The sequence below is a fragment of the Nonomuraea sp. NPDC052116 genome (assembly GCF_040680035.1).
In the GTDB taxonomy this organism is placed as follows: Bacteria; Actinomycetota; Actinomycetes; order Streptosporangiales; family Streptosporangiaceae; genus Nonomuraea; species Nonomuraea angiospora_A.
In genome coordinates this window covers 57,268-158,517 of record NZ_JBFAWA010000032.1, presented here as the reverse complement: position 1 = coordinate 158,517, position 101,250 = coordinate 57,268, and the positions used below count along the sequence as shown (strand labels likewise).

Genomic DNA, 101,250 nt, shown 5'->3' with positions numbered 1-101,250 from the left:
GCGAGGCGTCAGGGTCACGGACTGGCTCTGGCCCGCCTACAACTACACGATCCGCTACGACCGGCGCGGCGCCCAAGTGCACCTCGAGGGCAAGGTGCTGATTGGGACCGCCGGATACGTCGCCGAGCTGGGCTGCTATCGATTCACCGCCGTGGGCTTCCAGCCTGACCACATGCTGAGCGAACGGCGATGGCCGACGCTGGCGGACGCGGCCGCCGGAGCCGCCCACGCACACGCGAGGCACGACACCATGGAGCTGTCGACGATGATCGCCGTCATGTAGGCGGCCGTGTGACGCAGGGCTTTTCTCCTGCCCGCTACAGAGGGTGAAAGTTCCGGGTGTCATGTCGATCTCCGGTCTGTGATCAGGCCGGTGTGTGCCAGGAAGGCGTCTAAGAGCCTGCTGACTAACGATTTTGGTCGCAAGGGCTGAGGCTGGGGATGCCCTGGTCGAGGCCATCTTCGAGCGATGTGCCGCAAACAGGAGCGGGCTCCTGATAGCTGAGGTGTTGTCTACGCAACTCGGCAACCAGGAGCCCGTGGTTGTCTGTCTACACGCCCGCGCCCCCAGGCGCCAGCGATTGCGCTTCACCGGGGTGCCGATGTCGCGGCCGGAAACCGGCGTATCCGTCGGACCTGACCGACGCCGAATGGGCGGTGCTCGAAGGCGAGGCGCGGGCGGTGATGGCCGAACTGGTCGCAACCACCGGCAGGCCGATGGTCCATGACCTGCGTGCGACCCTCGACGCGATCAGCTACGTCACCCGGTACGGGATCGAGTGGCGAGCCCTGCCGGTGGACTTGCCTCCGCATCAGGCGGTGTACGCCTTCTTCCTGCGCTGGTCCCGGCGTGGTCTGCCCGAACAGCTGGCCGGCCGGCTGCGCGGCCGTCTGCGGGTATTGGCCGGACGCTGCGAGCTGCCGACGGCCGGGTGCATCGACTCCCAGACCGTCAGGGCCGCTAAGATCCGTCCAGGACCGGGACGGCGCCCACCCGTTGCTGGCCCTGCTCCGGGAGAAGTTCTCCACCATCGCGCTGGTGTGGGCCGACGGTGGCTACACCGGACGCATGGTGACCTGGGCCAAGCAGGTACTCGGCCTGGCTGTCACGATCGTCAAGTGTTCCGACGACCTGCGCGGTTTCCTCGTGCTGCCCCGTAGATGGGTGGCGGAGAGAACCTTCGCCTGGCTGACCCGCTACCGGCGGCTGGTGCGGATCTACAAACGCAAGCCCGAACACCACGAGCCATGATCTGGTGGGCCACCGTGCACCAGATGACCCGCCGCCTGACCCGCGAACTGGCAGGCCAGCCACCTCAAAGCCGCTGGACCGGCCCGCCCCCACTGCCAGCCCTCACCAGTCCCGACCGGCGCGGCAGGGTCCTGCAACTGCTGGCCACCCAGCCCTGGCGGGCTTGGAGAGGAAAGGAACTGGCCGCCATCCTCGGCATCGAGAACGTCAACAGCTTCCGCGTCCAGCTGTCCCAATGGTCCCACCAGGGCTACATCAACAAGATCGGACCAGCCCTCTACGGACCCATGCCCACGAGCACTTAAGCCTTTGCCAGCAGGCTCTTAGGTGAGCGGGACCCACCTGCGGAGGGCCTTGCCATCGGATGGCCATGGAGCAGTGAATATGCGCGACATGATCAAGAGGGGATTCGAAGCACACCAAAGCCTGCGAGGATCTCGCCGTGCCGATCTTCCGTTTACTCCTGGTCGCACTCGCGGCGCTGACCGCGACCGTCATCGCCTTCCCCCGATCCGTGCCGAATGGGATCGGTCACCTCGGCAGCCTGGCCGAGACGTTCCTACCGTGGCTCGCGCTGGCCGTCCCGGTGCTGCTCGGCCTGGCCTGGTGGCGGCGCTCCATGGTGGGCGCGCTGGCCGCGCTGGTGCCGACCGCCGCCTGGCTTGCCCAGTTCGGCGGGCACCTGTTGCCCCGCGGGGACCAGCCACATCACCTGGTCGCGGTACAGCACAACGTCAGTGACGAGAACGCCGACCCCGCCGGCACCGCGCGCAAGCTGATCGCGGCCCGGCCGGACGTCATCGGCCTGGAGGAGCTCGTGCCGGCGGCGCGCCCGACCTGGGACGCCGCGTTGGGCGTCGAGTACCCGTATCGGACAGTGCACGGCACGGTCGGACTCTGGTCCCGCTACCCCCTCGCCGAGGCGGCTCTGGTGGACATTCGTCCGCACGGCGTCGGCCCAGACTGGAACCGCGGCCTGCGCGCGGTAGCCCGCACCCCGCAGGGTGACATCGCGATCTACGTCGCTCACCTGCCGTCGGTGCGAATCGGTCTGGAGGGCTTCGATTCCGTACGCCGGGACGAGAGCGCCTCCCGGCTCGGCGCCGTGCTGGCAGCCGAGCCGGTCGATCGCATCCTTCTGCTCGGCGACCTCAACAGCACCGTGGACGACCGGGGGTTGCGCCCGGTCGCCTCGCTGATGGCAGCTCCACCCCGCGATTTCGCCTTCAGCTGGCCGGCGCGCGTCCCGCTGGCGCGCATCGACCAAATCCTGACCCGCGGAATGACCGTGACCAAGATCCGATCGCTGCCCAGGACGGGCAGCGATCACCTACCGATCGCCGCCGACATCCGCCTCTGATCCAGGACGCGGCGCGTTACCCAAAGAACGGGTGGCACGCGCGGCTACTGATACGGAACTCAGGAGGAAGGCGGAAACAGTTCGTCGCACTTTGCAGCGAAAACAGGGTTGATCTTTGACCGACGGGTGGGTTGGGCGTGTCCGGTTTCGTGTGCGACGCCACCGTGAGCATGAGATCCCGGGTGAAGGCTGCGGGTCGGTGACGGTAGGGGGTACCGGTAGGTCTGACCTGCATGGATAGATCTTGGCTCGCCGTCCGGTGATCGTGTTTCCCAAGAAGTCTCAGCAGGTCGGCAGCAACCTCGTTGGTTTTGCCCCACCAGTCCAGGACCCCAGATCGTGAACGCCGTCGACGCCCTCACGCCCGAGATGATCGCTGCGCGGCTGTGAAACTCACATGGAAGGGTTGGCCGCGACCGGGCAATCACTGGTGTCAGACATTCCCGGCGAGAGAGACCATGCATGACCACGTTCCTCGACGGAGAGGTCGCCGATCCCGAGCGATTCTCCGTCCTCTTCGATACCCACTACGAGGAGATTCGCCGCTACATCGGCCGCCGCCTCGAGCTTGACGTCGCCGAGGACCTCGCCGCCGAGACCTTCCTGATCGCCTTCCGCCGGCGCGACAGCTTGGACGCCGCCCAAGGCGGCATCAGACCTTGGCTGTACGGCGTCGCCACCAAACTCATCGGCCGGCACCGACGTGCCGAGCTGCGGCGATACCGGGCACTGGCCAGGTCGGGGCCGCCTGCCGACGAGGACGGCCACGATCAGCGGGTGGTGGATCGGGTCGCGGCGCGGGTGACCGTACAGCAACTCTCGGCCGCGCTGGCCGGGCTGTCGCGCGGTGAACGCGACGTGGTGCTGCTCATCGCCTACGGCGAGTTGACCTACGACGAGGTGGCGGCGGCGCTCGGCATCGCCTACGGCACCGTCGCCTCCCGGCTCAGCCGGGCCAGAACCAAGCTTCGTGACGCGTTGGGAGTTGAGGTGTGATGAAGGAATTCCAGCTCATCGACGAGGTGATGCCGCAGGTGCCGCCCGCCGACCATGCCACGGTGACGGCCGCCCGCGCCCGGATGCCGGGCGCCTCCCGGAGGCGGCGCCTGCCGGTCTGGCCCAAGGTGATGCTCGCGGCGGTGGCGGTCAGCGCGGTGATGGCCGGGGGCTTCGTGGCGGTGCCACTCCTGGGCGGGACGGACGTCCAGACGGTCGCGGCGCCGGACGCGGACGCGGTGCTCGCCGCAGCGGCCGACCGGCTGGCCGCCCAGCCCCCGGGAACCGGGGCGTGGTGGCGGCGGGAGATGGTGCAGGTGGCGCGACGGAGAACCGCGACCTTCACCGTCGAGCAGCGGGTCAGGGACGTGCTGTGGGCGAGCCGGGAACGCGGGTATCGGACACAGCGCGGACGCGTCTCCGCCAAACCGCTCACGCCCGCTGACGAACAGGCGTGGAAGGAGGCGGGCTCGCCTGACCTGTGTGACGGCTGCCTGTCGGGAAAGACCTACTTCACCCCGCTGAAGATGACGACCAAGCCCGTGACGGAACTGCCCACCGAACCTGAGGCGCTCAAGGCCGAGATGCTGCGGGCCAACGACAAGGAGGCCCCAGAGGCGTGGCTGTGGGGGGCGAGCAAGTGGCTCCTTCTCGACGTCGAGAGCACCCCCGCCACCAGGGCCGCGCTCTACCGCGTGCTCGCCGGCCTGCCGGGTGTGCGGGTTGAGAACGACGTCACCGACATCGACGGCCGAACCGGGGTCGCGCTGACCTACGGCGAAGCGCCCACCCGTCAGCAGATCATCATCGATCGGGACAGCGGGCAACTGCTCGCGATCCAGGAGGGTGACGGGTCCTCGGGGTATGTGATCAAGCGGCTGGGCTGGACCGACGACCCAGCGCCGAAGGAGTCGACCCTCTCATGACGCGTCGGGGTCCCGGTAGTGATGGCGGCAAACCGACGAGGTCGATGAGTGTGGTCGGACTTCCCAGGCGGGCCGTTGGAGCTGATCGTTGTACACGATGATGTCGGCGTGGTCGGTCGGGCGGGCTGAGGCGAAGTAGAGCTGTTGGGCGGGGATATAGCGGTTGCGCCAGGACCGTTCGATTTCGGCGGTGTCGGCGGTGGATCCGGCCGGCGCTGTGCTTCGGTCCCGGGCGCGATCTACCGTCTGCTCGAATGGGACGGACACGAAGATGCGCAGGTCCCACCGGTCGATGAGTTCTGGGCGCAGGAGGAAGACGCCGTCGAAGAGCAGTACGGCGTCTGCGGGGGCGGTCGTGGCCGGTGGGGACGATGGGGTGTCGGCGTCTCTGTCGTAGACCGCGTGCTGGAACCTTCGGTCTCCGCCTGGGCCCAGCGGGTCGAGCAGGACCCGGCACAGCGCGGCGTGGTCGTGGGCGTCGAAGTAGCAGCCTTCGGCCGAGTACTGGCCGCGTCGGTAGCGCTGTGCGCGGGGGAAGAGGAAGTCGTCGATGGTCGCGCGGATGACGTCGCGGTCCTGCGCGCGCAGGACGACGGCGAGCTCGTCGGCCAGCGTGGTCTTGCCGGCGGCGGGCGGCCCGTCGATGGCGACCCGCAGCGGGTGCGCGGTCGTGACGGACCTGATCGCCTCGGCCAGCCGACTGATGAGCTCGCCGCGGGTGCCTTGGTCCATTGCCGCCTCTCTCACGGTGTCCCTGTTCAGCACTGCACGTCAGGCTGCGGTGGCCGTCGGTGGTGCCTGACTCGCAGCGGCGCCAGGCGCACGAGAGTTCTCCGAAGACGGCCGTTTGCGCCCCCGCCGGGAGGCATCAGTCGGTGAACCACCCAGACGGGCAACGGGCGGGTGGGCCCCGGCCCACCTACTGGGTTCGGGTCGGAGGGCGGACGGAGTTGCGGACGACGATGTGGGTGCCGAGGACCACGTGCTGGCGTTCCTCGCGGTTCAGCGCGAGCCGGACCGCCGTCCGTCCCAGCTCCTCCGTCGGGATGTGCACTGTCGTCAGCCCCGGCTCCAGGTCGGCGGCGAACGGGATGTCGTCGTACCCGACGAGCGACACGTCGTCGGGCACCCGCAGCCCCGCCTCCCGCAGCGCCGCCAGCACCCCGATGGCCACCATGTCGGTGGCCGCGAACACCGCGGTGAACCGCGTCCCGAGCGCGATCAGCCGGCGCGTGCCCTCGTAGCCGTCGGCCCGGCCGAACCCCGCCGGGATGACCAGGTCAGGGTCGTACGGCACCCCGAAGGACTCGTGCGCCCGCACGAACCCGCGTTCCCGGTCGACCTTCGTGGTGCTGCGGTCGGCGGGGGACGAGGCGCCGAGCAGGGCGATGTGCCGGTGGCCCTGCGACAGCAGGTGGCTGGTCATGGCGTAGGCGCCGCCCTCGTTGTCGTACTCGACGACGGTCGTGGGCACGTCGTCCCCGAGCGGCGGCCGCCCGCACAGCACCAGCCGGGAGCCCGCCTTGTCGAGGGCGTGGGCGAAGTGGGACATGCGCTCGCGGTACGTGTCGTCCAGCGAGCCGCCCCCCACCAGGATCACCGCGTCGGCCCGCTGCTCGCGCATCGCCTCCACGACGGCCAGCTCCCTGGCCGGGTCGCCGTGGGTGGTGCACACCATGCACAGCCGCCCCTCGGCGGTGGCCTGCTGCTCGACGCCCTTGGCCACGTACGCGAAGGACGGCCCCGTGACGTCGTCCAGCACGAACGCCACCGTCTTCGTGCTCGCCCCCGACAGGGCGCGGGCGTGCACGTTGAGCACGTAGTCGAGGTCGCGCATCGCCCGCAGCACCCGCGTCCTGGTGGCCTGGGCGACCGGGTAGTCACCCTTGATCACCCTGGAGACCGTGGTGGCCGACACGCCTGCCCGGGCGGCCACGTCGCGGATCGTGACACGCTCGTCGTCGGTGAGCACGCCTTTTGTGCTTACTTTTCGCGACAAGGTCGGCCCTTCACGGTTTTCGGCAGACGGAGCAGTGCGGGTGGATCATGGGAGATTACGCCATCTCACCGAAGTCTATGGCCAGGGAGATCCGCGGGCGCAAGACGCGCGATCTCCACGACCGGCGTCACCCGGCCTGGCAGGGCGGACTGTACGGGAGCCCGGGCACGTACTGGGCCCACTCGCTCCGGGTGATGATCATTCCGGACACCTCGCAGACGTGCTGCCGCGCCTGCTCCACGTCCATGCTCCAGAGCTGCGCCGTCCCGTTGCCCGACGCGCTGGCCAGCACGTTCCCGTCCGGCGTGAACGCCACTCCGTTGACCCAGTTGGACCCGGCGAGCACCGCCCACGTGACCGGCCGGGCCCGGTCGGCGAGGTTCCAGATCCGGATGGTGCCGTCACGCGCCCCCGTGGCCAGCCTGCGCCCGTCGGCGGTGAAGGCCACGCTGTCCACCGCGCCCGTGTGCCCCAGCAGGACCGCGACCTGCGCCGGCCGCTCGGGGTGGGTGAGGTCCCAGAGCCGGGCCGTCCCGTCGGAGCCCACCGACGCCAGCGTCCTGCCGTCCCGGCTGTACGTGAGCCCGAGCACGCTGTTGGTGTGCGCGGGGTAGTTGGCCAGCAGCCGCGGAGTGGCGGGCCTGGACACGTCCCAGAGCCGGATGGCCCCGGTCCCCGAGCCGATCGCGAGCATGCGGCCGTCGGGGCTGAACATGGCGGCGTTCAGCCAGTTGTCGGCGTCGCCGGGCGAGGAGACCAGCTTGGGGGCCCGGGGATCGGTCAGGTCCCACAGGTAGGTGCGGCCGTCCCGCGACGTCGTCACCACCGTCCGCCCGTCCGGGCTGAACGCGCCGGATTCCACGACGTTCACGTGCTTCCTGATCGTCGCCAGCAGCTTCGGGGTGGCCGGCCGGGAGACGTCCCACAGCTTGGCCGTCTGGTCGGAGGAGCCGCTGACGAGCATGCGGCCGTCCGCGCTGAAACGGACCGTCTGGACGATGTCCGTGTGACCGGACAGCGTGGACAGCGACCTGGCCAGGCCCGGGTCGGAGACGTCCCAGAGCTTGACGGTCTTGTCGCCGGAGGCGGTGGCCATGATCCGGCCGTCCGGAGAGATCGAGAGCGCGTTGACGGGGCCGGTGTGCTCGCCGAGGCCGGCGCGGTAGGAGACGCGGGCGGGGTCGGAGACGTTCCACAGCCTGGCCATGCTGTCCGCCGACGACGTGGCGAGCGTCCGGCCGTCCGGGCTGAACGCGGCGGCGGTCACCGTGTTCGCGAACCCGGTCAGGGCGGTCGTGCGCCGCGGCTCCGCCGGGTTCGAGACGTCCCACAGGGTGACGGAGGCGTTGGTGTCGGTGCTGGCCAGCAGCTTGCCGTCGGGGCTGAACGTGATGTCGTACACGAAGGAGCCCCGGCCCCGCGCGCTGCCGACGCGCTTGGCCGCGGTGACGTCCCAGAGGTACAGCGTGCCGGTGGTGGAGGCGGTGGCGAGCCGGCGGCCGGCGGGGTCGAAGGTCACGCTCCAGGTGCTGCCGCCGTCCGGCGCGCTCAGCACCGTCGGGTCGCCGGGCCGCGCCGGGTCCAGCACGTCCCAGATCGTGGTGCTCCCGTCGCCCGCCGCGGTCGCCAGCAGCCGCCCGTCGGGGCTGAAGGCGACGTCGTTGAGCACGTACTTCTGCCGCAGGAGGGCGATCTGGGCGGGTCGGGCGGGGTCGGTGATGTTCCACAGCCGGGTCGTGCCGTCGAAGGAGACGGTGGCCAGGACGCCTCCTTTGGGGCTGAACGCGACCGAGCTCACCTTGTTCGTGTGGCCCGTGAGCGTGGCGAGGACCCGTGGCCTGGCCGGGTCGGAGACGTCCCAGAGCCGGGCGGTCCGGTCCACGGACGCGGTCGCGAGCACCCGCCCGTCCGGGCTGAACACCGCTCGCACCACGCTCGCGGCGTGGCCCTTGAGCTCGCTCACTGCCTTGGGGCGGGCGAGGTCGGAGACGTTCCAGAGCCGGGCGGTGGCGTCGCTGGAGGCGGTGGCGATCATGCGGCCGTCGGGGCGGTAGGACACCCACTCGACCGGGCCCCGGTGCCCGATCAGGCGGGCGCCGACCGGGTGCGCGAGCGTGCCGAGCAGCGCGCCCCGGGCTTCCGGGGTGTCGGCGATGCGGTAGGAGACCAGGGAGAGCTGGGCGCCGAGCGAGGCGTCGGCGGCGCTGTTGGCGGAGTCGGCGACCTGCGTGGAGACGGCCTGGTCGCGTTGCCTGGTCACCTCGGCGGTCTGCCGCAGGGCCAGGACGCCAGCGGTCACGGCGGCGAGGAGGAGGACCGTGAGGGCGGCGATCACCTGGCGGACGATCCAGGTCCGCCGCCTGCGCCGCCGCAGCGCCGCGTCGAGGAACGCCTGCTCGGTCGCCGATCGCGCGCCCTGCGCAACAGCCTGTGCCGCCGCCAGGCGGCTGTCCGCGTACAGGTACGCCGGGTCCCGGCCCTGCCGCTGCCACGTCTCCGCGTCCTCGGCCAGGCGCTGGCGGACGAGCAGGTCGACCCGGTTGGTCTCGATCCAGTTCCGGAGCCTGGGCCAGGCGCGGATGAGGGCCTCGTGGGCGATCTCCGCCTCGTCCTCGTTCACCGTGAGGAGCCGCGTGCGCACGAACTCGTCCAGGACCCGCCGCGGGACGCCCGCGGGAGCCAGGTCGGCCAGGGCCACCCGCTTCCTCGTGTCGTCGGTCTGCTCGTCGAGGTGCACCAGCCGTACGAGCAGGTCTCGTGCGATCGGCTCCACGTCCGCGCCGAGGTGCCGCAGCGTCTCCTCGGCGCTCGTGGCCAGCGCCCGCGCGATGCCGCCCGAGGCCCGGTACGCGGCCATCGTCAGCGTTCGCTCCGTACGGCGCTGCCAGGTGGCCAGCAGCGCGTGGGACAGCAGCGGCAGCACGCCGCCCGAGTGCTCCACGTCACCGGCTCCGACGTCTTCGAGCAGCAGGTCGGTGAGCCCCGGCTCCAGCGAGAGCCCCGCCCGCGCCGCCGGGCCCTCGATCGCGGCGCGCAGCTGCGTCACGGTCATGGGCCCGACGATCGCGGGCCGCTGCATCGCCTCCAGCAGCCCCGGGTACGACGCGCAGTGCCCGAAGAAGTCGGCCCGGACGGAGGCCACCACGGCCGCCGAGCTGGAGAGCGCGACCAGCTCCTCGACGAAGCGCCGCCTGGCCCGCTCGTCCGCGCAGGCGGTGAAGACCTCCTCGAACTGGTCCACCACCAGCAGTAACCGCCGGCCGCCCGGGGGCAGCCTGCGGGCCAGCTCCGCCGACGGATCGGCGCCCGGGGCCAGCACGACGCACGACAGCTCCTCCGCCATCTGGTGCCGCAGCGCCGGGATCAGCCCGGCCCGCAGCACCGACGACTTCCCCGCCCCCGAAGGACCCGTCACGATCAGCGGGCGTCCGCTCCCGAACACCTCCCGCACCCGCGCCACCAGCGACCTGGTCAGCTCCTGCCGCCCGAAGAACACCTCCGCGTCCTCGGGCCCGTACACGGCCAGTCCCCGGTACGGGCCGGCCTCGTCGCCGGGCTCCGCGACCGGCGGGACCGGCCGGGAGCGCGGGGCCACGTAGGCCGGGTTGACCGCGAACGCGCGGCGATCGCCCAGGTCGGTGGCCTGGCGGCGGGGCCGGGGGAAACCGGCGTCGGGGAGCCTGCGGGCGAGGCTGTGGTAGACGTGGTCCAGGGTGAACGCCGAGGGCCCCGCCGGGTCACCCGCGTTCAGCAGCCGCAGCAGCGCGCCGCTGAAGGCCGTGTGCCGGACGCCGGGCAGCGCCCAGGAGTTCTCGTCCCTGCTCGACGACGTGAGCAGGTACGCCCCCTGCCACATCGAGTCGAACACCCGCTCCACCGCCTGCGACGACGCCCCGCGCGCGCGGCCGGCGAAGCAGCAGTCCAGGACCACGACGACGAGCTCGGCCCGCGACGCGGAGAGGATCTGGCGCACGACCCCGTACGGCAGCGCCTGGTATCCGGGCGCGCCCCGGCCGAGGTCCACGGTGGCGCGGGTGGCCAGGTGCAGCTCGTTGTCCGGGCCGATGAGGCCGTGGCCGACGTAGTAGAACATCAGGACGGACGTCGCCTCCTGGGCCAGCCGGTCCAGCGCCTGCCCCAGGTCGGCGGGGGTCGCCGGGTCCAGCCGTACGGTCAGGTGGGCCGGCACCAGCCCACCGCGCTCGACCAGGCAGCGCCCGACGTCCGCGACCGTCGCCGGCACGGCGGGCACGGCCGGCAGCGGCGACTCGGGCCGATGCGTCCCCGTGCCCGCCACCAGGACGCGGGCGCCACCGGACGACAGCAGGAGGGGTGGACCGTTCCAGCGCGGTCGGGGCCTCTCGACGGTCGCGAATTCGTCGTCGGTCATCCGGCGCTCCACGGCGAGGAAGGTCGGCGGGCGGCACGAACTAGGAGGCGCCACTCCGAGCGCGCCTCGTGATCCCCCGACAACTCCCGGTTGCCAGAGTACGCACCTTTCCGACCTTCCGTCGAGAACCCGGGGCCGGGGATCACCAGTTGGCGGGCAGCCCCGGCGTCGTGGCGGGCAGCGCGTGGCCGGGCGGGTGGATGATGTACGTCACGCCGCCGCTGCTGGAGCTCCGCAGCCACACGTTCTCGAAGGCCGCCCGGGGATAGACGTGCCGCACGGCGGCGTTGCCGGACGACGCCGGGTCGTTGGCGATCACGTCGCCCGACGAGGTGAAGCCCACGATCGCCATGAGGTGCCCGTTGGTGCCGTAGCCGGCGCCGGGCAGCTCGCCCTTCTTGAACGACTGCGACGTGATGACCGGGATGCCCGCCTTGATCAGCTGCTCCAGCTCGGTCAGCGACCGCAGCCGCGTGACGAACCCGTCCATCCCGTAGCGTCCGGCGTAGGCGGTGTTGAACGGCCAGTTGCCGGCGCCCTGGTAGGCGTGGTCGTAGGTGTAGCGGGCGGCGTAGTCGACCTCGGGGTTCGGGTCGGAGGGGTCGACCCAGGAGGTGTCCTGCGCGCTCGGCCACCTGTCCCAGTAGCCGAGGACCATGGTGGTCGAGGTCGGGCTGCACCAGGCCTCGCCGCCGCCGTCCCATTCGGGGTAGTGGCCCTGGTGCACGTTCTGGGAGCGGCGCGGCACGGCGAGCTCCGTCCCCCACGCGCCCCCGCCCGGGCTGACCGGCACGGTCTTGCGCTCGGGCACGTTGGAGGCCATGACGCCGGAGGTGCGCACGCGTGGCGTGACCGCGGAGCCGGGCGCGCGGTAGAGGGTGAGGCGCAGCTGGTAGGCGGTGATGGGCTTGCCCGCCGCCGCGACCAGCGTGTCCACCGAGACGTTCGCGTCGGCGTCGCCCTGTCCCGAAACGGAGGTGCGGCGGATGTCGCCCTCCGCGTACGACCAGCGGCCGAGCGAGAACCACTTGGTCAGCCCCTCGGCGTTCCTGGCCCGGGCCTCGACCTGCATCCAGCTGCCCGGGGGCACGTCCGCGGTCCAGGAGGCGATCAGCTCGGTGGCGTCGAACCCGATCGTCCGCTCGGGGCCGGTCCAGCGGGCGTACTCCCAGCTCTTGGTGCCGAGCGCGTCGGTGTAGGAGACGGTGCCGGCGGCCGTGCCGAACGACAGGCCGTCGCCGGCCGTGGTGCCCTCGTACGTGCCGGTGGCGAAGTCGGCCCGCTGGAAGACGACCTCGGACGTCAGGGCGAGCGGTTTCGCCCCGGCGGGGGCGGAGAGCGTCGTGGCAAGGAGCAGGCTGGACAGGAACACGGTCAGCGCGCGCATGAACCCACCTTCCGGCACAACCGCTGTGTGAAGCATCCGGAAATCTACGTATCAACTCACGCTGCGCAAGTTTCACAAGTGTCGAAATATTTCGGCGAGAGTTTCCCCAAGTAATGGCAGATTATTACGGTTGGCACCGGCCTCCAGGGCCGATAGCTTTCTACGATTCATTGACATATTTCGGAAATTTCCGCAAACTGGCAGTTCACCCCCTCGGTGATGGACGTGTGTGGTGTGGTGTGCTCCGGGTGCCGCCACACCGCACACCTTCCCGACCATGATCCCGCCGGGTCGGTTGTGGGAACGTGGGGCATATGCGGAAATACGTGATCCTCGGCGTCCAGGGCAGCGGCAAGGGCACCCAGAGCGCCATGCTCGCCGGCGACCTCGACCTCGTGCACATCAGCGTCGGCGACATCTTCCGCTGGCACGTCAAGAGCCACACCAAGCTGGGCGCCCAGGTCCGCCGCCTGGTCGCGGCCGGCGAACTGGTGGGGGACGACCTGGTGGAGGCCGTGGTCAGGGACCGGCTCCAGCAGCACGACTGGAACTACGGCTTCATCATCGACGGCTTCCCCCGCAACCGCCGCCAGGCGGAGTTCTTCCTGGAGAGCTACGACATCGACGGGGTGATCCACCTGGACCTGCCGGACGAGGAGGTGCGCCGCCGCGTCCTGGCCCGCCGCCTGTGCTCGCGCTGCGGCATGGACTACAACCTGATCGCCCACCGGCCGGCGGAGGAGGGCCGCTGCGACGTGTGCGGCGGCGAGCTGGTCTCCCGCGCCGACGACACCCCGGACGCCCTGGCCAGACGCCTGCGCGAGTACCACAGCAAGATCGACCCCGTGGTGGAGCTGTTCAGGGGCAAGGAGTACGTGATGACCGTCGACGCCCGGTCGGACAAGGCGACGGTCCAGCGGACCATCCGGACCCGCTTCAACCTCCCGCCCTACACGCCGCCTCAGTGAGTGATCAGCATGGTGAACCGGTAGAGGTCGACGGCGAGGAGGAGGGAGAAGACGACGAACGCCGACGTGCTCCGCCACACGAAGGCCATCGCCAGCAGGGTCAGGAGGACGGCGGAACCCGACGCCGCGGTCGCCAGCGTCATCATGTCCGGATCGCTGTAATCCGGCATCTCCGGGTCCCAGTCGTAGCTGGTCGGCATGAAGCTCGCGAGCATCGCGAACGTTCCGAGGGTGCCGGTGAAGGCGCTCATGCTGATCCGAGCGGTCCTGGACGCCCTGTGCGCCGCCAACTGAGCCGCGGTCTCCGGATTTCTCACGACAATGCCCCCGTTTCCCGTAATTCCTTGACGCACTTTATGACGAGGAACACGGGGAAGCGGGCCGCTTCCGGTCGATTCGCCGCCCATTCGGGAGCCGGCTCGGGCTCGGCGAGCTCGTCCACCCACAGGCCGTGGCGGCGGAAGGTGTTGACGTACGTCGAGAGCGTACGGTGGTTGGCGCCCACCTGGCGGCGCAGCGCGGAAAGCTCCCCGTCGGCGCGCCACCAGCCCTCGGCGTGGTAGCGCGCGTCCCCCGGCCAGGAGCCGGACACCCCCGGGCCGCCGGGAAAGCACGGGTGCAGGATCGAGCAGACGAAGACCCCTCCGGGCCGCAACGCGCCGGCGGCGGTCGCGACGGCGCCTTCGAGGTCGTCGATGTCGGAGAGGCCGAAGTTGCAGACCACCGCGTCGAACGGGCCCGGCAGGCCGGGCCGGGAGGCGTCCGCGTGGAGGAAGCGGATGCCCAGCGGCGCGTCGCGCTCGGCGGCCCTCGCCTTCGCGATCAGGGCCTGTGAGACGTCCACGCCCACGACGGCGGCGCCCCGGCGGGCCAGCTCGCGGCTGACCCGGCCGTGGCCGCAGGCGATCTCCAGCACCCGCGTGCCCGCGACCGGCCCCAGCAGGTCGAGCAGGCGCGCGGAGGCCGGGTCGTCGATGACGTCGGTCCAGCCGGAGGCGTAGAAGTCGGCGATCTCGTCGTAGCGGGCGACATCGGGCATGACCCCGACGGTACGCGTCCTTGATCCCTGGCGGGCGGCTGTTCGTCGAGCGCGGAACGCCTGCCGGGCGGGCAAAGGGTTCGCCATGGCGGCGCATGGTTCCGGTCGGGCCGCCCCGTGGGCGGGGCGGGTGAGAGGAGGATCGTCCCCGGTCGAGCGGCACGGCGTGGTCAGGCGGGGGGACGACATGGGCATGCCCGGGATCGCGGCGGTCATCGCGCTCCTCGCCGTAGGCGGGTGGACCGGAGTGTACGGCTCCGCCCCGCCGCCGCTGTCCGGCGCGGTTCCGGCCGCGTTCCACGCGCCCGGGAGCCCGGACCTGCGGATCATCGGGACCGTCAGCCCGGAGCCGATGGTCATCGGCGGGGAGTCGGTCTACTCGGTCACCGTCACGAACGCGGGGGACCGGGCCGCTGAGAACGTGACGGTCATCGACACGCTGGACCGCAACGCGATCCCGGGCCCGATCCCCGACGACTGCGCCCTCATCAGGCACGGCGGCGCCGTCGCCTGCGGCGGGCCCGGGCTGACGCTCCCCGCGGGGCAGAGCGTGAGCTACGAGATCCCGGTCACGATCGACCCGGGAGTCCCGGAGGGCGCGCACGTCCTCAACCGCGCCGAGGTCACGGCCTGGGGGATGGGCAGCGGGACGACGCGGATGGTCAGCCCGACCCGGGCGCGGCTCGGGGGCCGTCCGGAGGCCGCGGGCCCGGACGGCGCCGTCGACGACTGCGCCCTCGGCAACACGGGCGGTTCCGAGGACGCGCCGGTGGAGGGCCCCGCCGGGGGCGGCGGCTGCGCGTCCGCCGTACCCGACCCGGCCCCGGCTCCGCGGCCGACGCCGAGCCCCGACACCCCCAAGGAACCGGACCCCGTGCCCACGGCCGATCCGGTGCCGTCCGCCACGGCGGAGCCGGGCCCCGTTCCGGGTCCCACTTCGGGCGACGACGCCGGGCCTGCGCAGCCCGTCCCCGGTGAGGGTTACGTTCCGCCCCTGCCCGGCCAGGATCCGCTCCAGCCCGTCCCCGGTCAGGGGCCGGTCCAGCCGGGTCCCGGTCAGCCGGGCCCCGGCGAGAAGGCCGGGCCTGGCCAGGTGCCGTACCCGGAAGGTCTCCATGAGGGTGGATATCAGGTGGGGGTCGGCGGGGGACCCGCCCATCGCGGCTCCCGGCCGGAGTCCGGCGGCGAGGAACCGGAGACGGAGGCCGACGACCTTCCCCTGGCCGGCGTGTCGGGCTGGGGGCTCGGCCTGGGCTTCGCCGTCCTCCTGGCGATCAGCCTGCTCGTCTGGCACTTCTCCCGCCGCGAGCAGGCCCGAGACCGTACCCGCGACCGCACTCCCGCCGGAGCGGGCAAGAAGCGGTGAGGCTCAGCGGGCGCGAGAGGACAGCGCGTCGCGGGTCCACGAGCCGAGCACCAGCAGCGTCTTGGTCCCGGTCACGTCCCCGGCCCGCCGCAGCCGGTCGATGACCTGCTGCAGGTGCCCGAGGTCGCGTACCCGCACATGGATCAGGGCGTCCGGATCGCCCGCGATCGTGAACACCGCCTGCACCTCGGGCACGTCCGTGGCGGTGCGGACGATCTCGCTCACGGGAGTCGTGCCCGGATAACGTAGCTCCGTGAACGCCTCGATCCCCCACCCCAGCTTGCCGTAGTCGATCTGCACCGTGAACCCCGTGATCACGCCGAGATCCCTGAGCCGGTCGACCCGCCGCTTCACCGCCGCGACCGACAGCCCCACCAGCTCCGCCATCTCCGAGAACGTCCTGCGCCCGTCCTCCCGCAGCAGCCGGAGGATGCGGTGGTCGACGTCGTCCACATCAGGCATGCGAGAACCCCTTCGTCCGGCGCAAAGAACCTCAGCCGCCAAGCCCAAGTGTTCACATAGTTTGCGTCTTCCGGGCACTTTCTCATCTAATACTTGCGCATATCATCCCGCATTGCTGTGCTTGGCACACAAGTACGAGGCCAGGAGGTTCGAGCGTGAGCGAGCCAACAGTGTCGCTCGACGACAAGTACACGGCACATGACGGCCGGGTGCTCATCTCCGGCATCCAGGCCCTGGTGCGCCTGACGCTGGAGCAGCGCCGGCTGGACGAGGAACACGGGCTGGACACGCGCGTGTTCGTCACCGGTTACCAGGGTTCGCCGCTGGGAGGCGTGGACCTGGAGATGAAGCGGGCGGCACGGTTCCTGGACCCTGCCGGCGTGGTCTTCCAGGCGGGCCTGAACGAGGAGCTGGCCGCCACGGCGGTGGCCGGCACCCAGCTGCTCGACCAGGTGCCGGGCCGCAGGCACGACGGCGTCACCGGCTTCTGGTACGGCAAGAACCCCGGCCTCGACCGCGCCGCCGACGCCATCCGGCACGCCAACACGGCCGGCACGGCGCCCCTGGGCGGTGCGGTGGCCTGGATCGGCGACGACCCCGGCTGCAAGTCCTCCACGCTGCCCAGCACGTGCGAGCCCATGTGCCAGAGCCTGTCCATGCCGCTGCTCGCGCCCGGCTCGATCGCGGAGATCGTCGAGTTCGGGCTGCACGCGGTGGCCCTGTCGCGCGCCACCGGCCTCTGGGCCGGGCTGAAGATCGTCGCGGACATCGCCGACGCGTCCGCCACGGTGGACCTCGGCCGGCTCCGCGCCGGCATCCCGATGCCCGACAAGAGGGATCGCGGCGCGGCCCCCCTCCTGCTCGGCGCCGCCGCGCTGGACGCCGAGCACGACATGCTCACCCGCCGCCTCGACCTGGCCCGCGAGTACGCCCGCGAGCACGGCCTCAACCGGGTGACGGCGGGAGCGGGCAACACCGCCCTGGGCATCCTGGCCTCCGGCACCACGTACGCGGTGGTCCTGCGCGCCCTGGCCGACCTCGGCCTGGACGAGGCGGCGCTGGACGAGCGCGGGATCCGGCTGATCAAGCTCGGGATGCCGTTCCCGCTCGCCTACGACGACCTGGCCGCCATGACCGCCGACCTGGACAAGGTGCTGGTGGTCGAGGACAAGGTGCCGTTCCTGGAGGGGCAGCTCAAGCAGGCCCTGTACGGGCGGGAGCGCATGCCGGCGGTCGTGGGCCGGGACCTGCTGACCGCCCGCGGCACCCTGGGCGCAGAGGACGTGGCCAAGGCCGTCGCCACCTGCCTGGGCATCGACCTGGCCCCGCGCGCGAAGGTCCGGCCGAGGCGCATGCTGCCCCTGGTGGCCGCGCGCACCCCGTACTTCTGCTCCGGCTGCCCCCACAACACCTCCACCCGCACCTCCGACGGCACGCTGGTCGGCGTCGGCATCGGCTGCCACGCCATGATCGCCCTGGACGGCCACGGCCGCGGCACCCAGGTGGGCCTCACGCAGATGGGCGGCGAGGGCGCGCAGTGGTTCGGGCTGGCGCCGTTCACCGAGGACCGGCACTTCGTGCAGAACCTCGGCGACGGCACCTTCCACCACTCCGGCTCCCTGGCGATCAGGGCCGCCGTCGCCGCCGGGGTGACGATGACGTACAAACTGCTCTACAACGACGCCGTGGCCATGACCGGCGGCCAGCGCGCCGAGGGCCGGCTGGACGTGCCGGCGCTGACGCACGAGCTGGCCATCGAGGGTGTGCGCCGGATCGTGGTCACCTCGCCGGAGCCGGAGACGTACCGGGGGGTGCGGCTGGCGGGGATCGCGTCGGTGCGGCACCGCGACGACCTGCCCGAGGTGGAGAAGGAGCTGGCCGCCCTGGACGGCGTGACCGTGCTCATCCACGACGACCGGTGCGCGGCGGAGGAGCGGCGGCTGCGCAAGCGCGGCAAGCTGCCCACGCCCACGGAGAAGGTCGTGATCAACGAGCGGGTCTGCGAGGGCTGCGGCGACTGCGGCGAGGTGTCGACCTGCCTGTCCGTGCAGCCGGTCGAGACCGAGTACGGCCGCAAGACCCGCATCCACCAGGCCTCCTGCAACTCCGACCTGAGCTGCCTCAAGGGCGACTGCCCGTCGTTCCTGCTGGTGGAGCCGGGCACCGTACGCCGTCGCCAGGCCCCGCCGCCGCCCGCCGAGGTGCCGGAGCCCGCGAGCCGGCCCGTCGAGGCCCTGATCCGGATGCCCGGCATCGGCGGCACCGGCGTCGTCACCGTCTCGCAGATCCTGCAGATGGCGGCCCACCTCGACGGCCTGTACGCCTCCGGGCTCGACCAGACCGGGCTGGCGCAGAAGGGCGGGCCCGTGGTCAGCGACGTGCGGATCTCGGCGCGGCCCCTGGAGGGCTCCGTGCGGGCCACGCCGGGGACCGCGGACGTGCTGATCGGGTTCGACCTGCTGGGCGCGGCGGCGGAGTCGAACCTGGCCACGGCCTCGCCCGAACGCACCGTCGCCATCCTGAACACCGCCGTCGTCCCGACCGCCGCCATGGTGACCGGGCGCGCGGTCGTGCCGGGGCACGCGGACGCTGTCGCCCGCGTCGAGTCCGCCGCCAGGCGCGTCGAGTGCCTGGACGCCCAGGGGCTGTCGGAGCGCCTGTTCGGCGACCACATGCCGGTGAACCTGCTCCTCCTCGGCGCCGCCTACCAGCACGGCTGCCTGCCGGTCTCCGCCGCCGCCGTCGAGCGGGCCATCACGCTCAACGGGGCCGCCGTCGAGCAGAACCTCGCCGCCTTCCGCTGGGGCCGCGCCACCGTGGTCGCTGCGGAGCCCGCTCCGTCGCCGGCCGCCGAGGGGCTGGACGAGGTGGTGGCCACCCGCGTCGCCGACCTGACCGGCTACCAGAACGCCGCCTACGCCCGTTCGTACGAGGAGGACGTGCGGCAGGTGGCGGTCACCGCGGTCAAGCTGGCGGGCGAGGAGGCGGGCGCCCGGATCGGGCTCGCGTACGCCCGGGCCCTGCACAAGCTCATGGCCTACAAGGACGAGTACGAGGTCGCCCGCCTGCACCTCGACCCCGTGGAGAAGGAGCGGAGGGAGCGCGAGTACGGCCCGGACGCGGTCGTGTCGGTGCTGCTGCACCCGCCGCTGCTGCGGGCGATGGGGCTCAAGCGTAAGATCAAGGTACGCCGTTCCGCCGGGGTCCTGTTCCGCGGGCTGCGGGCGGCCAGGGTGCTGCGCGGCACGACGTTCGACGTCTTCGGCCACGCCCGCGTACGGCGCGTCGAACGCGAGCTGGTCGTCGAATACCGCGACCTGATGCGGACCGCGCTGGACAAGCTCACGCCCGGCAGCGCCGAGACGGTCGCGGAGATCGCGGGCCTGCCCGACCTGATCCGGGGGTACGAGGACATCAAGCTCGCCCGGGTCGCCGAGTTCCGCGACCGCGCCAAGGCCGCGCTCGCGCGGCTGGACGAGCCCGTTACGAGCCAGGAGAGATCGTGACCGTTGACCGGCTGCTGCCCGACCAGGACGCCAGGGATCTCATCGAGCTGACCCGCGAGATCGCCGACAAGGAGCTCGCGCGCCGGGTCGACGAGCACGAGCGCGCCGAGACGTACCCGGAAGGGCTGTTCGCCACGTTGGGCGCGGCGGGGCTGCTCGGGCTGCCGTACCCGGAGGAGCTCGGCGGCGGCGGGCAGCCGTACGAGGTCTACCTGCAGGTGATCGAGGAGCTGGCGATGCGGTGGGCGGCCGTCGCGGTCGCCACCAGCGTGCACACCCTGGCCTGCTTCCCCGTCTCCGCCTTCGGCACCCCCGAACAGCGCGAGCGGTGGCTGCCCGACATGCTGGCCGGGCGCCTGATCGGCGGCTACAGCCTGTCGGAGCCCCAGGCCGGCTCCGACGCCGGGGCGCTGACCTGCAAGGCGGAGCGGGTGGAGACCGGCTACCGGATCACCGGCAACAAGGCGTGGATCACCCACGGCGGCCTCGCCGACTTCTACGCGCTGTTCGTCCGGACCGGGGAGGGGTCGCGGGGCATCTCCTGCTTCCTCGCGCCGGGCGCCGCCGACGGGCTGACGTTCGGGCGGCCCGAGGAGAAGATGGGGCTGCACGCCGTGCCGACCACCAGCGCCCACTGGGACGGGGCGATCCTGGAGGAGGAGCGGCTGATCGGCGAGGAGGGCCAGGGGCTGCAGATCGCCTTCAGCGCGCTCGACTCGGGACGCCTCGGCATCGCCGCCTGCGCCACCGGCCTCGCACAGGCCGCGCTCGACGAGGCCGTGGCCTACGCCAAGGAACGCCAGACGTTCGGCAAGCGGATCATCGACCACCAGGGGCTCGGGTTCCTGCTGGCGGACATGGCGGCGGGAGTGGAGAGCGCGCGGGCCACCTACCTCGACGCGGCCCGGCGGCGCGATGCCGGCCTGCCGTACAGCAAGCAGGCGAGCATCGCCAAGCTGGTGGCGACGGACGCGGCGATGAAGGTCACGACGGATGCGGTGCAGGTGTTCGGCGGGTACGGGTATACGCGCGAGTTCCGCGTCGAGCGTTACATGCGCGAGGCCAAGATCATGCAGATCTTCGAGGGCACCAACCAGATCCAGCGCCTGGTCATCAGCCGCCACCTGGCCAAGTAGCCTCTGACGTGCGGAAACCCCGCTTCCCTGTGCCGGGAGGCGGGGTTCTTTGTCTTGGGATCGGGTCCTAGATGATCACTGTTCCGTCCCTGTTCCGTGAGACGCGGCACAGAGACCAGCCTGTTCCTGAACAGAGTCCTGGTTGGGCTCTCGAGACCAGCCGACTTGTGTCGTCCTCGGCAGATAAGGTGCAGGCCTTTGCTGGCTGGAGATTCTGGAGGGGCGGGATGGGCGCGAAGACAGCATTGCTGGCGTTCGCTGAGGGCGACATCCGACCCGCGCTGCTGGGCGCGACGCGCTCGGAGCGGGCTGAGACCGAGGCATTGGTCCGTCAGGTTCACCCAGGTTATGCGGTCGCATCCGCCGAGGACGGCACGTTGTGGGACTGTGTCTACCCGCCTGACGACGTCACCTACGCCACCGCACTGGCCGGGGCCGAGCTGTTCTGTGATCGCAGGCTCGTGCTCGATCGTCCGTCTGAGTTGCCTGAGCATCTGCTCAAGGCCGGTGCGGGCAGGCGGATCATCATGCATGCGATGCACTCGGTGGTGGACTGGCTTGCTTTCGCGGTCTGGGAGGACGGGGCGCTGGTCCGCTCGCTGAGCCTGTCGCCCGATGGCGGTATCCAGGAGAACATCGGCGAGCCGTACGACTTTGAGCTGCCGTACTGGGCGGGCGAGCATCCTGTCGGGCGCGTGCCGGGCTGGCCAAATCAGGATCCCTACCCACTGCCGTTCCATCCCCTTGAGCTGGGCGAGGATGCGTTGCATGCGTTGTTTGGCTTCGTGATAGAGGGAGCTCCCGACCCCGGCCACATCGATACGGCCGGTCTTCACCTGCACGGGTTCCGAGTGACCGACCCGTCGGGCAGGGAACAGGCCGAACGGGCAGCCATGTACGCCGAGGCGCGGCGGACCATGGGTCCACCGCGGATATTCCGGATGGGACCGGACGGGACGATGCAAGAGGTTAGCTTCGACAGCCTCTGACCATCTGTGCCTGACCGGCACTCTGCTCTCTTCAGCAGGACAACACGCCGCAGGTGAACGCCCACACACATACAAACGCGACCCCTGCCTGGTTGATCGGCAATGGGGTCGCGTTTCTGTGATCAAGGCCGCACGCGCCCCCGTCTTGGCGCGCGTCGCCTTGGTTGCTAAGCCTGGGGCGAGGTTCGCTGTCTTGTGCGTAGGGCTTAAGTGATCACTGTTCCGTCCCCGTTCCGTGAGAGACCTCGCGTGGACGGAACAACCGGTCGTCGATCGCCTTGCGGGCGCGGTCGTGAGAGCCGGGCATCATGTGGGCGTAGACGCGGAGGGTGAAGCCGGGGTCGGCGTGGCCGAGGTACTCGGCGAGTTCCCTGACCGAGACACCGCCGGCCAGCATGACGCTGGCGTAGTAGTGCCGGAGCTGGTGCAGCCCCTCCTTGCGGGAGGTGGTGTAGCGCCTTCGCTGGCGGGAGTCCTTCCCCGGTGCCGGGATCACGCTGGCTTGGACGAGTGCGGGCTTCCAGACAGTCTCGCTGTATGTCCGGGATCTGATGTAGCGGTCATCCGTCCAGCGGAAAAGCAGGTTGTGCGTGCGTGGCTTGCCGTCCAGCTTCTCCCAGGGCAGCGAGCAGATCAGCGGAGAATAGGCCGAGACGTGCCGCTTGATGGCCTCGGCCGCCCAGTCGGGGAGCGGGACGACCCGTTCCCGGTCGTTCTTCGGCAAGGCGTAGGCGTGATCGCTGCCCAGCTTCTTGATCTGACGGCGTACGCGGAGCACATGCTCCTCGAAGTCGATGTCCTCCAGGGCGAGTCCGAACAGCTCACCTTGCCGCAGACCGCAGGCGGCTCCAATCATCGGGAGCAGTCGGAACAGGGGCGGGTGGGCGTCGATCACGGCGCTTACCCTTTCGTCCGACCAGGCGATGATCTCCTCGGCAGCTCTCTTGGGCACCTGGACGACGGGTGACTTGGCGGGACTGCGCTTGATCACCTCGTCAGCGGCGGCGAGGTTGAAGATGCCCTGGAGTACCAGGAAGGCCGTCTGCACGGTCGAGGTGCCGAAGCGGCTGCTCAGGTCACTGATCCATGCCTGGACGTGTGATGGCTTGATGCTCTTCACCTGGCGCTTGGCGAAGGCCGGCGCGACGTGCAGACGATGGATGTACTCGTAACGGATCTTCGTCGCTGGGTCGACGATGCGCGAGGCCAGCCAGCGCTCGGCCAACTCGCCGAACAGCACCTTGCCCGCATTAGGGTCGATATAGTCGCCGCGAGCGATGTCGGCGCCCATGGTGGCGATCTTTCGCTCGGCATCAGCCTTGCGATCGTAGGCGGTCGAGCGCTCGTTGCCATCGGGGTCCACCCAGACGGCGAGCCAGCGCTTGCCCTTGCCGTACCGTGTGGCCCTGACCTTCCGCGTCTTGCCGTCCGAGTCGCGGACTGTCCTGGTCCACAAATCCTTGACGAAGGCCATGGCTACTCCTGTTCCTGCAGCCAGGACATGACGTCCTCGGGCATGTAGCGCAGATGCCGGCCGATCTTGTGGCCTTTCGGACCCGTGCGGTGGTACCGCCACTGGTAGAGGGTCGCGATGGGGACGCCGAGGAACTCCGCAACGTCCTCCACGGTCCAGAGCTTCGCAAGGGTGTTCATCGGCACCCTCCGGTGATCGCTGCGGCGAGGAGTTGGTCCCCGATGGAGTGGCCCTTGCCTGCGTACTCCCATTCGCTGATCACCAGGACGGTGTCGTCGTCGAAGAATGGGAGGCGGCCGGTGGTGATCTCATTGTCGCGGGCGTGTTGTTCACGATCGGCGCGGATGTCGCCGAGGGTGGAGGAGTAGTGGCGGGAGCGGGTGGAGAAGTGGCCGCGGAAGCCGAGCATGTGGGCCCAGTCGGCGAGGCGGAGTTCGGCCAGGTCCGGTAGGGCACCCAGACGTATACAGGTGGCGATGAGGCGTCGGGCGTGTTCCCGCAGGTCGTAGGCGTCCAGGGTCTCCAGTGAGTGGATGCGGCGGTCCAAGGTGCCGACGCATTCGGCGGCTTTGGTGGCGTACTTGGCGATGTAGCCGGCGACAGCTTGTTCGGTGAGGTCGCCGCTCAGGGTGATGGGGCGAATGTCGAGCTGGTCGCCCCAGCGCAGGACCCGCTCAGGCTGGTCGTCGTAGGGCGGGGCGGTGGCAGAGACGGCCTTGGCCGCGTGCCGGATTGCTCGCGTCAGGGAGTCGGGGGTGGCCCAGCCCGGTGGCGGTGCGTCGGGACCGCCGGGGCCGTCGAGGCGGATGACGGCGTGGAAGTGGACGACGCCGCGCCGCTGGTATTCGGCGACCTTGGCGAAGGAGAGCGTCAGGTGATGGCGCAGCTCTTTGAGGAGCAGACCGCCGAGCTTGGCGAGGTGGCGGCGTACGGAGTCGGCGAAGCGCTTCCACAGCAGCGGGGCCAGCGCGTTGAACAGGACGGAGCCGGTGTAGTCGTAACAGTCGGGGCAGAGCGGTTCGCCGAGGCGCGGGTCGTCTCTGCCGTGGCGAGTGGTGCAGGACATGACACGGTCGTGTGGGCAGGTGGTGGCGTTGCGGCGGGCGTGGCAGGGCTGGACCTTGCCGCCGTGTTCGCGGCGGGTGTGGGCCGCGCCGAAGGACGGGGCAGTCAGGGTGACGAACAGCGTTGGGTGGCTGGTGACAGTCTCGGGGACGCCTTTGCCGCCGACGAGGCCCGCGCGGATGAGGTGGTAAGTGTCGGCGCGGTAGGTCTCGGCGCAGGCTGGGCAGCGGGAGGCGCGGCGGGTCTTGCATGGTACACGCAGGATGCCGTCGGGTTCGGTGCGGGTGGTGTAGCGGTGCAGGAGTTGGCCGGTGGCGGGGTCGTAGTGGTCGACCTTGCCGCGGAGGTGGATGGGCTGGCGGCAGCCGCCGGTGCGCTTGATCTGGCTCGCCCAGCGGTCGTAGTCGGGGTGGTTGAGTCGGGCGATCATGCCCGCTTTTGCGTGCGCGGTGGCGTGGGTTGTGGGCAAGATGGAGACCTCCTTTCGCTCGTTCGGGTGAAGGGATGGCCCCCGACCTGGCAGGCGTCTTGGCGGATGTACGGCCAGGCCGGGGGCGCTGCGCGTTATGCGCCGTGGTTGTCGATGCCGGTCCCGTCGCAGTCGAGGCAGCGGACACCGTCGGAGTCGAGGCCGGTGCCGCTGCAGGTGCAACAGCAGTAGTGGATCACCGGCATGGTCTCGGGCAAGGGTCAGCTCCTTTCTCGTGGGCGGGTGGTGAGGTAGACGCGCCAGTGGTGGGGGTGGGCGCGGTTGGGGTAGGCGCGCGAGACGCCGCAGACGGTGAAGTGCAGGCGCAGGCGGATCAGGGCGTCGACGATTTCGGCCCGAGTGCCGTCGATGCGGATGCGCATGGTCGGTTCTCCTGGTCAGGTGGCGGGTGTCGGATCGGGTTGGATGCAGCCGCGGTAGCTGGCTTCGGCGTCGTGGCGTGCGCGAGCGGCGGCGAGGACCGCCACGGCGCGGTACTCCACCGGACCGAAGAGGCGCGAGGTGGCGTAGTGGCCGTACGGGGAGTCCGCGTAGTCGATCACCGAGCCGACGAGGGCGGCGATCTGGTCGATCTCGGCGCGTTGGTCGGCGTCGCTGCCCTGGTCGGGGAAGTGGTGGACGGTGACGCTGGAGGAGACGGGCACGTCCGGGTGGGCTTCGAGGAAGGCAGCCAGGTCGAGCAGGCCGTTGATGAGAGCGGTGCGGTGGTCGTAGGTCATCGGTCGGTTCTCCCTTCAGGCGGTGCGCAGGGTGCGCAGCAGGTCGGAGGCGAGTTGGTTGGACACGCCCAGGTGGGCGCGTAGGGCGTCGCGGGTGATGGGCTTGCCGTGTTTGGCGTGGTGTTCGTCAGCGACGCGGCGGGCGTAGTCGACGAGCGCGGGCGCGAGGTCGCCGTCCCGCTCGTCCTGACCGTCGTCCTCGTCTTGAGGATGGTGCGGGACGAGCTCCAGGGCCGAGGACGAGGGCGCCGGGGTAGTGGATGATTCGGGACGGGTGGCGCGGCGTTCCAGCATCGAAACGGCGATGAGGAAGGCAGCGGCCGGGGTGGCGGCAGTGATCCAGCCCCACACGGTCGGGTCGGCTTGGGCGAGGTTGGCGGCCAGGGACAGGACGATGCCGCCGGTCAGGACGAGGACGGGCCAGGTGAGGCGGGCGGGCCGGGCTTTGCCGGCCTTCTTGTCGCGTTGGCGTTCGCGGGCGGCCATGACGCAGGTCAGGTCGATGCAGACGGCGACGGCCCAGGACATCCAGCCGGTCTGGCCATGCTGGCTGGCGGTGTCGCGGATGTGGGTGAACGATCCGGCACCCGCGATGGCGGCCAGGACGAGGACCGGGCCGGTGTCGAGCAGCCAGCGGGCGAAGCGTCGCATCGTTCCTCCCTTCGGTCAGGCGGTGATGGGCTCAGGTAGGTGGGCGGTGATCTCGTCCCAGGACGGGGCGAGGTGGGCGTGAGCGCGGGCGGCATGTTCGGCGGTCTGCTCGGTGACGTAGAAAGAGCGGGCGCGGTACCACTCGCCGTCCTGGCTGGCGACGATGGCGACGCCAGGTGTCTCGGCGGCGATGGCGCGGGCGGAGACCAGGGCGGCGGGGTCGAGGTCGCCGAGGGTCATGGTGGCGGTCTCCGGGTCGTTGACCCGGTGGCAGATCCGGCCGGAGCACTGAGCGCGCAGCGCGGTGACGCCTGGCCCGAGGTCGGAGCCGATGCGCTGGCCGCAGCAGAACAGGTAGAGGCCGAACGCCCGACCCAGCTGCGCGACCCGGAGCAGTGCGGTGGAGGTCTTGGCGACTTCGTCCTTCTCGCTCTTGTCGGCCATCAGGTAGAGCTCGGCCAACTCGTCGACCAGGACCACGACCGGGACCGGGCGGACGCCGGGCGGGAGTTGCCAGATGTTGCGGGCGGCGGCCTGGCGGCACAGCCCCATCCGGTCGATCATCAACCCCACCAGGTCACACAGCAGGCTGACGGACTCGGCACGGGAGGTGGCCAGCGCCGACAACCGGGGCGCGTACGGGGTGAACTCCACTCCGCCCTTGAGATCGAAGCCGACCAGCGCCACCGGTTGCGGCGCGAGGCCGACGATGAGCGCGTTGGCGAGGTTGGACTTGCCGGACTGAGTCGCGCCCGCGTTGATCCAGTGCGGCACCGTACGGAAGTCGATGGTCCACGGCTTGCCGGTCTCCAGCCGTCCCACGGTGACCTTGAGCAGTTCGGGTGATGGCGGGAGCTGATCGACCTTGACCAGCGGATCACGCATGGTGGCCATGAGCACGACCCGGCCGGGCCGAGGCGAGGAGACGCGTACGGCGTGCACACCCCAGGAGTGGGCGAGGCGTTCGGCGGCGTCGGCGTAGTCGCCGAGCGTCTGGCCCTCCAGGGTATGCAGGGTGACGCGCCAGCCATGCCGGGCCGGCAGCGGCAGCCACATGAACGGTTTGGTGTCGACGGCGACCCGCTGGAACCGGCGGCGGACCTTCACCAGGCCGGTGGAGGCAATCGCGCCGGGCACGGTGGTGAACCACCAGCGTTGCCGCTTCTTGGTCAGCCCGCAGCCGAGCGCGACCCGCCGCCAGGATGCGCGGACCGACAGGGCGGTGAGTGGGAAGCCGAGTACGAGCCAGAAGGAGGGGTGGTGGTAGCGGCGCCAGGCCCACAGCCCGGCCGCCACAGCGGCCAGGACTGCGAGCATTTCCAGCGCGTCACGCATCAGCGGCCTCCCTGGCGGGGAGCAGGGCCGAGGCGCGGTAGGCGATGCCCCACCGGCCGGCGATCTCCCAGACGTAGCCGAGCAGGCCGACGGCGTTGACCTGGTCGCCGACGCTGATGGGCGGTTCGCCGGTGATGCCGATCTTGACGAGTTCGATGCGGCCGAACTCGTCCTCGACCGAGACGGTGACCTCGTAGACGGTGTTGCCGTTCTTGTCGGTCTTGATCTCGCCGGTGTCCTTGTTCAGCACCCGCGGGCGCGGGGCCTTCACGCAAGTGATGGCGAGCTTGCTGACATCCACAGGGATCGGGACAGAACGCATGGGCTGTGACCTCCTCTTTCGATTGCTAGCCAACATAGTTAACCTAGTTGGCTTGGTTGTCAACGTTCTCTCGGTTGGCTTAGTCGGACTTTCGTGGTGTGATGGACGACGATGGTCAAGAACACCGGGCGCCCCGGCTACCTCCAGATCGCCGACGATCTCCGCGCGCAGATCCAAGGCGGCTCCCTCGCGCCCGGGACCCCGCTGCCGTCCACCGCCCAGCTCGCCGAGCAGTACGACGCCTCGCTGTCGGTGGTGAAGATGGCCGTCGGCATCCTGCGCAACGAGGGGCTGGTGATCGGCCAGCAGGGCAAGGGCGTATTCGTCCGCGACGCCGACGATTCCCCGGCCGCCGGCGAAGTGGCCGAGCTGCGCGCCGCCGTACAGGACTTGTCGGTACGCCTGGCCAAGGTCGAGGAGCAGTTGGCTACGTCCACGACACGCCGTTCCGGACGCGGCAGCCGGTGACCTTCCGCGCCAGCGACGCCGACGCCCCGTCCGGCGCGTGACGCAGGCTCAGCCGCTTGTCCTCCCGGCGGATGCCGACCAGCACCATCACGTACCCCACCAGCAGCGCGACGCCGAGCACCCCGGCGATGATCAGCGGAATCGTGGTCATGACCAGATCACCCCCGCCTGAGCCAGGCCGCGAGGGGCACGCGGGGGACGCCGGTTCTCCGAACGCCGCCGGTTGCGCCGGTTCCTGGCCCGCTCCTTGCGTGTCCAGCGATCCCGCGCCAGGCACTTGGAGCATCGGGTCTGGCCCTCGGCCAGGGCGTTGCCGCACTCGCATGAGGGCGTCTCTCCCGGAATGGTGATCTCGTTGTTCATGGATGCATCTCCTCCTTCGGTTGGTGCCGTTGTGGCGTTGTGCAACCGAGGATGCGACGCGGAGTCAGGACGAGATCACTACACGACGGGACATGTTCAAGACGTCCGGCCTACGATGGCCAGGTCCCCGGACGTCCTTGGGAGCAGGTGAGATGGCGAACGAACGGTTGCGCGCGGCCCTGTTGCAGAAGGGCGTGAGCGTCGCGGATCTGGCCGAGGCGATCGAGGTCGATCCCAAGACGGTCGAGCGGTGGATAACCAAGGGCCGCGAGCCGTACCGCAAGCACCGTTTCGCCACAGCTTCCTACCTGGGCGTGGACGAGACGTACCTGTGGCCGCAGGCACTCTCGCGCGAGCAGGTGGTCGCCGCTTCCGAGAGCGAGGTCCTGGCGATCTATCCGCACCGCTGGGCCGTTCCCCGGGACGCGTGGGGACGTCTGTTCACCGCCGCGTCCGAGGAGATCGGCGTCCTGGTCTACAGCGGGCTGTTCCTCGCCGACGATGCTGCCATGATGCGCCTGCTGGGAGAGAAAGCGCGAGCAGGAGTGCGGGTGCGCATACTGCTCGGCGACCCCGAGTGCGCCGAGGTCGCTCAGCGGGGACAGGACGAGGGCGTCGGGGACAGCATGGCCGCACAGATCCGTAGCGTGCTGGTCTTCTACCGGCCACTCCTCGGCGTGGACAACTTCGAGCTCCGACTCCACCAGACGATCCTGTACAACTCGATCTACCAGGCCGACGACGACTATCTGATCAACATGCACGTGTACGGCACCCGCGCCGGGAACGCCCCCGTACTGCATCTGCGGAGGGTGGCCGGCGGGGAGATGGTGACCACCTACGCCGACAGCTTCGAGAAGGTATGGGCGCAAGCCACCCCGGTGGAGTCCTGATCGTGGCCAAGCGGATCGACTTCTACGACGACCCGACCGCACCCCAGCCGAACAGCCTGGTCCCGTCGGTCAACGTCATCGTCACCAACGCTGCCGGGGACGTCTTGATGATCCGCCGCAGCGACAACGACAACTGGGCCGTCCCCGGCGGCGCCATCGACCTGGGCGAGTCCATCCCGGCAGCCGCCGTACGCGAGACTCTCGAAGAGACCGGCATCACCTGCGAGATCACCGGCCTCGTCGGGACCTACAGTGACCCCCGCCACGTGATCCTCTACACCTCGAACGGAGAGGCACGACAGGAGTTCTCAATCGTCCTCACCGCCCGAGCTGCCGCAGGGGTCCCGACGACGAGCGACGAGTCCCGCGAGGTCCGCTGGGTCCCCCGTGCCCAGGTCACTTCGTTGCGGATGGACCGGTCGATGCGCATGAGGATCGACCACTACCTAGCCGGTGTCGATCTGCCGCATATTGGCTGATCTTCAAAGCGCCGCCATAGTTGGCCCGATCAGGCGCCTGTCATCACGAGATGCCGCGGAGAGTGTCGTATGCAAAGCTGGTGGGGGAACCTGTTACAAGGCGCGCTTTCGGCCGTCATCGGCGGCATCGTGGCGGCGATAACAGCTTGGGCCGTGGTCACGGCGACAAGACGCTACGAGAGACAAGCCGCCCTTGAAATCGAAGCCCGGGCAAACGCGATCGACTTCTTTCTCCTCTTGGCTGACATAGACATCCAGCTCACTCGGGCCCTCGACCACGGCACCGTACTGCCACATATGACAGACAGCAAGGACTGGACGCTTCACGCGCTGAAGGCCGAGATCGCCATGTTCTCCCTAGGGCGGGAGACAGGGAACGCGTTCTCCCAAGAGATCGGCGATCTGAGGCGAGCCCTGGAGTTGGCAGAGGGCGATGATCCCCCCAAGGAGCAGCTAGTGACGGCTGCCATGGCAGCGCTGCATACACTTACCGATCACCTTGCCGATTGGCTGATGCAAGGACGCCACCGGCCCGAATCTGCTTCCACCCGGGTAGTGCCATGACGCAATGATCACGCGCTCCTAGCGCGGCTGTGCTCCAACGCTGTATTGATGCTCTTCACCGCCGCAAGGATGCACGGCGTCGCCGCAGTGATCGACCGGCTCACCAAATGATCACGACCATAACGAGAGTGGATCTCCGCCAGCCGGTCTTCCACGTTCAGGTGCCGGCCATCCGGGTCGGTGGTCATGTCGCAGTAGGTCAGCGCTTGCGCCAGGTTGGGCTGCTCCTGGCGGAACTCGGCCGTTAGGACGTCGAGCAAATCCCGCTGTCGAGCCTCGTTGTCCGCGCACGAGTGGTAGGCCACCAACCTGCACAAACGATCGTCAGCACCGACCACATCACGCAGATAGCGGGCGCCGTCGAGTTGATGCATGCCCGTGTCGACCAGGTCCGGGGCGTACCCGATGTCGTGCAGCAGCGCGGCGGCAATCAGTGTGTCGGTCTCTCCGCCGAGGATCGGAGCCAAGGACGCAGCTCGCTCGGCCACCCCCTGAGTATGTGCCCAGCGGCGGGGCAAGGTCGTCTCCAGCAGTTCTTTGGCCAGGTCATGAGCCCAGTCAGCATGTCCCACGCTGTTCACCATAAACAGGCCGTACCCGGATCAATCCAGAGGGCGGAGGTGGACGTCCCAGGACGTCTCTAATGACGGACGAACCGGCCCCGTCCGTGCTTGACCACCACCAGGCCTTCACTCTCCAGTACGCCCAGCGCCCGCCGCACTGTAGCCCGCGAGGCCACATACTGCTGCCGCAGTTCCTTTTCGCTTGGCAAAACGGCCCCTGCGGCGAGTTCGCCCTGCTCGATTTGAGCACGCAGCTCGGAGGCGATCGTTTGGTAACGGTACGCGGTGTCTGCGGATGGATCCTTCACCACGTGGCCCTTGGAGGGGATCGTGATGATCAATCCTTCCTGCTCCAGGATGGCCAGGCCACGTCTGACCGTGTTCCTGGCCACCCGAAACTCCGCGCACAGCTTGGCCTCGGACGGTAGCGAACTGCCCGCTGGATACCGTCCCGCAGCGACTTGTGCCCGCAGCCGATCCGCGATCTGGGTGTAGACGCGGCCGCCCGTCAGCCACGGGCGTTCATCCGAGGCCATGGTGTCAGGCACGCCGATACGCATCAGCGATCAGGCCCAGGTCGATACGCAGCTCGGCCTGTTCACCGGCACGCCAGCCGGCGCGGGCGGCCTGCTCAATCCTCTCGACGGCGGCCTCCAGGTTGAGGCAGCTGGTGCGCTCGTCGGGCTGGTCACCCCAGTAGAACCAGTAGAACGGCACGTTGACGTAGATCTTGCGGATTCGAGACCGACGATCTTTGACGCTCAACCCGGGACGCCCGTCTTCAGCGGCCATCAAGACCGTCGCGATGCCGCGTGGTCGTAGCTCATTACTCAGATCCGTTAGCAGACGTTGCTGGTAGGCAAGGCTCTGTGCTCGGGCGTTGTGCATGTGTCCCGTCCCTTCGGCGGTTGTTCCGGCCCGATGAGCATCGGTCACACTGCGGGAACCTCTACACCGCAACTAAGGGACGTCTAGGGACGTCTCATGTTAACGTCGCAGGCAACGACGGCCCCGAGAGAGGAGCGGTGGTCTCCATGAACGACAACTTGCGCAACGCGATGGTCGCAGCCCGCATCACCACCACCGACGTCGCAGCCGCCCTTGCCGTTGATCCCAAGACCGTCAGCCGTTGGCTCAAGGGCCGCATCCCCTACCCGCGCCACCGCTGGGCCGTCGCAGACCTCCTCCACGTCCACGAAACCGACCTTTGGCCGCAGCTCGCCCAGCAACACCGCTCACTCGCAGACGGCGTACAAGCGATCTACCCCCACCGCTGGGCCGTCCCCCGCATCGTGTGGCAAACCCTCTTCCAAAGCGCAGCCGAGGAGATCGACATCCTCACTTACAGCGGCCTGTTCCTCCTCGAAGACCGCAGAATCCTCGATGCGCTCATCGACCGAGCGCGCGCAGGCGTCAAGGTCCGCGTGCTCCTCGGAGACCCCACCAGTCCCCAGGTAGCCGTGCGAGGAACCGACGAGGGAATCGGCGCCGACGTCATGGCCGCCCGCATCAAGAATGCACTCGCCCTCTACCGCCCCCTACTGGGCATCCCAAACGTCGAGGTCCGGCTACACCGCACAGTGCTCTACAACTCCATCTACCGAGCAGACACCGAGCTCCTGATCAACATCCACGCCTACGCCACCCCGGCAGCCGACGCCCCAGTCATGCATCTCCACCACGCCGACGAGCAAGGGGCATCAACGGTCTACCTCGCCAGCTTCGAACGAATCTGGGCAACCGCCACGCCACACAAGGACCAGCCGCGATCAGACTCCGGACAGTCCTGAAAGCAACTTCTCTACACGTCATCAAGGGCAGCCCGCCTGCGGCGGCCTGCCGCGCGTCGGGCAGTCACTGGCCGCGCTGCGGCTCTCCGGCCGGTCGCGGCCAGCACCGCCCACGCGCGACTGGGCATCGTGCGGAGAATCCGATCGTCATAATCATCCATTAAATACGCCCGAAATATAGGACGGGCGCGCCTATTTATCCAAATCGGGCGACTATTAGCGTTGGCTCTTCGCTAGCGGCCATCGAAGCCATACCATCATGGCAAGCGTGCCCGATCACGGCACCAACAGTTAGAAGTAAGGGACAGCCGACGTGTCGATGCCAACTGAACTTCTCGCCGCAGCTGCTGGCGCCATCGCTGGAACGATGGGAACGGACGCTTACGAGTACGCACGTCAGCGCGTCGTAGATCTTTGGCGGCGCTGTCGTGGCACCCAGGCAGAGGGTGAACCGGAAATACTTGCCCGACTCGACACACTGCAGCAGGCCGTAGTGGCACTTGAACCTGACCATCGTCCGCTCATGGCGAAAGGTGTTCAGGCTCCTGTAGCCGAGATCTTGGCAACCTTTGTGGGAGCTGACCAAGCGGAATCGCTTAAGGATTTGATCGAAGCGCTGCAAGCACGGGATACAGGAAGTCATGTCGTTTCCCAGCAGACAGTGACTGGAAACATTGCCCTAGGTAATATCAATACGGCGGGCAGGGACAACATTATTGGAGGCACTCGGTAATGTCAGTGCCTTTCCCATCGTTGCCTGAGCCTGAGCCTGAGCCTGTACGAACTCAGCATATTTCCGGTAGCACGGCTGCCCGTGACATAAACCAGGCCGGTAGAGATAACATCATCACAAGCTATTCGGGTCTAAAGTATTTGAGACCGAGGCCTGTTAATCCCGAAGCGTACATACCACAGAGCCGCTTCGTTGTGCCGTCGAAGTTCGAGCTAGCCGTGAATGCGATTCATCAACCTACTGCTGATGCGCGTAGTGTCCGAGTCGTACTTCTAGTTGCCCCCGAAGCTCATGGGCGTAAATCAGCGGCCCTGCGATTGTTGGCGAGCACAAACGTTCCATCTGGTCGGATATTCGAGCTACTGCCCGACTGGGAAGAGCCGGATATAGCGTGTCTACCAATAGAGCGCAGAGCGGGGTATCACCTAAATCTACGCGGGATAGCTCAACCGCTCCCATCCGCCTTCTATAATGACCTGGTAGCCTACGCAGAAGAACTAAGATCTGCCGAAAGTTATCTGGCTATTACGGCAACAGACACTGTCTGTACGCAAGCGCGAATGGCGGGGGCTAGACCTGGAATTTTGATTGTAGACCTTGAACGTCCTCGAGCAAAAGATATCGTTAAAGAATATCTTAAGCATGAAGCGGGGTTCGGAGAGCGGGCGGCCTGGCTTGATGACCCTGAAAGTGTCTTCTATAATCTCCTTCCTAAAGACTCTGCGCCCAGTGAGGCCATTCGGCTGGCCACTCTCATGATGAAGGCAGAGAATGCAGACGATAAGGAAATTCTCGATGAATACCATGGCTGGAAGTCACATCTAGACGACTGGTTCGCTAAAGGTGGCGACCAAAAGGTGGAAGAGCGTGCGATAAGAATTGCGGCAGCCTTCCTAGACAAAACGCCGGCCTCAGTGGTGCTCGATAGTGCCGATCGACTGCTCGCTTACGATGCAATCAATTGGCCTGTTCCACAAGGCGGTCCTCTTGCTCTCCCCGATGCTGAGGAGCGACTTCAGTCGGTGGGAATGTCTTTTGATGAACCTACAGGAATAGCGACTTTTGTCCACGAGTCCCAAGGACCGGCTATCCTGCGCCGGATTTGGACCAGGCACGTACAGCTAAGTAACGTGTTGACCGTATGGCTTCAGGACATTAGCCAAGGGCCTGCCAATGAGCACCTGGATATTCTCGCCATATCCCTCGCGAAGCTCGCGGAGACAGTCGGCATCGGCCCCATATTCACACTAGCCGAGAGCTGGCTTCAAGGTGAAGGGAAGCAAAATTCGAAACTAGTTGCCGACCTCATTTCCGATCTAGCCGTACATCCAACTCTAGGGAGTAAATCGCGGTCCGAACTATCAAAATGGGCTAAAGTGGGAAAATATCCAGCGCGACAGCGGGCTGTTGCAATTGCCTGCGCTGGCCTCTTCGGAAGAACTTATACAAGTATGGCCCTGACTCGAATTCGCTACATTCTCGAGTCTCCGGGAGATACGGGAGATACAGGAGCAGGTCGTGAGGCAATAAATGCGCTGCGCTCGCTGGCTGCCGAGGAAGCGCTGACGCCGGCCGTAGTAGATGCCGTAGTGAAGTGGGCTAGCCACTCGGACGATATGATCAACGTTTACTTTGACGTCTTCGGATCTCCTTCTCTCCAGCCCATGAAGTCGCCACTCGAAGTCGCCTTCTCATTGGCAGGTGATTCGGGTAGGGCTGTGCGAAATCGCTTGCTCGATGCATGGAAACACATCATCGAACAAGGTAAGCATACGAGTAGGGCTGAAGAGATTCTATTGAACTGGCGTCAAGGTGCTGAGAAGAACCATTTGCCGATGGAGCCTGTGGTGAACATATTCCTCAAACTTCGTCGTGTCATGGAACCTCCCTTGAAGGCGGCGATCACGCCTGACGGCCCTTTCAAGGACGCCCTGCTCTCCGCGTTCGCCAATGAATACAAAGGGTCGACGGATTCAGCGCCCAATGTCCAGGCCAATACCGCAGGATCTATGACTGCAGTCTCGGAGAGCCGCGACCAAATTGAAGTGAATCCCGAGATGCAATGATTCGAGTATTCCCTTGGCCGAAGGGGCGACGATTCACCTATCGTCGCTCCTTTTCTACATCGTTAGAAAGTAAAGACCGGGGCCTGCACTACTATGCAACCATCCGCTATCGGTGGACTCTTAATAACCCATCCCCTGTTCCTCGCCTGCTTGCTCCGGATGCGCTAGTCCGACACCTCCTTAGAGAAAGGATGGCGGATATAGCTCGTACCTGTCGGATTCTTGATCGCGATGCCGCGCAGGACGCCATAAATGCAGCGCTCGGCCAGGGGGTGCAGGATGACGAGCATCGCGTGCGCATAGAGGCTCACGTACAACTTCGAGTTCCCAAGTCTGAAAAAACAGTAGCGTTGCAGCGCATCGATGAAGAGACGGCAATACGCACAGCGCATGCGCGAGAAACAGTTGAACTAGATCTCCTGCTAAGCCGCCTGACCGACCCCGCTTTGGGGCCAGTGTGGTGGGTCACTAGATACGCAGATCTCCAGTTTGCTGCTGGTGACCCTGAAAAGAAGATCAAGTCTGTTCTTGCCGCTTTCAATGAATTGAGGAATGTACTTCATAGTGCAGAGGTCGACCGGACCCCGGACCTGCAACTCCTCGTTCGACTGAAGATCCATGAAGTGTTCAGTGCAATCCAAGACGAACGCTCCCTCCTGTTCGCGATGGAGCTCATGAATCGCATCTTGGACCATATGGGCGTTCGGCAATATGAAAACACTACTGGCCTCAATGGTGGAAAAAAGTAGACACCCGTTCGCGCACGCGTCCCAGAGGGCCGTGTGCGCGAGATGCTGTCTGGCCACGCCTCGATGTCCGCCTCTAGCGCCCATCGGTAGCCATGGTTGCCCGTGTGCTGGATCTCGGCATCGGCCGTGACGATCGCTGACTTCGGGTCTCGCCGTGAGTGGTCTGGGCGATCGGCTGCCGCGGCCCTCCTCCGTCGGGCCTTGCCACCGGATGGGCCGAACTGAGGTGACAGCAGCGAAGCCGGCAACGTCCTCACACGCCAGCGCATCCGTGCCACCGTCCACACGCCTCTGACCAGGATCTTGGTCGGTTGAACAGGGGGATCGGCCCGCCTGAAAAGCGGACGGTCAGGTCCGGAAGTGAGTGGTTGGGACAGTCCAGTAGCAATGTCCCCGCCAGCGCCGTTGCCGAGTTGGTGCCTCCCGGCGTCCAATTGGCTAGCCTTTTTCGGTGGGCTTCGCCAGCTTCGCCCGTAGGGTACGTGATCCTGCCTTGCCTTACCGATGGCGGGTGTCAGCGTTCCGGTCCTGCGTGCAGTTGTATCGGCCACTCGGATTCGAGGCGACGCTGAGTTTCCTCGAGTTCCAGGCCGGAAGGTTTCAACACGATGAGGCGGCACTGCTTCAGGCGCTGGACGCTATCGAGGCCAGCCGCGCTGCCTGGCATGCCGAGCTCCACGCCTACGAGACAAGGCGTCGGGAGGCCAAAATGCAAGGCCGGCGATCTCCGCGTGCAGAGGAACCAAATCCCAACCTTCAGGTTCGCTGGTACTGGTACGGCAATCCCCGGAAGGCCGCGTTGCTCGCATTGCGGTTTTGGCGCCGCCAACGCTTCCCTCGTCTGCTGCCCTCCTCGGACCCCGTTCTCCTGGAGATCACCATATGCGTCAGCGAGTGCCTGGACTTCGGCGCCGTGTTCACGGAAGCGCAGCGCGACCTCCTCGGCGTCCGATTAAGCGAGATTAAGCAACGTCTGCACTCGGCGGATCTCCTACTCGTCGTTCGGCACATCGAGGTGGCATCGGGTTTGAGGTAGCTCGAAGCGGCGAGAGACCGAACCGTGCGGTTGAGGCGGTGGGTTTCGGCTGGCCCATCGTCAGACGGTGCTGCCGTTCGCGCGCGGTGCCGTACAGCAGCCAGATACAGCAACGCTGCCTCACCCAATCAAATGCCACCAGTCTCCAACTACCGCTTGAGCAGGGAGCGGAAGGCTCTACGTCGTGACCGGCTCCCGTTTGCAAGCAGGAAGTCAGGAGATCGAATCTCCAAGGCTCCACCATCCAGAGGATCGGGTAGTGGGCGGAGGCTCGCCCACCCCTTGCCTGCATACGTGCTTGCCTGGCGGGACCCTGCCCGGATAGGTGAGCCTCACTCCACCACCCCCTGGGATCCGCTCGACGCCCTCCGGCCGACACCTCGGAACAGGGGCGCAAATCCCGAACCTAGTGCATTTGGAGCTCGAAGGACTTGAGCAAAGGCCTTGAACAGAGTCACCCTGTCACGGGACGGGCTGCGCCTGAGCGTTATCGCCAATCCGATAAGCGCTACGATGTAGCGTCCAATGATCGCTGCACTTCCAGCCAGTAGTACCGCGATAAGGTCGCTAAAAGTCATGACACGAACTCCCGCGGTCCGCCAGGGTGCCCCAGGTCTATACGCCGAACGATGATCCTTGGACGCTTATCCTCCCATCCAATCTGGTGGCTGAGCGGTCGAAACGTTACGCTACCTAGATCGTCTGGTGCGGTGCCATTTATGCCATTGGAGGAGTCACGTCTCGCCAAGAGACATGACTTTTGTAGTTTGACGGCGAGCTGGGACAGGGATGAGCCGCAGCACCACTCGATGACGATGTCTGACTGGGCGTGATCGTAGAGATTGGCCCCGCCATGGGTAACGCCAACCGCGTTGAGCAGCATCGCCCGCCGCATCAAGCTGCTGAGCATGCGGTCTCTTTCTTTGCGCCGATGATCCAGGCCGGAGCCCCAGAAGCGCAGTGTGTCCTCCTCGACATCGGTCAGCCAGCCCGGACTCGTTTTCCACAGTATGCGGGATTTTGGTTCGAGCTGATAGACCGATGCGGGATCTTCGTGGCCAGATACCACCACGTGGACCGAGGCGCCCGTGACGATATCGGATAGCTGCCAGAGCTGCGGTCCCGCCCGATGAAGGCGTACGCCCGGACATCCCCATACACCGCCATAATCCGCATCATAGATAGGAAGAATGGAGGCGACGAGACGAGCGGCGAGGGCAGGGGCGGGAACGAGCACAAGGTTGTCTTCGTCTGGTCTTATCGCGCTAAGCCCGAGCACGTTGCCTTTCAGCCCATCGTCGTCGCGGAAGGCATCGCAGAGCGCGTACAGCACCTGTGTCTCCAGCCATTGCTGAGCACGAGTTCGCGCCTCTGGGATCGGATGCTCACGCGTGATGACGCCTCTTCGGGCGAGTGGAAGGCACACAGCCTGGTACGGAAGGCCGGTCGCCAGGTGGAAGATCTTGGCTGTGCGCTTGAGCTGAGGACTGTGAGACACGCAGGCTCCCTCATGCTGCCCGGCTCAGCACTACAGGTCTGCGAGTGAATCAGCTGCGAAGCTGGAATACCGCGGGTGACTTCGGTGAGCCCCTCATCCCATCTTGGGTCCGCCGGGCACCCAAAGAGATAGACGTCCGCGTACGTCTAGTTGCCAGATACTACGCTATCGACATCCGGTGTGCCATGGTTCCCTGCCATCTTTTGATGGCGGTGTGGTTTCGGCCGGCAGAATGCACACCGCTCTCCTCGGGCGGATGCAAGATCGCTGCCGCACGGTTTCCGCTCCTTGAGCCTGGCGGCCCTGCTGTTCGGGTCCACTTGCTGCTGGGCATGTGGGCAGCGATCATGCTCGTTTGCTGTACAGCAGCGCGTACAGCAACGCCGTCTCACCCGACCGCATGCCGACTGTTCACGATCACCACCTGAGCAGGCCAGCAGCGCATCGACGGGCCTTCTGCCCTGCCCTACGGAACAGAAGGTTATGGGTTCGACTCCTGATTCAAAAAACTCATGATTGTATAAACGGGGCCGTCCGACCATTCAGGGTCATTTTCTTCGTCTTCTTCGCCACCTTCATCACTAATGTTATCGATGCCGTAGCCTTCCATGGCTTCGCTAGCCCCGGGCCAACGGTCATAGTAATCCGAGAAAACTCTCATAAACTCGAACGCAGCGACGAGCTCGTCATCATCAAGCACGTCGTCGGGTGAACCATATTCGTAGAGCTCCATAAGGTAGTCGGCCCGGTCTGCTGCCTGGGCGTCAATATCGTGCAATACCGCCTCATCTACAAATTCGGCAAGTCTGTGCGCCCAGGTGGCGGCTATAAAAAGTCCTTTCTCGCTGCGGTCACGATTGAACAGAGCTGTAAGTCCTTCTACGAGGACAGCTTTATGATGTTTCCGAAACTGTAGATTCGGAGAGCTGGCTGTCGCTCTAATAAGAGCTGCAATATCTTCATATCGTCCGCCATAGATGCTGCCCTGCTTGCTAATGTGGGCTGCTACGCGCTCACCAAGACGAGGAAGGCCCAGTTTGTCAGACATGTCGAGCGCGATAGCCAGATACCCGACCAATCTGTGCGTCGAGGCTTTCGCCGCTTCTAGAGTTGCTAGCGCGGCTTCTTCGATCTCACGAGACAAGGGGTGGAGATCAATCTCGACTTCGGGTCGGCCACAAGTGTCAGCATCAGGATGATACAGCCAGATATTGGTAACTTGGTCGAACGAACGTGCAGCATGCAAGACGCGTTTTAACAACCTGTTATCGTCGTTCATCTTTCGAATGACGAAGTCGTTCACAGAGGGATTGCTGAACTCCACATATTGGCGCGACTGCTCATAATATACCTTTATGAAAGTACCATCGAGTATCCGGAGGCTGCGTCTCATCTGGGAACTATCCCAGTCAACATGACACAGGAGCGCTTCCTTCATATCTGGAAGAAGCGCCTTGCCACCTAGAGAAAATAGAGTAGCGAGAAGTATCCTCTCCTTCTCTGTGAGCTGGTTTTCGAATATGTGCCTCCACACACGTGTGGGATCATCTAGGCGGGCCCATAGTTGTGCTGTAATATCACCCCAACTGGAATCGTAAGATGTGCCCAACACATCAGATATAATCCTCGGATTAAAATTGGGATGATCGATGATCTTACGATAGTTTTCAGGCTGAGCTAGGCATGCTTTCTCCACAGTTGGCCATGTCGACCAGAATGTGTGATTGTAGAGAATCCTCGCTTTCGTCTCTCGATCATATGAATCTAGATCTACAACGCAGGTAACTGGGTCGAAATTCTCACGATCAAGGCGTTCGTAGCGATTCTTTCCTTGAGCTAGAATATAGCTGCGAGTTGTGCAGATAAGCCTCTTGTTCGATTCTCTACCGATCCGCCTCATTAATGAAATTAGTCGAGCGTCTTCGTTCTTGTACAACTTATCCTCAAGAGTGCTCTGTCCCAGGAAATCGTCATAGACAAACACCTGCTTTGCGTTGGCATTCCACATCCGGTAGGCGTCTTCAATGTTCTCCGAAATTTCAACGAGCTCATAACCCGTATAGGCGTAGTAGGCACTGAGCACTTGTGCCAGAGACGTCTTTCCGACTCCTGGGCCGCCTGTAATTATGCATACATGGTTTGCATCTAGCAATTTCAATGCATGCCTATAACTACTGGTCGGCACATAAGTCCTCAATGTTTCCTGTATTTCATCAGCGAAATGCATGGATCGCCAAAAGATATTTCTGGAGATTGCGGCCTCCAGCATGTTGACATCGTTGAGCCAGAGCCGTATATGCTTCCTTATAACTTCCGGATGACTTGCCACCAAAGGCAATAGCTCGTCGACGCCAAAAATGTCGCTTCCTGATATTATGAATGGATTGAAAGATGTATACAATCTATCTTTCGCATCTTTGGTCATTTCAACCGTGGATGCGATGATATATCGCGTGGGCTTGATTTTCTTCACCTTAGGAAGTTCGTTGTTCAGCATGTATTGAACAAGCTTCGCTCTGCCGCTCCTCACCCAATGCTTGCATTGAACGATTATCTTCTCACCATATCGGTCCATATACCTCAGATCGATACCGCCATCGCTTCCAGCCGCAAAGATCTCCAGCCTGACGTTGAGTTCCGCCTCGAAAAGATCTTTGCAGAGGCACTCGAAGTCGAAGTCTGTCAACTTGTGGAAATCCATGAGGTCCATTCCCAATCCTCATCTCTTGTTGCCTTGCGCGCTATTAAATGGCTTCGTAAAAGGTGTATCCTATATAAGCGACTTGAAGAAGAGCTTATCCCTCGCCTGCTCTGGAACAGTCGATTGCTTCGGAATCCGCGATTGTAGCGGCAACCTGCCCCAGTGAGAGCAGTCAGCATAGGCTTGTGGCTGACCAGTCAGTTCGACAAGCACGAGCGGTTGACGCATCCCCCAGGTCCTGAGCGAGCGGCAGAAGTTGGTGGCACATCGCCTGCCCGCGCGAGCTTGACTGCGCGGCGCCGGAACTCGGGAGGATCAGGCGCTGGCATAGGCGACACCCTTCCCGATGATCAAGGGTGACCTCAGGCCAAGGTCCGGCGAACGCGGCGTGCGATCCTAGGGCGTATGACGGATCGCCATCTTGTGACGATTCAGGTGACCGGCCGGCCTGCTACCTTCGCCACAGCTCACGAAAAGCCTTGGAAAGATGCCGTTCGCTCGGCCGTCGCTGCGAGCGGAGTGCAGCCTCGGGACGCGCGTTTCGCCGTTCGTTTGGAGTTCCGACTTGTTTCGGCCCGCAACGCGAACGAGGTCTGGGATCTGGACAACCTGATCAAGCCCACACTCGATGCGATGGAGGGCGTCTTCGGCGCACGGGCATGGCGGGGGACCCCACAGCCCGCTGATGACAGAGTCGATCGTATCGAGGCCACCAAGCGCCTTCCGAGGGTTGGCGAGGTCCCAGGGGTGACGATCGATGTATGGGTTATCGAACCGGACCGACGAGCCTAGGAGGGTCCTGGGCTTCATGCGTAGCTCATGGGAGGGCAAGGTGACAGCAGCGTACCCACACATGGGCTCCCTGCGGCCGCCGTCCACAATCTTCTGACCTCGGCATTCGGCCCCTGCGCAGGGCGGTTGTTCCGCCTGAAAAGCGGAAGGTCATGCTGCCGTGGCTTCCGTTCCTCGGGCCTGGCGGCCCTGCGGTACGGGTCCGCTTGCCACCGGGCATGTGGGTTCTCGTCGCTGCTGTACAGCACGGAAGTACAGCAACACGGCCTCACGGAGCCTTTCGGCGTCATTCGCCATCACACACCTGACCAGGCTGGGGACGCGTCTGCCAGGGTGCTGCCTTGCTCTTGTAATCAAGGGCTCATCAGAGCCCGTGTCGATTTTGCGGGAGCCAACCGACGTGAGCGGCCTTGAGCTGATCGCGTTCGTCGGCGTCGGCCATGATGACGTCAGCACCGCCGTCGTATGGGTGGTAGACGCGGCGTAGGTCGATATCCATGATGATGATGCCGTTGCACTGGTCATCGGCGACCGCGCGCAACAGGGCGTCCAGAGCGCCTGGTTCCCACTGCTGCCGGCCGATGTGCACATGCATGGTGCAGACAGGATCGGAGGCGTCGTCCTCGCGCACCCTCGTCCATGGACGTGAGCCGGGGTTGAGTGCGTGGGCGTCGAAGGGCGTCGGGTCGGTGAAGCCTTCGTCCATGACATAGGTGACCGTGGTGACGTACAGCTCTTGACCGGCAAACATCTCGCTCAGGACGGTGTTGTGGCGGTGAAGTATCGTCTGGTACTCGGTCTCCGTCTCCGCGTAACGCTTGGAATTCGGCAAGCTGTGGAAACGCACCCAGCGGTCAGGGTCGCACCGCAACTCATGGCCGAGGGGCGGGCAGTCCGGCCAATGCAACCGCCACTGGGCCGACAGCGAGGGTAGAGCCGGATCTGGTAGTTCACGCGCGGGCATGCGTCCAGGGTAGGCCCACCAGGCATACTCCATGATCTTGCTACGTGAAAGCCCAGGAAGATGTGGGCCTAACGGGCTCTGGGAACCTTCAAGATCTGATGCTCGTTGGCCTGCGTAGATCCGTCCGTTGGTCGATCGGGCAGGCTGTCGGTTCAATTCCGGCCGGGATTGCAGCATGGGTCATCCTTGTGGTGACGCTGACTGTAGTTCGCCATTTGCTCGATCGGTCCTCAAGAAGCCCGAGTCGAGAAGGGAGGAACACTATGCGAAGTGCATCAGCAGAAGTTCTCTGGTCAATCGGTTGCAATCTCGCGGGAGGCGTCCTCCTGCCCGCCGACGAGCGGACGGATCTATTTGACGACATGAAAACCGGAAGGTCAGCCTGCCGCGCGGCTTCCGTTCCTCGGGCCTGGCGGCCCTGCGGTACGGGTCCACTTGCCATCGAAGCACGAGGGCTGAGCACCGATCTTGCTAACGGGAGTGCTAACCACGGCTTCGGATGAGCTTGGACGGCGGTGGACTGGCTGCCCCTCTACCTCCTGCCCGAGCAGGCATTCGCGAGCAGGGTGGACGTCCGTGGACGATCAAGTTCTCACTCGTAATGAAGTGTTTTTGCGGCCTTGCAGCGTTCAGAGGGTCAGTGCGCATGACGGAGTTGGGGCCTGCCTTAGTAGGGGCTAGAGCCGTTGGGGCGATGTTCCGGAATTATTCGTGATGGAGACGGCCGTGAGCGCCTCAGCCAGTTGACGCATCGAGGAAACCGCGACCGAACCCCCAACGCCAGCGAGATGCTTGCGCTTGCCGTACTTGCTGACCACGCCGATCGCCTGGACGTCCGCATCCGCGGCCACGAACATTTCGTCAGAAGACACGCTGATCAGCGTGCAGTCAGACGGTTCCGCGTTGAGCTCCAGCGCCGCTTGCCACAGAAGTTCGAGACCCGGCTCCTGCGTAGTGGGCTGGCGCTGCTCGCGTCCGATGACCGGTCCCACCAGGTGTCGCAGATCGTGCGCGTCGAGGTAGCTTTCGATGGCGGCCGTGCAGGTGTCACCCACTATGGCGACGCGTCTGCCACTGGCCCTGCAGGCCGTCAGTACCTCGGACGCCCCTGGTGTCGGTACGGCCGTCAAGGCTGCCGCCATCTCGGCGTCTCGCACGGTTTCCTCTGCGTCGGTCCCGTAGTCCCGCCTGACACTGTGGGCGTAGTCCAGCATCCACAACGGGTCAGTCACGATGAGGGTCAGGAGCGACATCCTGTGCCCGTGGGCGGCGAGTCGGTCGCGGATGCCGCCGGCGATCGCCGCAGCGTCCATTTCGGCGTAAAGATCGCAGGTTGCGCCATTGAAGGCGAACAGGACGGCGCGGGTCCGCTCCAGGACGCGGGCGATATGGGGTCGCACTCTCGTGCTCGTCACGCGGAATCCTCCTGATCATGGTGTCACGGCCGATCGTAGGCCTACGGCCAGGGGGCGTTTCGGCGAGAGGTGTACGGAGTGTCGGCACCTTAAGGCGATCACGCCGACCGTCGAGCGGCCCCCGCTGTTCACACCCGTCTGTTCATGCGCTTCATCAAGTGAACAGGGTCTCTGAAAAGGCGGGCGGTCTTTTCGGTGCAAGGCGAAGGAGAGTAGCGGTCGGATCTCCACCAGCCCGGCTATGGTGGCATAGCCATCACGGAAGGCGGCGGTGATGGAGCCGAAGAACTGCCCGCCTTTCCAGTATCCGATCGTGTCGGTGTGTAGTCGGGTTCGTACATGATGGGATTGATCTCGGAGAATTTCATGGCCGGCGAGTAGCCATCCAGTACGACAGTCGGTACTATCGCGATCTTGCTAACGCTGGTGCTAACAACACATCTGAACGGTCCAGGACGGCGTTGGAATCTCCGAGGTGAAGCACCCCTGACGAGCAGGCGATTCTGTCAACTGTGGACAGGGGTGGTCGTCTCTGACCTTGCTACGGATCAGAAGGCGCATGATTGGTGCTCGGCCCGTCTCGACTCCAGACCTGAGGGCATCGAGGGAGGTCTTCGATGCCGCTACCTTCCGGGATCATGCCCCAGAGGAAGGGGAAGCGCAGATCAGGTAGTGAGGCGGTTCGCCCAGGAGCGAGGCCAGTTCGTCCTCGGTAACGGTGAGGGTGAACCCTGAACCCTGAGCCCGGTTGCCCCGAGTTCCATCCTTGTTCGACGGCTCGCCGGATGCATCCGACGACCAGGGCAGGACGGATCGCGAGCGTTCGCTCCGCCAGCCAGTTGTCCGGCCGGGCGCGGGGGAGTGACACCACGAGAACGGCGCCCGGCTCCTCGGCTCGCGCGGTGGCGACGGTGAGCGGGCTCCAGGCGTTGCCCTGGCTGTAGGTCGGCTTGTGGCGGACGCGCCAGCGGAAGACAGTGCCGTCGACGGTGATGGGCCGCGAGCCCTTCTTCGGTATCGCCACAGCCGCCTCCAAGCTCTGCTCTTGTTCTGTCGCTGTTCCGTGGGAGCATCGAAACCAGGGAGAAGTGACGCGAGACGCCCGCAAGCGTAACCGCTGCTCACCGACATGATCGAGTTATTTTCGCCGGTGACCGGATCGGACATCGGAGAACATGCAGATCTTCGAGGGCACCAACCAGATCCAGCGCCTGGTCATCAGCCGCCATCTGGCCAAGTAGCCCCGCCAGCCGGTCTTCGGAGGCGGGGTTCGCTGTCTTGTGCCCAGGGCTTAAATGATCAGGTCGTTGGTGAATCCGTGTAGGTGGGGCAGGTCAGCGGCTCGGATCGTGGTGATCCAGGTGGTGAGCTTGGCGTCGTTGCCTTCGGCGCTCCGGTACGGGTATCAGCTCCGGAGGCTAGGCCGGTTCGGCGTCGGCGGCGAGCTCCGGCGATGCGGTTGGCGAGCCGGTTGAGTCGTCGCGCTGCTGATAGTCGGTGAGATTGCGCAGGTGCCGGATCGGTGACGCCAGCAGGACCAACGGCATGCAGGCGGCCGCGACGACGAAAATCATCAAGGTGACGCGGCCGCTGAGGACCCCGGCAACGGCTCCGGCGATCAACCCGCCGATCGGGATCGCACCCCAGGAGACGAAGCGGACCGTCGCCATCACCCGGGGCAGCAGGTCGGGCGGGCTGGCGATCTGCCGGTAGGTGCGGGTGACCACGCTGAACACCACCACGCCGGCGGAGAAGACCACATTGCCGACGGCGAAGGCGACGAAGGCCTGCCAGCCGGTGCCGAGGGGCACGACAAGCGCCCCGGCGAGCGAGACGAATCCGGCGACGATCAGGGCGCGGGCGGTCCCGAGCCTGGCTGTGATGTGGTTCGTCAAAGCCGCGCCGATCAGCGTGCCAACGCCGTCGGCCGCCAGCAGCAGGCCGACGAGGCCGGGCTCGGCGTGCAACTCGCGCACGAGGTACAACGCGTAGAGCGCGTGCTGTGCCCCGCAGACTGTGTTTGCCGCGGTGGCGGCCCACATGCACGGCCTCATCACCGGGTGGTGCACGACGAAACGCCAGCCTTCCCGGATCATCGCGCGTACCGGTGGCCAGCGCTCGGGGGTCTCTGAGCGGCGTTCGGGCAGGGTCCGCAGCAGCAGGGCTGAGACAAGGTAGCTGGCCGCGTCGACGAGGAGGGTAGGCACAGCCCCGAGCACCTGGACGATGAGACCGCCAACGGATGGTCCGCCGAGCTGAGTTGTGGCGTGGGTGCCGGAGGTCAGGCTGTTACGGGACTGCAACTGCTCCTTGCTCACGATCGACGGCAGGAAGGTCGAGTTGGCGACGTCGAAGATGACGTCCGCGAAGCTGATCACGAGGGCCACGATCACCAACTGGGCGACCGTCAGACAGTCCAGCCACCACGCCAGAGGAATGGAGATGATCGCCGCCGCGCGCGCCAGGTCCGCGCCGATCTGAACCCTTCGCATGGGTAGTCGCTGCACCATCACCCCGGCGGGTAGGCCGATCACGATCCAGGCGACGTAACCGGCAGCGGCGATCATGCCCATCTCTAACGCGGAGGCGTCGAGCGCCGTCAACGCCGTCAGTGGCAAGGCCACTGCGCCCATCGCCGAACCGACCGCGCTGGTCGTGCCGGCCGTCCACCACCGCCAGAAGACGCTCGCGCCGCGCGCACTGTCCACTGCCATCTCGACATCTCCCCAGTCAGTTCCAGAATGGAATGCACTATATAATGGAGTATGTGAAGCGTGCTGATCTACCCGACGCCGACTGCGGCATCGCGCAGGCGCTTGGAGTGATCGGTGACTGGTGGACGTTCCTGGTGGTGCGGGACATCGCCGGCGGCACCACCCGCTTCGACGGCCTTCAGCGTGAGCTCGGTGTCAGCCGCCGAGCTCTGGCCGAGCGCCTCGCCGGCCTCGTCGAACACGGGGTACTGGAGAAGCGGCCCTACTCCGATCGCCCGCCGCGTTACGACTACCTGCTGACCGCGAAGGGCGAAGGCCTGCTGCCAGCGCTCATCGCGCTACAGGATTGGGGTACCAGGCATGTGATGGGCGATGGCGCGCTGACCGCGACCAGCGAGGACGGGTCCGCCGAGACCCGCCGGGTGCATGAGCTGGTCGGTCGGAAAGTGCCAGATGTCGTTCTGGAACGACACGACGGCGAACGGGCCGCGCCCAACGCACCCGGTGCCTGGACGGTGCTCTACTTCTTCCCCGGCGCCTTCGCGCCCGGCGCCCAGGGCTACCCGCCTGGTTGGGCCGACATCCCGGGCGCCACGGGTTGCACTCTGGAGTCCCTCACCTACGCGACACGGCATGCCGACTTCGAGGCGTCCGGTGCCGTGATCCGAGGCGTCAGCACCCAGCGACCCGACCAGCTGTCCGCCTTCGTCGCGCACGCGAGGTTGCCCTACCCGCTGCTATCCGACCAGGACAGCAAGCTCGCGGCCGGGCTGCTGCTGCCGACCTTCCGGGCGGCCGGCGTCGACCGCTTCAAGCGCCTCACCTTGCTGGTCGACCCCAATGCGATCATCCGTGCGGTGCAGTTTCCGATCAGCGACCCGGCCGGCTCGGTGGAAGACATGCTCACCCTCGTTCGCGCTCAATAACAAAGACCCCCGATCCGCTCATGCCGTGGAGCGTGAGCACCGCCTGATTCGGCTCGCAGGCAGGACTGCCAAGCATCAAGCGAGACGGGGACACGGCATCGTAGAGGTGAGCATCCGCCAGTTGTCTCCCCAGACGTAGCCGTCGAGGTCGACTCCCGTTTCGTAGGTGATGAGCCGGTCATCGAGGGAGTCGGGCCAGGTGCCGACCGGCACGGTTGTGGCGCAGTGGGCCTGCACGCAGTGGCGGAACAGGTAGCGCAGCGTCGTCGGCGCGGTCGCGGTTGTGGGGTCGGCGGTCGCGTGGATCACGAGCTGGTAGTCGCGCACGTGGTCCACGAAGCCGTGGTGGAGCAGGGCCTGGTCGAAGATCCCGTCCAGGTTTCGCTTCTGCGACCGCTGCGCCGTCTCCGGCCTGTCCGAACTCGAACGCCTGGCCACCGCCATTGAGACCCGGTGGCCCGAGATCCTGGCCTGCATTCAGACCGGCATCACCAACGCCGGCTCGGAAAGCACCAACCGCGTCATCAAGATCACCGTCCGAGACGCCTGCGGCTTCCGTAATCCCGAGAATCAGCGTCTATGTACCCGATGCGCCACTACCCGACGCGGACGCGCTTAACTTGCGCCTACCATCGAAGAGCCCTCACGTCCCGCTCGATCCCTGGCAGCCGCGTGCCGGGCCACCGCGGCGGCGCCCGTGCCGGCCAGGACGAAGAGGGCGGCCAGGCCGACCCAGCCCGCGGTGCCGTGTTCGACGGCGGTGGTGGCGAGGATCGGGGAGAACATGGCGGCCATCGCATAGCCGGTCTGGCTGAGGCCTTGGTAGGCGCCGGCGCTGCGCTGGTCGGCCAGTTCGAAGGCCATGCCCCAGCCGCCCGCCTCGCCCAGGATCTCACCCATGGTGTGGGCGGACGCGGCCAGGACGAACAGGACGCAGGCGACGATCATGTTTCCGTAGCCGGCCAGAGCGTACAGACCGCATGCCATCGCGAGCAGCCACGACGCGCGCCTGACCGTGCGCCCGGCCTTGCGCACGTCGTCGGTGCCGCGCGAGGCGCGCACCTGGAGTGCGGCCACGACCACGGTGTTGAGGACGAGTAGCACGGAGACGATGGCGGTGGGCGCGTCGGTGGTGGCCACCCAGAGCGGCATGCCGACGGTCAGCAGGCCGAACTGCGTGGCCACCACGGCGTTGCACGCCACGCTCGCGATGTACGTACGGTCCCTGAGCGGCGAAGGCCCGGCGGACGCGGTGCGCTCCCTGACGGCGGTCATCCTGGCGGCGAGCTCCGGCACCTGACGCCCGAGCCCGGCCAGCGGCACGGTGGCCGCCAGCAGCAAGACGCCGGCGACGACCACCGCCACACGGTACGCCGACGCGGTGCCGATCAGGAGCGCCGCCGCAGCGGCCACCGTGCCCAGGCCGATGAAGACGTTCGTGACCACGCGCATCCGGGCCCGGACCTCGACCCGCTCCGGGCCGGTGTACCACCGCGCCAGCATCGCCTGCTTCGACGAGGAGCCCACCGAACGCGTGATCACGGCCAGGCAGGCGATCAGGGTGAACACGACGGCGTCGGAGACGAACGTGTAGGCGAGCAGCGCAACCCCGTTGAGCCCTGTCGCCACCGTCTGGACGTGGTGCGCGCCGACCCGGTCAGCCAGCCACCCTCCCGCGTACGAGGCCAGCACCCCGGTGCCGCCCGCGATGCCCAGCCCGAGACCCACCGTCGTCACGCTGAGCCCGATGACGAGCGTGAAGTACAGCGTGCTGACGGTGTAGAAGACGCCGCTGGAGAGCGCGAACGCCATCGTGCTGACGGTCAGTGAGCGGGCGACGCGGTCCTGAGGGAAGAAGGTCTGGATCACGGGGGCCTTTATCCCGTAATAGGGCCTTTGTCGCCAATTGATGTAGCGTATGGCTTCATGGCAGGGCTGATCGAGTACGAGCTCGCGGGGATGGACGTGGCCGACGTCCGCTTCGCCATCTCGCCGCTCAACGAGCTCACGTTGTCGTTGCGCACGTTCCGCGACCCTGGCCGCTACCCCGTGCACCTGCCCTGGCTGCGCCGCACGGAGCAGGCCCGATCCACGCTGGACGTACCCCTGCTGCAAGCGCTCACCAACGACGACATGTGGACGCCGGACTACCTGTCACCCCGCCCCCATGCCCCGCTCACCCGCATCAACGACGAACTCGCCGCGGTCGCCCACGTGCCCGTGGACCGGGTGATCGACGACCTGCGCGCCATCCACCCCCGGCTCCCCGAGCCGCTGCGCGGCGACCCGTCGGCCCGCATCCTGGACGCACTGCGGGACTACTGGCGCACCTGCTTCGCGCCCTGGTGGCCCAGGATGCGCGCGGTCCTGCAGGCCGACGTGGTCCACCGCGGCCAGGTCATCTCGGCCCACGGCCTGGCCGCGATGTTCGCCGACCTCAGCGACCGCGTTCAGCTGAAGGACGGCATCGTATCCATGCGGCTGATCAGCGACGCCCGCTACCGGCGCTCCACCGGCGGCGAGGGCCTCACCCTGGTCCCGACCCTCTTCAGCCGGGCCGCCACCGTCCCCATCTCCCCGTCCGAGCCCCCTTTGATCATGTACGGCACCCGGGGCGTCGGCACGCTCTGGCAAGCGGAGCCCCGTCACTCCCCAGGGGTGCTCACCGACCTTCTGGGCGCCACCCGGGCAGGGCTGCTCACCATGCTTGAGACCCCCGCCTCATCGACCGAACTCTCCGGCCGCCTGGGCGTCACCCCCTCGGCCGTCAACCAGCACCTCCGCACCCTCCGCGCCGCCGGCCTCCTCGCCAGCGCCCGCCACGGTCGCTCGGTCCTCTACCTACGCTCGGAACTCGGCGACGCCCTCGTCGCCGGATCAGGACTTCGGGCCGTCGGTGTCGACCGCGCAGCGGGGGATGCTGCCCACCCCGGTCCCGGTCGGTTCGGCCAGGAGACCTGAGACGGAGTCCTGGTGCCGTCGGTGGAGACCGTGCGCAGTTCGGCCGACGAGCCCTCTACGTCGGCGAGACGTCAACCCCCGATCAACTTCGAGGAGGTTCTCGCCTTCCGACAACTCGTACGGGACGCCTTCAAAGTAGAGATAGTTGTCGTTCCACAGGAGGGTGACGTCATTGACCGCGCTGACGATCGCTTGAAACTCCTCGGGCTGGACACTGAAATCATCGGGGCTGACGGCCCAGAGTTGATCGCCTCCGCCCGGCGGGTGCGTTGCCCAGCAGTTCTGCCATGAGCGCTGGTGCCGCCGGGAGGATGGTCGGTTCCCGACGGCCTTGCGGACCGGCAAGGAGTCAGGCGGTGACGCCGCCGTCCACTGCTATGGAGGCGCCCGTGATGTACCGGCCTCCCTCGCCGGCCAGGTGCGCGACGGTCGCGGCGATGTCCGCGGGCTCCCCGTAGTGCCCGAGGGCGGTGTAGGCGCTCTGAGCGTCGGCGCCCGGTCCGTCGGCGGGGTTCATGTCGGTGTCGATCGGGCCGGGATGGATGACGTTGGCGGTGATGCCCCTCGGACCGAGGTCGCGTGCAAGGCCCTTGGTCAGCCCGGTGAGGGCGGTCTTGCTCAATGCGTACAGGGTGATGCCGGGGAAAGGCGTGCGGCCGGACAGGCAGCTGCCGATGTTGATGATCCGCCCGCCTTCGGTCATGTGCGCGGCCGCGGTCTGAGCGGCGATGAACGGCGCACGTACGTTGATGGCGAGGACTCGGTCGAAGTCCTCCGGACGCACGTCCTGCAGTGGCCCGAAGGGGAAGACTCCCGCGTTGTTGACCAGGACGTCCAACCGGCCGAACTCGACGGCCGCCCGCTGAACGGCGTCCGTGACCGCCGCGGGGTCACCGGCGTCTGCCTGGAGGGCCATGGCCCGGCGTCCCATCGCCTTGACCTGCTCCATCACGGCGCGGGCCTGGTCGGTGCTGTGCCGGCAGGTCACCGCCACATCCGCCCCGTCCGCGGCGAGCCGGAGGGCGATCGCCTTGCCGATGCCGCGGCTGCCGCCGGTCACCAGCGCTGCCTTGCCGTCCAGAACTGCGGACATATCGGGACTCCCATCGTGAGCGAGATTTCAGGAGCCAGGGGCGGTTCACCGTCCCTGATGCGCCCCTTGAACCCCGTGCTGCCTCCCCTGGTTGCACCGGGACGCCACGACCGCTGGAACTACATGCTTGCGACGGGTGTGTGGTCGGGCCGACTTCGCGAGTCCACGACCGATGAGGTCATTGCGGAGAGCACGTCCTGCCGCCGGCGAGTGAAGGTCGCATGGGCGGTGCGCAAGGAAGTCGGCGGGCCTTCCGGTGGTGACGGGGGCCGGGATGACCACCGTCACCACCGGAAGGCCGCTCTCAGGGACGGATCCGTGTCACCTCATCAGCGCTGCAGGGTCAGCAGGCCCGGCCGATAGGGCAGGAGGCCGTAGTCGCCGCCGGAGCTGGGGTTGCGTCCCTGGTAGAGCAACTGCAGATTGCAGGGGTCAACGGTCATGGTCTGATCGGGGTTGCTGCGGACCAGATCGCCGTGGCTGATGTCGTTGGTCCAGGTGGCGCCGCTGTTGGCCTTGCCGGCGAAGGGGTTGCTCTCGGTCGCGGCCTGCGGTGTCCACGAGCCGTCCAGGCTGGTGGCGGTGAACGAGCGGAAGTAGCGGCCCTGCGAACCGATCGCCTCGACGAGCATGAGGTACCGGTTCTGGCCCTGGAGCTTGTAGACCTGAACGGCTTCGAACAGGTTGTTCGTCGAGGCGCTCATGACCACCGTCGAGGTCGCGCCGAAACTGCCCGGGAAGTTTCCGATGGGCATTCCGGCCCGGTAGATCTTGCCGTTGTCCCCGGCGAAGAACAGGTACATGTTCGTGCCGTCACCGATGAGGGTCTGGTCGATGGGGCCGGTTCCGGAGCCGGAGATGCTTCCGGAGAAGAGCACCTGCTGCGATGACCAGCCGTTCGGGTTGGTGGGGTCGCTCGACGTGCGGTAGGAGAACGCGGTGCTACCCCACTGGTAGGCGAGCACCCAGACGTTCTTCGGGGCGAAATAGAAGAGCGTGGGCGCGACGGTGGAGGAGGACATCGTGTTCTGGCTGGCCGAGGCCATGTCGGACCAGTTGGTGAAGAGGCCGAAGTTCATCGAACCCCACGCCGTTCCCGTGTCGTGCGTCGTCCCGTAGACGAGATGCCTGCCGTTGTAGACGACGGTGGTGAAGTCCTTGAGCGAGACCCAGCCCGACTTCGGGTTCGCCAGCGCGCCGGTCGATGTCCAGCGGTACGTCGACGGAAGAGTGCACGTGCCGGTCGGGGTGGGGGTGGGGGTCGGTGTGGGGGTGGGCGTGGGGGTGCCGGGGTTGCCGCAGGTCACTCCGTTCAGGGCGAACGACGTGGGCACCGGGTTGCTGCCGGTCCACGAGCCGTTGAACCCGAAGTTGACGCTGCCGCCGGAGGGGATGGAGGCGTTGTAGGAGACGTTGGTGGCGGTCACCGACGAGCCGGACTGGGTCTGGGTGGCGTTCCAGATCTGGGTGATCTGCTGGCCGGCGCCGAAGGACCAGGTCAGCCGCCAGCCGTTGACCGCGTCACCGAGGTTGTTGATGGTGACGCCGGCGTTGAAGCCGCCTGACCAGCTCGAACTGATGGCGTAGTCGACCCGGCAGGCGACGGCGGCCTGGGCGGGCTGCACGGTCAGCAGGCCCGCTCCGGCGAGCAGGACCGCGACGGCGCCGATCACGAGGCCGCGGCGCGAGGCCCGCCGGGGCGGCGCCGCGGTCGTGACGGCGGAGGGGCGCGGTGACCGCGCTCGCCAGGGCAGACGCATCTGTATTCTCCTCATCATGTCCGGCCGCCGTCAGGGGCTGGTGCAGGTGGCGGTCGGGGTGGCCGCGGTGCCGTTCGCGGTGAACCCGAAGGTCGTGGAGCCGCCGGCGGCGATGGAGCCGTTGTAGGTGGCGTTGCGTACGGTGACGCTGGAGCCGGACACGCTCTGCTGGCCGTTCCACAGGCTGCTGATGCTCTGCCCGCCGGGCCAGGTCCACCGCACGGTCCATCCGCTGATCGCCGCGTTGCCCGCCTGGACGGTCACCGTCGACTGGAAGCCACCCGACCAGCTGTTGGTCGTCGTGATGGTCGCCTCGCACCCGCCCGGGACCGGTGTCGGAGTCGGGGTGGGCGTCGGGGTCGGAGTGGGAGTGGGAGTGGGGCCGCCCGGCGAGGCGGCGTTCAGGGCGTTGAGGACCGCGTCGTAGGCGGGCTTCTTGTTGCCGCCGCTGAACAGCAGCGGGGTGTCACCCGACCGCCAGGAGTCCTGGTCGCGCACCCCCCACACCGTGATGCCGGCGCAACGGGCCACGGCCAGGCAGTCGTTGGTCACGCTGGCGTAGGTCTGCGCGGAGGCGCCCTGGATGTCCAGCTCGGTGATCTGCACGTCCACCCCGAGGGCGGCGAAGCTGGAGATGGTGGTGCGGTAGTTGCTGTTGTACGGGCTGCCGCTGTTGAAGTGTGACTGCAGGCCGACGCAGTCGATCGGCACGCCGCGCTGCTTGAAGTCGCGGACCATGGTGTAGACGGCCTGGGTCTTGGCCCAGGTCCAGTTGTCGATGTTGTAGTCGTTGTAGCAGAGCTTGGCGGCCGGGTCGGCGGCGCGCGCGGTGCGGAAGGCGACCTCGATCCAGTCGTTGCCGGTGCGCTGCAGGTTGGAGTCGCGCCGGCCGCCGGAGTTGCCGTCGGCGAAGGCCTCGTTGACCACGTCCCAGGCGTAGATCTTGCCCTTGTAGTGGGCCATGACGCCGTTGATGTGGTCGATCATGGCCTGGCGCAGCGTGCTGCCGGACAGGGACTGCATCCAGCCGGGCTGCTGGGAGTGCCAGGCCAGGGTGTGGCCGCGGACCCGCTTGCCGTTCTGCACGGCCCAGTTGTAGACGCGGTCGCCGTTGGTGAAGGTGAACTGGCCCCGGTTCGGCTCGGTGGCGTCGATCTTCATCTCGTTCTCGGCCGTCACCATGTTGAACTCGCGGCCGGCGATGGTGGTGTACTGCGAGTCGCCGAGCTTGCCCGCGCTGATGGCGGCGCCGAAGTACCGCCCGCTCTGCGCGGCGGCCGCGCCGAGCGTGCTCGCCGCCGCACCGGCCGGCGTGGTCGGTACCGTCACCGCGGTGACCACGGCGATAGCGCCGACGGCGGCGGCGATCAGGACCCGCGGGCGCCTGAAGGGCCGCGGCGGAAGTATGGCTGTGTCGCCCATGACTGAGTGCTCCAGACTGCATCACGGAAAAGCGGACACGCGGGGTCATCCCACGCGATCGACGCCGCGTTCCGTGATCATGGAACGCACACCACCAGGGCATCGTGAACGGCGGTCCTCACCGCGCACCACCACCTGGCGGGAGGAAGCCTTCTCGGAGACACAGTCTGGAAACCGCGCCGAAAGTTGTCAAGTTCTGGCGAAAGTTTCAGAGTGGCGCTCTCGCCGTCATGGCGGGCGACCCCTGATAACGCCTGATGAGCCGCACGCGCGTCCGCCGCCCCGCCGCGGGCGCGAGGTGGCCTCCTTGACGTCGCCTCTGCGTCTCGTATTGGCTCGACCTGCCACCACAGCCATCTGACAGAGAAGGAACCGCGACAGGGAAGAAGACGTGTGAGCGCTAACAGCCGGCCCGGGGCCACCACCCGGCGGCCATGGCGCGGGGCGGTCCGGCGGACAGACACCACGTCCCTGGAGTCGCCCCTCTCGGAGAGTCACCGATGAGGAGGTACACCGAGGCAACGCCGTCGTAAGATCCAGCGCCTGGTCATCGGCCGTCACCTGGCCAAGTGGCCTCTGTCAAGATCCTGAACCGCCGAACGATGTTCCGGAGTGTCGGCCAATCTCTCCATTAACAAGGTGCTCTTGCTGGGTGACCGTGAGCGCGTAAAGATCCCCCATGCAAGGAGGTCGCCATGATCCGCGCACTCAACAAGCTGGGAGACCGCCTCCTCGACAAGTTCCTGCCGTCGGCGAACGCCTCGGCCGCGTGCTGGACCGACTGGTGCTGCCAGGGCAAGTTCTGCCGGACCTGCTGCTACCACGACTCCACCGGCACGACCAACTGCGGCAGCTTCGACTACTGCTGACGCGCCCTACCGACAGCCCCCAGGACAGTGCGGGCCGACACCAGGCCGGCACCGTCCTGGTGGGTTTTCCGTGCTTCGCCGCCCACCCCTGAGGAGCTCGCATGCCGTATCTCGTGGCCGCCGTCGTCGTCGTCGGATTGCTGTGCCTGGTGGATCTGGTGCTGACCCTGGCGGTGATCCGCCGGCTGCGCGTGCACACGCTGCGGCTGGCCGAGCTGGCGCCGACGGGCGCCCCGATGGTGCAGCCGGGAACGACGCTGGGCGATTTCAGCGCGACCGCCCTCGGCGGCGAGACCGTGTCGCGCGCGTTCTTCACGGGGCCCTCCGTGGTGGCGGTGTTCTCCACCGAATGCGCGTCCTGCCACGAGCGGCTGCCGGAGTTCGCGTCCTACCTGGCCGACAACCGTCCCGAACGCGTGCTGGCCGTGGTCACGGGCGACCCCGACGAGGCCAGGCTGTTCACCGGCGAGCTGACCTCGGCCACCGTCGTGGTCGAGCCGATGGGCGGCCCGGTGAGCAGGGCGTTGCGGGTCTCCCGGTTCCCCAGCTTCTACCTGGTCGACGGGGACGGGGTGGTCGTCGCGGCCGACACCGCCCCGGGCAGGCTGCCGGCGGCCACGCGCCGATGACCTCTCCTGCCGGGCACGGCGGCGCCACGCCGCGACGGCGCTTTCGCGCGGCCGCGGCGTCGGCCTGGCGGGCGCACCCGGCCGCCGTCCTGGCATCCGGGATCACGGTGCTGCTCATGGGCCTGGTCCCGGTGGTCACCGCGTGGCTGACCAAGCTCGTGCTCGACGGGCTGGCGGCCGGGGCGGGCCTTGCCGAGCTGCTCCCGTACGGCGTGGCTCTCGGCGTGACCGGCCTGGCGGGCGCGGCCCTGCCCGCGGCCGCGGAGTACGCCCAGGAGCAGCTGCGCCGCGCGCTCCAGGTGCTGATCCAGGACCGGCTCTTCCAGGCCGTCAACGCCCACCCGGGCCTGAGCCGATTCGAGAACCCGGCCTTCCACGACCGCGTACGGCTGGCGCAGGACGCCGGCCAGAACGCGCCGCAGCGGATCGTCCGTTCCTCCCTGGGGATCGCCCAGGGAGCCGTCACCCTCGCCGGGTTCACTGCGGCGCTGGCCGTGCTGGCACCGGGGATGATCCTCGTCGTGGCGCTCTCCGCGCTCCCCTCGGTCCGCGCCCAGCTCGACCTGTCGCGGCGTCGCGCCGGGATGATGTGGGGCGTCAGCTCGAGGAGCCGGCGGCAGATCTTCTTCGCCGGCCTGCTCACCAGCCCCGACGCGGCCAAGGAGATCCGGCTGTTCGGCCTCGGCGACTTCCTGCGCGCCAGGATGCTGGGCGAGCTGCGCGCGGTCAACGCCGCCGAGCAGGGGCTCGCCCGCAGGACCCTGCGTACCCAGGGGACGCTGTCGCTGCTCGGGGCGGCCGTCGCCGCGCTCGGCCTGCTCTGGGCGATCAGCGGCGCCGCGTCCGGCACGCTGAGCGTCGGCGACGTCGCCGTGTTCGTCGCGGCCGTCGCCGGGGTGCAGTCCGCGCTCGCGTCGATCGTCGGCCAGTCCGCCGACGCGCACAACGCGCTGCTGATGTTCGGGCACTACCTCGACGTCGTGGCCGACGCGCCGGACCTGCCCGTCCCGCGGCGTCCGCGCCCCGTCCCCGCGCTGCGCGAGGGCATCGAGGTGCGCGACGTGTGGTTCCGGTACGACGACGCGCATCCGTGGGTGCTGCGCGGAATCGACCTGTTCATCCCGCGCGGCGGCTCCCTCGCCCTCGTCGGGCTGAACGGCGTGGGCAAGAGCACCCTGGTCAAGCTGATCTGCCGGCTGTACGACCCGGTACGCGGGTCCATCCACTGGGACGGCGCCGACCTGCGGGAGATGGACCCCGCCGAGCTGCGCGGCCGCATCGGCGCGGTGTTCCAGGACTACATGTCGTACGACCTGACCGCGGCCGAGAACATCGGGCTCGGCGACGTCACGGCGCTCGACGACCGGGACCGGGTCGAGGCCGCCGCCAGGCTGGCCGGTGTCCACGAGACGGTCGCCGGGCTGCCGCGCGGCTACGACACGCTGCTGAGCCGGATCTTCTTCGGCGACCGGGACGACCCCCAGGCCGGAGTGGTGCTGTCCGGCGGGCAGTGGCAGCGCCTCGCGCTGGCCCGCGCCCTGATGCGGAAGGGGCGGGACCTGCTCGTCCTCGACGAGCCGAGCTCCGGCCTGGACGCGCAGGCCGAGCACGCCATCCACCAGAGCCTGCGCCGTCACCGCGCGGGACGGACCAGCCTGCTGATCTCGCACCGGCTCGGCGCGGTACGGGAAGCGGACGTGATCGCCGTGCTCGCCGAGGGGCGGATCGCCGAGCGCGGCTCGCACGCGGAGCTGATGGCGCTGGGAGGGGAGTACGCGGGACTGTTCACCCTGCAGGCGCAGGGCTACGAGCCGACGGAGTCGGGGGAGGGGGCGAGCCGGCGGACGACGACGCCGAGCACGCGGTCGAACGGCACGTAACCCCATGCCCGCGAGTCCTCGCTGACCGGCCCGTCACCGAGGACGACCAGCCGGCCCGCCGGCACCGTGTCGCCCGGCGACGCCTCCACCCGGGCCATGACCTGGGCGGGCACCGGGTCGCCCGGTACGGCTACCGCGCGCTTGATGAACCACATGGCCGCCCCCGGCCGAGGCAGCGGTCCCGTACGCCACTTCCCCCCGGGCAGCGCGGTCTGCAGCACCACGACCTGGCCGCGCCTGACACCCGACCCCGTGGTCCTGCGGACGAGCACCCGGTCGCCCGTGCGGTAGGTCGGCAGCATGCTCGCCCCGCTGATCCGTACGACGACGAACCGCCGCCGGGCGACGACCAGAGCGGCGGCCAGGGCCGCGATCGGGGTCAGCAGGATCATGACGCGCCGCACGGCGCCCTCCAAAGTCGATCACCATGGGTGGACTGCCGACACTAATGCCCGATCGCCTCCGCCGGGGCGGGGGTTCGGCGCACCCGTACCGCCGGCACGATCAGGACGACGCGTTCATCGCCCGCGACGCGATCATGTCAAGCGAGGCAGCCCGCGGCCTGCTTCAGCGGACGAGCAGATGGACGAGGGCGACTCCGCCGACGGCCACGATCAGGAAGCGTAGCGTCGCAGGGCTGAAGCGGCGGCCCGCCTCGGCGCCGAGGCGGCCGCCGAGCAGGGCGGCGACGCTCAGCTTGAGCAGGCGCCGGGACTGGCCGCGGAGCTCTCGGCAGTACCCGATGGCTCCGCTGATGGATCCGGGGATCAGGCCGAGCGCGTTGGTGACCGTGGCGGTGACGGGCGGGAGGCCGATGGCGAGCAGTACGGGGAAGGTGATGAGGGTTCCGGAGCCGACGACGGTGTTGAGCGCGCCGGCGCAGATGCTCGTCGCGAAGACGGCGAGCATCTCCCAGGGGGTCACGACGTTCCCGCCGGACAGCGGTCAGGGGAGGCGCTGCTCATGGCCGGCGGGGTCGTCGTCATGCGGCCGACGTTAGACGGGAAAAGCTTCGATACCCGGCGAAGCGTCGGCGCTCACAGCGCCGCCGACAGGTCGGGCGGCGGCGCGTCGTGGAGGTGCGTGGACAGGCCGGAGTCGCGGTTGTCGAACCGGATGACGTGCAGGCCGCGGTCGACGAGCTCCGCGCAGAGGCCGTCCGGCCAGTTGATCAGCTGCCCGGCGAGGCCCATCACCAGGAGCACGGGCGGGGCCTGGGGGTCGCCGAGGCGCTCGTACGCGACCTCGATGCCCGACGGACCGACGTTCAGCGCCTTCTCAACGGTCACCGATGAATCATCCCCCGGCGGTCCCGGTTGACGCGGCCGGAGACGGCGGGGAGCAGGCCGCGGGGCAGGAAGAGCACGACCAGGATGAGGACGAGCGCGTACACGGCGTACGACAGCACGCCGGGCGCGTACGACGGCATCCCCGGCAGCGCGGCCAGGCTGTTCAGCCCCTGCACGAGCAGCGTGATCGCGGTCGCGCCGACCACGGCGCCCCAGATCGTGCCCAGCCCTCCGACCACGGCCATCACGATGTACTGGATCGAGATGAGCACGGGGAACGAGCCCGGCGCCACGTACCCCGTGTAGAAGCAGTAGATCCCGCCCGCGAGCCCCGCGAACGCCGCCGACAACGCGAACACCACCAGCTTGTACCGCCCGACCGGGATCCCCGAGGACGCGGCGGCGGTCTCGCTGGTGGCCAGCGCGCGCAGGGCGCGGCCCGGCCGCGAGGTGATCACGTTCCGGGTCACCAGCATCACCAGCGCCAGCCCGATCCAGGTCAGGTACGCGTACGCGGACGCGCCGCCCGCCTCGAACGACCCGACCGAGAACTGCGGGATGGCCTGCAGCCCGATGTCTCCGCCGGTGACCTCCAGCTGCCCGGCCAGCGAGAGCAGGATGAGCTGCATGGCCAGCGTCGCGAACGCCAGATGGTGCCCGCGCAGCCGCAGTAGCGGCACGCCGATCACCAGCGCCGATGCGGCCGCCACCACCGGCGCGGCGATCAGCCCGGCCAGCGGCGGCACGCCGTGCAGGGACAGCAACGCGGCGGTGTAGGCGCCGACGGCGTAGAAGGCGCCCTGGCCCAGCGACACCTGCCCGGCGTAGCCCATCAGCAGCGACACCCCGACGGTGACCATCGCGGCCAGCCCGAGCAGGATGTACACGGCCAGCGCGCTGTCGTCGAGCACCGCGGGCAGGGCCAGCGTCACGGCCGCGACCAGCAGCCCGGCCACCAGGCGGATCATGTCTGCTCCTGCGAAATGGCCGAGCGCCGGCTCGCCTGTACGATCATGACGACGATCATGAGACCCAGCGCCACCTCCAGCTGGTGCGATCCGTAGCCGTACCCGGCGGCCATGGTCTCGGCCACGCCCAGCAGCAGCGCTCCGGCCAGCGTGATCACGGGCCGGGTGAGCGCGCCGAAGACGGCCGCGGCGAAGGCGTTCACGATGAGCGTGACGTCGGTGTCGAACGAGATCGGCCGCAGCGGCGTCACCAGCACCCCGGCGATCCCGCCGAGCAGCCCGCCCAGCGCGAACGCCAGCAGCCCCATCAGCCGCGTGTCGATCCCGACCACGCGCGCGGCGTACGGGTTGGAGGCGCACGCCGTCAGCGCCTTGCCCAGGTAGGTGCGCCCGAAGAAGAGCGCCAGCAGCGCGAACGCGGCCGCCGTCACGCCGATGACCAGCAGGTGCTGCGTCTGGACGCGCGCGCCCGCCAGCGTCACCGAGCCCGCCAGGCCGGGCGCCGAGCGCGGCTGGTCGCCCCACAGGACGATCTCGACGGCGTACGCGAGCACGCCCACGCCGAGCGTCACGATGAGGGACGACAGCGGCGTGGTGCCCCGCCGGCCGATGGCGGCCAGGCCGGTCAGCAGCCCCGCCAGCGCCGCGACCAGGACGGCGGCCAGCTCGCTCAGCCCGTGCGGGAACCCGAGCCCGAGCAGCGACGACGTGCACAGCCCGGCCACGACCGCGAACGTGCCCTGCGCGAAGTTCACCACGCCCGTGACGCGGTGGATCACGACCAGGCCGCTGGCGATGAGCGCGACCGCGCACCCGACCGCGAGCCCGTTCAGCAGGTATGTGAGGAAGGCGCTCATGTGATCGCCCCGCCCAGGTACGCGCTGGCCACCCGAGGGTCGCCGGCCAGCTCCGCGCACTCGCCCTCGGCCACCACCCGACCTGACTCCAGCACGTACGCCCGCCCGCACAGGTCGAACGCCAGCCGCGCGTTCTGCTCGATGAGCAGTACGGTCAGCCCCTGCTCCCGGTTCAGCTCGGCGAGGTGGCCGGCCAGGTCGGCGGTCACGTTCGGGGCCAGGCCCAGGGAGAGCTCGTCCACCACGAGCACCTCGGGCCGCGACATCAGGGCCCGCCCGAACGCCACCATCTGCTGCTCGCCCCCCGACAGCACCCCTGCCTGCCGCCCGGCCAGCTCCGCCAGCCGGGGGAGCAGCCCGTACACGGACGAGGGATCCCGTAAACCCGACCGCCACCCGCCCAACGCCAGGTTGTCGGCGACCGACAGGTCCGGGAAGAGCTGGCGGCCCTCCGGGATGAGCGCCAGCCTGCCCCCGATCCCGACCGTGCCCGCGGCGGGCCGGAGCAGCCCGGCGAGGGTGTTGGCCAGCGTGGACTTGCCCGCGCCGTTCGGGCCGAGCAGGGCGACCATCTCGCCCCGCCCCACCGTGAGCGTGACGTGGTCGAGCGCGGTCGCGGTGCCGTACGAGACGACCAGGTCCTTGACGTCGATCATGCGGTCTGCCCGAGGTAGGCGGCGAGCACCAGCGGATCGGCCCGCACCTCGGCGGGCGAGCCGTCGGCGATGACCCGGCCCAGGTCGAGCACCACCACGCGGTCGGCCAGCCGGGTCACGAACGCGACGTCGTGCTCGACCAGCAGGATCGTCAGCCCGTCCGCGCGCAGCTCCTCCACCAGCGCCGCGAGCCGCTCGCGCTCCTGGCCGCGCAGCCCCGAGGCGGGCTCGTCGAGCAGCAGCAGCCGGGGCCGGGCGCACAGGGCGCGGGCGAGCTGGAGCGCCCGCTGCTGCCCGATGGGCAGCAGGTCGGCGGGCCGGTCCGCCCACTCGGCCAGCCCCACGCGGCTCAGCACGGCATCCGCCTCGGCGGTGATCTCGCGTTCGTCGCGCCGGTGCCGCGGCAGCCGCAGCGCCGCCGACACGAACCCCGCACCGGTACGGCCGTGCATCCCGACCATGACGTTCTCCCTGACCGTCATGCCGCGGAACACCCTGGCCGCCTGGAACACGATCGACATGCCGAGCCTGGCCCGCCGGTGCGGCGCGAGCCGGTCCACCCGGTGCCCGCGGAACGAGATCTGGCCGTGGTCGGCCGTCAGATGCCCGGTGATGAGGTTGAACAGCGTGGACTTGCCCGCCCCGTTCGGCCCGATGACGCCGCAGACTTCGCCGTCCGCGACGGCCAGGGACACGTCGCGGACGGCGTAGACGCCCCCGAAGGAGCGGGAGAGCCCCGTGACCGTCAGCACCCGCTACCCCACGCCGACGGTCTTGGTGAGCTGCTCCTTGGCCCAGTCGGTGGGAACGAACTTCCCGTTCTGCACCGTGTTGACCGAGATGAACTCGGGGGAGAGCCCGGAGTGGTCGGTGGGGGAGTAGCGGAAGCGGCCGTTGGGCGTGACCAGGTCCATGGTCTCCAGGGCCTGCTGCACCTTGGCCTTGTCGGTGCTGTTCGCCTTCTTGATCGCCTCGAAGAGCAGCAGGCTCGCGCTGTAGCCGTCCTGTGCGAACTGCGGTGGCGGATAGCCGTGTTTCTGCTGGTACGGCTTGGCCATCTGCTCGATGACCTGCTTCTGCTTGCCGTCGGGCAGGTATTCGCCGACGACGCCGATGGCGCTCTGCACCGTCATGCCCTCGGCCGAGCCGCCCATCGGCTCCAGCCACAGCTTGCTGGCCTGCGACGCGGTCAGGAACAGCGGCGTCTTGAGCCCCGAGGCCACGTACTGCTTGGCCGCCGTCACGCCGGGCGCGCCCGAGCCCCAGAACACCAGCGCCTCGGCGGCGGAGTCGCGCACGTGGGTGAAGAGCGGGCTGAAGTCGGAGGTGGTCGTCTCGTACGGCTCGTCCACGGCGACCTTCACGCCGTACTTGGACGCGAGCGCGATCATCGACTTGTGGCCGGAGACCGAATAGGCGCTCTTGGAGTCCCAGGCCACGGCGATCGTCTTGATGCCCTTGGCCTGGATGTACTGCAGGTAACGCTCGGCGTACATGCCGGACAGGGCGGGGGTGACGAAGATGTACGACTTGATCGGCTCGACCTGCTCCTGGGCGGGGGCCAGCGACAGGTACGGCATCTTGTCGCGCTGCGCGAGCGGCTCGACCGCCAGCGCCGAGTTGGAGAACACCGGGCCGATCAGCACGTCGATGTCGCCCTTGATCTGGTTGTAGGCCACGATGCCCTGGTCGGGGGCGGTCTTGTCGTCGCGCGCGACCAGCTCCACCTTGCGGCCGAGCAGCCCGCCCTGCCCGTTGACCTGCTCGACGGCCAGCTCGACGGCCTTCTTGTCCTCGCTGCCCAGCGGCGTGTAGTTGCCGGTGAGGGAGACGATGAGGCCGACCTTGATCGGGTCTTGGGCGCCGCCGCCGGAATCACCGCCGCAGGCGGTCGCGGCCAACGCGAGACAAACCAGAGAAGGAAGAAGCCTGCGCATTCAGGACCTCCTGGGATGTGGCCCTGAATGTAGGCAGTTATATTACGGCTGTCAATACATTGCCCAATATCCCGGAAGGACTTAGATGCGGCCTCAGTCGGTGATTCTGACGTTCCTCGGCGATCACGTGTACGGCCGCGGGATCTGCGTGTCCTCGGGCAGCTTCATCGAGGCGTTCGCCAAGGTCGGGATCTCGGAGGAGGCGACGCGTTCGACGCTGACCCGGATGGTCCGCCGCGGCCTGCTGCGCCGCCAGCGTTCGGGCCGCCGCATGTACTTCGGCCTCACCCCGACGAGCACCGAGGTGCTCAAGGACGGCGAGCGGCGCATCTGGCACAGCGGCGTCGTCAACGACGCGGACGAGGACCGCTGGACGCTGATCGGCTTCTCGCTGCCCGAGTCCTGGCAGCGGCAGCGGCACGAGCTGCGCTCGCGGCTGGTCTGGGCCGGGTTCGGGCCGCTGCAGAACGGCCTGTGGATCGCTCCCGGCGACGTGGACGCCGCGCACGTGATCGAGGACCTCGGCGCGAACGTGAAGGTCTTCTCCGCCGAGCCCCGGCACCCCACCGACATGCAGGCGCTGGTCGGTGACGCCTACGACCTGTCGGGCCTGGGCGAGCGCTACCGGGAGTTCCTGCGCCGCTGGGACCGGGCCGACCCGGCGGCGGACGCGCCCGACGACCTGGCGCGCTCGCTGACGCTGCTGACCGGCTGGCTGCAGATCATCAGGGCCGATCCGCGGCTGCCGCTGCGGTACCTGCCGCACGACTGGCCGGCGGAGAAGGCCCAGCGGGTGTGCCACACGCTGCACGAGCGGTTCAGGCCGGAGGCGGGGCGGATCGCGGAGCGGCTCCTCGACGTTGTGCCGGATGAAACTTGGGCAGAACGGTGACAGCCATCGCCCAGTGGCCTAACTTGATGGCTTGAGCGTCAAGGAGCGCCGATGCGGAATCAGGGGATTGGCTCGTGGCCCGCACGCCGGGCCCGCATGACGCCCGAACGGGTGGCGGTGACGTACCGGGGACACGACCGCACGTACCGTGAGCTGAGCGAGCGGGCGTACCGGCTGGCCTCGGCGCTCGGCGTGGGGCGCGGCGAGCGGGTCGCCTTCCTCGGGGTCAACCAGCCCGCGCTGGTGGAGACGCTCTTCGCGGCGGGGCTGGTGGGGGCCGTGTTCGTGCCGCTCAACGCCCGGCTGGCCCGGCCGGAGCTGCGGTACATCCTGGAGGACGCGCAGGCGTCGGTGCTCGTGCTGGGCGAGGAGCAGGACGGCGAGGGGCTGCCGGGGCGGCACGTCACCGACTATGAGACGCTGCTCGCCTCCGGCTCGCCCGAGCCGATCGACGAGCCGGTGCGCCAGGACGACGTGTGCCTGATCATGTACACGTCCGGGACGACGGGACGCCCCAAGGGGGCCATGCTCACCCACGCCAACCTGACCTGGAACACCTTCAACCTGCTGGTCGACGTGCCGCTCGCGCACGACGAGGTCACGCTGGTCGGCGCGCCGCTGTTCCACATCGCGGCGCTGGCCCAGACGCTGGTGCCGACCGTGCTCAAGGGCGGCCGGATCATCCTGGAGCCCTCCTTCGACGTGGACCGGACGTTCGACCTGATCGAGGCGGAGCGGGTGACCGTGATGTTCGGGGTGCCGTCGATGTTCGGCTTCCTCACGCGGTCGCCGCGCTGGGCGGAGGCGGACCTGTCGAGCCTGCGGCACCTGCTGTGCGGGGGAGCGCCGGTGCCCGAACCGCTGATCCGGATTTATCAGGATCGGGGGCTGACGTTCCTGCAGGGGTACGGCATGACCGAGACGGCGCCCGGTGCCCTCTTCCTCGGGGCCGAGCACTCGATCGCCAAGGCGGGCTCGGCCGGGGTGCCGTGCTTCTTCTCCGACGTACGGCTGGTCGCGCCCGACGGCTCTCCGGCGGGTCCCGGCGAGCCCGGCGAGGTGTACGTACAGGGGCCCAACGTCATGACCGGCTACTGGCGGCGGCCGGAGGAGACCGCGAAGGTGCTGTCGGCGGACGGCTGGTTCCGCTCGGGCGACGTCGGCATCGCCGACGAGGACGGCTACGTGCGCATCTCCGACCGCCTCAAGGACGTGATCATCTCCGGTGGCGAGAACATCTATCCCGCCGAGGTGGAGAGCGTCCTGTTCGGGCACGACGCGGTCGCCGAGTGCGCGGTGATCGGCGTGCCGGACGACACGTGGGGCGAGGTGGGCAAGGCGCTGGTCGTGCCGGCCCCGGACGCCGCGATCGAGCCCGATGAGCTGCTGGCGTACCTGGACGGCCGCCTGGCCCGCTTCAAAATCCCGAAATATCTGCAATTCGTCTCTGAGCTGCCGAAGAACGCGGCGGGCAAGCTGCTCAAAGCCCACCTCAGACAGCTCTACGGGCACAACTTTGACGACCAGAGGAGATGACCTTCGATGCGCACCTCGCCGCCGTTCCGCGCGGACCACGTCGGCAGCCTGCTCCGCCCGCCCGCGCTGCTCCGCGCCCGCGAGACCCTCACGGGCGACGCGCTGCGGGAGGCCGAGGACGAGGCCATCAGGGAGGTGGTACGCCGCCAGGAGGAGATCGGGCTGCAGAGCGCCACCGACGGCGAGTTCCGGCGGGCCTCGTGGCACATGGACTTCATCTACCGGCTCGGCGGCATCGGCCAGGCCACCGACGAGCACATCACGGTGCGCTTCCACAATGAGCAGGGGGACATCGAGTTCACCCCGGCGGCGCTGCGCGTGCACGAGCGGATCCGGCTGAACGAGCCGATCTTCGCCGACGACTTCACGTTCCTGCGCGACACCGCCACCACGAACGTGCCGAAGCTGACCATCCCCTCGCCGAGCATGGTCCACTACCGGGGCGGGCCGGCGGCCATCGACCCCGAGGTCTACCCGGACGTGGAGGAGTTCTGGCGGGACCTGAGCGCGGCCTACGCCGAGCAGGTGCGCAGGATCGGCGCGCTGGGGTGCACGTACCTGCAGTTCGACGACACGAGCCTGGCGTACCTGAACGACCCGGCCCAGCGGGCGGAGCTGAGCTCGCGCGGGGACGACGCCGAGCACATGCACCTGCGCTACATCAAGCAGATCAACGCCGCCCTGGCCGCCAAGCCCGCCGGGATGACGATCACCACCCACATGTGCCGGGGGAACTTCCGCTCCTCCTGGGCGGCCTCGGGCGGGTACGACTTCGTGGCGGAGGCGCTGTTCGGCGAGCTGAAGGTGGACGGGTTCTTCCTGGAGTTCGACGACGAGCGGTCCGGGGGCTTCGAGCCGCTGCGCTTCGTGCCGCCGGGGAAGATGGTGGTGCTGGGGCTGGTCACGACCAAGCGGGGCGAGCTGGAGTCGAAGGACACGCTCAAGCGGCGGATCGACGAGGCCGCCAAGTTCGTCGACCTCGACCAGATCTGCCTGTCGCCGCAGTGCGGGTTCTCCTCGACGGTGGAGGGCAACCAGCTCACGGCCGACGAGCAGTTCGCCAAGCTCCGCCTGATCGTCGAGACGGCCCAGGAGGTCTGGGGCTAGCCACCCACCCGCCCTTCACGCGTGGGGGCGGAACGTGACGACCGAGCCCGTGCGGCGGGCCTGCTCGGCGGCCCACACCACGCGGTGGGTCATGAGGCTCTCGAACGCGTCCGAGCGCAGCGGCGACGGGTCGCCCGAGGCGACGGCGGCGAGGAAGGCGTCCACCAGGCCCTCGTCCCCGCCGCCGTGCCCGTCCGCCGCCGAGGCCCCCTCCGAAGCGCCCGCCGAGCCCTCCGCCGCTCCGGCACCCGCCGAAGCTCCCCGCGCGCCCGCGTGGGAGGCGGTCGCGTCGACGATTTCCTCCTCGCCCGTGCGGAAGTCCACCACGCGCAGGGTGCGGCCGTCGCCGTCGACGTAGCCGTGGGTGCCGAACAGCCGCGTCCGCCGGTCCTCCATCGGCGTGAACGCGCTCATCGTGAACGAGCACGTCGCCCCGTCGTCGAACTCCATCACCACCTCCTGGTGATCGACCACGTCGTTGTCGCACGCGTACACGCACCGCCCGTACGGCCCCACCCGGAGCGCCTCCAGCACCGCCTCCCGCGTGCGCCCGGGCGTGACGGCCGACAGCGGCCAGAACTCGCTCGACGGGTCCCCGAGGCACCCGAGATAGAGCCGCGGCGCCGAGTACGGGCAGGACGGCTCCAGGGGGCAGTCCATGCACCGGTCCGCGGCCGACGCGGGGCGGTCCTCGGCGCGGAAGTGGGACAGGGAGCCGAACGACGACACCCGCGCGGGCGGCCGGCCGAAGAGGTGCACGAGCCAGTCGATGTCGTGGCACGCCTTGGCCAGGAGCATCGGCGCCGAGGTGTCCTGGCGGCGCCAGTGGCCGCGGACGAAGGAGTGCGCCTGGTGCCACCACCCCACCGGCTCGAGGTGCTGGACGCTGATCAGCCGCCCGATCCGGCCGGAGTCGAGCAGGTCCCGCACGGCCCGCGTGTATGGCGTGTACCGCAGCACGTGGCACACGGCCAGCATGATCCCGTTGCGCCTGGCGGCCTCGGCGATCCGCGCCGCCTCACGCTCGTCCGGAGCCATCGGCTTCTCCAGGAGAATGTGGTAACCGAGGTCCGCCAGCGCCACCGCGGGGTCGGTGTGCAGCTGGTCCTGCGTGGCGATGACGACCGCGTCGGCCAGCCGATCCGCCGCCGCCAGCTCCTTCCACCCGGGGAACGCCGACTCGGCCGGGACGCCGAACTCCGCCGCGAACGCGGCGCGGCGCCGCGGGTCGGGCTCCGCGACCGCCACCACCCGCCCCGCGCCCGTGGCGTGCGCGTGGCGGGCGTAGGTCAGCCCTCGCAGGCCGCCGCCGACGACGGCTAGAGTCACCTCAGTCATGGAACCTTCCCGGCGAAATATCATGGAGACCATCATTATTAGGAGTCGGCTGGCTGACGGCAAGGGGCGTCCATGGGCGAGGATCTGAGCGGCGGTGACCTGTCGCGGCTCAGGCAGCTCAACGCGCTCGCCGTGATCAAGGCGCTGCGGGGCGGGCCCTCGCTCACGCTCACCGAGGTCGCCAAGCGCACCGGCCTGTCGCGCGCGTCCGCCGAGGACGTGGTCCGCGAGCTGCTGCAGAAGGGCTGGGTGGCGGAGGCGGGCGCCACCGCGGGCGGCGTGGGCCGCCCGGCCAGGCGCTACCGCTTCAGGGCGGACGCGGGGCGGGTGCTCGGCGTCGACATCGGCGGCCACAAGATCCGCGCCGTCGTCGCCGACCTCGACGGGAACGTCGGCGACCGGGCCGCCGTCCCGGTGACGCCGGAGATGGGCAGGCCGGAGCGGCTGGAGGCGGTGGACGCCGCGGTGGCCGCGTGCCTGGAGGGCGCCGGCCTGGCCGCGGGCGACGTCTGGGCCGCCGGGGTCGGCACGACGGGCCTGGTGGACGGCGCGGGCCGGGTGATGCTGTCGGAGGCGCTGCCCGAGTGGACCGGCGTCGATTTGGCCGCCCACGTACGCCGGCTGGTCCCCGGCCCCGTCCTGGTCGAGAACGACAGCAAGCTCGCCGCCAGGGCCGAGTGCTGGCGCGGCGTGGCCCGCTACGCCAAGGACATGGTGTTCCTGCTGGCCGGGCTCCGCACCGGCGCCGGCCTGGTCATCGACGGCAAGGTGCACCGGGGCTTCGCCAACGCCTCGGGCGAGATCGGCGCGCTGCCCGCGCTCGGCTGGATCCGCGCCCAGGAGCACCTCAAGGCCGCCAGCGGCGAGGCGGGCGACGTGTTCGCGGCGGCCCGGGCGGGCGAGCGGGCGGCCGTCACGGCCGTGCGCCGCTACGTCAGGGACCTGGCGCTCGGCGTGTCCGCCCTGGTCCTGGCGCTGGACCCGCAGATGGTCGTGGTCGGCGGCGGCTACTCCCGCTCGGCCGACGTGCTCATCGAGCCGCTCAAGCGCGAGCTGGACCGCTGGTGCATCCGCACGCCCGAGGTCCTCATGTCCGCGCTGGGCGACGAGGCCGTGGTGCTCGGCGCCGTACGGATCGCGCTCGACGACGTCGAGGACCGCCTGCTCGACGGCCGCACCCCGCTCGTGAGCCATCTGTAACAAAGGAGGCCCTTGAAGAAAATTTCACTGGACTCCATCATTACTCCCACGTTCTAGGAGAGGACACGGGAGATGTGGAAGTCGGCACGGAGCGGTGCGGCGCTCCTTTGCGCGGCATTGCTGGCCTCCGCGTGCGCGGGCGGTGAGCAGGCGGGCTCGGGTGCGCGGTCGCAGGAGAAGGTGACGCTGTCCTACGGCGTCTGGGACGCCACCCAGCAGGCGGTCATGCAGGAGCTGGCCGCCGAGTTCACCAAGACGCACCCCGACATCGCCGTCGACGTCCAGGTCACGCCATGGGCCGACTACTGGACCAAGCTCAAGGCGGCGGTGACCGGCGGCGCGGCCCCCGACGTCTTCTGGATGAACGGCCCCAACTTCCAGCTATACGCCTCCAACGGCGTCATCAAGCCCATCGAGGAGCAGGTCGACAGCTCCGTCTACCCCAAGCCGCTGGTCGACCTCTACACCTACGACGGCAAGCTGTACGGCCTGCCAAAGGACATGGACACCATCGGCGTCTGGTACAACAAGACACTCTTCGACGCCGCGAAGGTGAAATATCCGGCAGCCGACTGGACCTGGGCCGACTTCAAGGCCGCCGCCGCCAAGCTCACCGACGCCAAGAAGGGCGTCCACGCGATCGGCGCGGAGCTCACGAGCTTCCAGGAGTACCAGTACAACACCATCTACCAGGCCGGCGGCCACGTGATCTCGCCCGACGGCCGCAAGTCCGGCTACGACGACCCCAAGACCATCGAGGGCCTGCGGTTCTGGACCGACCTGATCGCCGGCGGGCAGTCGCCCGACCTCAAGACCATGACCGACACCGCCCCGATCCAGCTCTTCGAGGCCGGCAAGCTGGCGATGTACTGGGGCGGCTCCTGGGACGTGGCCGAGTTCACCAAGAACGACTACACCAAGGACAAGGTGGACGTGGCCCCGCTCCCCAAGGGCGAGAAACAGGCCACGATCATCCACGGCGTCGCCAACGTCATGTCGGCCAAGACCGAGCATCCGGCCGAGGCGTGGGAGTTCGTCAAGTTCCTCGGCTCCAAGCCGGCCGCCGACCTGCTGGGCAAGAAGGGGCCGATCCCGGCGTACAACGGCACGCAGAGCGCGTGGGCGACCGCCCATCCCGAGTTGAAGCTGCAGGTCTTCCTCGACGCCGTCGCGTACGCGGTGCCGTACCCCGTCTCCAAGAACACCGCCGCCTGGCAGGAGGCCGAGCTGACCCACCTCACCAAGGCGTGGACCGGCGAGGTGCCGATCGAGAAGGCGGCCGCGGACCTCGCGGCCGGGATGAACGAGCTGCTGGCCAAGGAGTGACGTGACCGCCACCGCCGAGAAGCGCCTCACCAGGGCGGCTCACGCGGCGAGGAGACGTCCGCCGCGCACCGAGGCCCTGTGGGGGTACGTGTTCATCGCCCCCACCGGGCTCGGGCTCGCGATCTTCTACCTCTGGCCGGTGCTCCAGACCGCGTACTTCTCCTTCACGGAGTGGGGCGCGTTCGGGGGCCACACCTGGACGGGTCTGGACAACTACGTCCGGCTCGTCGCCGACCCGGAAGTGGGCCGGGCCGTGCTCAACACGCTCGCCTACACCGGGCTGGGCCTGGTGGGGATCCCGCTGGCCATCGTGTTCGCCGCGCTGCTCAACCTGCCGGGGCTGCGGGGCGTGGCCGTGTACCGGACGGCCTTCTTCCTGCCCGTGGTCACCATGCCGGTCGCGGTCGCCATGCTCTGGCGGTGGCTCTACAACGGCGACTATGGCCTGGTCAACCAGGTGCTCGCGGTCGTCGGCGTGGACGGGCCCAACTGGATCGCCGATCCGGACACGGCCATGTACGCGCTGGTCGTGGTGGGGATCTGGAGCAGCATCGGCTACAACCTGATCATCTTCCTGGCCGGGATGCAGGCCATCCCGAAGGAGCTGTACGAAGCGGCGAGCCTGGACGGGGCCGGCCGCGTCCGGCAGTTCTTCTCGGTCACGCTGCCGATGTTGTCGCCGACCGCGTTCTTCATCTCGATCGTGTCCGTGATCGGCTCGCTGCAGCTCTTCGACCTGGTCTTCGTGATGACCGGGTCCGGGCAGGCGGCGCGGGCCAACCCGGCGTACTCGCGGCTCCAGACGGTGGTGCAGCTCTTCTACGAGCGCGCCTTCGTCACCGACGACCGCGGCTACGCCGCCGCCATCGTGATCGCGCTGCTCCTGCTCATCGCGGCGCTGACGGTCCTGCAGTTCCGGCTCCAGCGCAGGTGGGTGCACTATGTCTGAGCGTCGTCGGTCGTTCGGGGTGCACGCGGTGCTGGCCGCGGCGTCGCTGGCGATGGTGGCCCCGTTCGTGTGGCAGGCCGTCACCTCGCTCAAGACGCTCAGCGGCGCCACCCGGGTGCCGCCGAGCCTGCTGCCCGAGTGGCGGTGGGACAACTACGCGAAGGTCTTCGAGCTGCTGCCGTTCGGTGACCAGTTCCTCAACACCGTGGTGATGGCGGCGGGGCGGGTGGCGGGGCAGGTGCTGTTCTGCTCGATGGCCGCCTACGCCTTCGCCCGGCTGCGCTTTCCCGGCAGGAACCTGCTCTTCGGCGTCTTCCTGTCGGTGCTCATGGTGCCGCCGCAGCTCTTCGTGATCCCGCAGTACCAGATCATGTCGTCGCTCGGCTGGCTCAACAGCCTGCAGGCGATCATCGTGCCGGGGCTGTTCAGCGCCTTCGGGGTGTTCCTGCTGCGGCAGTTCTTCCTCGGGCTGCCGCGCGAGCTGGAGGAGGCCGCCCGGCTGGACGGCGCCGGGCCGGTGCGCATCTACTGGTCGATCATGCTGCCGCTGGCGCGGCCTGGCCTGGTGGCGCTGGCCATCCTGGTGCTGCTGTGGGCCTGGAACGACCTGTTCTGGCCGCTGGTGGTCAACACCGACCCGGACAAGATGACGCTGTCGGCGGGGCTGGCCGCGCTCCAGGGCCAGTACCAGACGGACTATCCGGTGCTGATGGCCGGCTCGCTCATCGCCTCGCTCCCGGTGATCGCCGTCTTCGTGTTCCTGCAGCGGCAGTTCATCCAGGGCATCGCCACCACGGGCTCGAAGGGCTGACCACCCGCTCGTGACGGGAGCCCGGGCCGGCACCTGCCCGGGCTCCCGCGGCCTCGTCAGCGGATGACGATCGTGGTGAGCGCCCGCGGCTGCAGCGTCACCGTCCGGCCCGTCACCGGGGACGGGGTGAGCGAGTTGGCGCCGTCCGTGAGGTACGCGGTCGCCCGGCCGCGCACGCCCTGCCACGTGACCGGCGCGGTGCCCGTGTTGAGCACCTCGACGACGCGGGAGCCGTCCGGGTTGCGGAAGGCGGAGACCTTCAGCGCCGGATCCGCCGCCGCCGTGTCCAGCCTGACCGCGCCCGGCCGGATGAACCTGCTGTACGCCGCCAGCGCCCACAGCCGCTTCGACACGCGATACGTCTTCGCCGTGTCGTCGAGCTGCAGCAGCGCCCGGGTCGCGCCGCGCGAGCCGCCCAGCCAGTAGACGTACCCGCTGACGTTCCCCAGCGTGAGCGCGTCGTGGACGGCCTGCGCGATCGCGAAGCCGTCGTAGCCGCTGCCGTCGTCCCAGCTCTCGTTCCAGGTGCTGCCGTTCGGGTTCCACTCCGACATCCAGGTCTTCCTGGTCGTCGGCAGCGGCGCGTCCACGGGGCTGGCGTAGGTGTGCCCGGTGTGGGTCTTCACCCAGCGGCGGGCCTCGGGGTCTGCCTCGATCGCGGCCGTGTACGCCTTCGCCTGGTTCCAGCCGAAGGAATCGCAGCAGGTCACGTGCACACCCTTGGCCACCGGGCCCAGCACCTTGGCGAACTGGGCGGCCTGCTCCGGGGTGAAGCGCATGGAGGCGTAGGTGGCCGTCCAGTCGGGCTCGTTCGTGAACCCCAGGTCGGTGATCTTGATGCCTTCCTTGGCGTAGAACTTCGTGTACGCCACCAGGTAGTTCGCGTACGCCTGCTGCCACTCCGGCTTCAGCGTGCCGCCGCCCTTGTCGTCGCCGTTGTCCTTCATGTAGCCGGGCGCGCTCCAGGCGTCGGCGAAGAACCGCTTCACGCCGTACGCCTGGGCCGCCTTGGCCACCCACACCTGGCTGTTGTCGTCGCCGTCCCACACGTACTTGGGCGGGGCGTCCGGGCCGCCGGGGTCCTCGGGCTGGATCGACACCATGTGGTCGTACGGGCTCCCGGCCGGGGAGGAGCCGATGCCGAGCCGCAGGATGCTGAGCCCGGCGCCCTTCTCGCGGTCGAACCACAGGTCCAGGACCTCGCGCTGCTGCGACTCCGGCAGTACCTTGAGCAGCTCGTTGCGCCGGAACGCCTGGGAGATGCCGAAGCCGTCGATCTCCTGGTGCCTGACGTGCTCGTTCACGGTGATGGCGGGGGGCTGGGAGGGATTCACCGCAGGGAGGCCGAGCAAGGCGACCGCGACGACTCCACGAAACATGACGCCTCCGAAAGTTTCGGATACATATCGATATATTTCACCGATATCGCCGGAACCGTAAGCGGTCCGGAGGCCTCCCGTCAACCGGTGTTCAGCGCGCGGACACAGCGGGGCCGGGGCGCTGTGCGCGCCCCGGCCCCCAGTTCGGTGCGTCAGCGGCTCGCGACCGGCGGCGGGTCCGGGGCGATGATGAACTCCTCCGGCCACACCGTGAGCTGGATCTGCTGCCCGGCCCCCTTGATCACGTCGTGCAGGTTGCCGCGTTCGAGCTTGGTGAGCAGGAACACCTCGTCGTCCCGGTTGACCGGGTCCGCGCGCAGCCAGGCGTCGAAGCCGTCGAAGTCGGTGAAACCGGCCGCGAGGTACGGCACGAGGCGGCGGAACAGCTTCGGCCACATCACCAGGCCCTCGGCGTCGGCCAGGCCGGTGACGGTGGCGGCGCCGTTGGGGTCGGCGGTCGAGCCGGGCCAGATGCCGGCGGCCTTCCCCCTGGCCGCCTGCGACACCTCCGCCAGGTGCGTACGCAGCTGCGCCGGCAGCGTCGCGTAGAACGCCGGATAGACCAGCCCGCCGGCCAGCAGCGTGCCGTTGGCGGACGCGTCCACGAGCGCCGGGTCCAGGAACACCGCGGCCCCGTCGGCCCCGTCGGCCCCGTCGGCCCCCGGAGGGTCACCGGCGTAGGCGAACCCGATCAGCCGGCCGTTCGCGTCGACCCCGTTCGTGAGCACGTGCCCGCGGATGGAGTCCTGGTCCGCCGACTGCACCTTGTTGGGCAGGTCCTCCCAGTAGCGCACGTTCGTGAACCCGAGCAGGCGCAGCAGCTCGTCCCTGGCCGCGTTGGCCCCGGCGAGCTGCTGGTGCGTCTCCTCGAAGTGGGTCTCCAGCGCGTCGATGGCCTCCAGGCGCACGGAGACGCCGCGGCGGTTGATCTTCGGCGGGTGGCCGGAGCGCCGCGGCAGCCCCTCCACCAGCGCGGGCGAGTCGGGCAGGAACTTCACGGTGTCGCCGTCGGGCTCGGGGCCCTGCCGCGGGAGATCCGCGTACCGGATCACGAAGTTCCCGCGTAAAAGCGTGTAAGTCATGGATTGCCCCCCATCTTGTGGCGAGCGGAGCGTAACCCGCGCACCTCGCGCCGTCCATGGGGGGCGCAGCCGATCAGTCGAGGCAGAACTCGTTGCCCTCGGGGTCGGCCATCACGATGTGACCGGCGCCGAGCGGGGGAGCGGGCTCGTGGCGCTGGAGCCGGGTGGCGCCGTGGGAGACGAGCCGCTCGGCCTCCGCCTCCAGGGCCGCCATCCGCGCGTCGCCCTCGAACCCGGGGGCGGCCCGCACATCGAGGTGCACGCGGTTCTTGACCTGCTTGCCCTCCGGCACCCGCTGGAAGAACAGCCGCGGCCCGGCCCCGTCGGGGTCGATCACCGCCGAGGCGTCGTTGCGGCGCTCGGGCGGCACGCCCATCGCCTCCAGGGCCTGCTCCCACGACTCGAAGCCCTTGGGCGGGTCCTGCACCCGGTAGCCGAGGGCCTCGGCCCAGAACGCGGCCAGCCCGGCCGGATCGGCGCAGTCGAAAGTGATCTGAACGTCGCGGGCCATGTCAGCTCGCCTCCCGGTGAGTGTGCAGGTAGAGGTCGCGCAGCAGGCAGACCTCCGCCAGATGGTGGATCAGTTCGCGGTTGATGTGCAGCACCAGCGCCGCCAGCGGATACTCGGCGTACGGCCCCTCCGCCTCCCCGCACGGGCGGGCGAGGCCGGCCTCGCCGAGGGACTCGACCCCGGCCAGCCACGTGGCGTATTCGGCGTCGAGCTGGGCCAGCGCCGCGTCCGCGGTCGGAGCATAGTCGAACGACTCGTAGTCGGTCGGCGTGGCGCCGAAGTGCGAGGCGTTGCGCATCGCCAGCACTCCGACGATCACGTGCCCGAGCCGCCAGGCGATCGTCGTCAACGGCGGCGGCTCGGGCATCGGGAACGCGAAGTCGATGGTCATCGCGCCGGCCCCGGCCTGCACCGGCGCGGCGCCGGTGCCGCGCGGCCGCACGCTCCAGCAGCCGGGCGCCGGCTCCCAGAAGTACTCCTCATCGGTGAGCCCGTCGAGGCGATCGCGCAGCTGATGGGTCCAGTGCCAGTCGGTCTGATCTCGGAGCAGGGTGTTCCAGGGCAGGTCGTTCATGGCTCAAACCTCTCGCATATAGCGGACAGGATCGGTCCGTGATCTGTGGAACGATGAGCGCGTGTCTGTTGAGTCGACGACCGAGCGGGTGCTGCGGCTGCTGGCGCTGCTGCAGCGCCGGCCGTCCTGGACCGCTGTCGAGCTCGCCGCCGAGCTGGGGGTCACCGACCGCTCGGTGCGCCGCGACGTGGAGCGGTTACGCGCGCTCGGCTATCCCGTGCACGCGACGGCGGGCGTCGGCGGCGGCTACCAGCTCGGCGCGGGCACCCGGCTGCCGCCGCTGCTCCTCGACGACGAGGAGGCGATCGCGACGGCGGTGTCCCTGCGGCTGGCGGCGGGAGGCACGGTCACCGGGGCGGGCGAGGCGGCGCTGCGGGCGCTCGCCAAGCTCGACCAGGTGATGCCGCCCCGGCTGCGCGCCGAGGTCCGGGCGGTGTACGGCGCCACCGAGACCCTCGTCGACCCCGGGGTCGAGATCGACGCGGAGCTGCTGATGATGCTCGCGCGGGCCTGCCGCGACGCCGTGCGGGTGCGCTTCCGGTACGCCGGCCACGACGGCGGGGAGCGCGAGCGCACGGTCGAGCCGGTGCGGATGGTCTCCACCGGCCGCCGCTGGTACCTGATGGCCTGGGACGTCGACCGCGACGGCTGGCGCACCTTCCGGCTGGACCGGATGCGCGAGGCGGAGGCGACGACCTGGCGCTTCCGGGCGAGGGAGCATCCTGACCCGGCCGCCTACGTGCAGCGGTCCGTGGCCGAGGCGCCGTACCGCTATCTCGCCCGGGTGCGCCTGCACGCGCCGCCAGACCGCGTGCGGGAGCTGGTGCCGCCCCAGGTGGGGCGCGTCGAGGACGATCGCGACGGGTGGTGCGTGCTCGTCGCCGGCGGGCAGGACCTCGACTGGCTGGCCGTGCACGTGGCCCGGCTGGGCTTCGAGGCGGAGGTGCTGGAGCCCGCCGAGCTGCGGGAGGCCGTCGCCCGGCTCGCCCGCCGCCTCGCGGCGATGGCCGGGCCCGGCTCAGGTCACGGCTGGCGGTACACCGCCACGGCGGCCTCCCCGACCAGGGTGTCCACGACCGCGACCAGCTCGCCCACCACGGGCGGGGCGGCCGAGGCGATCTCGCGGAGGCGGCCGACCAGCCGGTTCGCGGGCTGGTCGAGGTAGAGCTCCGACTCCAGCCGCAGTACCGCCACCAGCCCGCAGAGCGCGGCGCACCGCGCGTCCGGCGGCTTCCAGCCCTCGACCGCCGAGCGCACCCCCGAAGAGGCCCGGACGACCGAGGCGATGTCGGCGAGCTGGTGACGCGTGTACGGCAGCATGCCCAGGCGGCGCCTGCTCACCCTGACGAGCACGCCCGAGGCGACCAGGGCCTCGCGGGTACGGTCGTAGAGGCCGTTCGCCGCCTTCTTGATCAGGAGCTTGACGTCGCCGTCCGCCAGGGAGACCGGGGTGTCGCCGGCCGGAGGGCGGGAGACGGTCGCCTGTCCGTCGGCGACGGTGACGCGACCGCTGACGGCCAGTTCGAGCACCACCGCGCCGGCCAGCCCGAGAGCCATCGACGACTGGTGGATCAGGGGCTTGCCGGACTGGTCGTGCGCGATGAGATACAGGTCCTCGTGGAGCGGCAGCCGGTTCATGGTGTCCCCTCGCCCGTCAGAGACGTCCGGTCAGGCCCTGGAGGGTGGGCCGGCGGCCGAGCGCGTACAGGCCGGCCAGCACCAGGCCGCCGACGCCGAGCCAGATCAGGCCCACCAGCTGTGCCATCACATGGGCGTTGATCACGACGAAGACGAGGATCCCCATCCCGATCAGCGGCGCGACGAGGTGCGTCCACATGGCGTCCGAGCCGAGGCGCAGCGAGTAGTGCACGATCACCGACGCGTGCAGGACGATGAACGCGACCATGGCGCCCATGCTGATCAGGCTGCTGAGGAGGTCGACGCCGTCGGAGCGGGTGGACATCCAGACCCCGAGGCCGACGGACAGCAGGGAGACGAGCGCGATGGCGTTGGCCGGCACCGACTGCCTGACCGACACCTTCGCCAGGAACGACGGGAGCTGCCGGTCGCGGGCCATCGCGTACAGCAGGCGGGAGGCCGCGACCTGGGCCACCATGGTGTTGGCCACGCCCCAGGAGAGCGCGGTGGCGGTCGAGGTGAGGTGCCTGAGCCACTGGCCGCCGGCCACCGCGGCCGCGTCGTAGAACGCGGTGTCGCCTCCGTTGCGCAGGAGGCCCGCCGGGTCGGGCACCAGCAGCGCGGCCACCCACACCTGCACGATGAACAGCACGCCCGCCAGCACCAGGGCCAGCCGCATGGCCCTGCCCACCTGCTCGGACCCGCCGGTGGACTCCTCGACCAGCATGCTGATCCCGTCGAAGCCGATGAACGACAGCACGGCCACCGACACCGCGGCGAACACCACCGGCCAGGAGAACGTCTCCAGGTTGAACAGCGGGGAGAGGCTGAACCCGCGGCCCTTGCCCTGGAGCAGGGCCCAGACGCCGACCACGAGGAACAGCGCCAGCACGACCAGCTCGAACACGATCATGATCCGGGTGAGCTTGACCGTCATCCGGATGCCCCGGAGGTTGATCGCGGTGTTGAGCGCCACGAAGGCGATCAGCCAGACCCACACGGGGATCTCCGGCATGATGGCGTGCATGGCGATGGAGGCGACGAGGTAGAGCAGGCACGGGACGAGGATGTAGTCGAGCAGCACCATCCAGCCGGTCAGAAACCCGGCCGGCGGCGCGATGCCGCGGCCGGCGTAGTTGTAGACCGAGCCGGACAGCGGGAACGCCTTGACCATCTGCGCGTACGAGGCTGCCGTGAACAGCAGCGCGATCATCCCGACGAGGTACGCCAGGGCCGGCATGCCGCCCGAGCGGGCATAGACGGAGCCGAAGATCGCGAATGGGGAGATCGGCACCATGAACACCAGGCCGTAGGACACGAGGTCGGTCATCCCGACCCCGCGACGTAACTCCTGCCGGTATCCGAACTGCTCGACGTTCGCGTGCTGTGTGGGCACGACGGCCACTCCAAGGTCATGCGGGAACGGGGGGTTCGATTGGGCGATCCTTCCGTAGCCCGAGGCCGCGTCGCAAGACCGATGGCAGGCTTATGTCACACGTGAGCAGGGCTCGAAATGGGGTTCAGCCGAGGCGGGACTGGAGGCCGTCGAGGACCCGCTGGAGGCCGTACTCGAAGCCGTCCTGGTCGGCCTGGGAGGAGAGCCGGCCGCGCTGCGCGGCGTAACGGGCGCGCAGCCGCGGGTAGTCCTGCACGGCCCGCTCGGCCGCCGGCCACAGGTGCTCCACCCACTCCTGCTCGGTCTGACCGCTGCGGGCGATCATGGACAGGATCGCGGCCTCGCTGGTGGTGACGCCGAGCACGTACGCGACCAGCGTGCTCATCGCCTGGTCGGCCTCGTCGAGCGGGAACCCGGCGGACTCGAAGACGCCGAGCATGTGCTCCGTCTGGCGCAGCATGTTGGGCCCCAGGTAGGCCAGCCCCACCTCGCCGAGCTTGGCGGCCATCCAGGGGTGGCGCAGGATCGTGGCGCGCAGGCCGTGGGCGATGCGCGCGATGACCTCCCGCCACCGGGTGGCGTCGGTCTCCTCGGGCAGCGGCAGCTCGCCGTAGACCGCGTCCACGGCGAGCTCGATCAGCTCGTCCTTGTTGGCCACGTGGCGGTAGAGCGAGGTCGCCCCGGCGTTGAGCCGGCTGCCGAGGCGGCGCATGCTCAGGGCGTCGATGCCCTCCTCGTCGAGCAGCCGGACGGCCTCGGCCACGATCTGGTCGCGGCTCAGCGCCGGCTGCTCCCGCTCGCGGCGGGGCCGCGCCCACACCGAGGGGATGGACTGCTCGTCTTTCGCCATACCCTTCACCATAGCGCACGATGTACGCATGTGCGAACAGTGTTAGCGACGACGCTTCCGCTTGCGGTCGTGCTGCTGGGGACGGTGGCCGGCGTGGGCCGGGGCCGGGGTCCGGGCGGGGCCGTAGCCGATGGCGCCCATCATGCCCTGCTCCTGGTGATACAGGTTGTGGCAGTGGAACATCCACTCGCCGGGGTTGTCGGCGAGCACGTCCAGGTGGAGCCGCTGGCGCGGCTTGATGTTCACAGTGTCCTTGCGCGGCCCGCGCCCGTCCGCCAGGCGCAGCTGGAACGTGTGGCCGTGCAGGTGCATCGGGTGCCACATGGGCGACTGGTTGTCCAGGATCAGCCGGACCGTCTCCCCCCGGTCCACGCGCAGCCGCAGGTGGTCGCCGGCGACCTTGTCGTTCATCGTCCACTCGTTGCCGGACGGGCGCATGCCGAGCGTCACCGTGATGGCCCTGGACGCGCGGGGGAGGTCGAGGGACGACGGGGCCTCCAGGTCCCGGTACGCCAGCATCCGCTCGGTCAGCTCCGGCACCTGGACGGTGCTCGCCGGCGCCTCCGCCCGCCGATCCGTCCGCACCACCGCGAACGCCCGCCCCCGCTTGCCCTCCGCTATCGCGACCAGCGGGAACGCGCCCTCGTCGAGCCGGGTCAGGAAGTCGTAGCGCTCGCCCATGCCGATGAGGAACGTGTCCACGTCCACGGGCCGGCACGGGAACCCGTCGGTGTGGGTGACGGTCATGCGATGCCCGCCGAGCGCCACCCGGAAGGCGGTGTCGGACGCGGCGTTGATCACCCGGAACCTGACCGTGCGGCCCGGCGCGGTGCGGAAGGTCATGGGGGAGTCCGGGGCCTGGCCGTTGACCAGGTAGAGCGGGTGCACCATCTCCGCCGCCACGCCGCCGAGCGCCTCGCTGCGCAGGGTGTCGTCGTGGTCGGTGGAGGCGTTCAGCCGGGCCAGGGCGTCGTCGGGAGTGCCGTCGATGCCGTCCAGCCAGTCGTCGAGCACGACGGTGAACTCCTCGTCGTAGTCGAGCGGCTCCCGCGGGTCGAGGACGACCAGTGTGCCGTACAGGCCGCGGTCGGGCTGGGTGCCGACGTGCGAGTGGTAGAAGTACGTGCCGGGATCGGGCACGGTGAAGTCGTAGTCGAACGTCTTGCCCGGCTGGGTCGCCTCCTGGCTGAACCCCGGCGCGCCGTCCATGGGGAAGTCGAGCCTGATGCCGTGCCAGTGCACGGTGGTCGCCGCGGGCAGGTCGTTGACCAGCTTCGCGCGGACCCGCTCACCGGCCATGACCCTGATCTGCGGGCCGGGGACCTCGTCGTTGTACGTCCAGGTGCGCACCGTGCGCCGCCCCAGGGTGACCGTCGCGGGCCGGGCCCGCAGCACCATCGCCCGGGGCCGCGGCTCCGCCGCCGCGGGCGGGCCCCCCAGCAGGGGGACGGCGCCGGCCAGCGCACTGGCGAATGTGCCGGTGACGAACGCCCGGCGGGACACCCGCCCGCCCGTACCCCACGAACTCGACCAACCACCCACGACGCCTCTCCCTCCGCTCACCAGGCGAGATTACGGAGGGTAACGGGCGAAATCCCCTCGCCACGCCGAGGGAGATCCCTAACGCGTGCCGGGTGGGGGCTGGTGGCCGAAGCGGACCGGCTTGGAGCCGCTCAGCCGCACCTCCGGGTCGGTCATCGCCTGCGGCGGCGCCGGTCGCTCGACGGCCGCTTCGATGACCGGCTCGGCTCCCTCGGCCTCCGCGATCCGGCGGACGAGCCGCTCCCGCAGCTCCGCCGCCACCCCGGCGTGCGACGGGAACCCCGCCAGGTTGACCAGCTCGTGCGGGTCGTTCTCCAGGTCGTACAGCGCCTGCTCCCGGTAGCGGTCGGAGGCGGGGTCGTCCCACGGGTGGGCGTCCTCGGCGACGGCGTAGTACTTCCAGCGCGAGGTACGGATCCCGCGTCCCACCTCCGACTCGCTCACCTGGAAGAACACCTCCTCGGGCCACGCCGCCCCGGGGTCCCGGACCAGCGGGAGGAACGAGCGGCCCTGCATCGAGTCGGGGACGGGCAGCCCGGCGGCCTCCAGGAGCGTGGGAGGCAGGTCGATGGTGCTGACCGGCCGGGAGACGGCGCCGCCGCCGTCGAAGCCGGGGCCGCGCAGCGCCAGGGGCACGCGCAGCGAGGCGTCGTGGCACGAGCGCTTGTACTCGCCGTTGCGGGTCTTGAAGTGGTTGCCGTGGTCGGAGGTGTACGCCACGATCGTGTCGTCCAGCAGGTCCATGCTGCGCAGCGCGTCCAGCAGCCGCCCGAGCCCCTCGTCCAGCCGCTTGACCTGCCCCAGGTAGCCACCCATGTGCTGGTGGGCGGTGCCGCCGAGGGCGGCCAGGTCCGGCGGCATCCAGCGGCCCTGGTAACGCTCCTCGTAGCCGTCGGGGGCCGGGTAGTTGTCCACCTCGTTCTGGTGGTGCGGCTCCAGGAACGACAGGAACAGGAAGAACGGCTCCTCGTGGTGGTCGGCGACGTACCTGATGGCCGCGTCCACGAGGGCGTCGGAGCGGTAGCCGGGCAGCAGCACGGGCTCGTTCGCCTCGTCGTACACGATCGTGCGGTAGGCGTCCGAGGTGTGCTCCAGCGCGTTCGCGGCCAGCCAGGACCGGTAACCACCGCGCCGGTCGGCCGGGACCGGCTCGCCGCCGCCGAGGTGCCACTTGCCGATGTAGCCGGTGGCGTAGCCGGCCGCGCCGAAGTGGTGGGCCAGCGTGCGCTCCTCGGGTGGCAGCACGCGGCCGTTGCGGTGGACGCCGGTCGTGGTCGGGTAGCGGCCCGTCTGCAGCGCGGCGCGGGCGGGCGCGCACACCGGCTGCGGCGTGAGCGCGACCGTGGCCTGCGTGCCGTGCCTGGCCATCCTGTCGAGGTTGGGGGTGAAGGGGCCGACGGTGTCCCACCGCTGCTGGTCGGTGAAGACGACGATCACGTTCGGACGCAAGAAATGACTCCTATTTGAGGCCGGTCAGCGCGATGCCGCGCACGAAGTATCGCTGGGTGAAGATGAAAAGGACGGCGGTGGGGACGAAGAGGATCACCGAGCCCGCGGCCGTGAGGTGCCACAACGTGAAGTACTCCTGGTTGAACAGGGTGAGCCCGACGGGAATGGTGCGCATCTCGGGCGTCGTGGTGGCGACCAGCGGCCAGAGGAACTCGTTCCACTGGAAGACGAACGTGAACAGCCCGAGCACGGCCAGCGCGGGCCGCGTCTGCGGCAGGATGATCCGCCGGTAGATGCCCAGCTCGGAGGCGCCGTCGATGCGGGCCGCGCTGATCAGGTCGTCGGGGATGGGCTGGATGAACTGCCGCATGAGGAAGATCCCGAACGCGTCCATGAGGAACGGCGTGATCAACCCCTGGTACGTGTTGAGCCACCCCAGGTTGGCCATGAGCACGTACAGCGGGATCATCCGCACGAAGAACGGCACCATGAGCGTGGCCAGCAGCGCCACGAACAGGGTGTTGCGCAGCGGGAAGCGGAACTTGGCGAACACGTACCCGACCAGCGGGTCGAAGATCAGGTGCGCCACCGTGATGGCGCCGGCCACGACGAGGCTGTTGACGATGAAGTTCCCGAACGGCGCGCGGGCGAACAGCTCGGCGTAGTTGCCCCACTGCGGCGACTCGGGCCAGACCACGGCCTCGGCCGACAGCGTCTCGGCCTCGGTCTGGAGCGACAGCGACAGCATGTAGAGCAGCGGCACCACCATGACCAGCGAGGCCGGCCCGAGCAGGAGGTAGAGCAGCGTCCTGCGCATCAGTACACGACCTCCCCGCGCCGCCCCGCCCGGAGCTGGACCAGCGTGAACGCCACGATCACGATCAGCAGCAGCACCGACTGCGCCGAGGAGTAGCCGAAGTCCCTGGTGCGGAAGGCCACGTTGAAGATGTGGAAGACGGACAGGTCAGTGGCGTCGCCGGGCCCGCCGCCCGTGATGATGTACGCCTGCCCGAACGCCTGCAGCCCCGAGATCACCGCCATCACCGACACGAACAGCGTCGTGGGAGCCAGCAGCGGCAGCGTGATGCGCCAGAAGCGCCGCCACGAGTCCGCGCCGTCGATCTTGGCGGCCTCGTGGTACGTCTCGGGGATGCCCTGCAGCCCGGCCAGGAACAGCACCATCGTGTAGCCCACGCTCTGCCACAGCGTCACCGCGGCGATCGTGAGCAGCGGCGCGGTGTTGAGCCACTGCTGCGCGGGCAGCCCGGCCGCGAGCAGCACCCGGTTCAGCACGCCCAGCTCGGGGTCGAGGATGTTGCGCCACAGCAGGCCGACGATCGCCACGGAGGTCAGGTACGGGACCAGCAGCAGCACCCGGAACGCCACCCGCCCCTTGAGCGGCTGGTCGAGCGCCATCGCCAGGGCCAGCCCGAGCACGATCGAGCCCACGACCACGGCCACCGCGAAGGCCACCGTGACCAGGAACGAGTGCCGCACCGCCGGGTCGGCCAGCGCCTGCGTGTAGTTGCCCAGCCCGGCCCACTGGTCGGCCTGCGGCCCGGTGCGCAGGCTGGTGGCCACGACGTTGCCGATCGGCAGGTAGAAGAAGGCCGCGAAGAACAGGATGGCGGGAAGGAGGAACAGGTAGGCCGTCCGCGCGTAACGACCGGCGAGCGTGCGGGGCCTGATCACCGCAGGAAGCCCTCGGCCGACTCGGTGAACGCCGCGAGCGCCTCGGCGGCCGGCTGGTTCTGGATGAGCACCTGCTGGTACATGACCTTGAGCTGCTCCTCCCACTTGCCGAGCTGCCCGGTGAGGCGCACCTGCTGGGAGGAGTCCTTGGCGTACGGGAGGGCGTCGGCGAAGACCTTGGTGACCTCGTTCGACGCCACCTCGGGCAGCTTCGTCCAGGAGACGCGCGGCATCAGCATGCCGGTCTCCTTGGTGGCGGCCTGCTCGACCTCGATGGCGGTGATGCGCTTGATGAAGTCCCACGACAGGTCGGGCCTGGCCGCCTTGGCGGGCACGAACATGCTGACCCCCGCCGCCTGCGTGGCCTGCGTCTTGTGCTTGAGCGGCGGCGCGACGCCCACCTCGATGTCGGGGCTGGTCTTCCTGATCGGTTCCAGGTCCCACGGGCCGGTGAAGATCATCGCGGCGCGCTTGGCCGAGAACAGCTTCTGCGGGCCCGAGTAGTCGGTGCCCGTCACCGGCACCGGGGCCACCTTGTGCTTGTGGACGAGGTCGGCCTGGAACTGCAGGGCGGCGACCGCGTCCTCGACCGGCGTCATGACCTTGCCGGTCGACGGGTCGTAGGGGGTGACGCCGGCCTGGGTCAGCCAGGGCCACAGGTAGGTGTAGTCCTGGTTGAGCGCGACGCCGTACACGCCGTCCTTGGTGAGCTTCTGGGCGGCGGCCAGGAACTCCTCCCACGTGGCCGGCACCTCCACCCCGGCGTCCCTGAGCATGGCCTTGTTGTAGAAGAGCGTGTTGCAGGTCAGGTGGAGCTGCACGCCGTACACCTTGCCCTGGTACGAGTTGCGCTCCACGGTGACCGGCTGCCAGTCGGAGGGGAAGCCCATCGCCTGGCCGTCGCGGTCGACGTACTCCTGCAGCGAGCGGGCGTTGCCGGAGACGGCGAACTCCTGCACCCACCCGCCGGGCTCCTCGACCAGGTCGGGCACGGTCCCGGAGGCGAAGTCCGCCAGCAGCCGCGTGCGCAGATCGGGCCACTGGTACTTCTGCAGATTGACCTTGACCTTGTTGGCCTGCTCGAACTCGGCGATCACCTTCCGGTAGGCCTGGTAGTCGTGGCCCGCGTTCCAGTAGACGGTGAACGTCCCGGGCGCGGCGGCCTGGGTGGTCGGGGCGCCCGCACAGGAGGACAGGACGGGCCCGGCGACGGTGGCGGTGGCGGTGGCGGCGGCCAGGCGGAGCAGGTCACGGCGAGACAGGGGGGAGGACATCTCGGGTTTTCCCTTCTACGAAGAGCCCCGCCGCAGGAAGGTCCAGGAGCGGACGATCTCGCGGGCGGGTGGCTGCTCCTCGGCCTGGAGGCGGTCGAAGAGCAGGCGTGCGACGTCGGTGTAGTCGTGGCGGAGCGGGCCGACGGTGCTGAGCTGCGGATTGCTGATGAGACCCTCGTCGATGTTGCCGGCGCCGACGATCGCGACGTCGCCGGGCACGGTGAGCCCGGCGTCCCTGGCTGCCCAGATCGCGCTGATCGCGGCCCGGTCGGAGGCCGCGAAGATCGCGTCGGGGCGGTCGGGCGAGCGCAGCAGCTCGGCGGCGGTCTGGTAGGCCGCCACGCGGTCGTCCGCGCCCGTGGTGATGATCCGCTCGCTCACGCCGTGCCGGTCGAGGGCGGTCGTGTAGCCGAGCAGCCGGCCCGCGGGCTGCTCCCGGTGGAGCTCGTGGCGGTGCGCCAGGAACGCGATGCGCCGCCTGCCCTGGGCCAGCAGGTGCTCGACCGCCTCCGCGGACGCCTCCGTCTCCGGAGTGCGTACGACGTCGCAGCCCTCGAGCCCGTCCTCGTTGCTCAGGACCACCATCGGCAGCCCGGTGCCGGCGAGCCCGGTGACCAGGTCGCGGGTGAGGTGGTCGCCGACGAGGTTGATCAGCGCGCCGTCGGCGACGCCGCCGCGCAGCACATCGACGGCGGCCTTCGCGCGGGCCTCGGAGTAGACGGCGAGCGTAACCACGGAGTAGCCGCGGGCGTCGGCCATCTCGTGCAGGTCGGTGGCCAGGCGCTCGTCGCTCGGCACGCCGCCGAGCGAGCTGAGCACCAGGCAGATCCGCTGGGTGCGGCGCTTGCGCAGGCTCCTGGCGGCCTGGTTGGGGGTGTAGCCGAGCTGCCTGGCGGCCTCGAGCACCCGCTGCCTCGTCTCGGCGGCCACGGGGCGATCCCGGCCGCTGAGCACGTAGGAGACGGTCGCCACTGACACGTTCGCCAGCTCGGCCACTTGTCGCGCTGTAGGTCTCATGTTAGTCGTATAACCTAGCATTCCCTATAGAGATAAAGGGAAATCTCTGGCCGCTGATGTGGATGGGAAGGTCGGCGCGTCGATGGTTCTCACCGAGCAGTGCGACGACGTGTTAATCGATTAGCACCGTATGCCTCCGACGTTCGCCGGATCAACCCCACCGGCTCGGGTTTTCCCTAGGGACTACCCGGTGGCGCGCGATCGTGGGCAATCGCTAGCTTGGGTTCCTGTGACGCCTCTTTTGCCGGGCGACCCGGCACAACTGGGCGAATACTGGCTGGCGGGCCGGCTGGGCGCGGGCGGGCAGGGGGTCGTGTACGACGCCTACGACGACGCCGGCCGGCGGGTGGCGATCAAGGTCATCCGCCCGGAGTTCCTGGAGCACGCCGGGGCACGGGCCGACTTCGTCAAGGAGGTGACGGCCGCGCGGAAGGTGGCCTCGTTCTGCACGGCCCGCATCATCGACGCCGACCTCGACGGGCCCGCGCCGTACATCGTGAGCGAGCACATCGAGGGGCCCAGCCTGCGCACGGCCGTCGAGCGGCACGGGCCGTTCGACGCCGACCGGCTGCACCGGCTGGCCGTCGGGGTGGCCACGGCGCTGGCCGCCATCCACGACGCGGACGTGGTGCACCGGGACCTGAAGCCGGGCAACGTGCTGCTCGGGCCCGACGGGCCGCGGGTGATCGACTTCGGGCTCGCCAGGACGGGCGAGATGTCGCAGACGACCGAGGGCGGGTTCGCGGCGGGCACGCCGCCGTACATGGCGCCCGAGCGGCTGGCCGGGCAGCGCGGCGGATCCGCCGTGGACGTGTGGGCGTGGGGCGCGATGATGCTGTACGCGGCCACCGGGCGGCCGCCGTTCTCCGGCGACCTCGCCCTCCTGCGCTACCAGGTGACCGGCACGCGGCCCGACTTCACCGTGCTGGCGGAGCCGCTGCGGCGCCTGGTCACCGAGGCGATGTCGCTGGACGCGCAGGCCCGCCCGCCGGCGCGTTCCCTCCTGCTCGACCTCATCGCCATGAACAGCGCCGTCAACGGGCCGGGCCTCTCGCAGGGCGGGCTCTCCGGGCTGCTCAGCAGTGGGAGCCGGGCCGCCGTCGAGGTCAGGCCCCCCGCCGATCTGGCCGCCGATCCGGCCGCCGATCCGGCCGAGTCGCCGCTGGCCGAGGTCGCCGAGGCCGTCTACGGGCGGCTCAGCCCGGAGGATCAGGCGCTCGTCCCCTCGGCGCTGCTGCGCATGGTCCGCTCCGACGAGAGCGCCGAGACCGCGCTCAGGGACGCGGCCACCCGGGATCTCGTCGACGGCGCGCGGGACCCGGCCGGCGTGCAGCGGGTGCTCCAGGCGTACACGGACGCGGGCCTGCTCGTCTACAAGGGTGAGTCGATCACGCTGGCCGGGGCGGCGCTGCTGCGGGCGTGGCCGCGCCTGCGGGACTGGGTCGAGGCCGACCGCTCGGCGCTGAGCGTCCACCACGCCCTGAACAGGGCGGCCACCGTGTGGCACGCGAACGGCCGCCGCCCCGACGACCTCTACCGGGGCACGGTCCTGGACGAGAGCGTCGAATGGGCCGCGAACGGGCGCGGGCCGCTCCGGCCGAACCAGCGCGAGCAGGCGTTCCTGGACGCCTCCCGCGAGCGCACCCGCGACCTGGCCAGGCGGCGCCGGCGCGTCCGCGGCACGATCGCGGCGCTCGTCGCGGTGCTGCTGGCCGCGGTGGGGGTCGTGGTCGTGCAGGACGTGCTGGGCACGCGCCAGCGGGACACGTCGGCCGCCCGCCGGGTGGCCGCGCTCGCGAACCGGACCCGGGCCGGCGACCCGCTGACGGCGCTGCTGCTGAGCGTGGCCGCGTGGCGGATCGCGCCGGTGGCCGAGGCACGCTCCGCCATGTACGCCTCGCTGGCCCAGCGCGAGCACTCGGCCTTCCGCCCCGGCCCGGTCTCCGGCTCGGCCCGCTTCGACCTCAGCGACGACGGCACGCGGCTGGCCGTGCTGGACGGCGGCAGGTTCACGCTGTGGGACGCGACCACCGGGCGGTCCGCTCGCGCCTTCGGCGGGGTGAGCGGGCCCGTGAGCGCGATCGCGCTCAGCGCCGACGGCCGCAGGCTGGCCGTGGCCGGCGAGCGGTCGATCTCCGTCTGGGACGCCGAGCGCGGGGTGCGGGTCGCCGAGTTCGGGGAGGGGGCGCAGCGGCTGGCGTTCAGCCCCAGGCGGCTGCTGCTGGCGGCCACCACGGCCGAGGGCCACGTGCGCGTGTGGGACCTCACCAGCCAGCGTCCGCTGGCCGTCGGCGACGCCACCGAGGTCGCCTTCTCCGCCGACGACGCCCTGATGGCCACGACCCTGCCCGGCGGCCGGATCGAGCTGCGCGACTGGCAGGGCGTGCTGGCCCGGCTCCCCGGCGCGGCGCTCGCGTTCGACCCGGCGCGGCGCGAGCTGGCGGTACGGGCGGGCGACGAGGTCCGCTTCTGGGACCTCGCCGCGCGGCGCTGGCGGGAGCCGGTGCTGAAGGGGTTCGGGGCCCGCGCGCTGCGCTTCAGCCAGGACGGCCGCCACCTGGCCGCCTACGACGGCTCCGACCTGGCCCTCTGGTCGCGGGACGGCACCCGGCTGCTCTCCCATCCGGTCGGCGAGCTCGTGTCCGGGCTCCGGCTGGGTCCGGGCACGCTCGCCTTCGGCCTGCTCGACGGCACGGTCGTGACCCTGGACGTCTCCGACCTCACCCGCCCGCGCACGCTGGCCCCCGGGGTCGAGGCCGGGCTGATCGACCCCGCGCGCCGTACGGTGATCGTGCGGCGGCCGGGGGTGGAGGTCTGGCGCCTGGACGAGCCGGGGCGGCCGGCGGCCCTGCCGGTCTCCCCGACCGCGATGGCGCTGAACCCCGGCGGCACGCTCCTGGCAGTCGGGACGGCCGATCCCGCGCGGGTCACGCTCTGGAACCTGATGACGGGCACGAAGGACCGGACGTTCTCCGTCAAAGGCGCGAGTGAGGTGGGCGGGCTCGCGTTCGCCCCGGACGGCACGACGCTGGCGGTGGCGCCCTTCCAGGAGACCGTCACCCCGCCCGCGAACAACTGGCGCGACGTCCAGCTCTGGGACGTCCGCCGCGGGGTCAGGACGCGGACGCTGAGCGTCCCCGGCGGCTCCGGGATGATCTTCCGCCCTGACGGGCGGGAGCTGGCGGTGAACGGCGCGGACGGCGCGCTCGCGTCGCTGGGCGGCGCCGAGGCCGTCACCAGGCCGTTCGGGGAGAGCGCGGACGGCGTGCGGGCCATCGCGTACAGCCCGGACAGCAAGATCATCGCCACCGGCGCGCTGGCCGCCGGGGTGACGCTCTGGAACGCCGCCGACCGCCGGCAGCTGGCCCATCTGCCGCTCAAGGGGTTCGCGGCGGTGGACGTGCTGGCGTTCTCGCCCGACGGGCGGACGCTGGCCGTCGGCGGCTCGAACCGCGTCCAGCTCTGGGACGTCGCCGAACGCGCCCCGCTCGGCTCGCCCGCCGTGTACCCGGCGGGCGAGGTGGTGGCGCTGGCCTTCGACGCCGGGCAGCTGCGCTGGCTGCGGACCGACGGCACGCTCGGCGACCAGCCCGCCACCGCCGCCGGCGTGGCCGCCGCCCTGTGCGCCAGGGCCGGGCGCTCGCTCTCCCGGAGCGAGTGGGACCGGCTCATCCCCGGCACGCCCTACCGCGAGATCTGCTGACAGGAGGAGACATGCAGGCTTCGCCCGACATCGTCGCCATCCAGGTGACGCCGCAGCCGGTCGTCCTGGACACCGGCGAGGTCGCGCTCCGGATCGAGGTGTCCACCGCGAACGCCACCCGGTTGCGCGGCCGGCTGCTGAGCCCGGACGGGACGCGCGTACCGCTCGACTTCGCCGCCCAGCCGCCGCCGTGCGACTGGCTGGCCACGCACACCCTCCGGCCCGCCGACCCGGAGGGGGCGTGGCAGGTCGAGGTGCGGGCCGGCCGGGCGACGGCCGTGCACGAGTTCGACGTGGACCGGCGCGGGGCGAAGGCGGAGGCACGGTTCGAGTCCTTCGACGCGCAGCCCCGGCAGATCCCCAGGGGCGACCTGATCCGGCTCATCGGCCGCTTGGAGCTGGTCAAGAACGGCGCCTCCGGCCCGGCGGCCGGCCTGCCCGTCGTGATCGCGTACCAGGAGCAGGAGACGTGCGGCTGGCGGGAGCTCGCCGACGCGGTCACCGACGACCTCGGCCGGTTCCTCGCGCAGGCGCCCGTCATGGAGAGCGGCGAGTGGCGGGCCGAGGTCCGCAGCGGCCCCGAGGTGATCGGGGCGGTGAGCGCGGCGGTGTTCGTGGAGGCGACGGCCGAGCAGCGGTACGCGACACAGCTCGACTACGCGGTACGGCGGGCGGGCGGCAGCACCGTCCACTCGGGACGGCTGCGCGGCAAGCCGGGCGCGTCCTGGGAGGGGCTGGGGAACCAGCGCATCTGGGTCTTCTACCGCAAGCCGGGCGCGCCGTCCGGAGCCTTCAACTCGGTCAACAAGAGCACCCTGACCCGGGACAATCCGGTCCTCAGCCAGGGCCGCTTCGAGGTCCGCACCGGGTCGAAGAGCGGGGGAGCGTGGCGGGTGCAGTACTTCGGCACCAACCTGGCGGCGGGCGCCGTCAGCGACACCAAACCCGCACCGTGATGGGGGGTCGCGCGGCGTCCACGGGAAGATGGGAGATGCGTAAACGGCCCAGATGACAGCGAAACGGGGAACCCCGCATGTCCATAGAGCTTCAGTCCACCGGCACGTTCGCCATCGGTGACAAGACCGTCCATCGGCTCGGTTTCGGGGCCATGAGTCTCACCGGGCCCGGGGTCTGGGGGCCGCCGCGCGATCACGACGAGGCCGTGCGGGTGTTGCGGCGGGCCGTGGAGCTGGGCGTCGATCTCATCGACACCGCCGACTCCTACGGGCCCTACATCAGTGAGGAGATCATCCGGGAGGCGCTGCACCCGTACCCGGAGCGGCTGCTGATCGCGACCAAGGCCGGGTTCGTGCGGCCGGGGCCGGGGCAGTGGGTGGTCGTGGGGCGGCCCGCGTACCTGCGGCAGGAGGTCGAGATGAGCCTGCGGCGGCTCGGGGTGGACCGGATCGACCTGCTACAGCTGCACCGCATCGACCCGGAGGTGCCGCTGGAGGACCAGCTCGGCGAGCTGAAGGCGCTGCGGGACGAGGGCAAGATCGGCAGCATCGGCCTGTCGGAGGTGAGCGTCGAGGAGTTGGAGCGGGCGCGGCGCATCGTCGAGATCGTCACCGTGCAGAACCGCTACAGCCTCACCAACGCGTTCTCGGAGGACGTGCTGGAGCACTGTGCGGAGCAGGGGATCGGGTTCATTCCCTTCAGCCCCATCGCCAAGGGGGCGCTGGCGGTGGCCGGGAGTCCCGTGGACCATGTGGCCAAGGCCGTCGGGGCCACGCCCGCGCAGGTCAGCCTGGCCTGGTTGCTGGCGCGTTCGCCGGTGATGATGCCGATTCCGGGCACGTCCTCGGTGGCCCACCTGGAGGAGAACCTTGCCGCGTCCACCGTGGAGCTGACGGCCGCGCAGGTGAGCGAGCTGACGGCGGCCGCCCGCTGACGGGCCCTACGGCGGGCCCCTGGTTCCAGGGGCCCGCCGTGGGACGGTGGTCAGTTCAGGCCGGACTTCATGGCTGTGAGGAGTTCGGCGTTCGTGGTGTCGCCGCTGAGCTCCCAGAAGAACGCGCCGCCGAGGCCCTGGCTCTTCGAGTAGCTCATCTTGCCGCCGATCGTGCTCGGCGTGTCATAGCTCCACCACTGGCCGCCGCAGTACGCGTATGCCGTGCCCGCGACCGTGCCGGTGGACGGGCAGCGGGTCTTGAGCACCTTGTAGTCCTCGATGCCCTGCTCGTACGTGCCCGGCGCGGGTCCCGAGGCCGTGCCGCCGGGCGCGGACTGCGTGACGCCGGCCCAGCCGCGGCCGTAGAAGCCGATGCCGAGCAGCAGCTTGCTCGCCGGCACGCCCTTGCCCTTGAGCTTCTGGATCGCGGCGTCGGAGTAGAAGCCCGGGGTCGGGATCCCGGAGTAGGAGGTGAGCGGGGAGTGCGGGGCGGTCGGGCCCTGAGGCGCGAAGGCGCCGAAGTAGTCGTACGTCATGACGTTGTACCAGTCGACGTACTGCGCGGCGCCCGCGTAGTCGGCCGCGTCGATCTTGCCGCCGTTCGTGCCGTCGGCGGTGATGGCCGCGGTGACCAGGTTGCCGGAGCCGAAGCGGGAGCGCAGCGCCGACATGACGTTCCTGAACGCCGCCGAGCCGCTGGAGTCGCAGGTGAGGCCGCAGGCGTTCGGGTACTCCCAGTCGATGTCGATGCCGTCGAACACGTCCGCCCAGCGCGGGTCCTCGACCAGGTTGTAGCAGGAGTTGGCGAAGGCCGTGGGGTTCTGCGCGGCCTGGGTGAAGCCGCCGGACCAGGTCCAGCCGCCGAAGGAGAACAGCACCTTCAGGTTCGGGTACTTCTTCTTGAGCTTGCGCAGCTGGTTGAAGCTGCCGCGCAGCGCGCCCGCGTCCCAGGTGTCGGCCACGCCGTCCACGCTCTCGCCCGCCTGGTAGAAGCGGTCGTAGTCGGCGTAGCTGTCGCCGATCGTGCACTGGCCGTTCTGCACGTTGCCGAACGCGTAGTTGATGTGGGTCAGCTTGGCCGCGGAGCCGCTCGTGTCGATGTTCTTGACGTGGTATCCGCGCTGGTAGACGCCCCACTGCACGAAGTAGCCGAGCACCTTGTTCCCGCCACCGCCGCCGCCCGTGGTCGTGGCGGTGATGGAGTTGCTGTTGGCGGAGCGGTTGCCGGCGGCGTCGCGTGCCCGGACGGTGTAGCTGTAGCCGGTGTTGGCGGCCAGTCCGGTGTCGGTGTGGGTGGTGCCGGTGACGGTGGTGATGAGGGTGCCGCCTCGGTAGATCTCGTAGCCGGTGACGCCGACGTTGTCGGTGGAGGCGTCCCAGGCGAGAGAGACGGTGCTGCTGCTCACGCCGGTCGAGCGCAGGTTGCCCGGTACGGTCGGCGGGCTGGTGTCCGTGCCGCCGCCCGTCGTGGTGGCGGTGACGGTGTTGCTGTTGGCGGAGCGGTTGCCGGCGGCGTCGCGGGCGCGGACGGTGTAGCTGTAGGCGGTGCCGGCGGTCAGTCCGGTGTCGGTGTGGGTGGTGCCGGTGACGGTGGTGATGAGGGTGCCGCCTCGGTAGATCTCGTAGCCGGTGACGGCGACGTTGTCGGTGGAGGCGTCCCAGGCGAGGGAGACGGTGCTGCCGGTCACACCGGTCGAGCGCAGGTTGCCCGGTACGGTCGGCGGGCTGGTGTCCGTGCCGCCGCCCGTCGTGGTGGCGGTGACGGTGTTGCTGTTGGCGGAGCGGTTGCCGGCGGCGTCGCGGGCGCGGACGGTGTAGCTGTAGGCGGTGCCGGCGGTCAGTCCGGTGTCGGTGTGGGTGGTGCCGGTGACGGTGGTGATGAGGGTGCCGCCTCGGTAGATCTCGTAGCCGGTGACGGCGACGTTGTCGGTGGAGGCGTCCCAGGCGAGGGAGACGGTGCTGCCGGTCACACCGGTCGAGCGCAGGTTGCCGGGCACCGACGGGGCGGTGGTGTCGGTGCCGCCGCCGGTCGAGGGCTTCCACAGGGCGGGCACGTTCGGGGGCTCCCAGCCGGGCTGGGAGGTGTGGCTCTGGATGCACTCGTACTCGACGCCGTTGTACGTGACGTGCGTGCCCGCCGTGTACGCCGTCCACGGGGCCCACTCGGCGAGGGCGGCGTACGCCGAGGCGGAGACCGGCGGCGGGGCGACCGCCACGGCGGTGAGGGGCAGCAGTAACGCCACGAGGATCTTGCTCAGGACACTGTGTCTCATGACTCTCCGACATCCGGTTGGGGGTGTACGAGGGGTGGGATGTCAGGAAACTATTAGGAAAGTTTCCTTTAAGTTATGAGACGACGTTAGCCTCTGCCTGTGGAGGCGTCAATGAGTGAAATTCCGGTGTAAAGCCGATTATTCGGTCGGCGGGGTGCCGTGCGTGTGGAAGGAGGCGATGGTCTTCAGTCCCCACGCCTGGCCCTTGGCCCGCTCGGCCTCCGTCCACGTGATCGTCCGCCAGTCGGGCGCCAGGATGAGTCTGGTCAGCGGGTTGCACAGCTCGACGCGGTTGCCGCCGGGCTCGTAGACGTACAGGAAGAAGGTCTGCTGGATGGCGTGCTTGTGCGGGCCGGTCTCGATGAACACGCCGCTGTCCAGGCAGAGGTCGGCGGCCCGCAGGATGTCCTCGCGGGTGTTCGTGGCGAACGCGAGGTGGTGCAGCCGGCCCGAGGCGCCCGACCAGTCGTCGGTGTAGACGAGGTCGTAGGACTTGTTCGCGAAGTGCAGCCACTGGGCGGAGATCCGGCCGCTGTCCAGCATGATCTGCTCGGTCACCCGGGCGCCGAGCACGTCGCGCACGAAGGCGCCGGCGGTCGCGGCCTCGGCGGCAAGGAAGTTGACATGGTCGAGGCGGCGCACGCCCACCCCGTGGCCGGGGAACGCCTGCGGCTGGTTCTTCAGCGCGGGACGCAGCTCCTCGGGCGCCTCGTACCACTGCGACTCCCAGTAGAGGCGCAGCTCGTGGCCGTCGGGGTCACGGAAGGCGTACGTCGGGCCGCGGCCCGGGGCGCCGTCGCGCCAGCCGATGCCCAGCCCGGCGTCCTTGATCGCGCGCACCCGGCGCTCCAGCGCCTCCTGGCTGCTCGCCCGCAGCGCCGTCGACCCGATGCCCGAGGTGCGGTGGGCGGTCAGCGTGAGGCTGTGGTGCTCGTAGTCGTCGTACGTGCGCAGGTGCACCGAGTCGCCGTCCTGTCCGGCGGCCGTCATGCCGAGGATCTCGGTGAAGAACCACAGGCTCCGCTCCGGCTCGGGAGTGAGCAGCTCGACGTGGCCGAGGTGGGCGATGTCGTGCAGCAGGGCGTTCATCTCAACCTCGGGGGCATCTCGACCTCGGGGGCATCTCGACCTCGGGGGCATCTCAGCCTCGGGCGGCATCTCAACCTTGGGGCCATCTCAACGTCGGGCGCCATCTCGACCTCGCGGGCGGGGGAAGACCGTGCCGTCGAAGAGCTTGCGCGCGGTGCGTACGTTCGCCGCCCGCACCGCGGTCGGCGGGCTGGTGGACAGGTCGAGCTCCACCTCGACCTCCAGGTGGCCGGTGGGGTGCTCGACGTCCACGCGGGCACCCTCGGGCAGCCGGGCGAAGCGCCGGGCCACGCCGTGCGGGAGCAGCGCGGCGGTGACGACGCTGACCGCGCCGAGCACCCCGATCGCGGTGTGCGGCCTGACCGGGATGAACGTGCGGGTGCACAGCGCGCCGCCGTCGCGGGGCGGCGCGACCAGCGTGGTCTTGGGCACGGCCTCGCCGGTGACGTCGCCGAGCCCCATGAGCTTGCCCGCCTGAACGCGCAGCGACTGCACGCGCTCGCGGAGCCCGGCATCGGCCGCGAGCGTCTCGTACGGCTCGTAGCCGGTGATGCCGAGATCCTCCGCCGCCGCCACGACGACCGGCATGCCGTTGTCGACGCAGGTCACCTCGATCCCGTCGATCACATCCACCTCGCGGCCGGTGGGCAGCAGCCGCCCCGTGCCCGATCCGGCGGTGTCCTCGAACCCGAGCACCACGGCCGCGGCCGTGGCCGGAACGCCGGAGATGGCCGTGCCGCCGCGGTAGTCGACGCGCCCGCCCGGGGTGGGGAAGCGGGCGGTGGCGAGGCCGCCGGTGTTCACCAGGCGGATGCGGACCTCGGTGTCGTCGCCTCGCGGACGGACGAGGCCGCGCTCCACGGCGAACGGGCCGACACCGGCGAGCAGGTTGCCGCAGTTCTGCCGCCCGGAGACGGCCGGCTCGTCCACCGCGACCTGGAGGAAGAGGTAGTCGAGGTCGGCGCGGGGATCGGCGCTGGGCGACACCACGGCCACCTTGCTCGTGAGCGGGTGAGCGCCGCCGATGCCGTCGATCTGGCGCGGGTCGGGGCTGCCCAGGATGCGCAGGAGCAGGTCGTCGCGCTCCCGGGGATCTCCGGGGAGGTCGCCGGCCAGGAAGTAGGCGCCTTTGGAGGTGCCGCCGCGCATCAGCATGCAACGCACGCCGTCGTCGCCGCCGATGTCCGTCACGTCGGTCCGTGGTCGGCGGTCGTGGTCGCCGATGTCCGTCGCACCGGTCCATACTTGGCGGCCGTTGTCGTCGGCCATGTCCGTCACATCGGTCCGTACTCGGCGGCCGTCACGTACGTGATGCCGAGTCCGGGCAGGCGCGCGCGCAGGCCGTAGCGGTCGAGCCCCAGCTCGCCCTTGGCGAACGCCTCGCGGGCCGCGGCCTCCTTCGCGGCCCGGGCGGCGGAGGCGGAGATGCCCCGCTCCAGGTCGCCTCGCGGCACCACCAGCACCCCGTCGTCGTCGCCGAGGATCGTGTCGCCGGGCCGGACGAGCTGCCCGCCCACGGTGACGGGCACGTTGACCGAGCCGGGCGTCGCCTTGACCGTGCCCTGGGCGCTGACGGCCGCGCTCCACACCGGGAAGCCCATGGCCCGCAGCCCGGCGACGTCGCGCACGCCCGCGTCGATCACCAGCCCGCGCACGCCACGGGAGCGCAGCGAGGTGGCCAGCAGCTCACCGAACATCCCGTCGGTGGACGGCGAGGTCGTGGTCACGAGCAGGACGTCGCCCTCCTGGCACTGCTCGACCGCGACGTGGATCATCAGGTTGTCGCCCGGCCAGCACAGCACCGTGACCGCGTTGCCGCCCACGCTGCACCCGGGCCACGCGGGGCGCAGCCCGGGCCCCAGGTAGCCGGTGCGGCCGAGCGCCTCGTGGACGGTCGCGACGCCGTACGCGGCCAGGGTGTCGATCCGGTCGAGGCTCGCCCGCGGCGTGCCGGTGACGACCACGTGCCTCATGCCAGCACGTCCGTCACCTGCGGGTAGAGCCGCATGTAGGCCTCGCCCATGGTGTCGTGCGGCAGGCCGAGGTTGGGGCCCGCGTTGCGGCGCAGCTGCACCCCGCGGCGCTTGGCGAGGTCGGTGTAGTAGTCCCACATGTGCTGCTGGGCCGGCAGGCACTCCATCGCCTTGCGCTTCCTGTCGAACACCGGGGAGATGTCGAGCAGCACGTCGGGCTTGAAGTCACACTGCTCGGGCTGGTGCGGCTCGAAGAAGAACACGGGCGGCGCGCCGAGCGGCTCGCCCGGCGCGTCGTAGCCCGCGGCCTGCGCCAGCACGCGCGCCTGCAACGCCATGCGGGCCGCCGCGGGGTGGTCGCCGTTGTACGGGTCGGCCAGCGGATGCGTCAGCACCACGTCGGGCTCGACCTCCCGGTAGATCCGCACCAGCCGGTCGACCAGCTCCGGGGTCTCCACCAGGGGATAGTCGCCCGCGTCGAGGAACTCGATCTCGGCGCCCAGGGCCGCGGCGGCGTTCTGCGCCTCCTCGCGGCGGATCGCCTTGATCTCGTCGAGCGTACGGCCGGCGCGCCACGCCTTCGCGGACTCGCCACGCTCGCCGAAGCTGAGACAGACCACCTTGGCCCGCTCGCCGCGGCCGGCCGCGAGCGCGATGGCGCCGCCCGCGCGCCAGACGAAGTCGCCCGCGTGGGCGCTGATCACCAGAAGTGTGGGGGTCTTTGCCGAGGTCACCCGCTGACGCTACGAGTCGATCGATCAAATTGTCAACAGTTTCATCGGCAATCTGCCCCCAGCTCAACACAAGGCCTAGTCAAGCGTGAACTTCGACAATATTGTCAACGATATGGCTTTTCTTGCGCAGGTAGCAGTGCTCGGCCCTCCGCTCCCGAACGTGTTCCCAGCCGCCAGGTAGGTCTTGGCTGGGATTGAGCTAAGTCTGAGCTCAGCCGATCACCGGGTAGCTGCTCGACCCGAGGCCGCCGCCGGGCCACGGGCCGATCGCCATGGAGCTGTTCACCACTGACGGTGCGACTCCCGGTTGGGTCTCCCGGTCCGTTCCGGTCCTGCCATCGAGGACGACGGGCCCGTTGGCGGTTCTTCCGTAGACGACCCCATGGCAGGCTCCGGTCACGAGGGGAACCAGGCGCCCGCCGCCCTTCGTGATCGACCACAGCCACGAGCCGGTCTGCGCGTCGATCCCGCGGACCTGGACCTTCGGCGTCTGCCCGGTTCCGGACTGTTGGCCCGTGACCATCCCCGCCGCCACGGCTCGGGCCTCGAACCCGCGCATGCTCCACCGCACCTTGCGGCTACTCAGGTCCAGCGCGTACGTGTCGCCGCGCCGAGCCGACAGCGACGGGTCCACGATCCGATCGACCCCCACCCCGTCGGCCACACCTGCGAACGAGACCTCGACGCCGCTCGAACGGCCCGTCCCGGTCCACCCCTCGATGGGGATCTCGGTACGCCAGTCGGTCTTCCCGTTCTCTGGGTCGATCGAGACTACCTCGACCAGCGGACGGCCCGGGGTAGTACCCTGCCCCGGTGCCTCGCCGAGGAACGGTGCGAGCACGGTCGGCCGGCCTTGGACGGACGTGAGCGTCGGCAGCGCGATCACCGTGCCGATTCTCGGCTGCGGGTAGGTCGGCTTGATCACCTCCCGCACCTTGTTGGTGCGGGTGTCGATCAGGCGAATCTCCTCCCCGGAGGACACGGTCGGCTTGCTGCCATGGATCGGGACGACCGCCGTGGTGCCGTGCAGCAGCACCTCATCCGCGTTCGTAGAGACTTCCAGCGGCGCGGCGGCGGCGGCGTTGAAGCGGGTGGGCGGGTCGATGGACTTGAGGTCGACCGGCGGCCTCGACGTGAAGCGATTGCCGGGGTCCACC

General features: G+C 69.0%; 96 protein-coding genes and 2 pseudogenes (1 of these 98 only partly in view). 39 read left to right on the top strand and 59 right to left on the bottom strand.

The window, feature by feature from the left end; genetic code table 11:
* From AB0L65_RS45580 to AB0L65_RS45550, 7 genes and pseudogenes are all read left to right on the top strand, one after another.
* Positions 1-283: hypothetical protein (locus tag AB0L65_RS45580; RefSeq protein ID WP_364259673.1), on the top strand; the 283-nt coding region annotated here is incomplete at its 5' end.
* Positions 284-543: 260 nt separating this feature from the next.
* A pseudogene (locus AB0L65_RS45575) lies at positions 544-858 on the top strand (transposase); the annotation flags it as partial.
* Entirely contained in the window at positions 851-1,252 is a 402-nt protein-coding gene (locus AB0L65_RS45570; protein WP_364259670.1) for a transposase, read from the top strand. The pseudogene AB0L65_RS45575 and the gene AB0L65_RS45570, both read left to right, overlap by 8 nt.
* Positions 1,249-1,557 carry a hypothetical protein gene (locus AB0L65_RS45565; RefSeq protein ID WP_364259667.1) on the top strand — a complete coding sequence of 103 codons (309 nt, stop codon included), beginning with the start codon at positions 1,249-1,251 and terminating at the stop codon, positions 1,555-1,557. Before AB0L65_RS45570 ends, AB0L65_RS45565 begins: the two co-directional genes overlap by 4 nt.
* A 137-nt stretch (positions 1,558-1,694) precedes the next feature.
* Complete coding sequence (locus AB0L65_RS45560) at positions 1,695-2,612, top strand: endonuclease/exonuclease/phosphatase family protein (protein WP_364259664.1); 918 nt, start codon at positions 1,695-1,697, stop codon at positions 2,610-2,612.
* Between the two features lie 462 nt (positions 2,613-3,074).
* On the top strand, positions 3,075-3,608 hold the full coding sequence (locus AB0L65_RS45555; protein ID WP_364259661.1) for an RNA polymerase sigma factor: 534 nt from the start codon (positions 3,075-3,077) through the stop codon (positions 3,606-3,608).
* Positions 3,608-4,534, top strand: coding sequence for a CU044_5270 family protein (locus AB0L65_RS45550; protein ID WP_364259658.1), 927 nt, complete (start codon positions 3,608-3,610; stop codon positions 4,532-4,534). The genes AB0L65_RS45555 and AB0L65_RS45550 overlap by 1 nt, the downstream gene beginning before the upstream one ends.
* On the opposite strand, the gene AB0L65_RS45545 is transcribed toward AB0L65_RS45550, so the two are convergent.
* The 4 genes from AB0L65_RS45545 to AB0L65_RS45530 form a co-directional block, all read right to left on the bottom strand.
* On the bottom strand, positions 4,529-5,266 hold the full coding sequence (locus AB0L65_RS45545) for a cytidylate kinase family protein (RefSeq protein WP_364259655.1): 738 nt from the start codon (positions 5,264-5,266) through the stop codon (positions 4,529-4,531). The genes AB0L65_RS45550 and AB0L65_RS45545 overlap by 6 nt on opposite strands.
* Before the next feature lie 187 nt (positions 5,267-5,453).
* Complete coding sequence (locus tag AB0L65_RS45540; RefSeq protein ID WP_364259652.1) at positions 5,454-6,506, bottom strand: LacI family DNA-binding transcriptional regulator; 1,053 nt, start codon at positions 6,504-6,506, stop codon at positions 5,454-5,456.
* Positions 6,507-6,660: 154 nt separating this feature from the next.
* Positions 6,661-10,923: a hypothetical protein gene (locus AB0L65_RS45535; protein ID WP_364259649.1), complete on the bottom strand. Its 4,263-nt coding sequence runs from the start codon at positions 10,921-10,923 to the stop codon at positions 6,661-6,663.
* Positions 10,924-11,065: 142 nt separating this feature from the next.
* The gene (locus tag AB0L65_RS45530) at positions 11,066-12,310 is read right to left on the bottom strand and encodes a C39 family peptidase (protein WP_364259646.1); all 1,245 of its coding nucleotides are present in this window, start codon (positions 12,308-12,310) and stop codon (positions 11,066-11,068) included.
* Positions 12,311-12,624: 314 nt separating this feature from the next.
* Between AB0L65_RS45530 and AB0L65_RS45525 the strand changes: the two genes are divergently transcribed.
* Complete coding sequence (locus tag AB0L65_RS45525; RefSeq protein ID WP_364259643.1) at positions 12,625-13,278, top strand: nucleoside monophosphate kinase; 654 nt, start codon at positions 12,625-12,627, stop codon at positions 13,276-13,278.
* Here AB0L65_RS45525 and AB0L65_RS45520 read toward each other — a convergent pair.
* Complete coding sequence (locus AB0L65_RS45520) at positions 13,272-13,529, bottom strand: hypothetical protein (RefSeq protein ID WP_364259640.1); 258 nt, start codon at positions 13,527-13,529, stop codon at positions 13,272-13,274. The two genes, AB0L65_RS45525 and AB0L65_RS45520, sit on opposite strands and share 7 nt — an antisense overlap.
* Before the next feature lie 62 nt (positions 13,530-13,591).
* Positions 13,592-14,317 carry a class I SAM-dependent methyltransferase gene (locus tag AB0L65_RS45515; protein ID WP_364259637.1) on the bottom strand — a complete coding sequence of 242 codons (726 nt, stop codon included), beginning with the start codon at positions 14,315-14,317 and terminating at the stop codon, positions 13,592-13,594.
* Between the two features lie 130 nt (positions 14,318-14,447).
* On the opposite strand from AB0L65_RS45515, the gene AB0L65_RS45510 reads away from it, so the two are divergent.
* Complete coding sequence (locus AB0L65_RS45510; RefSeq protein WP_364259634.1) at positions 14,448-15,683, top strand: hypothetical protein; 1,236 nt, start codon at positions 14,448-14,450, stop codon at positions 15,681-15,683.
* A gap of 3 nt (positions 15,684-15,686) precedes the next feature.
* On the opposite strand, the gene AB0L65_RS45505 is transcribed toward AB0L65_RS45510, so the two are convergent.
* Positions 15,687-16,145, bottom strand: coding sequence for an Lrp/AsnC family transcriptional regulator (locus tag AB0L65_RS45505; RefSeq protein WP_350725288.1), 459 nt, complete (start codon positions 16,143-16,145; stop codon positions 15,687-15,689).
* A 155-nt stretch (positions 16,146-16,300) separates the two neighbouring features.
* Here AB0L65_RS45505 and AB0L65_RS45500 point away from each other — a divergent pair, with 155 nt between their 5' ends.
* From AB0L65_RS45500 to AB0L65_RS45490, 3 genes are all read left to right on the top strand, one after another.
* Complete coding sequence (locus tag AB0L65_RS45500) at positions 16,301-19,651, top strand: indolepyruvate ferredoxin oxidoreductase family protein (protein WP_364259631.1); 3,351 nt, start codon at positions 16,301-16,303, stop codon at positions 19,649-19,651.
* Positions 19,648-20,787 (top strand): acyl-CoA dehydrogenase family protein, encoded by a 1,140-nt coding sequence (locus AB0L65_RS45495; protein WP_364259628.1) that lies wholly within the window; start codon positions 19,648-19,650, stop codon positions 20,785-20,787. The genes AB0L65_RS45500 and AB0L65_RS45495 overlap by 4 nt, the downstream gene beginning before the upstream one ends.
* Positions 20,788-21,014: 227 nt before the next feature.
* Complete coding sequence (locus tag AB0L65_RS45490; RefSeq protein ID WP_364259625.1) at positions 21,015-21,776, top strand: hypothetical protein; 762 nt, start codon at positions 21,015-21,017, stop codon at positions 21,774-21,776.
* A 214-nt stretch (positions 21,777-21,990) separates the two neighbouring features.
* Here the strand turns inward: AB0L65_RS45490 and AB0L65_RS45485 are convergent, their stop codons facing one another.
* From AB0L65_RS45485 to AB0L65_RS45445, 9 genes are all read right to left on the bottom strand, one after another.
* Positions 21,991-23,250: a site-specific integrase gene (locus AB0L65_RS45485; protein ID WP_364259622.1), complete on the bottom strand. Its 1,260-nt coding sequence runs from the start codon at positions 23,248-23,250 to the stop codon at positions 21,991-21,993.
* A 2-nt stretch (positions 23,251-23,252) separates the two neighbouring features.
* On the bottom strand, positions 23,253-23,429 hold the full coding sequence (locus AB0L65_RS45480; protein ID WP_364259619.1) for a helix-turn-helix domain-containing protein: 177 nt from the start codon (positions 23,427-23,429) through the stop codon (positions 23,253-23,255).
* Positions 23,426-24,784: a replication initiator gene (locus tag AB0L65_RS45475; protein WP_364259616.1), complete on the bottom strand. Its 1,359-nt coding sequence runs from the start codon at positions 24,782-24,784 to the stop codon at positions 23,426-23,428. Before AB0L65_RS45475 ends, AB0L65_RS45480 begins: the two co-directional genes overlap by 4 nt.
* Before the next feature lie 95 nt (positions 24,785-24,879).
* Positions 24,880-25,002 carry a hypothetical protein gene (locus AB0L65_RS45470; protein WP_364259613.1) on the bottom strand — a complete coding sequence of 41 codons (123 nt, stop codon included), beginning with the start codon at positions 25,000-25,002 and terminating at the stop codon, positions 24,880-24,882.
* 3 nt (positions 25,003-25,005) lie between these two features.
* On the bottom strand, positions 25,006-25,167 hold the full coding sequence (locus tag AB0L65_RS45465) for a DUF3970 family protein (RefSeq protein WP_364259610.1): 162 nt from the start codon (positions 25,165-25,167) through the stop codon (positions 25,006-25,008).
* 15 nt (positions 25,168-25,182) lie between these two features.
* Entirely contained in the window at positions 25,183-25,524 is a 342-nt protein-coding gene (locus AB0L65_RS45460; RefSeq protein WP_364259607.1) for a hypothetical protein, read from the bottom strand.
* A 15-nt stretch (positions 25,525-25,539) separates the two neighbouring features.
* Positions 25,540-26,175: a DUF2637 domain-containing protein gene (locus tag AB0L65_RS45455; RefSeq protein ID WP_364259604.1), complete on the bottom strand. Its 636-nt coding sequence runs from the start codon at positions 26,173-26,175 to the stop codon at positions 25,540-25,542.
* Positions 26,176-26,190: 15 nt separating this feature from the next.
* Complete coding sequence (locus tag AB0L65_RS45450; RefSeq protein WP_364259601.1) at positions 26,191-27,510, bottom strand: FtsK/SpoIIIE domain-containing protein; 1,320 nt, start codon at positions 27,508-27,510, stop codon at positions 26,191-26,193.
* On the bottom strand, positions 27,503-27,781 hold the full coding sequence (locus AB0L65_RS45445; RefSeq protein WP_364259598.1) for a hypothetical protein: 279 nt from the start codon (positions 27,779-27,781) through the stop codon (positions 27,503-27,505). The genes AB0L65_RS45450 and AB0L65_RS45445 overlap by 8 nt, the downstream gene beginning before the upstream one ends.
* Positions 27,782-27,943: 162 nt before the next feature.
* Between AB0L65_RS45445 and AB0L65_RS45440 the strand changes: the two genes are divergently transcribed.
* Complete coding sequence (locus AB0L65_RS45440) at positions 27,944-28,300, top strand: winged helix-turn-helix domain-containing protein (protein WP_364259595.1); 357 nt, start codon at positions 27,944-27,946, stop codon at positions 28,298-28,300.
* Here AB0L65_RS45440 and AB0L65_RS45435 read toward each other — a convergent pair.
* Positions 28,260-28,451 carry a hypothetical protein gene (locus tag AB0L65_RS45435; RefSeq protein WP_364259592.1) on the bottom strand — a complete coding sequence of 64 codons (192 nt, stop codon included), beginning with the start codon at positions 28,449-28,451 and terminating at the stop codon, positions 28,260-28,262. The genes AB0L65_RS45440 and AB0L65_RS45435 overlap by 41 nt on opposite strands.
* A complete protein-coding gene (locus AB0L65_RS45430) occupies positions 28,448-28,663 on the bottom strand; it encodes a hypothetical protein (protein ID WP_364259589.1) in 216 nt (71 codons plus the stop codon). Before AB0L65_RS45430 ends, AB0L65_RS45435 begins: the two co-directional genes overlap by 4 nt.
* 152 nt (positions 28,664-28,815) lie before the next feature.
* On the opposite strand from AB0L65_RS45430, the gene AB0L65_RS45425 reads away from it, so the two are divergent.
* The 3 genes from AB0L65_RS45425 to AB0L65_RS45415 all read left to right on the top strand — a co-directional run bounded on the left by AB0L65_RS45425 (position 28,816) and on the right by AB0L65_RS45415 (position 30,599).
* The gene (locus AB0L65_RS45425; protein ID WP_364259586.1) at positions 28,816-29,556 is read left to right on the top strand and encodes an XRE family transcriptional regulator; all 741 of its coding nucleotides are present in this window, start codon (positions 28,816-28,818) and stop codon (positions 29,554-29,556) included.
* Between the two features lie 2 nt (positions 29,557-29,558).
* Entirely contained in the window at positions 29,559-30,035 is a 477-nt protein-coding gene (locus AB0L65_RS45420; RefSeq protein WP_364259583.1) for an NUDIX domain-containing protein, read from the top strand.
* Positions 30,036-30,104: 69 nt separating this feature from the next.
* Complete coding sequence (locus AB0L65_RS45415; protein ID WP_364259581.1) at positions 30,105-30,599, top strand: hypothetical protein; 495 nt, start codon at positions 30,105-30,107, stop codon at positions 30,597-30,599.
* 8 nt (positions 30,600-30,607) lie between these two features.
* Here AB0L65_RS45415 and AB0L65_RS45410 read toward each other — a convergent pair whose 3' ends face one another.
* The 3 genes from AB0L65_RS45410 to AB0L65_RS45400 form a co-directional block, all read right to left on the bottom strand.
* Positions 30,608-31,171: an HD domain-containing protein gene (locus AB0L65_RS45410; RefSeq protein ID WP_364259579.1), complete on the bottom strand. Its 564-nt coding sequence runs from the start codon at positions 31,169-31,171 to the stop codon at positions 30,608-30,610.
* Positions 31,172-31,239: 68 nt separating this feature from the next.
* A complete protein-coding gene (locus AB0L65_RS45405) occupies positions 31,240-31,722 on the bottom strand; it encodes a GntR family transcriptional regulator (protein WP_364259576.1) in 483 nt (160 codons plus the stop codon).
* On the bottom strand, positions 31,703-32,050 hold the full coding sequence (locus AB0L65_RS45400; protein ID WP_364259573.1) for a hypothetical protein: 348 nt from the start codon (positions 32,048-32,050) through the stop codon (positions 31,703-31,705). Before AB0L65_RS45400 ends, AB0L65_RS45405 begins: the two co-directional genes overlap by 20 nt.
* Positions 32,051-32,196: 146 nt before the next feature.
* Here AB0L65_RS45400 and AB0L65_RS45395 point away from each other — a divergent pair, with 146 nt between their 5' ends.
* The 5 genes from AB0L65_RS45395 (at position 32,197) to AB0L65_RS45375 (ending at position 37,536) form a co-directional block, all read left to right on the top strand.
* Complete coding sequence (locus tag AB0L65_RS45395; RefSeq protein WP_364259570.1) at positions 32,197-32,952, top strand: XRE family transcriptional regulator; 756 nt, start codon at positions 32,197-32,199, stop codon at positions 32,950-32,952.
* Between the two features lie 313 nt (positions 32,953-33,265).
* Positions 33,266-33,685: a hypothetical protein gene (locus tag AB0L65_RS45390; RefSeq protein ID WP_364259567.1), complete on the top strand. Its 420-nt coding sequence runs from the start codon at positions 33,266-33,268 to the stop codon at positions 33,683-33,685.
* A gap of 584 nt (positions 33,686-34,269) precedes the next feature.
* Positions 34,270-35,751 (top strand): hypothetical protein, encoded by a 1,482-nt coding sequence (locus tag AB0L65_RS45385; RefSeq protein ID WP_364259564.1) that lies wholly within the window; start codon positions 34,270-34,272, stop codon positions 35,749-35,751.
* A gap of 191 nt (positions 35,752-35,942) precedes the next feature.
* The gene (locus tag AB0L65_RS45380) at positions 35,943-36,500 is read left to right on the top strand and encodes a hypothetical protein (protein WP_364259561.1); all 558 of its coding nucleotides are present in this window, start codon (positions 35,943-35,945) and stop codon (positions 36,498-36,500) included.
* Between the two features lie 451 nt (positions 36,501-36,951).
* Positions 36,952-37,536 (top strand): hypothetical protein, encoded by a 585-nt coding sequence (locus tag AB0L65_RS45375; protein WP_364259558.1) that lies wholly within the window; start codon positions 36,952-36,954, stop codon positions 37,534-37,536.
* Positions 37,537-38,110: 574 nt separating this feature from the next.
* Here AB0L65_RS45375 and AB0L65_RS45370 read toward each other — a convergent pair.
* Together AB0L65_RS45370 and AB0L65_RS45365 are read right to left on the bottom strand one after the other, a co-directional pair.
* Positions 38,111-39,034, bottom strand: a complete 924-nt coding sequence (locus AB0L65_RS45370; protein ID WP_364259555.1) for a hypothetical protein — start codon at positions 39,032-39,034, stop codon at positions 38,111-38,113.
* 481 nt (positions 39,035-39,515) lie between these two features.
* The gene (locus AB0L65_RS45365) at positions 39,516-41,744 is read right to left on the bottom strand and encodes a restriction endonuclease (protein WP_364259552.1); all 2,229 of its coding nucleotides are present in this window, start codon (positions 41,742-41,744) and stop codon (positions 39,516-39,518) included.
* Positions 41,745-42,140: 396 nt separating this feature from the next.
* On the opposite strand from AB0L65_RS45365, the gene AB0L65_RS45360 reads away from it, so the two are divergent.
* The gene (locus tag AB0L65_RS45360; protein ID WP_364259549.1) at positions 42,141-42,527 is read left to right on the top strand and encodes a hypothetical protein; all 387 of its coding nucleotides are present in this window, start codon (positions 42,141-42,143) and stop codon (positions 42,525-42,527) included.
* Between the two features lie 364 nt (positions 42,528-42,891).
* Here the strand turns inward: AB0L65_RS45360 and AB0L65_RS45355 are convergent, their stop codons facing one another.
* From AB0L65_RS45355 to AB0L65_RS45345, 3 genes are all read right to left on the bottom strand, one after another.
* Entirely contained in the window at positions 42,892-43,491 is a 600-nt protein-coding gene (locus AB0L65_RS45355) for a hypothetical protein (protein ID WP_364259547.1), read from the bottom strand.
* A 677-nt stretch (positions 43,492-44,168) separates the two neighbouring features.
* Positions 44,169-44,906 (bottom strand): hypothetical protein, encoded by a 738-nt coding sequence (locus AB0L65_RS45350; protein ID WP_364259544.1) that lies wholly within the window; start codon positions 44,904-44,906, stop codon positions 44,169-44,171.
* A 1,418-nt stretch (positions 44,907-46,324) separates the two neighbouring features.
* Positions 46,325-47,620 (bottom strand): MFS transporter, encoded by a 1,296-nt coding sequence (locus AB0L65_RS45345; RefSeq protein WP_364259541.1) that lies wholly within the window; start codon positions 47,618-47,620, stop codon positions 46,325-46,327.
* Between the two features lie 53 nt (positions 47,621-47,673).
* Here AB0L65_RS45345 and AB0L65_RS45340 point away from each other — a divergent pair, with 53 nt between their 5' ends.
* On the top strand, positions 47,674-48,546 hold the full coding sequence (locus AB0L65_RS45340) for a winged helix-turn-helix transcriptional regulator (RefSeq protein ID WP_364259538.1): 873 nt from the start codon (positions 47,674-47,676) through the stop codon (positions 48,544-48,546).
* Between the two features lie 75 nt (positions 48,547-48,621).
* On the opposite strand, the gene AB0L65_RS45335 is transcribed toward AB0L65_RS45340, so the two are convergent.
* Entirely contained in the window at positions 48,622-49,023 is a 402-nt protein-coding gene (locus AB0L65_RS45335; protein WP_364259535.1) for a hypothetical protein, read from the bottom strand.
* On the opposite strand from AB0L65_RS45335, the gene AB0L65_RS45330 reads away from it, so the two are divergent.
* On the top strand, positions 48,914-49,165 hold the full coding sequence (locus AB0L65_RS45330; RefSeq protein ID WP_364259682.1) for a transposase: 252 nt from the start codon (positions 48,914-48,916) through the stop codon (positions 49,163-49,165). The two genes, AB0L65_RS45335 and AB0L65_RS45330, sit on opposite strands and share 110 nt — an antisense overlap.
* Here AB0L65_RS45330 and AB0L65_RS45325 read toward each other — a convergent pair.
* On the bottom strand, positions 49,162-50,415 hold the full coding sequence (locus AB0L65_RS45325; protein WP_364259532.1) for an MFS transporter: 1,254 nt from the start codon (positions 50,413-50,415) through the stop codon (positions 49,162-49,164). The two genes, AB0L65_RS45330 and AB0L65_RS45325, sit on opposite strands and share 4 nt — an antisense overlap.
* Before the next feature lie 57 nt (positions 50,416-50,472).
* On the opposite strand from AB0L65_RS45325, the gene AB0L65_RS45320 reads away from it, so the two are divergent.
* Positions 50,473-51,507, top strand: coding sequence for a DUF5937 family protein (locus AB0L65_RS45320; RefSeq protein ID WP_364259529.1), 1,035 nt, complete (start codon positions 50,473-50,475; stop codon positions 51,505-51,507).
* 349 nt (positions 51,508-51,856) lie between these two features.
* Here the strand turns inward: AB0L65_RS45320 and AB0L65_RS45315 are convergent, their stop codons facing one another.
* The 3 genes from AB0L65_RS45315 to AB0L65_RS45305 all read right to left on the bottom strand — a co-directional run bounded on the left by AB0L65_RS45315 (position 51,857) and on the right by AB0L65_RS45305 (position 55,782).
* Positions 51,857-52,600 carry a 3-oxoacyl-ACP reductase family protein gene (locus AB0L65_RS45315; protein WP_364259526.1) on the bottom strand — a complete coding sequence of 248 codons (744 nt, stop codon included), beginning with the start codon at positions 52,598-52,600 and terminating at the stop codon, positions 51,857-51,859.
* Positions 52,601-52,929: 329 nt separating this feature from the next.
* Entirely contained in the window at positions 52,930-54,360 is a 1,431-nt protein-coding gene (locus AB0L65_RS45310; protein WP_364259523.1) for a non-reducing end alpha-L-arabinofuranosidase family hydrolase, read from the bottom strand.
* 30 nt (positions 54,361-54,390) lie between these two features.
* The gene (locus AB0L65_RS45305; RefSeq protein ID WP_364259520.1) at positions 54,391-55,782 is read right to left on the bottom strand and encodes an endo-1,4-beta-xylanase; all 1,392 of its coding nucleotides are present in this window, start codon (positions 55,780-55,782) and stop codon (positions 54,391-54,393) included.
* 695 nt (positions 55,783-56,477) lie between these two features.
* On the opposite strand from AB0L65_RS45305, the gene AB0L65_RS45300 reads away from it, so the two are divergent.
* The 3 genes from AB0L65_RS45300 (at position 56,478) to AB0L65_RS45290 (ending at position 59,160) form a co-directional block, all read left to right on the top strand.
* Entirely contained in the window at positions 56,478-56,651 is a 174-nt protein-coding gene (locus AB0L65_RS45300; RefSeq protein ID WP_185072132.1) for a hypothetical protein, read from the top strand.
* 101 nt (positions 56,652-56,752) lie between these two features.
* The gene (locus tag AB0L65_RS45295; protein ID WP_364259517.1) at positions 56,753-57,280 is read left to right on the top strand and encodes a TlpA disulfide reductase family protein; all 528 of its coding nucleotides are present in this window, start codon (positions 56,753-56,755) and stop codon (positions 57,278-57,280) included.
* Positions 57,277-59,160, top strand: coding sequence for an ABC transporter ATP-binding protein (locus AB0L65_RS45290; RefSeq protein ID WP_364259514.1), 1,884 nt, complete (start codon positions 57,277-57,279; stop codon positions 59,158-59,160). The genes AB0L65_RS45295 and AB0L65_RS45290 overlap by 4 nt, the downstream gene beginning before the upstream one ends.
* On the opposite strand, the gene AB0L65_RS45285 is transcribed toward AB0L65_RS45290, so the two are convergent.
* The 8 genes from AB0L65_RS45285 to AB0L65_RS45250 form a co-directional block, all read right to left on the bottom strand.
* On the bottom strand, positions 59,085-59,564 hold the full coding sequence (locus AB0L65_RS45285; protein ID WP_364259511.1) for a S26 family signal peptidase: 480 nt from the start codon (positions 59,562-59,564) through the stop codon (positions 59,085-59,087). The two genes, AB0L65_RS45290 and AB0L65_RS45285, sit on opposite strands and share 76 nt — an antisense overlap.
* Before the next feature lie 163 nt (positions 59,565-59,727).
* Complete coding sequence (locus tag AB0L65_RS45280; protein ID WP_364259508.1) at positions 59,728-60,084, bottom strand: sulfite exporter TauE/SafE family protein; 357 nt, start codon at positions 60,082-60,084, stop codon at positions 59,728-59,730.
* Between the two features lie 113 nt (positions 60,085-60,197).
* Positions 60,198-60,449 carry a hypothetical protein gene (locus AB0L65_RS45275; protein ID WP_364259505.1) on the bottom strand — a complete coding sequence of 84 codons (252 nt, stop codon included), beginning with the start codon at positions 60,447-60,449 and terminating at the stop codon, positions 60,198-60,200.
* On the bottom strand, positions 60,446-61,417 hold the full coding sequence (locus AB0L65_RS45270; protein WP_364259502.1) for a branched-chain amino acid ABC transporter permease: 972 nt from the start codon (positions 61,415-61,417) through the stop codon (positions 60,446-60,448). Before AB0L65_RS45270 ends, AB0L65_RS45275 begins: the two co-directional genes overlap by 4 nt.
* Positions 61,414-62,274: a branched-chain amino acid ABC transporter permease gene (locus AB0L65_RS45265; protein ID WP_355201440.1), complete on the bottom strand. Its 861-nt coding sequence runs from the start codon at positions 62,272-62,274 to the stop codon at positions 61,414-61,416. The genes AB0L65_RS45270 and AB0L65_RS45265 overlap by 4 nt, the downstream gene beginning before the upstream one ends.
* A complete protein-coding gene (locus tag AB0L65_RS45260) occupies positions 62,271-62,930 on the bottom strand; it encodes an ABC transporter ATP-binding protein (protein ID WP_364259498.1) in 660 nt (219 codons plus the stop codon). Before AB0L65_RS45260 ends, AB0L65_RS45265 begins: the two co-directional genes overlap by 4 nt.
* Positions 62,927-63,682, bottom strand: a complete 756-nt coding sequence (locus AB0L65_RS45255) for an ABC transporter ATP-binding protein (protein ID WP_350736675.1) — start codon at positions 63,680-63,682, stop codon at positions 62,927-62,929. The genes AB0L65_RS45260 and AB0L65_RS45255 overlap by 4 nt, the downstream gene beginning before the upstream one ends.
* Before the next feature lie 3 nt (positions 63,683-63,685).
* A complete protein-coding gene (locus tag AB0L65_RS45250) occupies positions 63,686-64,867 on the bottom strand; it encodes an ABC transporter substrate-binding protein (protein ID WP_364259495.1) in 1,182 nt (393 codons plus the stop codon).
* 85 nt (positions 64,868-64,952) lie between these two features.
* On the opposite strand from AB0L65_RS45250, the gene AB0L65_RS45245 reads away from it, so the two are divergent.
* Genes AB0L65_RS45245 through AB0L65_RS45235 form a run of 3 tightly spaced genes read left to right on the top strand, consistent with a single transcriptional unit; the run spans position 64,953 to position 68,402 of the window.
* Complete coding sequence (locus tag AB0L65_RS45245) at positions 64,953-65,759, top strand: PaaX family transcriptional regulator C-terminal domain-containing protein (protein ID WP_364259492.1); 807 nt, start codon at positions 64,953-64,955, stop codon at positions 65,757-65,759.
* Between the two features lie 51 nt (positions 65,760-65,810).
* Complete coding sequence (locus tag AB0L65_RS45240) at positions 65,811-67,295, top strand: long-chain fatty acid--CoA ligase (RefSeq protein WP_364259489.1); 1,485 nt, start codon at positions 65,811-65,813, stop codon at positions 67,293-67,295.
* Between the two features lie 6 nt (positions 67,296-67,301).
* A complete protein-coding gene (locus tag AB0L65_RS45235) occupies positions 67,302-68,402 on the top strand; it encodes a 5-methyltetrahydropteroyltriglutamate--homocysteine S-methyltransferase (RefSeq protein ID WP_364259486.1) in 1,101 nt (366 codons plus the stop codon).
* A 15-nt stretch (positions 68,403-68,417) separates the two neighbouring features.
* Here the strand turns inward: AB0L65_RS45235 and AB0L65_RS45230 are convergent, their stop codons facing one another.
* A complete protein-coding gene (locus AB0L65_RS45230) occupies positions 68,418-69,740 on the bottom strand; it encodes a Gfo/Idh/MocA family oxidoreductase (protein ID WP_364259483.1) in 1,323 nt (440 codons plus the stop codon).
* A 72-nt stretch (positions 69,741-69,812) separates the two neighbouring features.
* On the opposite strand from AB0L65_RS45230, the gene AB0L65_RS45225 reads away from it, so the two are divergent.
* The 4 genes from AB0L65_RS45225 to AB0L65_RS45210 all read left to right on the top strand — a co-directional run bounded on the left by AB0L65_RS45225 (position 69,813) and on the right by AB0L65_RS45210 (position 74,026).
* Positions 69,813-70,940, top strand: coding sequence for an ROK family protein (locus AB0L65_RS45225; RefSeq protein WP_364259480.1), 1,128 nt, complete (start codon positions 69,813-69,815; stop codon positions 70,938-70,940).
* A gap of 72 nt (positions 70,941-71,012) precedes the next feature.
* A complete protein-coding gene (locus AB0L65_RS45220; RefSeq protein ID WP_364259477.1) occupies positions 71,013-72,266 on the top strand; it encodes a sugar ABC transporter substrate-binding protein in 1,254 nt (417 codons plus the stop codon).
* 1 nt (position 72,267) lies between these two features.
* Positions 72,268-73,215, top strand: coding sequence for a sugar ABC transporter permease (locus AB0L65_RS45215; RefSeq protein ID WP_364259474.1), 948 nt, complete (start codon positions 72,268-72,270; stop codon positions 73,213-73,215).
* Complete coding sequence (locus AB0L65_RS45210) at positions 73,208-74,026, top strand: carbohydrate ABC transporter permease (RefSeq protein WP_350736700.1); 819 nt, start codon at positions 73,208-73,210, stop codon at positions 74,024-74,026. The genes AB0L65_RS45215 and AB0L65_RS45210 overlap by 8 nt, the downstream gene beginning before the upstream one ends.
* 56 nt (positions 74,027-74,082) lie before the next feature.
* Here AB0L65_RS45210 and AB0L65_RS45205 read toward each other — a convergent pair whose 3' ends face one another.
* From AB0L65_RS45205 to AB0L65_RS45190, 4 genes are all read right to left on the bottom strand, one after another.
* Positions 74,083-75,405: a glycoside hydrolase gene (locus AB0L65_RS45205; protein ID WP_364259471.1), complete on the bottom strand. Its 1,323-nt coding sequence runs from the start codon at positions 75,403-75,405 to the stop codon at positions 74,083-74,085.
* Positions 75,406-75,557: 152 nt separating this feature from the next.
* Entirely contained in the window at positions 75,558-76,487 is a 930-nt protein-coding gene (locus AB0L65_RS45200; protein WP_364259468.1) for a hypothetical protein, read from the bottom strand.
* 73 nt (positions 76,488-76,560) lie between these two features.
* Complete coding sequence (locus tag AB0L65_RS45195) at positions 76,561-76,998, bottom strand: VOC family protein (RefSeq protein WP_350736709.1); 438 nt, start codon at positions 76,996-76,998, stop codon at positions 76,561-76,563.
* A 1-nt stretch (position 76,999) separates the two neighbouring features.
* Positions 77,000-77,572 carry a DinB family protein gene (locus tag AB0L65_RS45190; protein ID WP_364259465.1) on the bottom strand — a complete coding sequence of 191 codons (573 nt, stop codon included), beginning with the start codon at positions 77,570-77,572 and terminating at the stop codon, positions 77,000-77,002.
* Between the two features lie 61 nt (positions 77,573-77,633).
* Here AB0L65_RS45190 and AB0L65_RS45185 point away from each other — a divergent pair, with 61 nt between their 5' ends.
* Complete coding sequence (locus AB0L65_RS45185) at positions 77,634-78,737, top strand: YafY family protein (protein WP_364259463.1); 1,104 nt, start codon at positions 77,634-77,636, stop codon at positions 78,735-78,737.
* On the opposite strand, the pseudogene AB0L65_RS45180 reads toward AB0L65_RS45185, so the two are convergent.
* The 9 genes and pseudogenes from AB0L65_RS45180 to AB0L65_RS45140 form a co-directional block, all read right to left on the bottom strand.
* Positions 78,716-79,210: pseudogene (locus AB0L65_RS45180) on the bottom strand (GPP34 family phosphoprotein); the annotation flags it as partial. The gene AB0L65_RS45185 and the pseudogene AB0L65_RS45180 sit on opposite strands and share 22 nt — an antisense overlap.
* Before the next feature lie 16 nt (positions 79,211-79,226).
* Positions 79,227-80,606: an APC family permease gene (locus AB0L65_RS45175; RefSeq protein WP_364259460.1), complete on the bottom strand. Its 1,380-nt coding sequence runs from the start codon at positions 80,604-80,606 to the stop codon at positions 79,227-79,229.
* A 124-nt stretch (positions 80,607-80,730) separates the two neighbouring features.
* Positions 80,731-81,456, bottom strand: coding sequence for a TetR/AcrR family transcriptional regulator (locus tag AB0L65_RS45170; RefSeq protein WP_364259457.1), 726 nt, complete (start codon positions 81,454-81,456; stop codon positions 80,731-80,733).
* A 42-nt stretch (positions 81,457-81,498) separates the two neighbouring features.
* Complete coding sequence (locus AB0L65_RS45165; protein ID WP_364259454.1) at positions 81,499-82,998, bottom strand: multicopper oxidase family protein; 1,500 nt, start codon at positions 82,996-82,998, stop codon at positions 81,499-81,501.
* Positions 82,999-83,076: 78 nt separating this feature from the next.
* Positions 83,077-84,447: a sulfatase-like hydrolase/transferase gene (locus AB0L65_RS45160; protein WP_364259451.1), complete on the bottom strand. Its 1,371-nt coding sequence runs from the start codon at positions 84,445-84,447 to the stop codon at positions 83,077-83,079.
* A 10-nt stretch (positions 84,448-84,457) separates the two neighbouring features.
* Complete coding sequence (locus tag AB0L65_RS45155; RefSeq protein WP_364259448.1) at positions 84,458-85,264, bottom strand: carbohydrate ABC transporter permease; 807 nt, start codon at positions 85,262-85,264, stop codon at positions 84,458-84,460.
* Positions 85,264-86,139, bottom strand: coding sequence for a sugar ABC transporter permease (locus AB0L65_RS45150; RefSeq protein ID WP_364259445.1), 876 nt, complete (start codon positions 86,137-86,139; stop codon positions 85,264-85,266). Before AB0L65_RS45150 ends, AB0L65_RS45155 begins: the two co-directional genes overlap by 1 nt.
* Complete coding sequence (locus AB0L65_RS45145) at positions 86,136-87,413, bottom strand: sugar ABC transporter substrate-binding protein (RefSeq protein WP_364259442.1); 1,278 nt, start codon at positions 87,411-87,413, stop codon at positions 86,136-86,138. The genes AB0L65_RS45150 and AB0L65_RS45145 overlap by 4 nt, the downstream gene beginning before the upstream one ends.
* A gap of 15 nt (positions 87,414-87,428) precedes the next feature.
* Positions 87,429-88,430 (bottom strand): LacI family DNA-binding transcriptional regulator, encoded by a 1,002-nt coding sequence (locus AB0L65_RS45140; RefSeq protein WP_364259439.1) that lies wholly within the window; start codon positions 88,428-88,430, stop codon positions 87,429-87,431.
* A 229-nt stretch (positions 88,431-88,659) separates the two neighbouring features.
* Between AB0L65_RS45140 and AB0L65_RS45135 the strand changes: the two genes are divergently transcribed.
* The 3 genes from AB0L65_RS45135 to AB0L65_RS45125 all read left to right on the top strand — a co-directional run bounded on the left by AB0L65_RS45135 (position 88,660) and on the right by AB0L65_RS45125 (position 94,024).
* A complete protein-coding gene (locus AB0L65_RS45135) occupies positions 88,660-92,133 on the top strand; it encodes a serine/threonine-protein kinase (RefSeq protein WP_364259436.1) in 3,474 nt (1,157 codons plus the stop codon).
* Positions 92,134-92,144: 11 nt separating this feature from the next.
* Entirely contained in the window at positions 92,145-93,089 is a 945-nt protein-coding gene (locus AB0L65_RS45130) for a hypothetical protein (protein WP_364259433.1), read from the top strand.
* A 77-nt stretch (positions 93,090-93,166) separates the two neighbouring features.
* Positions 93,167-94,024 carry an aldo/keto reductase gene (locus AB0L65_RS45125; RefSeq protein ID WP_364259430.1) on the top strand — a complete coding sequence of 286 codons (858 nt, stop codon included), beginning with the start codon at positions 93,167-93,169 and terminating at the stop codon, positions 94,022-94,024.
* 50 nt (positions 94,025-94,074) lie between these two features.
* Here AB0L65_RS45125 and AB0L65_RS45120 read toward each other — a convergent pair whose 3' ends face one another.
* The 6 genes from AB0L65_RS45120 to AB0L65_RS45095 form a co-directional block, all read right to left on the bottom strand.
* Positions 94,075-96,297: a glycosyl hydrolase family 18 protein gene (locus AB0L65_RS45120; protein WP_364259427.1), complete on the bottom strand. Its 2,223-nt coding sequence runs from the start codon at positions 96,295-96,297 to the stop codon at positions 94,075-94,077.
* Between the two features lie 138 nt (positions 96,298-96,435).
* Complete coding sequence (locus tag AB0L65_RS45115) at positions 96,436-97,386, bottom strand: VOC family protein (RefSeq protein ID WP_364259424.1); 951 nt, start codon at positions 97,384-97,386, stop codon at positions 96,436-96,438.
* Positions 97,387-97,473: 87 nt separating this feature from the next.
* Complete coding sequence (locus tag AB0L65_RS45110) at positions 97,474-98,655, bottom strand: 4-oxalomesaconate tautomerase (protein ID WP_364259422.1); 1,182 nt, start codon at positions 98,653-98,655, stop codon at positions 97,474-97,476.
* 5 nt (positions 98,656-98,660) lie between these two features.
* Entirely contained in the window at positions 98,661-99,359 is a 699-nt protein-coding gene (locus AB0L65_RS45105) for a 4-carboxy-4-hydroxy-2-oxoadipate aldolase/oxaloacetate decarboxylase (protein WP_364259419.1), read from the bottom strand.
* The gene (locus tag AB0L65_RS45100; protein ID WP_364259416.1) at positions 99,356-100,093 is read right to left on the bottom strand and encodes a PIG-L deacetylase family protein; all 738 of its coding nucleotides are present in this window, start codon (positions 100,091-100,093) and stop codon (positions 99,356-99,358) included. Before AB0L65_RS45100 ends, AB0L65_RS45105 begins: the two co-directional genes overlap by 4 nt.
* 211 nt (positions 100,094-100,304) lie before the next feature.
* On the bottom strand, positions 100,305-101,250 hold the 3' portion of the coding sequence (locus AB0L65_RS45095) for a hypothetical protein (protein ID WP_364259413.1). Its footprint extends 71 nt past the window's final position; 946 of the gene's 1,017 nt are visible here — the last part of the coding sequence; its start codon lies beyond the right edge, outside the window — the gene reads right to left on this strand; it ends in the stop codon at positions 100,305-100,307.

What these genes read in the sequence shown, in the direction of transcription:
- AB0L65_RS45565 (WP_364259667.1), top strand. Translation starts at nt 1,249, where the DNA reads ATGATCTGGTGGGCCACCGTGCACCAGATGACCCGCCGCCTGACCCGC.
- AB0L65_RS45555 (WP_364259661.1), top strand. Translation starts at nt 3,075, where the DNA reads ATGACCACGTTCCTCGACGGAGAGGTCGCCGATCCCGAGCGATTCTCC.
- AB0L65_RS45550 (WP_364259658.1), top strand. Translation starts at nt 3,608, where the DNA reads ATGAAGGAATTCCAGCTCATCGACGAGGTGATGCCGCAGGTGCCGCCC.
- AB0L65_RS45545 (WP_364259655.1), bottom strand. Translation starts at nt 5,266, where the DNA reads ATGGACCAAGGCACCCGCGGCGAGCTCATCAGTCGGCTGGCCGAGGCG.
- AB0L65_RS45535 (WP_364259649.1), bottom strand. Translation starts at nt 10,923, where the DNA reads ATGACCGACGACGAATTCGCGACCGTCGAGAGGCCCCGACCGCGCTGG.
- AB0L65_RS45530 (WP_364259646.1), bottom strand. Translation starts at nt 12,310, where the DNA reads ATGCGCGCGCTGACCGTGTTCCTGTCCAGCCTGCTCCTTGCCACGACG.
- AB0L65_RS45525 (WP_364259643.1), top strand. Translation starts at nt 12,625, where the DNA reads ATGCGGAAATACGTGATCCTCGGCGTCCAGGGCAGCGGCAAGGGCACC.
- AB0L65_RS45520 (WP_364259640.1), bottom strand. Translation starts at nt 13,529, where the DNA reads ATGAGCGCCTTCACCGGCACCCTCGGAACGTTCGCGATGCTCGCGAGC.
- AB0L65_RS45515 (WP_364259637.1), bottom strand. Translation starts at nt 14,317, where the DNA reads ATGCCCGATGTCGCCCGCTACGACGAGATCGCCGACTTCTACGCCTCC.
- AB0L65_RS45505 (WP_350725288.1), bottom strand. Translation starts at nt 16,145, where the DNA reads ATGCCTGATGTGGACGACGTCGACCACCGCATCCTCCGGCTGCTGCGG.
- AB0L65_RS45490 (WP_364259625.1), top strand. Translation starts at nt 21,015, where the DNA reads ATGGGCGCGAAGACAGCATTGCTGGCGTTCGCTGAGGGCGACATCCGA.
- AB0L65_RS45485 (WP_364259622.1), bottom strand. Translation starts at nt 23,250, where the DNA reads ATGGCCTTCGTCAAGGATTTGTGGACCAGGACAGTCCGCGACTCGGAC.
- AB0L65_RS45480 (WP_364259619.1), bottom strand. Translation starts at nt 23,429, where the DNA reads ATGAACACCCTTGCGAAGCTCTGGACCGTGGAGGACGTTGCGGAGTTC.
- AB0L65_RS45465 (WP_364259610.1), bottom strand. Translation starts at nt 25,167, where the DNA reads ATGCGCATCCGCATCGACGGCACTCGGGCCGAAATCGTCGACGCCCTG.
- AB0L65_RS45460 (WP_364259607.1), bottom strand. Translation starts at nt 25,524, where the DNA reads ATGACCTACGACCACCGCACCGCTCTCATCAACGGCCTGCTCGACCTG.
- AB0L65_RS45455 (WP_364259604.1), bottom strand. Translation starts at nt 26,175, where the DNA reads ATGCGACGCTTCGCCCGCTGGCTGCTCGACACCGGCCCGGTCCTCGTC.
- AB0L65_RS45450 (WP_364259601.1), bottom strand. Translation starts at nt 27,510, where the DNA reads ATGCGTGACGCGCTGGAAATGCTCGCAGTCCTGGCCGCTGTGGCGGCC.
- AB0L65_RS45440 (WP_364259595.1), top strand. Translation starts at nt 27,944, where the DNA reads ATGGTCAAGAACACCGGGCGCCCCGGCTACCTCCAGATCGCCGACGAT.
- AB0L65_RS45435 (WP_364259592.1), bottom strand. Translation starts at nt 28,451, where the DNA reads ATGACCACGATTCCGCTGATCATCGCCGGGGTGCTCGGCGTCGCGCTG.
- AB0L65_RS45430 (WP_364259589.1), bottom strand. Translation starts at nt 28,663, where the DNA reads ATGAACAACGAGATCACCATTCCGGGAGAGACGCCCTCATGCGAGTGC.
- AB0L65_RS45425 (WP_364259586.1), top strand. Translation starts at nt 28,816, where the DNA reads ATGGCGAACGAACGGTTGCGCGCGGCCCTGTTGCAGAAGGGCGTGAGC.
- AB0L65_RS45415 (WP_364259581.1), top strand. Translation starts at nt 30,105, where the DNA reads ATGCAAAGCTGGTGGGGGAACCTGTTACAAGGCGCGCTTTCGGCCGTC.
- AB0L65_RS45405 (WP_364259576.1), bottom strand. Translation starts at nt 31,722, where the DNA reads ATGCGTATCGGCGTGCCTGACACCATGGCCTCGGATGAACGCCCGTGG.
- AB0L65_RS45400 (WP_364259573.1), bottom strand. Translation starts at nt 32,050, where the DNA reads ATGCACAACGCCCGAGCACAGAGCCTTGCCTACCAGCAACGTCTGCTA.
- AB0L65_RS45395 (WP_364259570.1), top strand. Translation starts at nt 32,197, where the DNA reads ATGAACGACAACTTGCGCAACGCGATGGTCGCAGCCCGCATCACCACC.
- AB0L65_RS45380 (WP_364259561.1), top strand. Translation starts at nt 35,943, where the DNA reads ATGGCGGATATAGCTCGTACCTGTCGGATTCTTGATCGCGATGCCGCG.
- AB0L65_RS45365 (WP_364259552.1), bottom strand. Translation starts at nt 41,744, where the DNA reads ATGGACCTCATGGATTTCCACAAGTTGACAGACTTCGACTTCGAGTGC.
- AB0L65_RS45360 (WP_364259549.1), top strand. Translation starts at nt 42,141, where the DNA reads ATGACGGATCGCCATCTTGTGACGATTCAGGTGACCGGCCGGCCTGCT.
- AB0L65_RS45355 (WP_364259547.1), bottom strand. Translation starts at nt 43,491, where the DNA reads ATGCCCGCGCGTGAACTACCAGATCCGGCTCTACCCTCGCTGTCGGCC.
- AB0L65_RS45345 (WP_364259541.1), bottom strand. Translation starts at nt 47,620, where the DNA reads ATGGCAGTGGACAGTGCGCGCGGCGCGAGCGTCTTCTGGCGGTGGTGG.
- AB0L65_RS45335 (WP_364259535.1), bottom strand. Translation starts at nt 49,023, where the DNA reads ATGCAGGCCAGGATCTCGGGCCACCGGGTCTCAATGGCGGTGGCCAGG.
- AB0L65_RS45320 (WP_364259529.1), top strand. Translation starts at nt 50,473, where the DNA reads ATGGCAGGGCTGATCGAGTACGAGCTCGCGGGGATGGACGTGGCCGAC.
- AB0L65_RS45315 (WP_364259526.1), bottom strand. Translation starts at nt 52,600, where the DNA reads ATGTCCGCAGTTCTGGACGGCAAGGCAGCGCTGGTGACCGGCGGCAGC.
- AB0L65_RS45310 (WP_364259523.1), bottom strand. Translation starts at nt 54,360, where the DNA reads ATGCGTCTGCCCTGGCGAGCGCGGTCACCGCGCCCCTCCGCCGTCACG.
- AB0L65_RS45305 (WP_364259520.1), bottom strand. Translation starts at nt 55,782, where the DNA reads ATGGGCGACACAGCCATACTTCCGCCGCGGCCCTTCAGGCGCCCGCGG.
- AB0L65_RS45300 (WP_185072132.1), top strand. Translation starts at nt 56,478, where the DNA reads ATGATCCGCGCACTCAACAAGCTGGGAGACCGCCTCCTCGACAAGTTC.
- AB0L65_RS45295 (WP_364259517.1), top strand. Translation starts at nt 56,753, where the DNA reads ATGCCGTATCTCGTGGCCGCCGTCGTCGTCGTCGGATTGCTGTGCCTG.
- AB0L65_RS45290 (WP_364259514.1), top strand. Translation starts at nt 57,277, where the DNA reads ATGACCTCTCCTGCCGGGCACGGCGGCGCCACGCCGCGACGGCGCTTT.
- AB0L65_RS45270 (WP_364259502.1), bottom strand. Translation starts at nt 61,417, where the DNA reads ATGATCCGCCTGGTGGCCGGGCTGCTGGTCGCGGCCGTGACGCTGGCC.
- AB0L65_RS45265 (WP_355201440.1), bottom strand. Translation starts at nt 62,274, where the DNA reads ATGAGCGCCTTCCTCACATACCTGCTGAACGGGCTCGCGGTCGGGTGC.
- AB0L65_RS45260 (WP_364259498.1), bottom strand. Translation starts at nt 62,930, where the DNA reads ATGATCGACGTCAAGGACCTGGTCGTCTCGTACGGCACCGCGACCGCG.
- AB0L65_RS45250 (WP_364259495.1), bottom strand. Translation starts at nt 64,867, where the DNA reads ATGCGCAGGCTTCTTCCTTCTCTGGTTTGTCTCGCGTTGGCCGCGACC.
- AB0L65_RS45245 (WP_364259492.1), top strand. Translation starts at nt 64,953, where the DNA reads ATGCGGCCTCAGTCGGTGATTCTGACGTTCCTCGGCGATCACGTGTAC.
- AB0L65_RS45240 (WP_364259489.1), top strand. Translation starts at nt 65,811, where the DNA reads ATGCGGAATCAGGGGATTGGCTCGTGGCCCGCACGCCGGGCCCGCATG.
- AB0L65_RS45235 (WP_364259486.1), top strand. Translation starts at nt 67,302, where the DNA reads ATGCGCACCTCGCCGCCGTTCCGCGCGGACCACGTCGGCAGCCTGCTC.
- AB0L65_RS45230 (WP_364259483.1), bottom strand. Translation starts at nt 69,740, where the DNA reads ATGACTGAGGTGACTCTAGCCGTCGTCGGCGGCGGCCTGCGAGGGCTG.
- AB0L65_RS45225 (WP_364259480.1), top strand. Translation starts at nt 69,813, where the DNA reads ATGGGCGAGGATCTGAGCGGCGGTGACCTGTCGCGGCTCAGGCAGCTC.
- AB0L65_RS45220 (WP_364259477.1), top strand. Translation starts at nt 71,013, where the DNA reads ATGTGGAAGTCGGCACGGAGCGGTGCGGCGCTCCTTTGCGCGGCATTG.
- AB0L65_RS45210 (WP_350736700.1), top strand. Translation starts at nt 73,208, where the DNA reads ATGTCTGAGCGTCGTCGGTCGTTCGGGGTGCACGCGGTGCTGGCCGCG.
- AB0L65_RS45205 (WP_364259471.1), bottom strand. Translation starts at nt 75,405, where the DNA reads ATGTTTCGTGGAGTCGTCGCGGTCGCCTTGCTCGGCCTCCCTGCGGTG.
- AB0L65_RS45200 (WP_364259468.1), bottom strand. Translation starts at nt 76,487, where the DNA reads ATGACTTACACGCTTTTACGCGGGAACTTCGTGATCCGGTACGCGGAT.
- AB0L65_RS45195 (WP_350736709.1), bottom strand. Translation starts at nt 76,998, where the DNA reads ATGGCCCGCGACGTTCAGATCACTTTCGACTGCGCCGATCCGGCCGGG.
- AB0L65_RS45190 (WP_364259465.1), bottom strand. Translation starts at nt 77,572, where the DNA reads ATGAACGACCTGCCCTGGAACACCCTGCTCCGAGATCAGACCGACTGG.
- AB0L65_RS45170 (WP_364259457.1), bottom strand. Translation starts at nt 81,456, where the DNA reads ATGGCGAAAGACGAGCAGTCCATCCCCTCGGTGTGGGCGCGGCCCCGC.
- AB0L65_RS45155 (WP_364259448.1), bottom strand. Translation starts at nt 85,264, where the DNA reads ATGCGCAGGACGCTGCTCTACCTCCTGCTCGGGCCGGCCTCGCTGGTC.
- AB0L65_RS45145 (WP_364259442.1), bottom strand. Translation starts at nt 87,413, where the DNA reads ATGTCCTCCCCCCTGTCTCGCCGTGACCTGCTCCGCCTGGCCGCCGCC.
- AB0L65_RS45140 (WP_364259439.1), bottom strand. Translation starts at nt 88,430, where the DNA reads ATGAGACCTACAGCGCGACAAGTGGCCGAGCTGGCGAACGTGTCAGTG.
- AB0L65_RS45130 (WP_364259433.1), top strand. Translation starts at nt 92,145, where the DNA reads ATGCAGGCTTCGCCCGACATCGTCGCCATCCAGGTGACGCCGCAGCCG.
- AB0L65_RS45125 (WP_364259430.1), top strand. Translation starts at nt 93,167, where the DNA reads ATGTCCATAGAGCTTCAGTCCACCGGCACGTTCGCCATCGGTGACAAG.
- AB0L65_RS45120 (WP_364259427.1), bottom strand. Translation starts at nt 96,297, where the DNA reads ATGAGACACAGTGTCCTGAGCAAGATCCTCGTGGCGTTACTGCTGCCC.
- AB0L65_RS45115 (WP_364259424.1), bottom strand. Translation starts at nt 97,386, where the DNA reads ATGAACGCCCTGCTGCACGACATCGCCCACCTCGGCCACGTCGAGCTG.
- AB0L65_RS45110 (WP_364259422.1), bottom strand. Translation starts at nt 98,655, where the DNA reads ATGGCCGACGACAACGGCCGCCAAGTATGGACCGGTGCGACGGACATC.
- AB0L65_RS45105 (WP_364259419.1), bottom strand. Translation starts at nt 99,359, where the DNA reads ATGAGGCACGTGGTCGTCACCGGCACGCCGCGGGCGAGCCTCGACCGG.